We start from the raw sequence: 89,738 nt of genomic DNA, 5'->3' as shown, positions 1-89,738 counted from the left end.
TATCCACACGCTGCCGGCGGCGGCGAAAGGCCCGCAAATCCAGTCGAAGATTGTTAGGGGGCCGAATGTTTGCGATAATTGCGGGTTTCCCTGAAAACCTCATTGCGTCTTTCGGGGGCCAATCCGAAACACGCTCTCCGGCGCCCGCGGCTTTTTTGCCTGCGGAAACAGGGAATCAGGAACCATCATGAAACGCACATACCAAGCATCCAAAGTCCGCCGCGCCCGTACCCACGGCTTTCTGGTCCGCATGAAGACCCGCGGCGGCCGTGCCGTCATCAACGCACGCCGCGCCAAGGGCCGCAAGCGCCTGGCCGTCTGACGGCAGCCCGCCTGCCGTTGCCAGCAGCCGAACCGCCAGCGCCAGCTCCTGCAGCCAGCGCTTCTGGCCCGACCCGTAACGGCGGACACGGCTCGGCTTCCATGCAGCGGCTCAAGACCCGCGCGCAATTCCAGGCCGTCCTCGCAGGTGCCACCGTGGCGCGCACTGCTCATTTCGCATTGCACCGCTGTGCGCTCGATCTTTCGTCGAGCGCACAGCCGCTGTTCGCGTCCGACGATGTCTGGCTGGGTGCCATGGTGCCCAAGCGCTGGGCGCGCCGCGCGGTCACGCGCAATGCCATCAAGCGCCAGATCTACACCGTGAGCGCCGCGCCCGATACTGGCCTGCCGCGTGCTGCGCACGTGGTGCGGCTGCGCGCGGGTTTCGACCGCAAGGAATTCGTGAGCGCCTCCTCGGACAAGCTCAAGGGCGCCGTTCGGGCCGAACTCCAGCAGTTGCTGGCGCGCGCCGCACGCGCGCCGGTGCCTCCGGCTGCACCCTCCTCCTCCTCCTCCTCATGAAACGCCTGCTGATCGGCCTCGTGAAGGGCTACCGACTGCTGCTGAGCCCCTGGCTCGGCCAGTCGTGCCGCTTCACGCCGAGCTGCTCCGTGTATTCGATCGAGGCGCTGGAAGTGCATGGCGCGCTCAAGGGCAGCTATCTCACGCTGCACCGCATCGCGCGCTGCCAGCCCTGGTGCCAGGGCGGGCACGATCCGGTTCCACCGAAATCACAGCGTCGCACTGGCAGGCCAGGCTCGCTGTTTTCGTCTCTCCTCTCCTCCGACAAGAAGTCTTCGTCATGAACGATATCCGCCGCACGATCCTGTGGGTGATTTTTGGTTTCTCGCTGGTGCTGCTGTGGGACCAATGGCAGGTCTTCAACGGCAACAAGCCGACCTTCCTGCCGTCGAGCAAGCCGGCCGCCGTGGCCAGCGCTCCGGCAGGCAGCGCGCCAGCCGCCAGCAATGGCGTGCCAACCGCTTCCGCCGCCAGCGGCAGCGCGGGCGCCGTGCCCACGCAGACCGCGCCCGCCGCGCCGCGCGAGCAGGTCAACGTGACCACCGACCTGTTCAAGGCGGTGATCGACAGCGAAGGCGCCACGGTCAACTACCTCGAACTGCTCAAGTACGACGAAGCCGATCGCACCAAGCACGTCGTGCTGTTCGAGAACGGCTCGCCGGCCACGCGCTACGTGGCGCAGACCGGCCTGCTGAACCCGGTCGATTCCGGCGACCGCTTCCCCAACCACCTGACGCCGATGGCGCCGAAGGCCGGTCCGCGCGAAATGGCCGCAGGCCAGGACACGCTGGAAGTGGGCTTCGAAAGCGCGCCCGTCGGCGGCCTGAAGTACGTCAAGACCTACGTGTTCCATCGCGGCGACTACGCCATCGGCGTGCGCCACGAGGTCGTCAACGTGAGCGACCAGCCGCGCGATGCGCAGCTCTACATGCAGCTGCTGCGCCACGGCACGGTGGCCGCCGGCACGATGTTCGGCACCAACACCTTCACCGGCCCGGCCGCGTACACCAACGAGAAGAAGTTCCATAAGCTCGATTTCAAGGACATTGCCAAGGGCAAGATCGAGCCGCCGCCGCCCGCCAACGACGGCTGGGTTGCCATGGTGCAGCACTACTTCGTGTCGGCCTGGCTCCTCAAGGGCGACCCGGCCAGCGAACAGCTCAAGCGCGAATTCCGCGTGAAGGACCTGGGCGACAACCTCTTCACCGTCGCCATGGTGGCCACGCTGCCGAAGATCGCCCCCGGGCAGACGCAGGTGGTCAACAGCGCGCTGTTCGCCGGCCCCGAGGAAGAAAAGAAGCTCGAAGCCATCGCGCCGGGCCTCGACCTGGTCAAGGACTACGGCATCTTCGCGATCATCTCGAAGCCGCTGTACTGGCTGCTGAACCAGCTGCACGGCATCCTGGGCAACTGGGGCTGGGCCATCGTGGCGCTGGTGGTGCTGCTGAAGGCGGCCTTCTACTGGCTCAACGCCAAGGCCTACGCGAGCATGGCCAAGATGAAGGCCATCAATCCGAAGATCATGGAAATGCGCGAGCGGCTGAAGGACAAGCCGCAGGAAATGCAGCAGGAAATGATGCGAATCTACAAGACCGAGAAGGTCAATCCGATGGGCGGCTGCTTCCCGATCGTGATCCAGATCCCGGTGTTCATCGCGCTGTACTGGGTGCTGCTGTCGTCGGTCGAAATGCGCCACGCGCCGTGGATCGGCTGGATCACCGACCTGTCGGCACCGGACCCCTGGTACATCCTGCCGGTCGTGATGACGCTCACCTCGCTGTTCCAGACCTGGCTCAACCCGACGCCGCCCGATCCGATGCAGGCCAAGCTGATGTGGATCATGCCGCTCGCGTTCAGCGTGATGTTCATCTTCTTCCCGGCCGGCCTGGTGCTGTACTGGATCACCAACAACGTGCTGTCGATCGCGCAGCAGTGGTTCATCAACAAGCGGCTGGGCGTGCTGGGCAAATAAGCCGCAGCGGCCGCCGCCACTCCCGCAAAGGGCCGCATCTGCGGCCTTTTGTCTTTTTGCTGAAAGAATCGCGCTTCCATGACCTTTGCCCGCACCACCGATCCCGTCGTCGCCATCGCCACCGCTTCGGGGCGCGGGGCGGTGGGCATCGTGCGGGTCTCGGGCGCCCGGCTCGCGCCGCTGATCGACGCGCTCTGCGGCCGGCCGCTGAAGCCGCGGGAAGCCACCTACCTCCCCTTCCGTGATGCGGCCGGAGAGCCGGTCGACCACGGCCTGGCCATCCACTTTCCCTCGCCCCATTCGTTCACCGGCGAGGACGTGCTCGAACTGCAGGCCCACGGCGGAACGGTCGTGCTGCAACTGCTGCTGGCGCGCTGCCTCGAGGCCGCCGCCGAGCCCGATCCGGTCACCGGCCGGCCGCGATTGCCCGGCCTGCGCGTGGCCGAGCCGGGTGAGTTCAGCCAGCGCGCCTTTCTCAACGGCAAGATCGACCTCGCCCAGGCCGAGGCCATCGCCGACCTGATCGACGCCAGCACCGAGGCGGCTGCGCGCAGCGCCGGGCGCTCGCTTTCGGGCGCCTTTTCGCGCGAGATCCACGCGCTGCGCGATGCGCTGATCCATCTGCGCATGCTGGTGGAGGCGACGCTCGATTTCCCGGAGGAGGAAATCGACTTCCTCCAAAAGGCCGATGCGGCCGGGCAACTGGTGAAGTTGCAGGAGCAGCTGGCAGCGGTGCAGCAGCGAGCGAAGCAGGGCGCGCTGCTGCGCGAAGGCATCAAGGTGGTCATCGCGGGCCAGCCCAATGCGGGCAAGAGCTCGCTGCTCAACGCGCTGGCCGGCGCCGAGCTGGCCATCGTGAGCGCGGTGGCGGGCACGACGCGCGACGTGGTGTCGCAGACCATCCAGATCCACGGCGTGCCGCTGCACGTGGTGGACACGGCCGGCCTGCGCGAAAGCAGCGACGAAGTCGAACAGATCGGTGTGGCCCGCGCCTGGGGCCAGATCGAGGGCGCCGATGCCGTGCTGTTCCTGCACGACCTGACGCGCGCCGGCCTGCCCGACTACGCTGCCGCCGACGCCGAGATCCTGCGCGGGCTGCGGCAGAAGCTGCCCGCGAGCGTGCCGGTGCTCGATGTCTGGAACAAGCAGGATGCCGCGCCAATGCCGAATGCGGCGAATGCGGACGGCGCGGCCCGGGGCGTCGCCTTGTCCGCCAAGACCGGCCTCGGCATCGAGGCGCTGCGCGAACAGCTGCTGGCCATGGCCGGCTGGCAGGCCGTGCCCGAGGGCGTCTACCTGGCGCGGGCGCGCCATGTGCAGGCGCTGAGCCAGGTCGAGATCCATCTGGCACTGGCCGCGAGCCATCTGGCGGCGCAGGCGCAGCTGCTCGATCTGCTGGCCGAGGAGCTGCGCCTCGCGCAGAACGCGCTGAACGAAATTACCGGTGAATTCGGCGCCGACGACCTGCTGGGGGTGATCTTTTCGCGCTTCTGTATCGGCAAATAGAGACAGCCGACCTCAAAAACGTAAAGACTTGTAGCCGAAAACCGCGCCCTTCGCGGATACTCCGGCACAGAAGCGGGGGTTGAGAAAAGCATGTCCATCCAGAACCTGGGCCGCGCAATCGCGGACAACAGCAGCAACGACGCCTTTGCGTTGACGCTCAACGTACAACAGTGGGAAACGCTGGCGGGCTACCTGCAGCCCATCGACACCGGCGTTGGCGACGTTCTCATCGAGCAGGGCACGCACGACCGATCGGTGTACTTTCTCGAGAGCGGCGCGATCAGCGTGCACCGCGTGAGCAGCAAGGAACAGATGAAGCTGGCCGTGCTCATGCCCGGATCGGTGGTGGGCGAAGGCTCCTTCTTCTCGCGCCAGCCGCATTCCGCCAATGTGGTGGTCACCGGCGCGGGCCGCGTGTGGCGCCTCACGGCGATCCGCTTCGCGGAAATGTCGAACCGGCAGCCCAACCTGGCCCTTGAAATTGCCATGGGGCTGGGCGCGGTGATTGCCAAGCGCATGGCGCACCGGTCCAAGCGCGTCGCAGTGACCTGAGCACCGGCCGGTCGGCCCGCTCCGCAATTCGGCCCTCGACGGCTCTTCGCCGCCAGTTTTCCTGAAATCGTTTTTCCCTAGAAGTCCGTCGTCATGGCCTTGATCTGTCCGGTGTGCAGCGCGGAGAACCGCGAGGGCGCCAATTTCTGCAGGGGCTGCGGCGGCAAGCTGGCGCCTGCCGCACCCGCGCCAATGGCGCCGCCTCCGGCCCCCGGCAGCAGATCGGAGCGCGAGTGGGCCGCCACGGCGCCCGCGCAACTGCGTGCGCCCACGATCCCGGGCGGGCTTTTCGAAGCCGGCGTCTACGCGGCTTCTGCAGCATCTTCCGCGAGCGCCAGGTTGCCGGACGACGACAACAAGACCGTCATCGTCCTGCCGGAGCCTTCCGACCGACTTCCTTCCCGGCGACAGCGGGACGCCGGAGCGAAGAAGAAATCTTCTGCTTCCGGGACCTCCAGGCCGCGGCGGTCCGCCGGTGCCGAGGCACAGAAGAAGCCGTTGCGCTCGCGCGGCGTGTGGCTGTGGGGCGTGCTGTTGGCGGTGGGGCTGCTCATGATCGCCGCCGGCTGGTACGGCCACGGGACCGACAGGCCGGTGGAAGAGGTCGGTCGGGTCGAAGCGCCTGCCGCGCCGCCCGCTGCGCCCGTGCCGTTGCCCGAGCCGGCCGTGGCGGTGCCGGAATCCCCCGCCGCGGAAGCGCCGGTTGCGGAAACGGCAGTGCCGGTATCGGCGATGGATGCACCGGCGGCCGCAAGCCCCAAGCCGCCGCTCGCCACGGCCAAGCCGCGCAAGCCAGCGCCGGTGGCACCCTTGCAGCCTGGCGCGACAGCGTCCGCACCGGCCCCTGCCGTCGCGCCGCCTTCGTCCCCGGCCCCGGCCCCGGCGTCGCCCGCCGATCCGCTGGCCCTCTGCGGCGACCGGAACTTCATCGCGAAGGCCCAGTGCATGGCCGCGCAGTGCCTCAGGCCCGAATACAAGGCGCATGCGCAGTGCGAAGCCGTGCGCCGGCAGCAGCGGATCGAAGAGGAAAAGCGCAATCCGACGCTGATGAACTGAGCTCACGCGCGCCGGCGGAGAGGCTCAGCCCTTTTGCAGGCGCTCTATGGCCACGGCCAGGGCGGCGGGCTTGCCGCACAGGACGAGCGTGTCGCCGTCGGTCAGCACCGTGTCGTCGGTGAACACCTGGTTCTGGCCGTCGTGGCGGCGCAGGCTGGCGACGCGCACCCCCAGGCTTTCGAGCGCCATCCGCGCCAGGGTCTGGCCGACGGCGCGGGCGCCGGGGGTGAGCGTGAGGGTGTTGAGCCGCTCGTGGTCGAGCTCGTCGGCGTTGTCGTCGTCCGCGCCGTGGAAGTAGCCGCGCAGCAGGTTGTAGCGCGCGTCGCGCTGGTCCTGCACCACGCGGATCACGCGCCGCATCGGCACGCCGACCAGCGCCAGCGCATGGCTCGCGAGCATCAGCGAGCCCTCGATGGCCTCGGGCACCACCTCGGTCGCGCCGGCCGCCTGCAGCTTCTCGAGGTCGAGGTCGTCCTGCGTGCGCACGATCACCGGCACCTGCGGCGCGTGGGAGCGGATGTTGGCCAGCACCTTCATGGCGCCCGGCACGTCGAGATAGGTCACGACCACGGCACTGGCGCGGGCCAGGCCGGCCGCCATCAGCGCCTGCAGCCGGGCCGCGTCGCCGAACACCACCGAATCGCCCGCCGCGGCGGCCTGGCGCACGCGATCGGGGTCGAGGTCCAGCGCCATGTAGGGAATGCCTTCATGCTCCAGGATGCGCGCCAGGTTCTGGCCGCAGCGCCCGTAGCCGCAGATGATCACGTGCTTGGCGGTATTGATGGTCTTGCGCGCGATGCTGGTCATCTGCAGCGATTGCTGGAGCCAGTCGCTGGCCACCAGCTTGCGCACGATGGTGTTGGTGTACATCACGATGAACGGCGTGGCGAGCATCGACAGCACCATCGAGGCCAGCACCGGATGGGCCAGCCACGGCGGCAGCAGGCTGCGTTCCTGCGCCAGCGTCAGCAGAACGAAGCCGAATTCGCCGGCCTGCGCCAGGTACAGGCCGGTGCGCAGCGAGACGCCGGAGGTGGCGCCCAGCACCCGCGCCAGCACCGTCACCAGCGCCAGCTTGAACGCCAGCGGCAGCACCAGCAGCACGGCCACCAGCGCCCAGCGCTCCACCACGATGTGCCAGTCGAGCGACATGCCCACCGTGATGAAGAAAAGGCCCAGCAGCACGTCGTGGAACGGTCGGATGTCGGTTTCGACCTGGTGCTTGTATTCGGTTTCCGACACCAGCATGCCGGCGATGAAGGCGCCCAGCGCCAGGCTCAGGCCGGCCAGGTCGGTGAGCCAGGCCAGGCCGAGCGTGACCAGCAGCACATTCAGGATGAAGAGCTCCTCGCTGCGCCGCCGCGCAACGAGGGTGAGCCACCAGCGCATGACGCGCGGACCGCCGTAGAGCAGCACGCCGATCAGCAAGGTGGCTTTCACCAGTGCCAGGCCGATGGCCTTGGCCAGCGCCTCGGGCGGTGCGCCGAGGGCGGGAATCAGCACCAGCAGCGGCACCACCGCCAGGTCCTGGAACAGCAGCACGCCCATCACGCGCTTGCCGTGCTCGCTCTCGAGCTCGAGCCGCTCGGCCATCAGCTTGACCACGATCGCGGTGCTGCTCATCGTGAGGGCGCCGGACAGCGCCAGCGCCGTCTGCCATCCGAGCCGCCAGACCGGCGGGAGCTGGGAGGCGATGAGGAGCGCCCCGGCGGTGGCAATGGCCATGGTCAGCAGCACCTGCAGCAGGCCGAGCCCGAACACGTGCTTGCGCATGGCGCGCAGCTTGGGCAGGCTGAACTCCAGCCCGATCACGAACATCAGGAACACCACGCCGAACTCGCCCAGGTGGCGGATGGCTTCGGAGTTCTGCGCCAATGCCAGCGCATGAGGCCCGATCAGCACGCCGGCCGACAGATAGCCCAGCATCGGCGGCAGTTTCAGCGACCGGCAGACCACGACGCCGATCACTGCGGCCAGCAAATACATCAGCGTGAGATCGAACGAGGACATGGCTGGATGCTAGAGCAATGTCCATGCCCCGAGCGTGCTGCTTGTACCGGGCAACGGGACGTGCCGGCCGGCCCGTAAAATCCGCCGATGAGTTCAGCTCCCCTGCCCCCCGTGGTCGACGCCGACGCAATCCTGGTGCGGGCGCGCGCCACCTTCGACATCGAGTCCGATGCCGTGCTCGGGCTCAAGTCGCGCGTGGGCCCGAGCTTCGTCGACGCCGTGCGCAGGATCCTCGACGTGCGCGGCCGCGTGGTCGTCATGGGCATGGGAAAAAGCGGCCATGTCGGCCGCAAGATCGCAGCGACCCTGGCCTCCACCGGCACGCCCGCCATGTTCGTCCATCCGGCCGAGGCGAGCCACGGCGATCTCGGCATGATCAAGCCGGTCGACCTGGTGCTGGCCATCTCCAACAGCGGCGAGGTCGACGAGCTCACCGTGATCCTGCCGGTGGTCAAGCGCCAGGGCGTGCCCCTGATCGCCATGACCGGCCGCACCGATTCCACCCTCGCGCGCCACGCCGACATCGTGATCGACGCCGGCGTTGCCAAGGAGGCCTGCCCGCTCAACCTCGCCCCCACCGCAAGCACCACGGCCCAGATGGCCATGGGCGACGCGCTGGCGGTGGCGCTGCTCGACGCGCGCGGCTTCGGCTCCGAAGACTTCGCGCGCTCGCACCCCGGCGGCGCGCTGGGCCGCAAGCTGCTCACGCACGTGAGCGATGTGATGCGCTCGGGCGACGAAGTGCCGCGCGTGGCGCCCACCGCAACGCTCAGCGAACTGATGCGCGAGATGAGCTCCAAGGGCCTGGGCGCCACCGCCGTGGTCGACGCGCAAGGTCGCGCCATCGGCATCTTCACCGACGGCGATTTGCGCCGCCAGGTCGAGACCGGCGGCGACCTGCGCGGCCTGACGGCGGCCGACGTGATGCACCCCGGCCCGCGCACGCTGCGTGCCGAGGCGCTGGCGGTCGAGGCGGCCGAGCTGATGGAAGAACACCGCATCACCAGCGTGCTCATCGTCGACCCCGAGGGTCTCCTGATCGGCGCGCTCAGCATCAACGACCTGATGCGCGCGAAGGTCATCTGATGCCGCTCGACTTCCAGGCCGAAACCTTGCTCGCCGCGCAGGATGTGCGCATCGCGTTCTTCGACATCGATGGCGTGCTGACCGACGGCGGCGTGTATTTCACCGAGCACGGCGAAACGCTCAAGCGCTTCAGCATCCTCGACGGCTACGGCCTCAGGCTGCTGCGCCTGGCAGGCATCACGCCCGCGGTGATCACCGGGCGCGACTCCAAGCCGCTGCGCGTGCGGCTCGAAGCGCTCGGAATCCAGCACGTGCGCTACGGCACCGAAGACAAGCTGCCCGCGGCGCAAGCCATGCTCGAAGAACTCGGTTTCAGCTGGCTCCAGGCCGCGGCCATCGGCGACGACTGGCCCGACCTGCCCGTGCTGGCGCGTGTCGGTTTCGCGGCCGCGCCCGCCAATGCGCATGTCGAAGTGCGCGACGCGGTCAACTATGTCACCCGCGCACGCGGCGGAGAAGGCGCGGCGCGCGAGTTCTGCGATCTGCTGCTGACGGCCGGCGGCCACTACCAGCGCCTGCTTGACGCTGCCCGAGGTCCCAGGCAATGAAGCGCGCCTGGAGCCTGCTGCGCGACGTTCTCGACCGCGCCACGATCTACCTGCCCATCATTCTCACGGCAGCCGTCGCGCTCGGCACCTATTGGCTGGTGCGCAACGCGCCCAAGCTGCTCGAACCGACCGCCAAGGCCGCGCCCACGCACGAGCCGGACTATTTCATGCGCGGCTTCGTGATCAAGAACTTCCTGCCCAACGGCGACCTGCGCAGCGAACTCCACGGCAAGGAAGGCCGGCACTACCCTGACACCGATACCGTCGAGGTCGACGACGTGCGCATGCGCTCCGTTTCGCCGCAGGGCTACACGACCCACGCCACCGCCAATCGCGGCCTTTCGAATTCCGACGGCAGCGAGATCCAGCTCTTCGGCAACGCCATCGTCATCCGCGACCCGGCCGTGGGTGCCAACGGCAAGTCCACGCCGCGCCTCGAGTTCCGCGGCGATTTCCTGCACGCCTTTCTCGACACCGAACGCGTGACGTCGAACAAGCCGGTCACGCTGATCCGTGGCAGCGACCAGTTCACCGCCGACAACCTCGACTACGACAACCTGAGCGGCGTCGCCAACCTGACCGGCCGGGTGCGCGGCATCCTGATTCCATCGGCGGCCGGCAAGCCGCGCTGACGCAACCCCTTCCCCGGAAGACAACCTGCGCATGAGCACATCCCCGCTTGTCTTCATCACCGGCGCATCGAGCGGCATCGGCCAGGCCCTGGCTGCCAGCTTCTACGAGGCGGGCTACAGGCTGGCGCTGGCTGCCCGGCGCACCGCGGAAATCGAATCCTGGGCCGGCGAGCGGCAGCTGGACTCGGACCGCTACCAGGTCTATGGCGCGGACGTGGCGCAAACAGACAGCATCGTGGCCGCCGCCGCCGCCTGCATCGAGCGCCAGGGCCTGCCCGACGTGGTCATTGCCAATGCCGGCATCAGCGTGGGCATCGACACGGCAGAGCGCGAGGACATCGAGGTGATGGCCCGGACCTTCGCCACCAACAACGTCGGCCTGATGGCCACCTTCCATCCTTTCGTGGCGGCGATGAGGCAGCGCGGCAGCGGCCGGCTGGTTGGCATCGCGAGCGTCGCGGCCATTCGCGGGCTGCCAGGGCACGGTGCCTATTGCGCCAGCAAGGCGGGCGTGGTCGCGTACTGCGAGAGCTTGCGCGGCGAGCTGCGCAACAGCGGCGTCAAGGTCGTCACGCTCTGCCCCGGCTATATCGACACGCCGCTGACCCAGGGCAACCGGTACGGCATGCCCTTTCTCATGAAGGCCCAGGACTTTGCCGACCAGGCGCTGCGCGCCATCGAGGCCGGCACCAGCTACCGCGTGATTCCCTGGCAGATGGGCGTCGTCGCCAAGCTGATGCGCATGCTGCCGAACGCGCTGCTCGACCGCGCCGTGCAGGGCCGCGCCCGCAAGAAGCGCAGCGGCGAAAGCTGAATTTCCCCGAGGCGGGAGGCTCCAACGAAAAAGGCTCCCTGGGGAGCCTTTTACTTGTGTGCGCCTGGATGCAGCGCTCAGTAGCCGCTGTTGCCGCCGCCGCCGTAGCCACCACCACCGCCGGAGCGGCCACCGCCGCCACCGCCACGGGGGCCGGCGCCGTAGGGGCTGCGGAAGCCGCCATCGCCACCACCACCGCCGCCGCCACTGCGGCCACCACCGCCGCCGCCGTAGCCGCCGCCACCGCCGGAGCGGCCACCGCCGCCACCACCGTAGCCGCCACCACCGCCGCCGTAGCCACCGCCACCACCGCCGCCATAACCACCACCGCCGCCGCCGCCGTAGCCGCCGCCACCGCTGCGCGGGGGGCGTGCTTCCATGGGACGTGCTTCGTTGACGACAACGCTGCGGCCGCCGAGCGGCTGGCCGTTCATGCCATTGATGGCCGCTTGCGCTTCCGCGTCACTGCCCATCTCGACGAAGCCGAAGCCCTTCGAGCGGCCCGTGTCACGTTCCATCATGACCTTGGCGCTGGTCACTGCGCCGAATTGTCCAAAAGCCTGTTCGAGATCACTGTCGCGCACCGAGTAAGGCAGGTTGCCGACATACAGTTTGTTGCCCATCAAGGGACTCCTATAAACACATAGCAAGAAAAGCGATGGAGTCCCGAAAGCATCACTCAAACGAGAGCCGTCGAGTCGCGCGAAACTGACCGATCACCGAACTTCCTCCCCGGCAAAATGAAGAGGGAGGCTCGTGCATTATGGGTGAAATACGTGAAATGCAAGCAGTAATTTGCTGCATCGTGTAGGGCCTCCAAAAATTTAGGGAAAGCTAGCGCACGCTTACAAAACCGGCCGGTGGCTGCGGCGCAGCAGGTAGAATCCGCCCGTCATTGGGGAGTAGCCGCCTTCCATCGCGAGAAGGGCCCGCGTCAACAGACTTGTCCTGCCCCACACAGGACATGGCGCGTGCAGTGAACACACCTGGCGAGACCTTTGACCGTGCAACTTCGGGAATATGGCCGAAGGTGTTGCACGGTCAATTGCGTCCTTCGGCCCAAGGAACCTCTCTCTTTCATGGAAGCTTTTCTCGTTGCAACCGGCGTGGTTGCGCTCGCCGAAATGGGCGACAAGACCCAATTGCTGGCCCTCCTGCTCGCGGCGCGCTTCAGGAAACCCTGGCCGATCGTGCTCGGGATCTTCGCGGCCACCATCGTCAACCATGCGCTGGCCGGTGCGGTCGGCAACTGGATCACCCACTGGCTGGGGCCCGACGTGCTGCGCTGGATCCTGGGCGGTTCCTTCATCGCCATGGCGGCCTGGATGCTGATCCCCGACAAGCTCGACGCAGACGACGCGCCCGCCGCCACCCACTACGGGGTCTTCGGCACCACGCTGGTCGCGTTCTTCCTCGCCGAGATGGGCGACAAGACCCAGATCGCGACCGTCATGCTGGCCGCCCGCTTCACGCAGGACTACTTCTGGGTCGTCGCCGGCACCACGCTCGGGATGATGCTGGCCAACGCGCCGGTGGTGTGGCTCGGCGAGAAGATCGTGCGGCGCGTGCCCATCAAGCTGGTGCACGGCGTCTCGGCCGCGATCTTCCTCGTGCTCGGCATCGTGATGATCGTCGGCTGGTAATCCGAGGGAGCGATATACTGCCGCCTGCGCCGATTTGCTACAGCTTGCGGGCGCTTAATAAATTCAGCTAAAGACAGTCAGTTGGCGAACAACCCGGCTCGTTTTTGGCGAGGCCGGGTTTTTTCATTCATGTCGTCCCCGTTGGTCGTCACTTCTCAATCGATGCAGTTCGAGGGCCCGCTGGCCTTGCGCAGCGGCGCGTCGCTCGGCGGCTACACGCTCGCCTACGAAACCTATGGCAGCCTGAACGCCGAGCGCAGCAACGCGGTGCTGGTGTGCCATGCGCTCAATGCCTCGCACCACGTGGCCGGCACCTACGAAGGCCAGGCGCGGTCCGAGGGCTGGTGGGACAACATGGTGGGCCCGGGCAAGCCGGTCGACACCGACCGCTTCTTCGTGATCGGCGTGAACAACCTCGGTTCCTGCTTCGGCTCCACCGGCCCGATGCACGTCAACCCCGCCACCGGCCGCGTCTATGGCGCGGACTTCCCGGTGGTCACGGTCGAAGACTGGGTCGATGCCCAGGCTGCGCTGCTCGACGCGCTCGGCATCCGCACGCTCGCGGCCGTGATGGGCGGCAGCCTCGGCGGCATGCAGGCGCTGTCGTGGACGCTGCAGTACCCCGAGCGCGTGCGGCATGCCGTGGTGGTGGCCAGCGCGCCCAACCTCACGGCCGAGAACATCGCCTTCAACGAAGTGGCGCGCCGTGCCATCGTCACCGACCCCGACTTCCACGGCGGCCATTTCTACGAGCACGGCGTGATCCCCAAGCGCGGCCTGCGCATCGCGCGGATGATCGGCCACATCACCTACCTGAGCGACGACGTCATGAACGAGAAGTTCGGGCGCATCCTGCGCAGCGCGGTCGAAGGCGAGGCGGCGGGGCTGGACTACCGCTATTCCACGCAGGACGTCGAATTCCAGATCGAGAGCTACCTGCGCTACCAGGGCGACAAGTTCAGCGAGTATTTCGACGCCAACACCTACCTGCTGATCACGCGCGCGCTCGACTACTTCGACCCCGCGCGCTCCCATGGCGGCAACCTCAGCGTGGCTTTCGCCGGGGCCACGGCCAAGTTCCTGCTCGTGAGCTTCAAGACCGACTGGCGCTTTTCGCCCGCGCGCAGCCGCGAGCTGGTGAAGGCGCTGCTCGACAACCGCCGCAACGTGAGCTACGCCGAAATCGACGCACCGCACGGGCACGACGCCTTCCTGCTCGACGACGTGCGATACATGGGTGTGGTGCGGTCATATTTCGAGCGCGTGGCGCACGAGATCCAGGCCGAAGGGAGTGCGTCGTGAGCGATATCGAGACCCAGCGCCTCATCGCCAACCTCGTGCCCGAGGGCGCGCGCGTGCTCGACCTCGGCTGCGGCGACGGCGCCCTGCTCGACCTGCTGCAGCGCGAGCGCGGCTGCACCGGCTACGGCGTGGAAATTGCCGACGGCAACGTGCTGCAGTGCATCCGCCGCGGCGTCGACGTGATCCAGCTGAACCTCGACGAAGGCCTGGCGATGTTCGACGACGCCTCGTTCGACGTGGTGCTGCAGATCGACACGCTGCAGCATCTGAGAAACGCCGAGATCATGCTGCGCGAAACCGCGCGCGTGGGCCGCATCGGCATCGTGGCCTTTCCCAACTTCGCGCACTGGCCCAACCGCATCAGCATTGCGCGCGGCCGCATGCCGGTGACGCGCCGCCTGCCCTACCAGTGGTACGACACGCCCAACATCCGGGTCGGCACCTTCAAGGATTTCGAGGTGCTGGCGCAAAAGAACAGCCTGCGCGTGCTCGATGCCTTCGGCGTGCAGGAAGGCCGCAGCGTGCGCTGGCTGCCCAACGCGCGCGCGGGCACGGCCGTGTTCAAGTTCGAGCGGGAGCGCTGAGCGATTCCGCGCCCCGACTGAAAACGGCCGCTCCATGAGCTTCACGCTCTCGCAACCGGCGCACAGCGAACTGCTGGTCAAGAAGAGTCGCTTCATCGGCTGCGTGCAGCCGGTGGCCGACCGGGCCGCGGCCCTGGCCGTGGTGGCATCCCTGCGCAGCGAGCATCCCGCCGCCGCGCATGTGTGCTGGGCGCTCATGGCGGGCGGCCAGTCGGCCGCCAACGACGACGGCGAGCCGGGCGGCACGGCCGGGCGCCCCATGCTCGAGGTGTTGCGGCACCAGCAGCTCGAAGGCGTGCTTGCCACGGTGGTCCGGTATTTCGGCGGCATCAAGCTGGGCGCGGGCGGGCTCGTGCGCGCCTACACCGATGCGGTTGCGCAGGCCTGCCTCGGGGCGACGCTGGTACCGCTGGTGCGCCAGCGGCTGCTGCAATGTGCGGTGCCCTATGCGCTCGAAGGGCTGGTGCGGCGCGAGATCGCCGCCGTGGCCGGCGCCTCGCTGGTCGACGTGCGGCACGGCGACGCGGTGGACTTCACGTTCACGCTGCCCGAACCCGATGCCGGCGGCTTCATCGCCCGCCTCGACGATGCTGCGCAAGGGCGCGTCGTCTGGCCGCAGGCGTGAGGCGCCGCGTGGGTGCGGCCACGGCCGAGGGCGGCGTCATTGCGAATACGCCCCGCCCTCCTGTCGCCGCGGGTGCGGCCTCATCGTCGGGGCCGCGCCGCGCCATCTCGGCCGTGACGATGCCGGTCGGCACGGCCAGCACGCCCCAGCCCAGCAGCATCATCACCGAGGCAATGGCGCGGCCGAGATCCGTCTTGGGCACGAGGTCGCCGAAGCCCACCGTGGCCATGGTCGAGATGGCCCAGTAGATTGCCACCGGAATGCTCGTGAAGCCGTGCACCGGGCCTTCCACCACGTACATCAGCGTGCCCATCACCAGCACCACCAGCATCACGAAGCCCACGAACACCGTGATCTTCCGGCGGCTCGCGGCCACGGCCGAGACCAGCGCGCGGTATTCCACCGAGTAGCGCGACAGCTTGAAGATGCGGAACACGCGCAGCAGCCGCAGAACGCGCACGTCGATGAGGTAGGCGAGCTCGGGCGCGAGCGCCACCAGGAAGGTCGGCAGCAGCGCGAGCAGGTCGATCACGCCATAGAAGCTCAGCGCATAGCGCAGCGGCTTGTTCACGCAGGCGAGCCGTGCGATGTACTCGAGCGTGAACAGGATGGTGAACACCCATTCGAGCGTGTTGAACACGGGCCGCCATTGCTCGCGGATCGACTGCACGCTGTCGAGGATCACCACCAGCACGCTGGCCACGATCACGGCGATCAAGGCCAGGTCGAAGAGCAGGCCCGCGCGCGTGTCGGCCTCGAAGATCACCGTGAACAGCTGGCGCCGCCAGCCGCTCGCCGGCTTGTCGAAGCGCGAATCGATGGTCGAAGAAATGGCGAGGGTCCGGGCGGCAGGTGCGGTGTTCGATCGGGTCATCTTGCGGGGCCGGAGGCACTGGAGAGCGCCATTGTGGGGTGACGGGGGATTTATTCAGTTACGTTTCTTGCGCAATGAAGTGCCGCAGGCCGCGAGCGGGTTCTTACGATAGTCGTTTTGTTGAGGAGCTCCCCATTGGCCACACAGTCCCCCTTTTTCGGCAAGCGTGATCGTGACACCGACTCGTTGACCTCTCGACCCGCGCCGTTGGTGGGCTCGGGTACCAATCTCTCGGGTTCGCCCGTCAATCCTTCGTCGCTGACCGCGCAGCAAGGGGGCCTGTCCGCAGCGGCCGCACCCGCCGCCAAGGAAGGTGGCAGCAAGCTCACCGTCGGCCCCAACATCAAGCTCAAGGGCGTCGAGATCACCGATTGCGACACGCTCGTGGTCGAAGGCCTGGTCGAAGCGACCATGGACTCGCGCCTGATGCAGATCGCCGAACAGGGCGAATTCAAGGGCTCGGCCGAAATCGACATCGCCGAGATCCGCGGCGTGTTCGACGGCAACCTCACGGTGCGCGAAAAGCTCGTGATCCATTCGACCGGCAAGGTCACCGGCAAGATCCGCTACGGCAAGATCGTGATCGAAGAAGGCGGCCAGCTGTCCGGCGAAATCAGCTTCGGCGCCAAGCCGTCGCTGCAAGCCGCAGCCTGATCGATCAGGCTTCTTCGGCTCAGGCCGCCTCCTCGGGCGGCTTCCAACCCAGGCGCTCCAGCAAGGCACCGGCCGCGGCCGGTGCTTTTTCTTTGGCGCCGTTGATGAAGTAGACGAACACGTCGCGCTTCCTGGGCGATTCGGCCCATTGCTGCGCGCGCTCGGCCCAGCCGTCGAGCGCCTTCGGCGCATAACCGGTCTTGAGCTTGGCGTCGGCCATCATGAGGCGCGCGTAGGCGAAGTCGCCTTCCGGCTCCTCGAACGACGGGAACTTGTCCGCATCGGTGAACACGGTCGACACCTTGTGCTTCTTCGCGAGCGCCTGGTAGGCGGGCGTGATGAAGCTCTCGTGCCGCACGTCCATCACGTGGCGCAGCGTGCGGCTGCCTTCCTTCTTCGGCAGCAGCTGAAGAAATGCCTCGAAGTCTTCCGCATCGAACTGCTTCGTGGGCATGAACTGCCACACGATCGGGCCGAGCTTGTCGCCGAGTTCGCTCACGCCGCTGTCGATGAAGCGCTTGATCGAGTCTCCCGCGGTGGCAAGCACCTTGCGATTGGTGGTGAAGCGCGAGGCCTTCATCGAGAACATGAAATCTTCCGGCACCTCGTCGTGCCATTTGCGGAAGGTCTCGGGCTTGAAGGTGCTGTAGTAGGTGCCGTTGATTTCGATGGCGCTCACCTGGCGGCTCGCATAGCGCAGCTCCTTCGCATGCGCGAGCCCCTTGGGATAGAAGTTGTCGCGCCAGGGCTCGTAGGTCCAGCCGCCGATGCCTACCTTGATGTTCACCTGGGTCCGAGTCGATGCTGCCTTGCTCACATTGCGCTCCGGGTTGAGATCGCCGCACTCTACGCGGGGTCGCTCCAGGGCGCAAAATGCGATTTTTTCCTTACCCGCGGAGAACCCGATGAACGCCCCCCTGCACCGCGAAATGCCCGCCGGCCTGCTCGATGCCGAGCGTGCCCTGTCTGATGTCAGCGCCCAATGGGACGGCGACATCTTGAAGCAGCTCACCGACTACATCGCCATTCCCGCCAAGTCGCCCGGCTTCGACAAGGACTGGGCGGCCCACGGGTACCTCGAGACCGTGCTGCGCAACGCGGCGGCCTGGGTCGAGGCGCAGAAGGTCGAGGGCCTGAAGCTCGAGATCGTGCGCCTCGAAGGCCGCACGCCGGTGCTGTTCTTCGAAGTGGCCGCCACCGGCACCGACATGGGCGAGACCGTGCTGATGTACGGCCACCTCGACAAGCAACCCGAATTCACCGGCTGGCGCAACGACCTCGGCCCCTGGACGCCCAAGTACGAGAACGGCCTGCTCTACGGCCGCGGCGGCGCCGACGACGGCTATGCGGTCTACGCCAGCATCGCCGCGCTGCAGGCGCTCAAGAACCAGGGCGCGGCGCATCCGCGCATCGTCGGGCTGATCGAGACCTGCGAGGAAAGCGGCTCCTACGACCTGCTGCCCTACGTCGACGCACTGCGCCCGCGGCTGGGCAATGTCGAGCTGGTGATCTGCCTCGACTCCGGCGCCGGCAACTACGACCAGCTGTGGCTCACCACGTCGTTGCGCGGCATGGCCAGCGGCACGCTCAAGGTCGAAGTGCTGACCGAAGGCATTCACTCCGGCGACGCCTCGGGCCTGGTGCCCTCGAGCTTCCGCATCATGCGGCAGGTGCTCGACCGCCTCGAGGACAGTGCCACCGGCCGGCTGCTGCCCGCGAGCTTTCATTGCGAAGTGCCGGCCGACCGCCTGGCGCAGGCCAGGGCCACCGCGGCGATCCTGGGCGACGAGGTCTACAAGCGCTTTCCGTGGGCGCACTACGACTGTGGCGGCTCGACCATGTTCGCGCTGCCGACCACCACCGATCCGGTCGAAGCGCTGCTCAACCGCACCTGGAAGCCCACGCTGTCGGTGACGGGTGCAGAAGGCTTCCCGGCGTTGAAGGACGCGGGCAACGTGCTGCGCCCCTATACCGCCTTCAAGCTTTCGCTGCGCCTGCCGCCGTTGGTCGACGCGGCCGAGTCGGTGCAGCAGTTGAAGGCGCTGCTCGAGGACAACGCGCCGTATCAGGCACGCGTGACCTTCGAAAGCGGCGGCGGCGCCACCGGCTGGAATGCGCCGACGATCACGCCGTGGTTCGAGGATGCGCTCAACCAGGCCTCGCAGGCGCATTTCGGCGCGTCCTGCGGCTACATCGGCCAGGGCGGCACGATCCCGCTGATGAACATGCTGAGCGCCGGCTTCCCGAAGGCGCAGATGATGGTCTGCGGCGTGCTGGGCCCGAAGAGCAATGCCCATGGTCCCAACGAATTCCTGCACGTGCCCTACGCCAAGAAGCTGACGGCCGCGGTGGCCGAGGTGATTGCGGCCCTGCCGGCTGCGCACCGCGCCGCGGCCGCGGCGCCGGTGGCCGCTTGAGCGCAGCGGCGCCGCCGCTGCCTTTGCCGCAGCGGGTTGCGCTGCCCACGCCGGACGGCGAAACGCTGGTGCTGCGGCGTCTTCCGACGGCCGGCGCATCGCGTGCCGTGGTGGTTCTGGTGCATGGGCTCGGCGAGCATGCCGGGCGCTATCACGAACTCGCGGCACGCCTGCACGCGTGGCGCTTCGCGGTCTGGGCCCATGACCATCATGGCCACGGCGAATCGTCCGGAGCGCGCGGCGCATTGCCCGGCGAGCTGCGGCTGGTCGAAGACCTCGCGCTGGTCATCGACGATGCGCGGCGAGAGAACCCCGGCTTGCCGCTGGTGCTGCTGGGCCACAGCCTGGGAGGCCTGGTCGCAGCCAGCCTGGTGGCGCGCGGCGTGCGGCCGGTCGATGGGCTGGTGCTGTCTTCGCCGGGGCTCGATCCCGGCCTGAGCGGATTCCAGAAGGCGCTGCTCGCGGTGCTGCCGCGCATTGCGCCCAGGCTGCGCGTCGGCAACGGGCTCGACGACAATTTTCTTTCGCATGATCGCGCCGTGGTGCAGGCCTATCGCGACGATCCGCTCACGCACGACCGCATCGGCAGCCGGCTCGCGCGCTTCCTCGCCCGTGAAGGGGCCGTGGTGCAGCAGGCGGCGGCGCATTGGCCGGTGCCCACCTTGCTCATCTATGCGGGCGACGACCACCTGGTGGTGCCGGCCGCCAGCCGTGCCTTCGCGGCGGCGGCCGCGCCCAGCGGCATGGTCGAAGCGCAGTGCTTCGAGTCTCTCTACCACGAGATATTCAACGAGCTGGATGCCGGGCCCGTGTTCGCCGCGCTGCAGCGCTGGCTCGACAAGCGCTTTCCGCCGAACTGAAGAGGCGTTTCAGGCGCTCGCGGCGGCCGCGCGCCGGCGCGTCTGGGCAAGCCACAGCAGCGCCGCGCCCGTGAGCACCACCGGCACCAGCGAGCCGTAGTTCAGCAGCTGCCAGCCCTGCGTCGTGACCAGCACGCCCGAGGCGAACGAGGTCAGCGCGAGGGTGGCGAACACGCAGAAATTGAGCGCGCCCTGCGCCCGGTCGCGCTCTTCCGCGGTGTAGGCCGTGAGCGAGAGCGTGGTGCTGCCCGTGAACAGGAAATTCCACCCCACGCCCAGCAGGCACAGCGCCACGAGGAAGTGCTGCAGCTCCACACCCGACAGCGCGACGGCGATGCAGCCGAAGTTGAGCACCAGCCCCACGCCCATCACCGGCAGCGCACCGAAGCGGCGAATGAGGTGGCCGGTGAAGAAGCCCGGCGCGAACATGCCGATCACATGCCATTCGAGCACCAGCGCGGCGTCGGAAAAGGGCAGGCTGCAGATCTGCATCGCAATGGGCGTGGCGGCCATCAGCAGGTTCATCACGCCGTAGCCCAGTGCACCCGCGGCTGCCGCCACGATGAACACCGGCTGCCGCATGATCTCCGACAGCGGTCGTCCGCCCAGCGCCTGCTGGCGGGTGAGCGTGGCGGGAAACTCGATGAAGCGCATGATCGCCATCGACAGCAGCGCCACCGCCGCCAGCGCGATGTAGGCGCCCGCGAACGGCACGGCGAACACTTCGCGCGTGGCGGCAGCCAGATTGGGCCCCGCCACCGCGCCGATCAATCCGCCGGCCATCACCAGCGACACCGCCTTCTCGCGCCAGGCCGGTGCCGCGAGCTCGGCGGCGGCAAAGCGATAGAGGCCTGCGTTGGCGTTGTAGTAGCCGGCCACCACCGTGGCAAGGCACAAGAGCCAGAAGTTCTTCGAGACGGCCGCGAACGCGCACAGCAAGGCCGACCCCAGCGCCACCGCCAGCCCGATCTGGAACGACCCGCGCCGCCCGAAGCGCTGCTGCGTGCGCGCCACCAGCCCGGTGGTGAGCGCACCGCCCACCACATAGCCCATGACCGGCAGCGTGGCCATCCATCCGCGCGGCGCGATGCTCAGGCCCACCAGCCCGTTGATGGCGATGAAGGTGACGTTGTTGGTCAGGAACAGGCCCTGGCAGATGGCGAGCAGCCAGAGGTTGCGGTTCATGGAGAAGTGGCGAAAGCGCGTTGCGGCATGGAAGGCTGCGGTTCTACGTGATTCGCCGCGGATGTGCCAGCCGAAATGCGGCCGTCCCAAAAAAAAGCGCCCTCGCGGGCGCCGGGATCTTCGTCGAGCAAAGGGTCAAGGCTGCCTGTTCTGCAGCAGGCCGCCGAGCGTACCCAGCAGGTCGTTCGGGTTGTCCAGGCCCTGCTCCGGCACCTTGCCGTGCGGCGTGAGCTGGTCGATGAGGGCCGGCAGCATGGCGGCCAGCATGGGCAGCAGCGTTTGCGCATTGATGCCGAGCTTGGAGGCGATGCTGGCGATGGTGTCGCTGCCCAGCGCGTCTTGCAGCTGGTCGCCGGACACGGGCTGGTTTTCGCCCTTGCCGATCCACGAGCCGATCACGTCGCCCATGCCGGCCTGCTCGAATTTCGAGACCAGCCCTCCCAGGCCACCCGCGCCGCCGTTGTTGGCCAGCAGGCCGCCCAGCGCGCCGGCCAGGCCGCCGAGATCTCCCAGCCCGCCGATGCCGCCGCCCTGCGGCTGCTGTTGGGTGGCGCCCCCGAGAACCTGGCCGAGTACCGAATCGAGCATTCCCATGGACGTTTCCTTGGTGTGTGACAGAACCGCTGGCATTTTCCCAGCGCGAGGGGGCCGCGAGCGAACGAGCTTGTTTACTTTTCAGCCCGCAGCGTGACAAATTACCTGGGACGCGGCGCGCGTTTCGGCAGCAATGCGGGGCTTACCCCTTGCACGCCGACCAGCCCCAGGACTGTGACCAGCGAATTCTGCGCGCCTTTCCAGGCATCTGTCACGTCGATCGATTCGCTCAGGGCATGGAAGCCCGCCGACTTTCCGCCGCCGCCGATGATGATGGCCGGGATGCCGTACGACATCGGCACGTTGGCGTCGGTGCTGCCGCCGCGCAGCAGCGTCTTGTGGCCGAAGGCGGTGTTCGAGCGGACAGCCGCTTCCACGATCACCGAATCGGACGGCGTGCGCCCGCCCGGCCGGTCGCCGATCAGCTTGTTGCTGGCGGTCAGCGTCGCCACGTTCCAGCGCTTGTTCTCCTCGGCCACCGCTTCGTCGATGGCCGCGAGGATCTTCTTTTCCGTCTCCAGCAGCGACGCCATGTCGTCCGAGCGGATGTCGATGGCCATGCGGGCATCGGGCGCAATGGTGTTCACCGAGGTGCCGCCGCCCACGGTGCCGACGGTGAAGGTGGTCTTGGGAAAGCTGGGCGTGCGGACTTCGGCGATCTTGGCGATGGCGCGGCCCATGCCGTGGATGGCGCTGGGCACCTGGCCGAACGCGGCGAAGCTGTGGCCGCCCGGCCCCTTGAACGTGACTTCGTAGCGATGGCTCGCCGTGCCGAGGACCAGCACGTTGCCGTCGGGCGAGGGCTCCAGCCCCACCATGCCGTCGATGTCGAGGTGGTCGCGGAAGATGGCCTTCATGCCGCGCAGGTTGCCCAGCTCCTCCTCGCCGACATTGGCGACGAAGAGCAGGTCGCCCACGGTCTGGATCTTGTTGTCGTTGAGGACCTTGAGCCACGACAGCAGCACGGACAGGCCGCGCGTATCGTCCGCGATGCCGGGCGCATGGAGCCTGCCCTCGCGCTCCTTCACCTTCACGTCGGTACCGGCGGGGAACACGGTGTCGAGGTGGGCGGAGACCAGCAGCTTGGGGCCGTTCCCCGTGCCCTTGCGCAGCCCGATCACGTTGCCTTCGGCATCGATCCTCGCGTCGGCAAGCCCGAGCGCCTTCATGCGCGCAAGAAAGGCTTCGGCGCGCTTGTGTTCCTTGAACGGGGGCGCCTCGATCTCGGTCAGCATCTTCAGGTCTTCGATCGAATGCTCGTGGTCGGCCTTGACCGCGTCGAGCAGCTTCTGGATCGCGGGCGCCGCCATCAGCTGGGTGAAGGTCTTTTCCACCTCGGGAGCGACTTGCGCCGGCGTGGGGGCCACGGCGGTGTTCTGGGCCTGCGCGCCCTGCGCGGCGCAGAGCAGGGCCAGCACAAGGGGAGCGAGGGGGGCAAGCCGGAGGGCGCGTGGCGAACGAAGCATGGCGTGAAGATCCTTTTCTTGTGATGAGGGTGGGCGGATGAGGCAAGCCTTGCGCAAAGCACCGCTCAAGGGCCGGCGAGCAGCACCAGTGCGGCAAGCGCCGCCGTTTCGGCGCGCAGCACGCGCGGCCCGAGCGTGACCGGCGCAAAGCCGCATGCCAGCGCTTCCTGTTCTTCGGCGCCGCTCAAGCCGCCCTCGGGGCCGCTCAGCACCAGCACGCTGCGGTCGGCCGGCGCCGAGGCGGTGGCATCGGCAAGGCGCTGCGTGCCTTCGGCAAGGCTCAGGACGAGGCGCAGCGCGGCGTTGCCTGCATTTGCCTCGATCCACGCCGAGGGGCTGGAGAACGACCGCACCGGATGTATCCGCGGCACGCGGTTGCGGCCGCATTGTTCGCACGCGGCGATGGCAATCGCTTCCCAATGCGCCCTCTTCTTCTCGGCGCGCTCGCCCGAAAGGCGCAGCACGCCGTGGGCGGTGGCCAGTGGCTGAATGCTCGCGACGCCCAGTTCGGTGGCTTTCTCGACCAGCCAGTCCATGCGCTCGTTGGCCGGCATGCCGACGGCCAGATGCACCGCGCGCGCGGCCTCGCGCTCGGCAGGCGCATGGGCGCCGATCGTCACCGACACATCGCTGCGCCCCATGCGCTCCACGGTTGCCGCATATTCGCCGCCCGAACCGTCGAACAGCGTGAGCGCGTCGCCGGGCTGCATGCGCAGCACCTGAACGTGGCGCGCGGGGCCGGGTGGCAGTTCGAGCGTGGCACCCGCCGTCAAAGGCACCGGGCAGTGGAAGCGGGGCATCTAGACCCTGCCGTAGGCAAAGCCGGTCAGCGCCGAAGTGCCTTCGATCTCGTCGATCACGCGCAGCAGCGGGGTCAGCTCCATGTAGCGGCTTGCCGTGGAGCGGATGTAGGCGATGAAGCGGGGCGTGTCCGCCAGGTAGCGGGGCTTGCCGTCGCGCAGCGTCAGGCGGGCGAAGATGCCGGCGACCTTGAGGTGGCGCTGCAGCCCCATCCATTCGACCGAGCGATAAAAGGCGCCGAAGTCCACGTCGACCGGCAGCCTGGCCTTGCGGGCGGCTTCCCAGTAACGGATCGTGACGTCGAGCACGAACTCCTCGTCCCAGCTCAGGAAGGCATCGCGCATCAGGCTGGCGATGTCGTACGTGATGGGGCCGTAGACCGCGTCCTGGAAGTCGAGCACACCCAGATCGGCACCATCGCGGACCATCAGGTTGCGCGGCATGAAGTCGCGGTGCACGAACACGCTCGGCGAGGCCAGGTTGCTCTCGACGATGAGCCTGAAGCTGCGTTCCAGCCGCTCCTTGAGCTGGCCCTCGACGGCCACGCCGCGGTGGCGCCCGATGTACCACTCGGGGAAAAGCGACAGTTCGCGCTCGAGCAGGGCGCGGTCGTAGGGCGGCAGCACGCCCGGCCTGGAGGCCAGCTGCCAGCGGATCAGCGCATCGATCGCCTGGTCGTAGAGCGGACGGCTGGCGTCGGGCCGGGCCGGATCGATCACGTCGAGCATGGTTTCGCGGCCCAGGTCGTCGAGCAGCAGGAAACCGTGGGTCCGGTCCCATTCGAGCACCTGCGGCGCGGTCACGCCGGCTTCGGCCATCAAACGGGCGACCTGCACGAAGGGTTCGCTGTTCTCCTTGTCCGGCGGCGCATCCATCACGATGCGGGTGCCGGCGCTTCCCGCGGCGTCGACCCGGAAGTAGCGGCGAAAGCTCGCATCGGCGGACGCGAGGCGCACGGTGTCGGGCAGCAGGCCGTGCGCGGCGCCGATGCCGGCCAGCCAGTTCTGGAAGGTCGCGCCCCGCTGCGGATCAGCCCAGAGGATGGCCGTGGCGGAGGGTGTGGGCACGGAGGCCGGGAGCGGGGGTGCTGTCATGGATAATCGATTCTACAAATCCGCCTGGCGCGGCAACTCCTGCGGTCCTCCCTGGTCGAACGGAGTTGCCGCCGGCCCCTGCAACCTGCCGGCCTGCCGCGCCGTCCTCCCGACGATCCTTCGTTCCTGACCGATGCCTACGATCCAAAGCCCCCACGCTTGGCACCCTGTGCACTCGCAGCCCTCCCCGGGGAGACTGCGGGCCTTCTCCGGAACGATGCGGCGGGAGGCCTGATGAGCCGGCGCGTTGCCTTGCGGCGTTCCGGCCCGCCCCTGCCATTGGCCTTGCTGTCGCTGGCGCTGCTGCATGCGCACGGCGCATCCGCCCAGCCGGCGGGCGGCCTCGACGGACCGCTCACGCTCAAGCGCACGCCGCAACTGACCGAAACGCTGCCGCCCGCCGAACGCAGCCAGTTGCCGAGCCTCATCACCGGCGACCGCCTCTCGGGCCGCCAGGACCTCGAAACCGTGGTCGAGGGCCATGCCACGCTGCGTCGCGGCGAGGTCGCCATCACCGCCGACCGGCTCGAGTACTACCAGCCCGACGACCGTGCCAGGGCGCGCGGCAACGTGCGCGTCAACCAGGCCGGCAACGTGTACGAAGGCCCCGAGCTCGAACTCAAGCTCGAAACCTTCGAGGGTTTCTTCAACAACGTGCGCTACTCCTTCCTCGCCACTGGCGGGCACGGCGAGGCGCAGCGCATCGATTTCGTCGACAGCAACGTGTCGGTGGCCCGCAGCGCCACCTACACCACCTGCCGGCGCGAAGACTATCCGGGCTGGATGCCGGCCTGGCTGCTGACCGCGGCCACCATGACCACCGACACCGAGGAAAACGTCGGCGTGGCCACCGACGCGCGGCTGAGCTTCATGGGCATCAGCACGCCGCCGATCCCGAGCGTGAGCTTTCCGCTGTCGAACGAACGCAAGAGCGGCCTGCTGCCGCCGACGATCGGCATCGACAACACCAACGGCATCGAGATCTCGCAGCCGTACTACTGGAACATCGCGCCCAACCGCGACGCCACCTTCACGCCCACGCTGATGAGCAAGCGCGGCCTCAACCTGGGCTCGGAATTCCGCTACCTCGAGAAGGAATACAGCGGCAGCATCCGCATGGACCTGATGGGCAGCGACCGCCTGGTGGGCCAGCGCTACAACGAAACGCGCGCCGCACAGCTGCAGCAGCTCGCCAACGGGGAAATCCAGGCCTCGGACCTGAGCTTCGGCGCGCCGCCCAGCACCAAGCGCTGGGGCATCTGGGCCAATCACCACCAGGATTTCAATGCCAAGGCGCTCGGGCTCGATTCGCTCGCGGCCAACATCAACATCAACCGGGTCAGCGACAACGACTACTGGCGCGACTTCACGCGCACGCCCACGCTGGCACAGCGCCAGCTGTCGAACGACGCGTCGCTCAACTGGAGCAAGGGCGACTGGAACGGCGGGATCCGTGCGCTGCGCTACCAGACGCTGCAATACAGCCTGTCGCCGATCGTGCCGTCCTATGACCGTATGCCGCAGATCACGGCCAACTACAACAAGTACGACTGGCACGGCTTCGACGTTTCGCTGAACCTCGACTACACGCGCTTTCGCGTCAACACCATCCTGGCCGGCCAGCCGGGCTTCGACATCAACCAGCAGTCGCAGCCCGACGGCGACCGCGCCTTGGCGATTGCCTCGATCAGCCGGCCGTTCATCACGCCGAGTTCCTTCGTCATTCCCAAGCTGCAGCTGAACACGGCTTCGTACAACTACTACCTGCCCCAGTCGGACGTTCCGAAGCTCACGGTCAACGGGATCCAGTACGTCAACGGCGTGCCCTACAACCCGAACTCGCTGTATTTCTTCCCGACCTCGAGCAACCGGACGGTGCCGACCTTCAGCCTCGACAGCGGCCTGATCTTCGAGCGCGACGCGAGCTACTTCGGGCGTGCCTTCCGCCAGACGCTGGAGCCGCGCGCGTATTACGTCTACACGCCGTTCCGCAACCAGAGCATGCTGCCGAACTACGATTCGGCGGCCAACGACTTCAGCTTTGCCACCATCTATACCGAGAACGCCTTCTCGGGCAACGACCGCATTTCCGACACCAACACGCTCACGCTCGGCGTCACCTCCCGCCTGATCGACCCCGCAACCGGCGTCGAGGCGGCGCGCTTCGGCATTGCGCAGCGGCTGCGCTTCAGCGATCAGCGGGTCACGCTGCCGGGCGGCACGCCGGTGACCGACCGTGCGAGCGACCTGCTGCTGGGCGCCCAGATCAACTGGACGCCCAAGTGGAGCCTGGACACGGTGGTCCAGTACAACCCCGACACGCGCAAGTCGGAGCGCTCGGCCATCACTGCGCGCTACAACCCCGAGCCGTACCACAACCTGAGCGCGGCATTCCGCTACCAGGCGCCCACCACCCCCACCGCCACGGACGGCAACAAGTCCTTCGACCTGGGCTGGCAGTGGCCGCTCAACGACCTGTGGGGCGACAAGGGCAAGGACCTCGGCCCGGGCAAGGGCCAGGGCGGCGGGCGGTGGTATGCGGTGGGCCGGCTCAACTACAGCCTGCAGGACAAGAAACTCACCGACGGCGTGCTCGGCTTCGAGTACGACGGCTGCTGCTGGATCGGACGCGTGGTGCTGCAGCGCATCACGACCGGCACGGTGACGGCCAACACGCGCATCATGTTCCAGCTCGAATTCGTCGGGTTCTCCAGCATCGGGTCGAGCCCCATGCAGACCTTGCGGACAAACATCCAGCGCTACCAGCCTCTTCGCCAGCCCACCGAAGGGCCGAGCCGCTTCACCAATTACGACTGAGACGATTGAGCAACGCCATGAAACACATCCGTTCCATCCTGACCCTGGGCTGCCTCGCGGCGCTGGCCGCAACCTCGGGCGCGCAGGGTCTGCGTTCCGGCGGCGGCAGCGGCATCACCGACATCATGCGCGCCGGTCCCCGCCTTGCACCACCGGCTGCGCGTACCGCGCCCTCCACCGCCGCGCCGGTGCAGCGTGCGGCCGAATACATCGTCGCGCTGGTCAATTCCGAACCCATCACCAACACCGAGGTGCAGTCGCGCGTCACGCGCCTGATCCGGGAAAATGCCGAAGCCGAGCGCGTTCCGCGCGCCGAGCTCACGCGCCTCGTGCTCGAGCGCCTGATCTCGGAGCGTGCGCAGCTTCAGCTGGCCAAGGAAAACGGCATCAAGGTGGACGACGTCGCCATCGACCAGGCCGAGCAGACCGTGGCGCGCCAGAACCAGGTCAGCATCGAGGAGCTGCGCCGCCGCGTGGTGGCCGAGGGCATCTCGCAGCGCGAATTCCGCAACGACCTGCGCGACCAGCTGCTGCTGACGCGCCTGCGCGACCGCGAGGTCGAGTCGAAGGTCAAGATCAGCGACGCCGAAGCCGACGAATACCTGCGCGACCAGCGCAACGCCCCCACCAAGGATGCGGCGCTGCAGAACATCAACCTCGCGCACCTGCTGGTCGCCGTGCCCGAGAACGCCACCGACGCGCAGGTCGCCACCTTGCAGCAGCGGGCCCAGGGCCTCGCGCAGCGCGCCCGCTCCGGCGAAGACTTTGCCAAGCTGGTGCAGGAAAACTCCGATTCGCCGGACCGCGCCAATGGCGGTGCGGTCGGCATGCGCAGCGCCGACCGCTATCCGTCGCTGTTCGTCGAAGCCACGCAGTCGACGCCGGTCAACGGCATTGCCGGCCCGATCCGCTCGGGTGCGGGCTTCCACGTGCTCAAGGTGCTGGCGAAGGCCCAGCTCGGCGCCACCGACGCCACCGTCACCCAGACGCAGGTGCGCCACATCCTGCTGCTCAACGATCCGAAGCGCACCACCGCGCAGGCCGTTGCGCAGCTCGCGGAATTCAAGCGCCGCCTGCAGGCCGGCCAGGCCGACTTCGCCGGCCTGGCGCGCGACAACTCGCAGGACGCCAGCGCCAAGGAAGGCGGCGATCTGGGCTGGTCGCGCCCGGGCCAGTTCGTGCCCGAGTTCGAGGAAGCCATGGACCGCCTTGCGCCGGGCCAGATCAGCGACCCCGTGGTGTCGCGCTTCGGCGTTCACCTGATCCAGGTGGTCGGCCGGCGCGAATCCAAGCTCACCCAGGTCGAGCAGCGCGAGGCCGCACGGGCCGTGCTGCGCGAGCAGCGGGTCGAGGAAGCCCTCAGCACCTGGGTGCAGGAAGTGCGCGCGCGCGCCTACGTCGAATACCGCGAGGCCCCCCAGTCCTGATGGCACACATCGCCAGGAAGCGGTTCGGGCAGCACTTCCTGTCCGATGGGGGCATCATCGATGCCATCGTGCAGGAGATCGCGCCGCAGCCTGGCGATGCCATGGTCGAGATCGGTCCGGGCCTGGCGGCGCTCACGCAGCCGCTGGTCGAGCGGCTCGGGCGCCTGACGGTCATCGAGCTCGACCGCGACCTGGCCAAGCGGCTGCGCGAGCATCCGCAGCTCGACGTCATCGAGTCCGATGTGCTCAAGGTCGATTTCGCCGCGCTGGCTGCCAGGTTTGCGGCGCCGCTGCGCGTGGTCGGCAACCTGCCCTACAACATCTCGACGCCCATCCTGTTCCACCTGCTGGGCTTCGCGCACCTGATTGCCGACCAGCACTTCATGCTGCAGAAGGAAGTGATCGACCGCATGGTCGCCCGGCCTGCCACGTCCGACTACAGCCGCCTGAGCGTGATGCTGCAGTGGCGCTACAAGATGGAAAACGTGCTGTTCGTGCCGCCAGAGAGCTTCGATCCGCCGCCGCGCGTCGACAGCGCGGTGGTGCGGATGGTGCCGCTGGCCGAGCCGCCGGCTGTCGATGCCGCCCGCCTGGGCGAAATCGTGCAGGTCGCCTTCAGCCAGCGCCGCAAGATCATGCGGCACACCCTGGGCAAGTGGCTGGACGAACACGGCTTTGCAGGCGAATTCGACGCCCAGCGCCGCGCCGAAGAGGTGCCCGTGGCCGAGTACGTGGCGCTCGCGCAAGCCGTTCCCCCGCGCCCATGAAAAAGCCCGCCTCGGCAAAGGCGGGCTTTCGTTCGTGAACACCGCGGAACCGGCTTCGCCGGGCCGCAGGTGCTGCCCCCTCGAGGGGGAGGCGGCTACACGAAGTGAGCCGCTTCGGGGGTGGGCCTATTCAGGCTGCAGCGAGCCAGTAGCCCGCGTTGAAGGGGCTGCTCATGCGCAACGCGAGCGGCGAAACGTCGACCAGTTTATCGGTCGGCATCTTCTCGCCTTCGGGTTCCGTGCCGGCGGCCGCATTGGCGGTGCTGCCGTTGATTTCGATGCCATCGAGTGCTGCGCCGTTCGGCTGAGCCTCGTTCGCCCGTTCTGCTTGGCTGGTGTGTGCAGAACGGGCTACAGAAAAGAATAGAAGCAGCGGAACGGGACTTTCCGGTCGCCCCAGTAGTCGGAGGCGTCTCGGAAGATGTCGAGCAGCTGCTCGCGCGCTTCCTTGTCGAACTTGGCGTTGGCCGGGATCTGCTCGAGCACGATCACAAAGCCGGGCTGCGGGCCCGATTTATGCAACGGGTCGGTCATGCAGTCGTACAGCGCGTCGAAATTCTTGCCGAAATGCGCCGGAAAGGTGAACTGCTGGGCGATCAGGTCGAGAACGTCCTGCTTGGTCTGGGCGTTCCCCAGATTGGCGTACAGGAAGTGCTGGCCCGCGGCGTTCGCAGCTTCCTGCAGGTCGTTCACGCGGAACGCACGAATCGATTGCACGATGTTCGGGCGTACGGCACGAAGGGATAAAGTCATCTCCGCTGGTCTTTCCATAGTCATCATCATTTCTTCGGGGCGCTTCGGGGCGCCGCTCAAGTCGTTGTCATCGCTCATGGTGCAATCCGTCTGAAACTCGCGTAGTGGTCTGCCGTGTACCAGCAGGCCTCGGGTGTGGTGCGCCGTTCACCGCCGCAGACAATGCGCCGTGCACCGCGATCGCGCGAGCCGGGCGTTGCCACCGTGTACTCGCGGTAGTGACCGCGCCGCGCGGGCGGCAAGAGACGCTCGCGGTTGCCAAATACCGTGCCGTCCTTTTCGTATCGGAAGGGGCCGCCACTCAGGATGGCTTCGTAGGTTCGCTGGCCCTGAACCGGCAAGTCGGACAGTGCGATCGATTCCTGGGCGGGCTTTCCGGGGCCGAACCATTCGCGGGCCTCGGCCCCCGTCGCCAACGCCGCCAGCATCAAGCCGGTGAGCGCAAACTTAGTGACAGAGGACGTGATCGAGGCGTAAGCCGCCATGGGGCACCACAAGAAAAGAGCGGGGTTCCGAATCGGCAGCCAACCCTGGGGTTAACCCGCAAATTCAAGCCCGCGAGTGTGCACCACGCTGGCGAAAATAGCAAGCGACTGCCCAAAGTTTGAGCAGTGCGCAGGGGCGAGACGTGGCGCCTTAAGTGGGCAGCCACTCTCGCCGGACAGCTTATCGCTCTGCGTTTGCGTCAGCGACTGTCAAGGCTGTCATGTTCACGATGCGCCGAACGGTTGCGCTGGCCGTGAGAATATGCACAGGTTTGGCGGCGCCGAGCAGCACCGGGCCGATGGCGATATTTCCGCCGGCCGCAGTCTTGAGCAGGTTGTAGGAAATATTGGCCGCGTCGATGTTCGGGAAAACCAGCAGATTGGCGTCGCCCGCGAGCGCGCTGTGCGGCATGACGACCGCGCGCTGCTTGCTGTCGAGCGCCACGTCGCCGTGCATTTCGCCGTCCACTTCGAGCCAGGGCGCCTGCACGCGCAGCAGGTCGAGCGTCTTGCGCATCTTGATCGCGCTCGGCTCGTTGCTGGTGCCGAAGTTGGAATGCGACAGCAGCGCGGCCTTGGGCTTGAGGCCGAAACGCATCATTTCCTCGGCCGCCATGGTCGTGATCTCGGCCAGTTCCTCGGGCGAGGGGTCGTAGTTGACGTGCGTGTCGACCAGGAACACCTGGCGGTCGGGCAGGAGCAGGCCGTTCATGCAGGCGTACACCGGCACGTCCTGCGGGGTGCTTTCGCAGCCGCCCGGGCGCTTGCCGATCACCTGGTCGATGTAGTGCAGGTGGATCAGCGTGGTGCCCCAGGTGCCGCAGATCATGCCGTCGACCTCGTCCTTGTGCAGCAGCATGGCGCCGATCAGCGTCAGGCGGCGGCGCATCTCGATCTTGGCGGTCTGCACCGTCTGGCCCTTGCGCTCCGTCATGCGGTGGTAGGTCTGCCAGAAGTCGCGATAGCGGTGGTCCTGCTCGACGTTGACGATGTCGTAGTCGAGCTCTTCCTTCAGCCGCAGGCCGAATTTCTCGATGCGCTGCGCGATGATGGCCGGGCGGCCGATCAGCGTGGGGCGCGCAATGCCTTCGTCGACCACGATCTGGGCGGCGCGCAGCACGCGCTCTTCCTCGCCCTCGCAGTACGCCACGCGCTTCTTCTGCGCCCGCTTGGCGGCGTCGAAGATCGGCTTCATCGTGGTGCCCGAGGCGTAGACGAAGCTCTGCAGGCGGTCGCGGTAGGCGTCCATGTCCTTGATCGGGCGCGAAGCCACGCCGCTTTCCTCGGCGGCCTTGGCCACCGCCGGCGCGATCTTCATCATGAGACGCGGATCGAAGGGCTTCGGAATCAGGTATTCGGGGCCGAAAGACAGCTTTTCGCCGACGTAGGCGGCAGCGACGCGCTCGCTCTGCTCGGCCTGGGCGAGGTCGGCAATCGCGCGCACCGCGGCAATTTCCATCTCGTCGGTGATCGTGGTGGCGCCCGAATCGAGCGCGCCGCGGAAGATGTACGGGAAGCACAGGACGTTGTTGACCTGGTTCGGGTAATCGGTGCGGCCGGTGGCCATGATCACGTCGCCGCGCACCGCGTGGGCGTCTTCGGGCGCGATTTCCGGGTTCGGATTGGCCAGCGCGAAGATCACGGGCTTGGCCGCCATCCTCGCCACCATGGCGGGCTTGAGCACGCCGCCGGCCGACAGGCCCAGGAACACGTCGGCACCCTCGATCACCTCGGCCAGCGTGCGGGCCGTGGTTTTCTGCATGTACTGGCGCTTGTCGTCGTCCATGAGCTCTTCGCGGCCTTCGTAGACCACGCCGGCCAGGTCGGTCACGAACACGTTTTCGCGCTTCAGGCCCACCTTGAGCAGCAGGTTCAGGCAGGCCAGCGCCGCGGCGCCCGCGCCGGAGGTGACCAGCTTGACCTCGCTGATGTCCTTGCCCGCCACCTTGAGGCCGTTGAGCATGGCCGCCGCCACGGTGATGGCCGTGCCGTGCTGGTCGTCGTGGAAGACGGGGATCTTCATGCGCTTGCGCAGCTCGCGCTCGACGTAGAAGCAGTCGGGGGCCTTGATGTCCTCCAGGTTGATCGCGCCGAAGGTGGGCTCCAGCGCGGCGATCACCTCGACCAGCTTGGCCGGGTCCTTCTCGTCGATCTCGATGTCGAACACGTCGACGCCGGCGAACTTCTTGAACAGCACGCCCTTGCCTTCCATCACCGGCTTGGCGGCCAGCGGGCCGATGTCGCCCAGGCCCAGCACGGCGGTGCCGTTGGTGATCACCGCCACCAGGTTGCCGCGCGCCGTGTACTTGAAGGCGTTGGCCGGGTCCCTGACGATTTCCTCGCAGGGCGCGGCCACGCCGGGCGAATAGGCCAGCGAGAGGTCGCGCTGGTTGACCATCTGCTTGGTGGCGGCAATGGCAATCTTGCCCGGCACCGGAAGCTCGTGGTACTCGAGGGCGGCGCGCCGCAATTCGGCGCGCTTGTCTTCGGGCGTGGGGGTCGATGAGGTCGTCGAATCGGACATGGGCCGTTGCTCCTGGTGGCGCTTCTTCTGGGGGCGCCGATTGTAGACCTCGGCCCATGACGCCATAGGCCGCATGGCGGAGATCCGCCACGCCAAAAGCACGAAGACCCGTCAAGACGATGTGGCAATATGCGCAGTCCGGAAAAAAACTCGACGAGGAGCGGCCATGGCCCTGATGGATTTCATCAAGAAGCAGTTCATCGACATCATCCAGTGGACCGAGACTGGCGACGGCACGCTGGCCTGGCGCTTTCCGATGGCGGAGATGGAAATCCAGAACGGCGCCTCGCTCACCGTGCGCGAGTCGCAGGTGGCGGTGTTCGTCAACGAAGGCCAGGTGGCCGACGTGTTCGGCCCGGGCATGTACAAGCTCACGACGCAGACGCTGCCCGTGCTCACGTACCTGAAGAACTGGGACAAGCTGTTCGAGTCCCCGTTCAAGAGCGACGTCTACTTCTTCAGCACCCGCCAGCAGGTCGACCAGAAGTGGGGCACGCCGCAGCCCATCACCATCCGCGACAAGGACTTCGGCGCCGTGCGCCTGCGCGCCTTCGGCAACTACAGCTTCCGCATCGGCGATGCCAAGCTGTTCCACACCGAGATCTCGGGCACGCGCGACATCTACGGCGTGGCCGACCTCGACGGCCAGCTGCGCGGGCTGGTGCTGCAGAACATCAGCAACGCCATCGCTTCCAGCGGCGTGCCGTTTCTCGACCTTGCCGCCAACCAGATCCAGTTCGCCCAGGCGCTGGCCGCGCAGCTGGTGCCCGAGTTCGAGAAGATCGGCATCAAGCTCGAGAACATCACGGTCCAGAACGTCTCGCTGCCCGAAGAGCTGCAGAAGATCCTCGACCAGAAGATCGGCATGGGCATGGTCGGCAACGACATGGGCAAGTTCATGCAGTACCAGACCGCGCAGGCCATCCCCAAGTTCGCCGAAGGCGCGGGCGGCGGCAGCGGCATCGCGGGCGATGCCATGGGCCTGGGCGCCGGCGTGGCGCTGGGCCAGGTGCTGGCGCAGAACCTCGCGCAGGGGCTGAGCCCGAGCGCCGCGGCCCAGGCCGCGGCGACCCAGCAGCAGCCCGCCGTGGCCGTGGTGAGCCCGGCCGACGTGATGACCACGCTCGAGAAGCTCGGCGAGCTCAAGACCAAGGGCATCCTCACGCAGGAAGAGTTCGACGCCAAGAAGGCGGAGCTGCTCAAGAAGTTGGTCTAACCCCCAGGCTTCGCGCACTTCGTGTCGCTTCTCCCTCCCCCTTGCAGGGGGCAATGCCTGTGGCCCGGCGTAGCCGGTTCCACGGCATTCCCCGCAGCTGCATCCGCTGTCGTTTGCCATGGCTGAAGAAGGCGGCAACCAGCGCTCCTACCGTGCGCCCTGCCCCGGCTGCGGCGCGCCGGTCGAATTCAGGTCGGCGCAATCGGCCTTCGCCGTTTGCCCGTACTGCCAGAGCACCGTCGTGCGCCAGGGCGAGACGCTCGCGCGCATCGGCAAGATGGCGGAGCTGTTCGACGACTTCAGCCCGCTGCAGCTGTTTGCCGCGGGCCGCATCCAGAACCAGCCGTTCACCATCGTCGGCCGGCTGCAATACAGCCATCCGGGCGGGCGCTGGACCGAGTGGATCGCCGCGCTCGACGGCGACCGCACCGGCATCCTGAGCGAGGACAACGGCGCCTATGTCTTCGCGTTGCCATTTGAACTGAAGCGCGCCGCGCCACCGTCGGGCGACTTGCGCGTGGGTGCGACCAGCGCATTCAACGGCCAGAGCTACACCGTTTCGTCGAACGAACAGGTGGCGCTGCTGTCCGCGCAGGGCGAACTGCCGCACCTGCCCGAGCTGGGGCGCCCGTTCCCCATGGTCGAGCTGCGCAACGACAAGGGGCTGGTGCTCAGCATCGACTACGGCACCGAGCCGCCCGGCGCCTACCTGGGCCGCTCGGTGCAGCTCGAGGACCTGCAGCTCACGGGCCTGCGCGACGAATCCGCCAAGGACGAAAAAGGCCGCGCCTTCAACTGCCCGAACTGCGGCGCGCCCGTCACGGTCAACCTGGCCGACAGCAAGAGCATCACCTGCGGCTCGTGCAACAGCATCATCGACCTGTCGCAGGGCATCGGCGGCGAGCTGAAGCACGCGGCGCAGGACGAACCCGTTCGCCCGCTCATCGCCATCGGCAGCATGGGCCAGCTGCAGGGCGCGCAATGGCAGGTGGTGGGCTTCCAGCACCGCATGGGCGTGGAGCCCGGCGACGACGAGCACTTCGGCTGGAACGAATACCTGCTCTACAACAAGAAGCGCGGCTTCAGCTTCCTGGTGGATGCCGAGGACGGCTGGAGCATGGTCAAGCCGACCACCGGTGCGCCGGTGATGGCCGAGAACGGCAGCAGCGCCACCTACCTCGGCAAGCGCTACACGCAGCAATACGCCTACAACGCCGAAACCACCTACGTGGCGGGCGAGTTCTACTGGCAGGTGGAGCGCGGGCAGAAAACCTTCAACCGCGATTTCGCCAGCGGCAACGCGCTGCTCTCGATGGAGCGCTCGGCCAACGAGCTGACCTGGTCCTCGGGCAGCAAGCTGGACAGCGGCCTGGTCTCCGCCGCTTTCAAGCTCGACGACAAGAAGGACATGTTCGTGCGCGGCGATGCGCTGCCGGTCAGCGCCGCATCGGGCCTGGGCTGCGGCACCATCATCCTCATCGCGATCGTCATCATCGTGCTGCTGGTCATCCTGAGCACCTGCAGCGGATCGTCCGGCGGGTCGCGCAGCTACGGCGGCTCCTACGGCGGCTATTCGAGCGGCGGCGGCCACAAATGAAGAAGAGCAACATAGGTTCGCGCTGATGTCACTCACTACTGCAACTACGACTGGAGGTCCCCATGGGATTTGAATGGCTGAAACCGGGCGTGGTCCTCGGATCGCTCGTGTATGCGCTGCTTGGCGTGCTGATCTTCTGGCTCTGCTTCCTGATCATCGACAAGCTCACGCCCTATGACCTCTGGGGCGAGATCGTCGAAAAGCAGAACGTGGCGCTGGGCCTGGTCGTGGCCGCCATGAGCCTCGGCATCTGCGTCATCGTCGCCGCAGCCATCCATTGAGCGGGGAGGCGGCCGTGTCCGCGCATGCCGCCGATGCGCGCGGGCCGCAGCCCGTCGAGATCGCGCTGCTCGCCAGCGTGTTCGTGGTCGCGGCCTGCGGGCTGGTCTACGAGCTGACCGCGGCCGCGCTGAGCTCCTACCTGCTCGGCGATTCGGTGCTGCAGTTCAGCACCATCATCGGCACCTACCTGTTCGCGATGGGCGTGGGCTCCTGGCTCTCGCGGTTCTTCGAGCGCCAGCTGCCGGCGCACTTCCTGCGCATCGAACTGCTCGTGGCGCTGGTCGGCGGCGCACTGCCGGCCGTTCTTTTCCTCGCGAATGCCTATGTGCCCGGCGCGTTCCGCCTGCTGCTCTATGGGCTCGTGGTGGTGGTCGGCACGCTGGTGGGGCTCGAGATCCCGCTGGTGATGCGCATCCTCAAGCGCAACATCCAGCTCAAGAACCTGGTGTCGCAGGTGCTCACCTTCGACTACCTCGGCGCGCTGGCGGTGTCGGTGGCCTTTCCGCTCATCCTGGTGCCGCAGCTCGGCATGATCCGCACCGGCCTGCTGTTCGGCATCATGAATGCCGCCGTGGCCGTGTGGGCGCTGTGGCTGTTCCGCCATGAGCTGCGCCGCATCGGCGCGCATGCGCTGGCCTGCTTCCTGGCGCTGGCCGCGCTGGTCGGCGCCTTCGCCGGGGCCGGCCACATCACCACGCTGGCCGAGGACAAGTTCTACCAGGACCGCATCGTGTTCAGCGCCACCTCGCCCTACCAGCGCATCGTGGTCACGCGCGGGCAGCTCGGGCATCGGCTGTTCCTGAACGGCAACCTGCAGTTCGCCGAGCGCGACGAGTACCGCTACCACGAGGCGCTCGTTCATCCGGTGATGGCCGCGCAGGGCGCGCCGAAGAAAGTCGCGGTGCTCGGCGGCGGCGACGGCATGGCGGTGCGCGAGATCCTGAAATATCCCTCGGTCGAATCGGTCACGCTGGTGGAGCTCGACCCGAACATGACCCAGCTCTTCACCGGGCATGAAACGCTGGCGGCGCTCAACGGACATTCGCTCGCGTCGCCGAAGGTGAAGATCGTAAACACCGATGCGTTCCAGTGGCTGCAGCAGCCTGGCGACCTTTTCGATGTAATCGTGGTCGACTTTCCCGATCCGACCAACTTCGCGATCGGCAAGCTCTACACCAACAGCTTCTACGCGCTGCTCGAGAAGCGCCTTTCGGCGAGCGGCTACGCGGTGATCCAGACCACCTCGCCGCTGGTCGCGCGCAAAAGCTACTGGACCGTGGCGGCGACCATCGAGTCGGTCGGCCTGCAGGCGACGCCCTACCATGCGCATGTGCCGAGCTTCGGCGAATGGGGCTACATCATCGCGAGCCGGCGGCCGTATCGGATGCCCGATGCGCTGCCTTCGGGATTGCGCTTTCTCTCGCCTTCCACCTTGCCGCTGATGTTCGACTTTCCGCTCGACATGGCGCGTGTGCCGGCCGACGTGAACCGACTGTCGAACCAGACCCTTGTCACCACCTACGAGCAGGAGTGGGGCAAGGTGATCACGACGCACTAGATCCGGACATGCAGCGGCGTGATTTCCTCGGCGTGGCGGCGGGCGCCCTGGCGCTCGCGGGCTGCGAGGCCCCGCCGCCGCCCATCGAAGGCGGCTTCACCGGCATCGACGTCGCGCGTGGCCATGCGCTGCGCGACGGCGCGCTCAAGAGCCCGTCCCCGGCGGCCGTGAAGCGCACGCGGGTGGTGATCGCCGGTGGCGGCGTTGCCGGCCTGGCGGCTGCCCGCGCATTGCGGCTTGCCGGCATCGAGGACTTCGCCTTGCTCGAACTCGAGGACACGGCGGGCGGCAATGCGCGCGGCGGCATGGTCAACGGCATTGCCTGCCCGCTCGGCGCGCATTACCTGCCGACGCCCGGCGACGATGCACGCGAAGTGCAGGACCTCCTCGAGGAACTCGGCCTGCGCCGGCGCGTGGCGGGCCGCTGGGAATACGACGAGCGCCACCTCTGCCACAGCCCGCAGGAGCGGCTGTTCTTCCACGGCGAATGGCAGGAGGGCCTGCTGCCCGTGCTCGGCGTGGGCGCCGATACGCATGCGCAGTACCGCAAGTTCGCGCAGCGCATCGACGCATTGCAGCATGCGGCGCACTTCGCCATTCCCACGCAAAGGGCCGCGGTCACGCCCGAGCTGCTCGCGCTCGACGCCCTCCCCTTCGCGAACTGGCTCGACGGCGAAGGCTTCGGCGATGCGCAACTGCGCTGGTACCTCGACTACTGCTGCCGCGACGACTACGGCGCGGGCATCGAGCAGGTCTCGGCCTGGGCCGGCATCCACTACTTCGCGAGCCGCCACGGCTTTCATGCCCCCGGCGATGCGAAAGGCGGCGGCGCCGAATCGGCACCGGAGCGCGACGGCGTGCTCACCTGGCCCGAGGGCAACGGCTGGCTCACGAGGCAGCTGGCCGCACCGCTCGGCGACCGCTTGCGCACGGGCCAGGTGGTCATGCGCATCGCCGAACTTCGCGGCGGTGTCGAGGTCGACGCGTGGGATGTCGCGTCGAAATCGCTGGTGCGCTGGCAGGCCGAGCGCTGCATCGTCGCGCTGCCGGTGTTCGTTGCCGCACGGGTGGTCGAGAACGCGCCGGAGGTATTGAAGAACGCCGCTGCGCACCTGCGCTATGCCCCCTGGCTCGTTGCCAACGTGCACCTGCGCGGACCGCTCGCCGACCGGCCCGGCGCCGCACCGAGCTGGGACAACGTGATCCACGGCACGCGCGGCCTCGGCTATGTCGATGCGCGCCATCAGACGCTCGACCCCACGCCGCGCGGCACCGTGCTGAGCTGGTACCGCCCGCTCGGCCCGAGCCGCTACGACGGCGCCGATGGCCGGCGCCTGCTGCTCGACCGCCCCTGGACCGGATGGCGCGACGACCTGCTCGCCGAACTCTCGGTGCCGCACCCCGACCTGCCTTCGCTCGCGACGCGCGTCGAGGTCACGCGCTATGGCCATGCGATGGCCGTTCCCCGGCCCGGCCTGCTCGCGCAGATCGGCGCGCAGCGCGGCAGCGTCGTTGCGGGCCGGCTTTCGTTCGCGCATGCCGATTGGTCGGGCTACTCGATCTTCGAGGAAGCGTTCACGCGCGGGCACGTGGCCGGCGCGGCGCTGGCCTGAAGGCGCTGGCCGTACCGGGCGGCCATGTCATGGCCGCGTCACGCGTGGCCGGCATGGTCTCGCGTTTCGACACGGAACCTCTCTTTCCCATGACGCGCCCTGCTTCTTTCCTCAATTCTTCTTTCATCGCGCTGGCCGCCGCGCTCGCCTGCGGCCATGCCGCCGCACAGACTGCCTTCCCCGCCACGCTGGCCGGCCACGCCGTGCTGCCCGCGCAAAGCTTCGTCGCTGCGCCCAAGGATGCGCACGCCGACCTGCAGGCCAGCGGCAAGTTCACCTCGGGCAAGCGCGTGGAGGCATTGGGCACCGTGGAAGGTCTCTCGGCCGGGCGCGGCACCGGCGTCTCGCTGCCCTTCAAGGGCCAGCCGCTGCAGGGCCACTCGGGCATCAAGAAGATGGACGACGGTTCGTTCTGGATCCTCACCGACAACGGCGCCGGCTCCAAGGCCAACTCGCCCGACTTCATGCTCTACCTGAACCACTACAAGGTGGACTTCAAGAGCGGCAAGTTCAACCGCCTGAACACCATCTTCCTGCACGACCCGGACAAGAAGGTGCCCTTTCGCATCGTTCACGAAGGCAACAAGCAGCGCTACCTGACCGGCTCCGACTTCGACCCCGAGAGCTTCCAGTTTGCCGGCGGCGCACTGTGGATCGGCGAGGAGTTCGGCCCCTTCCTGATCAAGGCCGACCTGAAAGGCAAGGTGCTCGCGGTCTTCGACACGCAGGTCGACGGCAAGGCCGTGCGCTCGCCCGACCATCCGGCGGTCACCACGCCGGGCGCACCGGGCGGCGCGGTCGACTTCCAGATCAAGCGCTCCAAGGGCTTCGAAGGCATGGCTTCGTCGAAGGACGGCAGCAAGCTCTACGCGCTGCTCGAAGGCCCGGTGTGGAGCGCCGAGACGAAGGATTACGAGAAGCTAGACGGCAAGGAGGCGCTGCGCGTGCTGGAGTTCGACGTGGCGTCTGAAAAATGGACGGGCCGTCATTGGAAGTACCCGCTCGAAGCGAACGGCCACGCCATCGGCGACTTCAACATGATCGACGCCACCACGGGCCTCGTCATCGAGCGCGACAACGGCGAAGGCACCAGCGACAAGGCCTGCCCCGAAGGCCAGAAGCGCACCGACTGCTTCCACGACATCGCCAGGTTCAAGCGCGTCTACAAGATCGAGCTGAGCGACGCCAATGTGGGCGGCGCGGTGCGCAAGATCGGCTACATCGACCTGCTGAACATCGCCGACCCGGCCAAGCTCGCGCGCAAGCCGCTCAACGACGGCGTGCTCAAGTTCCCGTTCTTCACGATCGAGAACGTGGACGTGGTCGATGCCACGCACATCGTGGTCGGCAACGACAACAACCTGCCGTTCTCCAGCAGCCGCGAGCCGAACAAGGCGGACGACAACGAGCTGGTGCTGCTGGAGGCGGGGGCGCTGCTGCAGGCCAGGTAGCGCCAGCGTGAGCCGCCGGCGCAAGCGCGTCCTCATAATTCGCGCATGTCGCCCGAACTGCTCCCCGCGATCGCCGCCTTCGCACGCGTTGCGCACCACGCCAGCTTCACGCGGGCCGCGCAAGAGCTGGGCGTATCGCCCTCGGCCCTGTCGCAGACCGTGCGCACGCTCGAGGGGCGGCTCGGCGTGCGCCTGCTCGACCGCACCACGCGGCGCGTCGGCGTGACCGAGCTGGGCCAGCAATTGCTCAAAGGCGCGCAGCCGGCGCTGGCCGCACTCGCTCAGGCGGTCGAAGGCCTCGACGAGGCGCGCGACAAGCCGGCCGGGCTGCTGCGCCTCAACGTGGCGCGCGTGTCGGCCGAATTGCTGCTGAATCCGCACTTCGCGGACTTTGCCGAGGCTTATCCCGACATCACGCTGGAGCTGGTCTGCGACAACCGCATGATCGACCTGGTCGAAGGCGGCTTCGATGCCGGCATCCGGCTCGGCGAAAGCCTGGCGCAGGACGTGGTGGCCCTGCCGGTGGGTGGGCCGCAGCGCATGGTGACCCTCGCGTCGCCGCGCTACCTGGCGGGGCGCAGGCTGCCGGAGACGCCCGAGGACCTGCGCGAGCACCAGTGCCTGAACTACCGCCTGACCACGGGCAGCCTCTATCGCTGGGAGTACGCGCAGGACGGCCGCGTGCTCGATGTCGAAGTGGCCGGTCCGCTGATCAGCAACGACGGCGATGTGCTGCTGGCCGCCGCGCGCGACGGCGCGGGCATCATGGTGGCCTTCGAAGGCGCGGTGCGCGGCGATCTGGAAAGCGGCCGCCTGGTGCCGCTGCTCGCGCCCTGGTGGCCCACGTTTCCGGGCTTCTACCTGTACCACCCGAGCCGCGCGCAGATGCCGCGCAAGCTCAGGGTGTTCATCGACTTCCTGCAGGCGCGGCATGCGCCGCCGCCGGTGTCCCAGCGCGCGGTCAAGCTCGCATCAGTGCCTCGATCTCGTCCGCCTTCACCGGCACGCCGCGCGAAATGAGTTCGCAGCCCGTGGCCGTGACGATCGCGTCGTCCTCGATGCGGATGCCGATGTTGTGGAACTGCTCGGGCACGCCCTCGCCGGGCCGCACGTAGAGGCCGGGCTCCAGCGTCAGCACCATGCCGGGATGCAGGATGCGGCTCGGCCGGTTCTTGATGACTTCGTTCGACAGCGGGTCCTTGCGCTCGCTCACTTCGCCCACCTGCGTGGGCTCGACATAGCTGCCGCAGTCGTGCACGTCCATGCCGAGCCAGTGGCCGGTGCGGTGCATGTAGAACTGGAAGTAGGCACGCGAGTCGATCACGTCGTCGATGCTGCCGACCTTGTTGGCGTCGAGCAGGCCGAGGTCGAGCATGCCCTGTGCCAGCACCTTGACCGCCGCATCGTGCGGGTCCGTGAAGCGGTTGCCGGCCTTGGTCACCGCGGCGGCGGCGTCCTGGCTCGCGAGCACGAGGTCGTACAGCGCGCGCTGCGGGCCGCTGAACTTGCCGTCGGCCGGGAAGGTGCGCGTGATGTCGCTCGCATAGCTGTCGAGCTCGCAGCCCGCGTCGATCAGCACCAGCTCGCCCTTGCGCACCGGCGCCGCATCGGCGCGGTAGTGCAGCACGCAGGCATTGGCGCCGGCCGCGACGATGGAGCCGTAGGCCGGGTACTGCGAGCCGCCGAGGCGGAACTCGTGCAGCAGCTCGGCGTCCAGGTGGTACTCGCGCACGTCCTTGCCCTCGCGCAGCATGCGCGCCGAGAGCTGCATCGCGCGGATGTGTGCCCGGGCGCTGATCTGCGCCGCGCGCCGCATGATGTCTTGTTCGTGTGCGTCCTTGACCAAACGCATTTCGTCCAGCGGCCCGCACAGGTCGCGCTGCTCCTCGGGGCACAGCGCGCCGTAGCGCACGCGCGCACGCACCGATTGCAGCCAGCCGTCGATGCGGGTTTCGAGCCCCTTGTGGATCGCGAACGGAAACCACACGGTCGATTTGTTCTCGAGCAGCTTCGGCAGCCTGGCGTCGAGCTCGTTGATCGAGAAGGCCTCGTTCACGCCAAGCGCCGCGGGGGCCGCGTCGGGACCCAGGCGATAGCCGTCCCAGATCTCGCGCTCCAGATCCTTGGGCGCGCAGAACAGCGTCGCGCGGCCGTCGCTCGCGAGCACCAGCCAGGCGTTGGGCTCGGTGAAACCGGTCAGGTAATAGAAGTAGCTGTCGTGCCGGAACAGGAAATCGCTGTCGCGGTTGCGCTGGCGCTCCGGCGCGGTCGGGACGATGGCGATGCCGTCCTTGCCCAGTTGCGAGGCGAGGCGCGCACGGCGCTCGGCGTAGATCCGGTTGTCTTCTGAGGTCATCTTGGCGTGTTCAGTTGAAGAAGCCGTTCGGGCGTTCCCACATCGGTCCAGGGACCGGCGTAGAGCTCGGCGCTCACGAGTTCATTGTCCATCGCGGCGCGCAGGATCGGTGCCAGCGGGGCTTTGGCGCCCGCCGGGTTGCCGGCCGGAATGTCGCAGTAAGGCGGCGCGAAAAGTGCGGTCCTGTAGAGGCCGATGGTCGAGAAGGTGTACTTCTCGGCCGCCGAATTGAGCGCCAGGCCGCCCGCGGAGAGGCCGAAATCGCCCTTCGGGTTGTGCGCCGGGTTCGGCACCAGCCACAGGTGCGCCAGCCTGCCGCTGGCCGCGAAGCGGTCCACCGAGGCCTGCGTGAAGGCGAAATCCGGCGCGAACACGTCGCCGGCCGCGACCCAGAAAACCTCGCCCAGGCGGGGCAGCGCGCGCACGATGCCGCCGGCCGTCTCCAGCGCTTCGCCGAAGTCGCGGCCTTCGTCGGAGTATGAAATTGATAGCGTGTCGCGCCCATTCAGCAAGGGCTTGGGGCCGAAGTGGCTGGAGATCTTCTCGCCGAGCCATGCCGTGTTGACCACCATTTCGGTGAACCCGCCGGCGGCCAGCGCCTCCATTGGCCATTGCATCAGCGGCTTGCCCCGCACTTCGAGCAGAGGCTTGGGCACGCTGTCGGTCAGCGGCCGCATGCGCTCGCCGCGGCCGGCGGCCAGGATCATCGCCCGCACCGCAGAAAAAGAAGATGCCACCGGCTTCAAGCCGCCACCTGGCCGCGCAGCAATTCGTTGCGTTCGCTGTGGCGGGGCTGGAAAAGCGCGACCAGGCATTCCATCAGCGCATGCGCCTTGGCCGAATGGTCGCCGCCGAAGTTGCACACATACACGTCGAGCGTGGCGCCGCGCTGTTCGGGCCAGGTGTGGATGCACAGGTGCGATTCGGCCAGCAGCACGGTGGCCGTGACCCCGCCCGGCCCTTGGGGCGTGGCCGGAAAACCATGGACCAGCTTGCCCACCGGCTGCAGCCCGGCCGCCGTCGCCGCCTTGACGCATACGGCGCCGAGCGCCTCCTTGTCGGTGAGCCATTGCATCGCGCATTGGCAGTCGTGGAGATCGGCGGTGAGGTGCAGCCCGTGCATGGGTGGCAACTCTAGCAGTCCGGGTGTCGCCAAAGAACATCAGTCGGGTGTTCAGGCCGTATCGGAGGGGGTTGGAGCGAGCCCGGTAAAATCGCGGGTTCCCCCCAATCCACATTCCCCGAAAGTCCACCGCCCATGGCAAACCAAGCCCTGATGGCCAACGCGATTCGCGCGCTGGCCATGGATGCCGTCCAACAAGCAAACTCCGGACATCCGGGCGCACCGATGGGCATGGCCGACATGGCCGTCGCACTCTGGGGCGAACACCTGCGCTACAACCCCGCGAACCCGCACTGGTTCGACCGCGACCGCTTCGTGCTGTCGAACGGCCACGCCTCGATGCTGCTGTACTCGGTGCTGCACCTCACCGGCTACGACCTGCCCCTCGGCGAGCTCAAGAACTTCCGCCAGCTGCACAGCAAGACCGCGGGCCACCCCGAGGTCGACGTGACCCCCGGCGTGGAAACCACCACCGGCCCGCTGGGCCAGGGCATCACCAATGCGGTGGGCTTTGCATTGGCCGAGAAGCTGCTCGCGGCCGAGTTCAACCGCAAGCACCACGCCATCGTCGACCACCACACCTACGCCTTCCTGGGCGACGGCTGCATGATGGAAGGCATCAGCCATGAAGCCTGCGCGCTGGCCGGCGCCTGGCACCTGAACAAGCTGATCGCGCTGTACGACGACAACGGCATCAGCATCGACGGCCAGGTCAAGCCCTGGTTCATCGACAACACCGAAGAACGCTTCAAGGCCTACGGCTGGAACGTGATCGGCCCGATCGACGGCAACGACGCCAGGGACGTGTCCAAGGCCATCGCCAAGGCGAAGAAGGAAGACTCGAAGCCCACCCTCATCATCTGCAAGACGCAGATCGGCAAGGGCAGCCCGAACCGCGCCAACACCGCCAAGGCCCACGGCGAGCCGCTGGGCGCCGATGAAATCGCGCTCACCCGCGCTGCGCTGAACTGGCCGTATGCCGCCTTCGAAGTGCCAGAGGAAGCCTACGCCGACTGGGACCACAAGGCCGAAGGCGCCAAGGCCGAAGCCGCCTGGAACGACAAGTTCGCCGCCTACGCGAAGGCCTTCCCCGAACTCGCCGCCGAGTTCACCCGCCGCATGCGGGGCGAGTTGCCCAGGAACTTCCACCAGGTGGCGTTCGACACCGTGGTGGCCGCCCATACCAAGGGCGAAACCGTGGCCAGCCGCAAGGCCAGCCAGCTCGCGCTCGAGGCCTTCACGGCCGCGCTGCCCGAAATGCTCGGCGGCAGCGCCGACCTCACGGGTTCCAACCTCACCAACACCAAGAGCACGGCCGCCCTGCGCTTCGATGCGAAGACCGGCGCGGTGGTCATGGACGTGCCGGTCCAGCAGCCGAACCAGGGTGCCGAAGACGAAGCCGCACCCGAGAGCACCGCCGACAACGCCGAACCGCCCCACGGCGTGGTCGGCCGCCACATCAACTACGGCGTGCGCGAGTTCGGCATGGCGGCCATCATGAACGGCGTCGCGCTGCATGGCGGCTTCATTCCCTACGGCGGCACCTTCCTGACCTTCAGCGACTACAGCCGCAACGCCATCCGCATGGCCGCGCTCATGAAGCGCCGCGTGGTGCACGTGTTCACGCACGACTCCATCGGCCTGGGCGAAGACGGCCCGACGCACCAGTCGATCGAGCATGCCGCCTCGCTGCGCCTGATCCCGAACCTCGACGTCTGGCGTCCGGGCGACACCGCCGAAACCGCCGTGGCCTGGGCCGTGGCGCTGCAGAACCAGTCGCGCCCCACCGCGCTGCTGCTGAGCCGCCAGAACATCGCCTATGCGCCCAAGGGCGAGCTCGGCGACATCAGCCGCGGTGCGTACGTGCTGTCGGAGCCCGAAACCGTCGGCCTCAAGAGCAAGAAGACCGCCGCGGTCATCATCGCCACCGGTTCCGAAGTGCAGCTGGCGCTGGCCGCGCAGAAGCTGCTGGCCGAGAAGAAGATTGCCGTTCGCGTGGTGTCGATGCCCTCGACCACCACCTTCGACCGCCAGGACGTGGCCTACAAGAAGGCCGTGCTGCCGAAGAAGCTGCCGCGCATCGCCGTCGAAATGGGCTGCACCGGCGGCTGGTGGAAATACGGCTGCGCGGCTGTCGTGGGCATCGACAGCTACGGCGAGTCGGCACCGGCACCGCAGCTGTTCAAGCATTTCGGGTTCACGGCGGAGAACGTTGCCGCCACGGTCGAAGCCGCCCTGCGCGACTGAGTCCGGCCAAGCGCTTTTCTTTCTGTTCGATCAAAAGTTTTTCAACCTTAGGAGCAAATCAGATGGCTATCAAACTCGGTATCAACGGCTTCGGTCGCATCGGTCGCAACGTGCTGCGCGCAGCCGTGCAGAACTTCAAGAACGAGATCGAGATCGTCGCCATCAACGACTTGCTCGAGCCCGACTACCTGGCCTACATGCTCCAGTACGACTCGGTGCATGGCCGCTTCAAGGGCGAAGTCACGGTGGAAGGCAACACGCTGATCGTCAACGGCAAGAAGATCCGCCTCACGCAGGAGCGCGACCCGGCGCAACTGAAGTGGAACGAAGTCGGCGCCGACATCGTGCTCGAATCCACCGGCCTGTTCCTCACCAAGGAAACCTGCCAGAAGCATCTCGACGCGGGCGCCAAGAAGGTGATCATGTCGGCCCCCTCGAAGGACGACACCCCCATGTTCGTCTACGGCGTGAACGACAAGAAGTACGCCGGCGAAGCCATCGTCAGCAACGCCAGCTGCACCACCAACTGCCTGGCGCCGCTGGCCAAGGTGCTGAACGACAAGTGGGGCATCAAGCGCGGCCTGATGACCACCGTGCACGCCGCCACCGCCACGCAGAAGACCGTGGACGGCCCGAGCAACAAGGACTGGCGCGGCGGCCGCGGCATCCTGGAAAACATCATTCCCTCGAGCACCGGCGCCGCCAAGGCCGTGGGCGTGGTGATCCCCGAGCTCAACAAGAAGCTCACGGGCATGAGCTTCCGCGTGCCGACCTCCGACGTGTCGGTGGTCGACCTCACGGTGGAGCTGGTGAAGGAAGCCACCTACAAGGAAATCTGCGCCGAGATGAAGGCACAGAGCGAAGGCGCGCTCAAGGGCGTGCTGGGCTACACCGAAGACAAGGTGGTGGCCACCGACTTCCGCGGCGACCCACGCACCTCGATCTTCGACGCCGAAGCCGGCATTGCGCTCGACAGCACCTTCGTGAAGCTCGTGAGCTGGTACGACAACGAATGGGGCTACTCGAACAAGTGCCTGGAGATGGTGAAGGTCGTGGCGAAGTAAGGCTTCGCGGACTCGGCAACAAGAACGCGCCCTCGGGCGCGTTTTTTCATGGGCGTGCCGGCTGAGGCAATGCCTCAGCGCAGCTTCTCGTTCCTCCGGATCTCGCTGCTGAGCTGCGAAGTCAACCGGGTCGCGGCGCGCCGGGCGGCGAGCCCGTAGTCGCCGTTGAATTCGCCGAACTCCGCCGTGCCGTTGCCGACCGCGCGCACGCGCGTGACCTCGGCGCCGGCGGCATCGCTCACCACGCAGCTCACCTCGGCGGTGAACGACGTGGGCGGCCAGGTGATCCACGAGGACGAGCTCGAATCGGTCTTGATCTGCGGCGTGAACACCAGCGACACGCCCGCCGCCTCGTTGGCCTTGGCATCGCCGGCGGTGCGCAGCACGACGACGTCGCGGTAGACCGCGCGCAGCGCGTCGCGGATCGACTTTTCGAGGTCGCGGTACGGGTAGTAGCTCACGCGGTCGCCGCTGCCGCCGGCGGTGGTCACCTGCTGGTCGCGCTGGGCGTCGGTCATCACGTACGCCACCTTCTTCGGGAGCAGGCGGGCCTGCGACCGCGGCGGTGCGGTTTCCGTGATCATCGTGATCGGATGGGCGCAGGCTGCCAGCAAGGCCGTCAGGATCGCCGCGGCAAACAGGCGCGCGGTCGAAGAAAAAAGAAATGGCATGGTGCGGCTTTCTCCGGCGATGGCTGTGGCTAGGGCGCAATGGCCGCGATGAACTGCGGATCGGCGTACACCTGGCGCAGCAGCGCGCGCACCAGCCTCGGATAGGCGGCCTGTCCGGCGGGCACGGCCACGATGTTGGCGTAGCTCGAATCGAAGGCCAGCTCGCCGCGGTAGGTCTTGCGCAGCCTTTGCGCGGACGCGCGCGTCACGACCACCTCCACGTCCATGCGGCCGGTGCCGTTGATCACGCCAAGGTCGAGTTCATTGACGAGTATCCGCGCCGCGATGCGGGTCTGGGCCTTGGGGTCGTAGGCCGATATCTCTCCCAGGTCGCGCATCAGTGCGTCTTCCAGGTATTGCGCGAAGGTGCCGCTGGGCGAAAGCAGCTTCGCGCGGCGCAGGCTCAGGGTGTTGATGCTGTCGTTCGGATCGGTAGGCTGCACCTTCGCGAGCGCCACCATGCCGGGGCGCGCGGCTTCGAGCCGGTCGAGCGCCTCGTAGTCGGCCGCATAGGGCGGCGCGGCGAGCTGTGCGCAGCCGGACGCCAGCACCACCGCGGCCGATGCGCAGAGCGTTGCGGTGAAAGCGCGCAGGCGCACACCCTGCGGTCTGAAGAAGATCGCCATGCCTTGAGTCCCTCCTCGGGATGCCTGATCCCGGCGCGAGGGTAGCAGGCATTGCGCCGCGCGCGAAGGCCGATTTTCAGACCGGTTCGAGCACGTGGATCAGCTTGCTCTGGACCAGCTCCTTCGTCTTCGCGCCGTGGGCCGCCATGTGCGGTGCCGCCGCATGGGCTTGCAGGTGGGCCAGCGTTTCCCACTTTTCGATTACCACGAAGGTGTCGGGCCCGAAGCTGGCCTTCGATGCCGGCACGCCCGCGGCGTCGACCGTGGCGCCGTACTCGATGCAGCCCTCCTCGGCCAGCACGGCCGCGCGGTTGGCGGCAAAGGCTTCGAGCAGGCTGGCGCGCTGGCCCGGCTTGGCGGTGATGACGGCGACGACGTGGATCATGGAAAAAAGCTCCGTTGTTGCATGTGTGTGGAATGGGACCGCCGAATCTAAAAGACCGGCCGCTCGGCCAGCGGTCCCGCGCGCGACCCTATCATCGCCCGCATGTTCTTTCCCCTGCCCCGCACGGCCACCGCGCCGTTCTGCCCCTCCGAAGTCAAGGGCAGCGTGGCGGTCCCGCAGGACCTGCCCTTCGGCAAGAAGCTGCTGCGCTACGCGGGCCCCGGCCTCCTGGTGTCGGTGGGCTACATGGACCCGGGCAACTGGGCGACCGACATCGAGGCCGGCTCGCGCTTCGGCTACGGCCTGCTCTTCGTGGTGCTGCTCGCGAGCCTGGCGGCCATGCTGCTGCAGACGCTGTGCGTGCGGCTCGGCCTGGTGGCGCAGAAAGACCTGGCGCGCGCCTGCCGCGAGCACTATTCGCCGCGCGTGAGCCGCTTCTTGTGGCTGGGCGCGGAGCTGGCCATCGTGGCCTGCGACCTGGCCGAGGTGCTGGGCAGCGCGCTCGCATTGCACCTGCTGTTCGGCGTCTCGATCCCGGTCGGCATCGGCATCACGGCGTTCGACACGCTGCTCGTGCTGGGGCTCCAGGGCGCGGGCTTCCGGCGCGTCGAGGCGATCGTGCTCGGGCTGGTGGGCACCATCGCGGGCTGCTTCGTGGTGGAGCTCGCGATGTCGCAGCCCCACTGGTTCGGCGTGGCAATGGGCTTCGCACCCAGCTTCGAGCGGCTGCAGCAGCCCGGCGCGCTGTACCTTGCGATCGGCGTGGTGGGCGCCACGGTGATGCCGCACAACCTGTACCTGCATTCATCCATCGTGCAGACCCGGCTGGTGGCCGACAGCGACGCGGCGCGGCGCGAGGCGGTGCGCTTCTGCACCTTCGACGCGGTGTTCTCGCTCTCGCTCGCGCTGCTGGTCAACGCGGCCATCATGGTGCTGGCGGCCAGTGCCTTCCACAGCACCGGCCATGTGGAGGTGACCGAGATCGACGACGCCTACCGGCTCATCGAGCCCATCGTGGGCAGCGCGTTTGCCGCCACGCTGTTCGGCATTGCGCTGCTGGCCTCGGGCCAGAGCTCGACCTTCACCGGCACCATTGCGGGCCAGATCATCATGGAAGGGTTTCTCGACCTGAAGATCCCGTGCTGGCAGCGCCGGCTGATCACGCGGGCGCTGGCGCTCGGGCCGGCCTTTCTGGGGGTCTGGTGGTTCGGCGATGGCGGCGTGGGCAAGATGCTGGTGCTGAGCCAGGTGGTGCTGAGCTTCCAGCTGCCGTTCGCGATGTGGCCGCTGATCCGCTTCACGAGCAGCCGCGCGCTGATGGGCGGCTTTGCCAACGGCACGCTGGTCAGGCTGCTGGCCTGGGGCCTGTTCGGCGTGATCAGCGCGGCCAACGTGTGGCTGGTGGCGTCGACGGTGCTCGGCGGCCTTTGATTCGAAGAAGAAGCCGCACCGCGCGCCTCAGCGGTCGGCCGCGTCTTTCCAGAGGTGCACCAGCGCCTCGGGCGCCTCGTTCTCGGGCACCTCGAAGCTGACCGAAGAACCCGAATGGGAGGTGGCGCTTTCCACCACCACTTCCACGCGGTAGAAGCGCTGGTCGCCGCCCGGCGAACCGGGGCCGTCGCGCTGCTCCGCATGCGGCGCGGCGCTTTGCAGCGCCTCGCCGATCTGCTGGCGCAGTTCCTCGCTGCAGTTGCCCAGCTGGTAGCTGCGCGGGCGCGAAAGGCCCGGCACGTAGGCCACGCCGCCCTCGCGCGTCACGCGCACGATGGAGGCCTGGTCCAGGGGCGGAAGCTGAATCATGATGGTGTGACTCCCACGGTGTTCCACGCGGCGCCAACGGCCTTGTGCGCCGCGCTGTCGGCGCCGAAGCGCCTGGCCGCATTTTCCACGCTGAGCTGTGCAAAGGCCAGGAAATCGGCGTCTTTGTGCAGCCGCCGGTCGCACACCGTGTCGTACCAGACGCGGCCGGCCGTCTCCCATGCCGGGCCCTGGATGGCCGTGGCAGCGAGATGAAAGGCGCGGTTCGGAATGCCGGAATTGATGTGCACGCCGCCATTGTCCTGCCGCGTGGCGACAAAGTCTTTCATGTGGGCAGGCTGCGGGTCCTTGCCCAGCACCGGGTCGTCGTAGGCCGTTCCGGGCTCGGCCATCGAGCGCAGTGCGCGGGCCTTCACCTTGCCGGTGAAGAGCCCCGCGCCCACCAGCCAGTCGGCCTGCTGCGCCGTCTGCTTCAGCAGGTGCTGCTTGACCAGGGCGCCGAACACGTCGCAGATCGACTCGTTGAGCGCGCCCGGCTGCCCCTGGTAGACCAGGCCCGACTCGTGGTCGATCACGCCGTGCGTGAGCTCGTGGCCGATGATGTCCACCGCAATGGTGAAGCGGTTCATGACCTCGCCGTCGCCGTCGCCGAACACCATCTGCCTGCCGTTCCAGAAGGCGTTGTCGTAGTCGTTGCCGTAGTGCACGCTGCCGGTCAGCGGCAGGCCCGCGCCGTCGATGGAGTCGCGCTCGTAGATGTCGTGGTAGAGGCGGTAGGTGGCGCCCAGGTAGTCGTAGGCCTCGTCGGCGGCAACGTCGCCGGTGGCGGCCTGCCCTTCGGCGCGCACCAGCCTGCCGGGCAGGCTCATGGTGTGCTCCGCGTCGTGGATGGCGCGTGCGGGCGAAGCGCGCCGCACGTAGCTGGGCGCGGGGCCCGACGACACGCCCTGCGCGGCCACCGCCTCGCGAAGGCCGCGTTGCTGGCGGTCGATCATCAGCGTCTGCGCCGCCCTTGCCCTGGCATGTGCGCTGGCATGTTCCGCCAGCCGGTCCAGCAGGTACGGCGGTACGAAGCTGGGCGGCAAAAGGCCCGGCGAGCGAAGCGGCATGGGCGACTCTCCTTTGCAGTTGAGGGCAACAAAAAGACGGTAGCAGAAAGCCGTAAAACCTGGATCACTCCGTTACTTCTGGTCATGGAATGCCCGTGCTTCAGGCCATACGATCGGAGCCTCCCGATTCACTTGCCGCCGTTGCCATGTTCATCGTCACTCTCACCTACATCCGTCCGCTTGAAGAGCTCGATGCGTTGATGGATGGGCACATGGCGTGGCTGCGAAAGCACTACCAGAGCGGACTGTTCCTGGCCTCGGGCCGGCAGGTGCCGCGCAAGGGCGGCGTGATCTTCGCGCGCTCGGGCGACCGGGCTGCGCTCGATGCGGTGCTGGCACGCGACCCGTTCGTGCAGAGCGGTGTGGCCAGCACGCACGTGATCGAGTTCGTGCCCAGCATGACCGCACCCGCGACCGAGATCCTCAAGGCGCTTTGAGGCCTCCAGGCCGCGTGTTGTTTCAAGCCCGCGGCGTTTCCTCGCGCCCGCCGGGGTGCCGCGCAAAGCGCGCGGCATCGTGGCCATGCACCGGCGCCGGATCGCTCCAGGGCCAGCCGCCGAACTGCGTGCGGCGGTAGTCGGCCAGCGTCTGGCTGATCTCGGCCTGCGTATTCATCACGAACGGACCGTATTGCGCCACCGGCTCGGCAATGGGGCGTCCCTGCAGCAGCAGGAATTCGCCCGGCTCTTCGTCGCCATTGCGCAGTTCGACGGCCGTGTCGGCGCGCAGTTCGATGGCGGCCGGGCCTTCCACGCGCCGGCCTGCGATGGTCGCCACGGCGCCCTTGAAGAAGTACAGCATGCGCCGCGTGCCTTCGCCCGCGGCGGCAGGCAGCGTCCATTGCGCGCCGGGCGTCATCTTGAGGGTCCAGATCGCCACGTCGGCATCGGCCTGCGCGGCCCATGAATCGGGCGGCGGCGACAGCGGGTGGATCGGCGCCTGTCCGCCGTCCGCGGCAGTGCCGCCGAACCGGCCCGCGATCACCGCGACCTCGGTGCGGCCGCCCGCCGCGTCGTCGGACGCAAAGTGCGGAATGGCCTCCGACCAGAACATCGTGAAGTGCGGCTCGGCCATCTTGCTTTTGGCCGGCAGGTTGAGCCAGATCTGGAACAGTTCCAGCGGATTCGGCGCGTTTGCATCGAGCAGCGGAAACATCTCCGAATGCACGATGCCCTTGCCGGCCGTGAGCCACTGCACGTCGCCGCCGCCGAAACGCGCGGTGGCGCCCAGCGAATCGGAATGGTCGACCAGCCCCTTGCGCACGATGGTCACCGTCTCGAAGCCCCGGTGCGGATGCGAGGGAAAGCCCGGCACCGTGTCGCCGTGGTACATGCTCCAGCCGTCCTTGCGGCTGAAGTCCTGGCCGATCTGGCGGCCCGCCAGCGGGGCCTCGGGCCCCATCTGCGCGTTGGCCTTCGGATAGGCGTCGTCGTGATAGACGCAGAACAGGAACGGGTCGATCGTCTGCCACGGGAAGCCGAGCGGGCTCACCTGCAGGACGGGGCTGCGGCCTTCCTCGATGCTGCTGTTGTTGTCGATGCTGTTGCTGGACACCTCGGTATTCCTTTCGGTTGGGCGCGTCGCCGAATGCGCGGCGACGCTGCTTTCTCGAATATCGGGGCGTACGGGCTTTAAGGAAGGTGCCTTCCTCGCAACAGTGAGGAGCGCATATGGAACGATGGGCATCGTTCGTGTGCTTCAGCAGCGCGGCATCACGCGTTCTGATGCGGCACTTCGGCGTTCGGGTCCATGTACATCAGCTCCCACAGGTGGCCGTCGATGTCCTGGAAGCCGTGGCCGTACATGAAGCCATAGTCCTGCGGCTCGCGCGGCACCGTGCCGCCCGCGGCCACCGCCTTGGCCACCATTTCGTCGACCTCGGCGCGGCTTTCGCACGAGAGGCACAGCAGCACCTCGGTGCTCTTGCTGGTGTCGGTGAGGCTCTTGCTCGTGAAGGTCTTGAAGAAGTCTTCCACCAGCAGCATGGCGTGGATGCTGCCTTCCTGGATCACCATGCAGGCGGCGTTGGCGTCGGTGAACTTCTCGTTGAAGGTGTAGCCCAGCGCGGCAAAGAAAGCCTTGGACTTGTCGAGGTTCTTGACGGCGAGGTTCACGAAGATCTGCTTGTTGGCCATGGTTGTCTTCCTGTGTCGATGAAGAGTGGATCGGATGTTTGCCGGTGTGTTGTGTACACCGTCCACAAAAGATACCAGAGAAAATGGACGGCGTCCACATTATTTTTCAAGCGGCACTTCCCGCCAGCAGGCTGGCCAGGGCGAGGGTGCTGCGGTCCTCGAAATACGGGCCGACGATCTGCACGCCGAGCGGCAATCCGTCGGCCGTGAAGCCTGCGGGAGCGACCGTGGCGGGCAGTCCGCCCAGGCTCGCGAGCCCGGCCCAGGCACCCAGCGCGCCATAGGGTGTCGGCCTTTCATCGACAGTGAGCGTGCGCTTCTCGAAATCGGGCTCGGCCACATGCTCGAAGGCCGCGCAGCCCACCGCCGGGCACAGCACCGCTTCGAATTGCGTGAACAGCGTGCGCAGCTGCGCCCGAATACGCGTGCGCGCGGCCAGCAGGTCGAACCAGGTGCGCAGCGGCATCGGCGACCGGCCACCGGGCTCGGCATGCGCGAGCACGGTCTGCACGATCTGGCCGTAGGTGTCGCCGACTTCGGCCAGGTCGGGCAGCAGGTCCGAGGCTCGGGCCACCGAGACGCCCGCCTTCGCCAGCCGCTGCCCGGCGCCCTCGATGGCGGCGCGCACATCGGCCGCCACCACGGCCTGCGGATGCGCGGTGACCACGAGCACGCGCCAGTCCTTCGCAGCCGCATGGCGCGGCGCAGGCAGCACGAAGCGTCCCTCCGCCACATGGGCCGCGTCAGGTCCGGCCAGCACATCGAGCGCCAGCGAGAGGTCGTCCGCACAATGGCCGATCGGTCCGATCACGGAGGGCAGCCCGGCCGGCACCTCCTCGGTGCCCGGAAACGCGAAGCCGCGCGTCGGCAGCAGGCCGTGGCTCGGCTTGTGCGCGTACACGCCGCAAAAGCTCGCGGGAACACGCAGCGAGCCCATCAGGTCGCTGCCGAGCTCCAGCGCCACCATGCCGGTGGCCACCGCCACGGCGGCGCCGCCCGACGAACCGCCCGGCGTGCGCTTCGCATCGAGCGGGTGCACGGTGCGGCCGTACACCGGATTGGCGCATTGCCAGTCGGCCAGCGCGGGCGGCACGTTGGTCTTGCCGAGAATCACCGCGCCCGCCGCCTTGAGGCGCTGCACGGCCACGGCGTCCTGCTGCGGCACGAAATCGCGAAACGGCGGCAGGCCCCAGCAGGTCGGCAGGCCGGCAACGTTGAAAGCCTCCTTCACCGTCATCGGCACGCCCAGCAGCGGCCGGCGCTCGCCGCGCGCGAGCGCCGCGTCGGCTTCGGCGGCCTGGCAGCGCGCGCGGTCGAAGTCGCGCACCACCACCGCGTTGAGCGTGCCATCGAGCGCCTCGATGCGGGCGATGGCGGCTTCGCACAATTCCACCGCGCTCACCTGTTTGGCGGCCAGTGCCTTGGCCGACTGTGCGGCTCCGGCGGCCAGGAGAGCGGTGGGGTCGAGGGTGGTCATGGTGCATGCCTTCCTGCTGCTTATCCATTGCAGCGACAGTGCTCGCATGGCGCGCAATGAGAAAGACAGAGCATCATGGCCGCCATGGAAATCGAGTTCAAGTTTCACATTCCCGCGGGGCGCCTGAAAGCCGTCGAGGCCGCCATGCGGCGCGGCACCGTGGTGCGCACCCGCCTGCAGGCGCGCTACTTCGACACCGCCGACCAGGCGCTGGCCGCCCAGGGCATCGTGCTGCGCCTGCGCAAGGAGGGGCGGCGCTGGGTGCAGACCGCCAAGGCCACCGGCGACAACGCGCTGCACCGGCTCGAACACAACGTCGACCTTGGCGCCGCGGCGGCGGGCGGTGCAGCGCCGGCCGTCGACCCGCAGCGCCACCAGGGCACGCCCGTGGGCGAGCGGCTTGCCAAGGTGCTGGCCGCGAGCGGCGCCCCGCTGGTCGAGCGGCAGTCCACCGACATCGTGCGGCTCACGCGCGACGTGCGCACCACCGGAGCCGGTGCCGCCGTGGTGGAACTGGCGCTCGATGTCGGCAAGGTCGTCGCCCATGCGGGCACGCCCGGGCAGCGCGAATCGCCCGTGTGCGAGCTGGAGCTCGAACTCAAGCGCGGCGACGTGCGGGGCCTGGTCGCGCTCGCGCGCCGCTGGTCGCAGCAGCACGGCCTGTGGTTCAGCACCGTGTCCAAGGCCGAGCGCGGCGCGCGCCTGCTGGCGAAGCTCGATGTGGTTCCGGCCGTGAAGGCCGAGACGCCACGCTTTGCCGAAGAGAAAGAAAAGCTCGACGGCCGCGCCATCCAGCAGGCCGTGGTCGCGTCCTGCCTGGCGCAGATGCTGCCGAACGCGAGCGAGATCGCCGCGGGCAGCACGGATGAAGAACAGATCCACCAGCTGCGCATCGGCATCCGGCGCCTGCGCACCGCGCTGCGCGAACTGGCAGGGCTCGACCAGCGCACGGATCTTTTCAACGGCGCCGAATGGGAGCCGCCGCTGGTCGAGGCCTTCCGCGCGCTCGGCGCCCTGCGCGACCGCGAGCAGGTCGTGAAGCTGGCGCAGCCGCAACTGCGCGATGCGGGTGCGCCGGAGTTCGATCCGCTGGCTGGCGACGATGCGGCGGCCGGGGCGCCGTCGCCCGGCGAGGTCGTGCGCTCGCCGGCGTTCCAGTCGGTGCTGGTTTCGCTGATCGGCTTCACCGCGGCCACCGCTGCGCAAGCGCCGCCACAAGGCGATGCCGGAGGCGCCGGGCAGCCCCCGTCAGCGCCGGCGCCGCTGAATGCCGGCGAGGCGCGCCGCCATCTGCGCAAGCGCCTGCAGCGCCTGCATGAACAGGCAGTGCGCGACGGCCACCGCTTCGAATCGCTGGCCACCGAAGACCAGCACCGCACGCGCAAGCGGCTCAAGCGCCTGCGCTACCTGGCCGAATTCGTGGCGCCGTTGTTCGCCGATGGGAATGACGAAGATGAAAAGTCATCGCCCGCCGGGCGCTACCTGAAGCGGCTGCGCCCCGCGCAGGACGCGCTGGGCGAATTCAACGACGAAGCCGTCGCGCTCGCGCTCTACCGCGAAGCCACCGGGCGCGATGCCCGCGCATGGTTTGCCGTCGGCTGGTTCAGCGGGCGCCATGCGGCGGGCGCGAAGGCGTGCTGCAAGGCGCTGGGCAGGATCGAGAAGGCGCCGCGGTTCTGGAAAAAGAAGAAGTAGAACCAGGCCGCTGAACCCGATTGGTCAGTGATGGTGCCCGTGCGCACCATGCACGTGCCGATGCTCGATTTCCACCGGCAGCGCCGCGCGCACGTCCGTCACCTGGAGGCTGAAGCGCAGCGCCTTGCCCGCCCACGGATGGTTGCCGTCGAGCAGCACGACCGGGCCCTTGATCTTCATCACGGTGAAGAGGTGCTCGCTCCCGTCGTCGAGCCGCCCCTCGAGTTGCCCGCCCACCTTCACGCCCGGCGGAAAGTCGGTCTTGGGGATGCTGCGCACCAGCGACTCGTCGCGCAGGCCGAAGGCGTCTTCGGGCGCCAGGTTCAGCGTGGTCTGGAAGCCCTTTTCCTTGCCATCGAGCGCTTCCTCGATCTTGGGCAGCGTGTTCTCGTAGCCGCCATGTAGGTAGGCCATCGGCTCGGGGCTGGCTTCGATGAGCTTGCCCTGGGCGTCGGCAACCTTGTACTTGAGGGTGACGACCGTGTCTTTTTCGATTTTCATGGGGGGCGATTCTCCCGCAGGGGCGAACCGGCCGTGCCGCGGCTGACGAGCGCCCCCGCGAGACGCGTGGCATGGACCTTGCATGGATAGTAGAACTCCCGATTGTCGATTGTCCGACAATCAATACCATCGCATGCCATGACAGCCGCCACGCCCGTTCTCCGCATCCAGGCCCTGCACAAGCGCTTCGGCAGCCACCACGTGCTGCGCGGCATCGACCTCGACGTGCTGCCCGGCGACCGCATCGCCATCATCGGTTCGAGCGGCTCGGGCAAGAGCACGCTGCTGCGCTGCCTCAACTTCATGGAAATGCCCTCTGCCGGGCAGGTGGTCCTCAAGGGGCGCGCCGTGGGCCGGCCCGTGGCGGGTTCCGACACCCTGCGCTATGGCGAGAGCGAACTCAGCGAGGTGCGCAAGCAGGTCGGCATGGTGTTCCAGCAGTTCAACCTGTTCCCGCACATGACGGTGCTGCAGAACGTCATGGAGGGGCTGGTGACCGTCAAGCGCCTGCCCGCGGCGCAGGCCCGCGAGCGCGCCATGGCCGAAATCGCCAAGGTCGGCCTGGCGGAAAAGACATCCGCCTACCCGGGCCACCTGTCCGGCGGCCAGCAGCAGCGCGTCGCCATCGCCCGTGCGCTGGCCATGGAGCCCGAGGTGCTGCTGTTCGACGAGCCGACCTCCTCGCTCGACCCCGAGCTGGTCGGCGAGGTGCTCGGCACCATCCGCGCGCTGGCCGACGAGGGCCGGACCATGCTGCTCGTGACGCACGAGCTCGGCTTTGCCTACCACTTCGCCAACAAGGTGGTGTTCCTCGCCGACGGGCTGCTGCACGAGAGCGGCACGCCCGACGAGGTGCTCAAGCACCCGAAGCAGGAGCGCACGCAGCGCTTCATCGAGCGCTTCACCGCCTTCCACTTCTGACCCCCACGCGAACCACCGCAGGACCCTCATTCATGCACGCCGACAGCGCCCCCTCGACGACCAGTTCCCAGGCCTACGCCCCCGATGCACGCAACGACGCGGTGCTCGTCTACGTGAACGGGCAGTTCGTGCCGCGCCACCAGGCGGTGGTGTCGGTGTTCGACGCCGGCTACGTGTGCGGCGACGGCGTGTGGGAAGGCGTGCGCCTGGTCGACGGCCGCATCGTGTCCTTCGACGCCCACATCGACCGCATGTACGAGGGCGCGAAGTCGATCGCGCTGGACATCGGCATGACCCGGGCGCAGACGAAGCAGGTGGTCGTCGACACCTTCCTGCGCAACGGCATGCGCGACGGCGCGCACGCACGGCTCATGGTCACGCGCGGCGTCAAGAAGACGCCCAACCAGGACCCGCGCTTCATCATCGGCGGCGCCACCGTGGTGTGCGTGGCCGAGCACAAGGTGGTCACGCCGGAGGCCAAGCGCAACGGCCTGAAGCTCTTCACCTCGACCTTGCGCTGCAGCGGGCCGGACGTGTTCGATCTGCGGCTCAACTCGCACAGCCGCCTCAACCTGATCCAGGCCCTGATCCAGGCCATCCAGGCCGGCGCGGACGAGGCGCTGATGCTCGATCCGAACGGCTTCGTCTCGAGCTGCAACTCCACCAACTTCTTCGCGGTGCGCAACGGCGCGCTGTGGACCTCGTCGGGGCGCTACTGCTTCAACGGCATCACGCGCGCCACCGTGGTGCGGCTCGCACGCGAGGCGGGCATCCCGGTGCACGAAGGCGACTTCACGCTGGCCGAGGTCTACGCGGCCGACGAGGCCTTCGTCACCGGCACGCTGGCCGGCCTCACGCCGGTGTCGTCGGTCGACGGCCGCGCGCTGGTGCCGCTCGGCCCGCTCACGCAGCGGCTCGACGCGCTCTACCGCGCCTACATCGCCAGCGCGAACGAGGCCCACGGCGCGCTGCCCGCGGCCGCCTGAACACCGCATCGCCTGCCCCCTTCAACCTCAGTCCACGGAAAGCCCATCCCATGAACGCCACCACTCCCTTGCGGCGCCTGCGCCGTGCCGTCGCCCTTGCGCTCGCCGCCTCCCTCTCGCTCGGCAGCCTCGCCGCCGGCGCGCAGACCGCCACGCTGCAGAAGATCAAGCAGAGCGGCGAGCTGCGCATCGGCGTCGCGCCCGGCGACCCGTGGTACTTCCGCGATCCGGCCTCCGGCACCTGGACCGGGCTCGGCGTGATGCTCGGCGAACAGGTCGCCAAGGAGATGGGCGTGAAGATGACGCCGGTCGAGACCACCTGGGGCAACAGCGTGGCGGCGCTGCAGGCCGGACAGATCGATGCCATGTTCGTGCTCGACGCCACCGAAGAGCGCAAGAAGGCGATCGACTTCCCGGCCAGCCCGCTGCTCTGGTACGCGCAGGGCGTGCTCGCGAAGGAAGGCCTCGTCGCCAAGAACTGGGCCGACCTCGACAAGCCCGAAGTGCGCATCGGCGTGGCGCTCGGCACGGCCACCGACCGCGACCTGACCACGCGGCTGCCGAAAGCGAAGATCGAGCGCTTCACCAACACCGACGAGACCGTGGCCGCCTTCATGTCGGGCCGCGTCGACGCGATCGGCTTCTACCACCCGGCGCTGGTCATCGCGTATTCGAAGATCCGCAAGGGCAAGGTGCAGGTGCCGCAGCCGGTCGTCGCGCTGCCGACCAGCGTGGGCATCCGCCGCGAGGCCGACGCGGGCTTTCGCAACCAGCTCGACGGAATCATCGCCAAGCTCTATGCATCGGGCCAGACGCAGGTACTGTACGGCCAGTACCTCAAGACCAAGGGCATCGACCCGGCCACCGTGCCCGGCGTGATGAAGGAAACACTCGGCCAATAGGCCGAGCGGATCGAACTGGCCGGGCGAGCGCCAAATGAACTACGACTGGGACTTCAGCGGCGTCTGGTCGCACCGCGACATGCTGCTCGCGGGCTTTGTCGGCACGATGAAGATCGCCGCCGTCGCCATCGCGCTGGGCGTGGTGTTCGGCGTCGTGCTCGCGGCCCTTCGGCTGTCGGGCAGGGCGTGGCTCGCCAGGCCCGCGCTGTGGATCATCGAGTTCTATCGCAACACGCCGCCGCTGGTGCACTTCTTCTGGGCCTTCTACGCATTGCCGGTGCTCATCGGCGTGAGCCTGGACCCGTACGCGGCGGCGGTCATCGCGCTGTCGACGCAGTCCGGCGCGTTCTTCGCCGAGGTGTTCCGCGGCGGCCTGGTGTCGATCGAACGCGGGCAGTGGGAAGCGGCGCGCGCCATCGGCATGCGCTCGCACCAGGCCTTGCGCCGGGTGGTGCTGCCGCAGGCGCTCGCGCGCATGCTGCCGCCGTTCATCGAGCGTTCGTTCGAACTCATCAAGACCACCGCGCTGGCCTCCACGCTGGCCTACTCCGACCTGCTCTACCAGGCCATGCAGCTCAACTCGATCACCTTCCGGCCGCTGGAGGTGTACACGGTGGTCGCGGCCATCTTCTTCCTGGCGCTGTTCTCGCTGAGCCTGCTCGCGCGCATGGCCGAGCATCGCCTGGCCGTTTCCACCCGCGCTGCAGGACACTGACGATGGACTTCACCTGGGACTTCTCGGCCGTGCTGCAGCACTGGCCCGTGCTGCTCAAGGGCGTGGGCGTCACGGCCGGCCTGTGGGCCGTCGCCTTTCCTTCGGCCATGGCGATCGGCCTCCTGGTCGCGCTCGGCGCGCGGTCGAAAAGCCGCCTCGTGGGCACCGCGACGCGCGGCTACATGGAGCTGTTCCGCAACATCCCGATCCTGATCCAGCTGGTGTGGTTCTTCTACGCGTTTCCGATCCTCACGGGCTGGCAGCTCACGCCCTACGTGGCGGCGCTGCTGGCGCTCTCGCTCAACGCATCGGCCTACTGCTCGGAGATCTTCCGCGGCGGCATCGCCTCGCTGCCGGCGGGCCAGTGGGAGGGTGCGCGCGCCCTGGGCATGCGGCGCGTGCAGGTGCTGCGCCGCGTGGTGCTGCCGCAGGTGCTCAAGCGCATGCTGCCGGCTTTCACCAACCGCGGCATCGAGCTGGCGAAGAACACATCCATCGCTTCCGTCATCGCGGTGCACGAACTCATGTACCAGGGGCGCGCGCTGAGCGCCGCCTACTATCGGCCGCTGGAAATCCTGACGGCCGTGGCCGTGGTGTACTTCGTGCTCATCTACCCTGGCGCCTACGCGGCAAGCCGCCTCGAAAAACGCCTCGCCTTGCGCAGCCACTGACGTCCACCGCCCACGCCCCCGACATCCGACCCGCCGCGATGAAGACCCTCCCCGATTTCGCCCCCGCTCCCTCGGCCACGCGGCGCGACTACGTGGCGCAGACCCTGCGCGACGCCATCCTCACCGGGAAGATCGCGCCCGGCACGCAGCTGGTCGAGAGCCACTTCGCGATGCAGTTCGGCGTCAGCCGCGGCTTGCTGCGCGAAGCGATCCGCGAGCTCATCGAAACCGGCCTGCTCGTGAACAAGCCCTACGCCGGCACCTACGTGACGGACATCAGCGAGGAAACCATGAGCGACGTGTACGAAGTGCGCCGCATCATGGAAAGGCAGGCGTTCATCCGCCTGTGGCCGCAGCGCGACGAAGCCTTTCGCGCCGAGATGACCGCGCGCTACGAGGCATTGGCCGAAGCGGCCTCCAGCAGCGAACTGCATCGCGAGAGCGCGGCGGAGGCCCACTTCCACGGCCTGGTCTACGAGCGCTGCGGCAATCAGCTGCTGCTCGACGTCTGGCGCCAGATGACGCAGAAGATCCAGCTCGGCTTTGCGGTGTGCCGCCTGACCCACGCGCCCAAGCCCGACTTCGCGGAGAACCACCACCTGTTCCTCGAGCTGGCGATCGGCAACGACCTCAACGCGATGCTCGAGGAGCTCGATGCGCATTTGCTGCGGGGCTTGTCGACCATTCGACACGCGCTGCGCAACACGGCCCCGCGCGGCTGAGCATGGGTCACGAAATCCGGTCGGCCCGCAACATCTCCGGCAGTGCCTCCACCGCGCTGAGCTTCTCCATCACCATCCCGATGAACGCCGACACCGCCAGCGGCAGGTGCTTGCGGCTCGGGTAGAGCACGCTCAGCCCCTGCCCGGTGCGCTGGTACTGCGGCAGCACCGGCACCAGCCGGCCGGCCTCCAGGTCGAGCCTGGCCATGGTGGGCGGCAGCAGCGCGATGCCCAGGCCGGCGAGCGCGGCCTTGCGCAGCGCCTGCGCGGTGTTGCCGCTGAAGCGGCCCGCGACCTGCACTTCTTCTTCCGCGCCGCCGGGGCCGGCCAGGCGCCAGAGGGTGCGGCCGCTCGGGTGGGGCGAGGTGACGCAGTCGTGGTCCGCCAGGTCCTGCAGCGTGGCGGGCGCGCCGCGCGCGGCGATGTAGGCGGGGCTCGCGACCATGCCGTCGGTCCGGGCGCCCAGGAGCTTGCGGCCGACGTAGCCGGAGTCGGGCAGCGCGCCGCCGCGGAACGCGATGTCGATCTGCTCGGCGATCAGGTCGGCCCTGGCGTCGCTCAGAACGAAGTCGACGCGCACCCGCGGGTGCGCGGCCAGGAAATCGGCCACCCACTCCATCGGGAAGAAATCGAAGAAATCGGCCGTCGCCGCCACGCGCACCAGGCCGCTGGGCTGCTGGCTGCCGGTGATCAGCTCCTGCCCGGCCTCGACCAGCCCGTCGACCGCGCCCGCGCAGCGCTCGTGAAAGGCCTGGCCCGCGCTGGTCAGCGTGAGCCTGCGGGTGGAGCGCTGCATGAGCCGCGTGCCCAGCTGCGCCTCGAGCTGCTGGATGCGCCGGCTCACGGTGTTGGGCGGCAGGCCCAGCCGGCGCGCCGCCCCGGCAAAACTGCCGTGGCGCACCACCTGCACGAACATGGCGATGTCGTTGAGGTCGAGCATGGCGGAGATTCCTTCTATTGATGGACGAGTGCAATCCGATTCTGCCGTCTAGTCGATCAATGGGTGCCACCCTAACCTTGTACCCATGACTTCCTCATCCTCCACTTCCCCGATCCAGCGCCGCATCGTCTGGGGCGTTCGCATTCTTCTGGCGCTGGCCTTCGGTGCCGCCGGCCTCGCCAAGCTGGCCGGCGTGCCGCAGATGGTCCAGGTGTTCGAGGCGGTCGGCTTCGGCCAGTGGTTCCGCGACCTGACGGGCGTGGTCGAGGTCGGCGGCGCAGTGCTGCTGCTGGTGCCGGCGACCGGCTTCATCGGCGGCCTGCTGCTGACCGCGACCATGGCCTGCGCCGTGGCCACGCACCTCGTGCTGATCGGCGGCAGTCCCGCGCCGGCCGTGGTGCTCCTGCTGCTGTCGGCCTTCGTGGCCTGGCGCCTGCGCCCCGTGCCGGCGGCCCGCGCCGCCTGATCTTTCTTCTTCCATCGGTTAAGGAGCCTCCCATGACCACCGCCGTTGCCACCACCATCACCACCGAAGCCCGCGCCATCGTCTACCGCACGCGCGGCTCGCAGCACGGGCCGATCACGCGGCTCATGAGCCCGGGCGACCTGGGCGAATTCCTCAAGCCTTTCGTGTTCCTCGACCTCTTCGGCTTCGACACCTCGGGCGGCCGCAAGGGCTTCGGCATGCATCCGCACTCGGGCATTGCCACGCTGACCTGGCTGATCGACGGCGACACGCGGTACGAAGACACGACCGGCGAGCAGGGCGTGCTGCCGGCCGGCGGCGTCGAGTGGATGCGCGCCGGCAACGGCGTGTGGCACGACGGCGCGCCCGCGCCGGGCACCAAGCGCGTGCAGGGCTTCCAGCTCTGGGTGGCCCTGCCGGCCTCGGAAGAAAACGCGCCGGCGCAAAGCATCTACCTGGCACCCTCGCAGGTGCCGCGGGAAGGCCCGGCGCGCGTGCTGCTCGGGCGCCACGGCGCGGCGCAAAGCCCCATTCCGGCCCCGGCGCCGATCAACTACCTGGCCGTGCAGCTGAAGGATGGCGAGCACTGGCGCTACACGCCGCCCGCCGGCCACACGGTGGGCTGGATCGCGGTCGACGCGGGCCGGCTCGATGCGGGCGACGGCGAACCGATCGCTGCCGGCGAGCTGGCGGTGTTCGAGGAATCGGGCGCGGCCATCGGCTTCGTGGCCCACGGCGACACGTCCTTCGTGCTGGGCTCGGCCATGAAGCATCCGCATGAACTGGTGATGGGGCACTACTCGGTGCACACCAGCAAGGCGGCGCTCGAGCAGGGCGAGGCCGAGATCCGCCGCATCGGCGCGCGGCTGCGCGAGGAAGGCCGCCTGCGCTGAGGCGCGTTTCAGCGCTGCACCCTGGTGCAGCCGGCGCCTTCATGGCGCAGCCATGCCGCCCCAAAGGCACCGTCCGGCCCCACGCGCCGCGCGCACTTTTCTCCAGTGCGCGCGGCGTTTTTCCTGGCGCCCGCCCTTTGCCGGCGCGCCTTTGCGCACTTCGACCCGCCTCACCAAGGGCTTACCCCATCACGCGGGCCTGCATATTGCTTAAGACTGTCGTCGGTTGACTGTCGACAGTTTGCGCAGTCGACCCGATGAACCCCGAACATGGCGCCGGCGGCTCCCGCCGGGCCTGGAAAAAGGAACGCGATATGCAATTGCAGGCAGTGGGCCGCAAGGCCCCACCCGTGTCCGATGCCGAGCGCCAGGTGCGTGAAGACCTGGCCGCGGCCTACCGCCTGGTGGCGCACTACGGCATGGACGACAGCATCTACACGCACATCTCCGCGCGTGTGCCGGGCACCGAGGACCAGTTCCTGATCAACCCCTTCGGCACGCTGTTCAAGGACATCACGGCCTCGTCGCTGGTCAAGATCGACCTGGACGGCCGCATCCTCGACGACTCGCCCTGGGACGTGAACCCGGCCGGCTTCACCATCCACAGCGCGGTGCATTCGGCGCGCCACGACGCGGCCTGCGTGCTGCACACGCACACGGTGGCCGGCGTGGCGGTGTCGTCGCTGGCGGGCGGGCTGCAGCCCTGCAACCAGTGGGCGCTGCAGTTCTACAACCGCGTGGTCTATCACGACTTCGAGGGCATCGCGCTCGACGCCGGCGAGCGCGAGCGGCTGGTGGCCGACCTGGGCCCGACCGCGCGCGCGCTGATCCTGCGCAACCACGGCCTGGTCACGCTCGGGCGCACGGTGTCGGAGGCCTTCATCCTGATGCTCAACCTGGAGCGCGCCTGCCGCGTGCAGGTGGCGATCCAGTCGAGCGGCCTGCCGGTGTATCCGGTGCCGGCCGAGGTCTGCGAGAAGACCGCCCAGCAGTACGAAAGCGGCGACAGCGTGCGCCAGCCGGGCCAGCCCGATCCCAACGCGCGCGAATGGCGCGCACTGCTGCAGCGCATCGATCCGCTTCCCGCCACGTCGTACCGCGACTGAACGCGGCGCCGCCATTTGCGGCGCCCCGCGTTCTTGCGTTCCCCGTTTCTTCGTCCCCACCCGCTCGCACAGAGCCACAAGGAGTTTCCGCACATGAAACGTCGCAACCTCATCCAGATGGGCGCCGCCTCGGCCGCCGGATTGACGCTGGCGGGTGTCCCGCTGCACCTGCTGGCGCAAGGCAAGAAGGGCGGCGTGATCAACGCCGTGGTCCAGCCCGAGCCGCCGGGGCTCATGCTGGGCATCACGCAGAACGGCCCCACGCAGATGATCTCGGGCAACATCTACGAGGGCCTGCTGCGCTACGACGAGAAGATCAACCCGCTGCCCTCGCTGGCCACCTCGTGGACCGTCAACAAGGAAGGCACGCTCTACACCTTCAAGCTCAAGCCCGGCGTCGCCTGGCACGACGGCAAGCCCTTCACCTCGGCCGACGTGGTGTTCTCGGCCGACGTGTTCCTGCGCAAGACGCATGCGCGCCTGCGCGCCAACCTGGCCGCGGTGGAGAGCATCAAGGCCATCGATCCGCTCACGGTCGAGTTCAAGCTCAAGTACCCCTTCGGCCCCTTCATCGGCATCTTCGAGGTCGGCAGCATGCCGATGATCCCCAAGCACATCTACGAAGGCACCGACTTCGCGACCAACCCGGCCAACGCCACGCCCATCGGCACCGGGCCGTTCAAGTTCAAGGAATGGGTCAAGGGCTCGTACATCCAGCTCGTGGCCAACGACAAGTACCACGTCAAGGACGTGCCGCTGGTCGAGAGCGTGTACTTCCACGTGATTCCCGATGCGGCCTCGCGCGCGGCGGCCTTCGAATCGGGCAAGGTCGACCTGGTACCGGGCGGCGCGGTCGAATACTTCGACGTGCTGCGGCTCTCGAAGCTGCCGGGCGTGGCGGTCACCACCAAGGGCTGGGAGTTCTTCGCGCCGCATTCGTGGCTGTGGCTCAACAACCGCAAGGCGCCGATGGACAAGGTCAAGTTCCGCCAGGCGGTGATGTACGCGATCGACCGCGAGGCGATGGCCAAGATCGCCTGGCAGGGCTTCGCCAAGCCCGCGACCGGGCCGTTCAACAGCAACATCAAGTTCTACAGCACCGACGTCGCCAAGTACCCGCGCAACGTGGCCACCGCCAAGAAGCTGCTGGAAGAAGCCGGCTACAAGGGCGAGACGCTGCGCCTGCTGCCGCTGCCCTACGGCGAGACCTGGGCCCGTTCGGCCGAGATCCTGCGCCAGAACCTGGCGCAGGCCGGCATCAAGGTCGAGCTCGTGGCCACCGACGTGGCCGGCTGGAACCAGAAGCTCAACGAGTGGGACTACGACCTTGCCTTCACCTACGTCTACCAGTACGGCGACCCGGCGCTGGGCGTGGCGCGCAACTACACCACCGGCAACATCGCCAAGGGCTCGCCCTTCAACAACGTCGAGGGCTACTCGAACCCGAAGGTGGACGAGCTGTTCGATGCCGGCGCCAAAGAGAGCGACCCCGAGAAGCGCAAGGCCATCTACCTGCAGGTGCAGAAGATCCTGCTCGACGAAGTGCCCGTGGCCTGGCTGCACGAGCTCAACTTCCCGACGCTGTACCGCACCAAGCTGAACAACATCATCAGCTCGGGCATCGGCCTGAACGACAGCCTCGGCACCGCAACGCTCGCATGACGGCCAGCCCGCAGCACAGGCAATTCCGCAGGAGCCGCCGATGAAACGTACGCAATTCATGCTGGGCCGCGTGATGCAGGGCCTGCTGGCGATCCTGCTGATCGCCACGGTCAACTTCATGCTGGTGCGCGCGGCGCCGGGCGATCCGGTGTCGGTGCTGGCGGGCGAGGCGGGCGCGTCCGATCCGCAGTTCGTGGCGCAGCTGCGCGCGCAGTTCGGGCTCGACCAGCCGATCACGACGCAGCTCGCCACCTACGTCGGCAAGGTGGTGCGGCTCGACCTGGGCTTCTCGTACCGGCAGCAGCAGCCGGTGCTCAAGCTCATCATGGACCGGCTGCCGGCCACGCTGCTGCTCACGGGCACGGCGTTTGCGCTGTCGCTGCTGTTCGGCATCACGCTCGGGGCGCTGGCTGCGCGGCGGGCCGGCACCTGGGTCGACAGCTCGATCACCGTGGTGGCGCTCATCTTCTATGCCACGCCGCTCTACTGGCTCGCGCTGATGGCGGTGCTGGTGTTCACGGTGCAGCTCGACTGGCTGCCGGGCTTCGGCTTCAGCACCGTGGGCTCCGGCGCCACCGGCCTGGCGCTGGCCTGGGACATCGCGGGCCACCTGGTGCTGCCGGCGCTGACGCTCGCGCTCTTCTACATGGCGGTGTATGCGCGCATGACGCGCGCCGCCATGCTCGAGGTGGCGCAGATGGACTTCGTGAAGACCGCGCGCGCCAAGGGCGTGAAGCCCGGCCGCATCCTGCGCGCGCACGTGCTGCGCAACGCGCTGCTGCCGGTGGTCACGCTCGCGGGCATCCAGGCCGGCGGAATGATCGGCGGCGCGGTGCTGACCGAGACCGTGTTCGCCTGGCCCGGCATCGGCCGCCTGATGTTCGACGCACTGCTGCAGCGCGACTACAACCTGCTGCTCGGCGCCTTCCTCGTGACCGCGGCCATGGCCGTGCTGTTCAACCTCATCACCGACCTCGTCTACACGCTGGTCGATCCCCGGATCGAGCTATGACCCTGCTGCAAAGTCCATTCTGGCGGCGCTTCTGCCGCAACAAGGGCGCCGTGCTCGGCATGGCCGTGCTGGTGCTGGTGGCCGTGGTGGCCCTCATCGGCCCGTGGGTCGCGACCAACGATCCGTGGAACATGGTCGAGCAGCCGTTCCTGCGGCCATGGACCGAGCCCGGCTTTGCGCTCGGCACCGACACGCTGGGCCGCGACATCCTCTCGGGCGTGATCTACGGCGCGCGCATCTCGCTCCTGATCGGGCTGGTGTCGACCGTGGTCGCGCTGCTGATCGGCGTGACGCTCGGCGCCATTGCCGGCTACTTCGGCGGCTGGATCGACGCGGCGCTGATGCGCTTCACCGAACTGTTCCAGGCCGTGCCGAGCTTCGCACTCGCCATCGTGCTGGTGGCGATCTTCCAGCCCTCGGTCAATTCGATCGTGGTGGCCATTGCCATCGTCTCCTGGCCGCCGGTGGCGCGGCTGGTGCGCAGCGAGTTCCTCACGCTGCGCCAGCGCGATTTCGTGCAGGCTGCGCTGCTCGCAGGCCAGTCGACGCCGCGCATCATCCTCACGCAGATATTGCCCAACGCCATGTCGCCCATCATCGTGATGGCCTCGCTCATGACGGCCACGGCCATCCTGCTGGAGTCGAGCCTGAGCTTCCTCGGCCTGGGCGACCCGAACCAGATGAGCTGGGGCTACATGGTGGGCGCGGCGCGCACCGTGCTGCGCCAGGCCTGGTGGATGGCGCTGTTCCCCGGCCTGGCCATCGTGCTGACCGTGCTCGCGCTCAACCTGGTGGGCGAAGGCCTGAGCGACGGGCTCAACACGCGGCTCGACGGGAGGGGCAAATGAGCGCCACCGTCACACCGATGAAGCCGGTGCAGCCGGTGCTCGACGTCGTCAACCTCGGCATCCGCCTGCCCAGGGGCGCGGACCGCGCGCTGGCCGTCGACGGCGCCACGCTGTCGGTGCTGCCGGGCCAGACGCTGTGCGTGGTCGGCGAATCGGGCTCGGGCAAGTCGATGATCGCCAATGCCGTGATGGGCCTGCTGCCGCGCCCGCACGTGGCGCCCGTGGCCGGGCAGATCCTGTTCGAGGGTCGCGACCTGCTGCAGCTCACCGAGCCGCAGATGCGCGAGCTGCGCGGCCGCCGCATCGGCATGGTGTTCCAGGAGCCGATGACGGCGCTCAACCCCGTGATGCGCATCGGCGAGCAGATCGGCGAAGTCTTCGACGCGCACGGCAGCGTGCCCGCGGCCGAGAAGCGGCGGCGCATCCTGGCCGCGCTGGCCGATGTGGGCCTGCCGGATCCGGAGCTGCTGATCGACGCCTATCCGTTCCGCCTCTCGGGCGGCCAGCGCCAGCGCGTGATGATCGCCTGCGCGCTGGTGCTCGAGCCCGTGCTGCTGATTGCCGACGAGCCGACCACCGCGCTCGACGTGACGACGCAGGCACAGATCCTCGCGCTGATCCGCGAGCTGCAGCAGCGCCGCGGCACGGCGGTGCTGTTCATCACGCACGACTTCGGCGTGGTGTCCGAAATCGCCGACCACGTGGTGGTGATGCAGACCGGCCAGGTGGTCGAGGCCGGGCCGGTGCGCCAGGTGCTCGATGCGCCGCAGCACCCCTACACGCGCAAGCTGATCGCCGCCATCCCCACCGGCAACGCGGAGCGCGACACCCCGACCGGCGAGATCGTGCGCGTGCTGCAGGTGCAGGACCTGTGCAAGACCTACACCTCGGGCAACGGCCTCTTCAAGCGCGGCCGCTCGGTGCAGGCCGCGAAGAACGTCAGCTTCGAGCTGCGCCGCGGCGAGACGCTGGGGCTGGTCGGTGAATCGGGCTCGGGCAAGTCGAGCGTGGGCCGCTGCCTGGTGGGGCTTTCGCCGTTCGACAGCGGCCGCATCCTCTTCAAGGGCCGCAGCCTGTCGCAGGGCCCGGCCTTCCGGCGCGAGGCCGCGGGCAGGATCCAGATGGTGTTCCAGGACCCGTACGCATCGCTCAACCCACGCCACCGCGTGGGCGCGGCCATCGCGGGCGGACCGATCGCGCAGGGCGTGGGCAATGCCGAGGCCATGGCGCGCGCGATGGAGCTGCTGAAGCTCGTGGGCCTGGGCGCCGACGCGGCCGAGCGCTACCCGCACGAGTTCTCGGGCGGGCAGCGCCAGCGCATCGGCATCGCCCGTGCGCTGGCCATGCAGCCCGAACTGCTGGTGGCCGACGAGCCGGTGTCGGCGCTCGACGTGTCGGTGCAGGCGCAGGTGCTCGAACTTTTCGCGCAGGTGCGCGAGCAGTTCCAGCTCGCCATGGTCTTCATCACGCACGACCTGCGCGTGGCCGGCCAGATGTGCGACCACATCGCGGTGATGCAGCGCGGCGAGGTCGTCGAATACGGCGAGACGCACAAGGTGCTCGGCGATCCGAAGCACGCCTACACGCGCAAGCTGATCGAGGCGGTGCCGCGGCTGGTGTCCGCCGCGTCGCCGGTCGAGGCGCTGGTCGCGTGATGGCGACGCCAGACGACAACGGCGAGGGCGGCACGCCCTGCGTGGCGATCCTGAGCGCGGTGCTGGACATGGAATACCTCGCCGCGGCCTTCCGCGAGGCCCGTCCCGGCATCGACCTGCGCCTGGGCGAAGAGCTCGGCGCGCTCGACCAGATCGATGCGGCCGTCTGCTGGGTTCCGCCGCACGGCCTGCTCGCCCGGATGCCGAAGCTGCGGCTCGTGCAGTCGCTGGCCGCGGGCATCGAGCACATCACGGCCGACGCGGAACTGCCGCGCCACCTGCCGCTGTGCCGCATCGTCGACACCGGCATGGCGGCCGGCATGAAGGCCTATGTCTGCTGGGCCGTGGTGCAGCAGCACCGCGGCATGCGGGCCTACGTCGCGAGTTCCGCGGCCCGCCGGTGGGAGGAGCAGCCGATCGTGTCGCCGCGCCACCACCGCGTGGGCATTGCGGGCCTGGGCACGCTGGGCATGGCCTGCGCCGAGGCGCTGGCCGCCATCGGCTACCCGGTGCGCGGCTGGAGCCGCAGCGCGAAAGAGGCCTTGCCGGCCGGTGTCGAGGGGTTCCACGGCGCCGCGCAGCTCGACGAATTTCTTTCGGGCTGCGACACGCTGGTGTGCCTGCTTCCGCTCACCGCCGAGACGCACGGCTTTCTCGATGCCGCGCTGTTCGCCAAGCTGCCGCGCGGCGCGCACCTGATCAACGTCGGCCGCGGCGACCACCTGGTCGAGGCCGACCTGCAACCGGCGCTCGATGCGGGCCAGCTCTCGGCGGCCACGCTCGATGCGTTCTCGCAGGAGCCGCTGCCGCCGGAGCATCCGTTCTGGGGCGACCCGCGCATCCTCGTCACGCCGCATATCGCCACGCGCACCGACAGCCTCGTGATCGCGCGCCAGACGCTCGACAACCTCGCGTCGGTGCGGCAAGGCCGGCGCCCCGCGAACCAGGTCGACCTGGCGCGCGGCTATTGATTGAACTCCCTACACAACGGAACCGCCTTCATGAACGCCAGCACGCACGCAGAGCACGCCGCCCACGACATCGCCGCGCATCTGCATCCCTTCACCAACCTCGCGACCCATCCGCAGGTCGGCCCGCTGGTGATCCAGCGCGGCGACGGCATCTTCGTGGAGGACGACCAGGGCCGCCGCTATCTCGAGGCGATGTCGGGCCTGTGGTGCGCCTCGCTGGGCTTCAGCAATGCACGCCTGGCCAAGGCCGGCAGCGAAGCGCTGCACGGGCTGCCGTACTACCACACGTTCAACGGCCGCTCCAACCCGGCCGCCATCGCGCTGGCCGAAAAGCTGCTCGCGCTGGCACCGGTGCCGATGTCCAAGGTGTTCTTCGCCAACTCCGGTTCGGAGGCCAACGACTCCGCCGTCAAGCTGGTCTGGTACTACCACAACGCCATCGGCAAGCCCGAGAAGAAGAAGATCATCGCGCGCCGCAACGCCTACCACGGCGTCACCGTCGCGGCCGCGAGCCTGAGCGGCCTCGCGCCGAACCACCGCGACTTCGACCTGCCGATCGACCGCATCCTGCACGTCGACTGCCCGCACCATTTCCGCTACGCCGAGGCCGGCGAGAGCGAGGAAGACTTCGCGACGCGGCTGGCCGCTGCGCTCGAGCAGCGCATCCTCGACGAAGACCCCGAGACGGTCGGCGCCTTCATCGCCGAACCCGTGATGGGCGCGGGCGGCGTGCTGGTGCCGCCGGCCACCTACTTCGACAAGGTGCAGAAGGTGCTGGCGAAATACGAGGTGCTGCTCATTGCCGACGAGGTGATCTGCGGCTTCGGCCGCACGGGGCAGATGTTCGGCTCGGCCACCTTCGGCCTCAGGCCCGACATCCTGACCGCAGCCAAGGCGCTCTCGTCGGGCTACGTGCCGATCTCGGCCGTGATGGTCAGCGAGAAAGTGCATGCGGCCGTGGCGGCCAACAGCGGAAAGATCGGCACCTTCGGCCACGGCTTCACCTACTCGGGCCATCCGGTGGCCTGCGCCATCGCGCTCGAGACGCTCAAGGTCTACGAGGACGAGAACCTCCTCGCGCACGTCCAGTCGCTGGTGCCGCAATTCCAGCAAGGGCTGCAGGGCCACGCCGCGCGCAGGTACGTCGGCGAGGTGCGCGGCGTGGGGCTCATCGGCGCGATCGAGCTGTATGCCGACCCCGCCAGGCGCACGCCCTTCGATCCCGCGCTGAAGGCCGGCGCGCGCCTTGCCGAGCTTGCGCTGGCGCAAGGGCTCATCGTGCGCGCGATGGGCGACTCCATCGCCTTCTGCCCGCCGCTCATCATCACGGCCGAGCAGATCGACGACATGTTCGCGCGCTTCGGCCGTGCCATGGCGATCTTCGAAGAAACCTTTGCATGAAGGCCTTCTTCACCGACGAGCAGCTGCTGCACGACCCGCAGCAGTTCATGCGGCTGGGCCGCATCTGCAAGCCGACCGACCTGCCGAGCCGCGCGCATGCGCTGCGCGACGCGCTCGCCCTGCGCGGCATTGCGCTGGCCGAGCCGCGGGACTGTGGCCGCGCGCCGCTCGAAGCCGTGCACAGCGCCGACTACCTCGACTACCTGGAAACCGCCTACGCACTGTGGCGCGAGCTCGAGGTGCCCGGCGTGGAGCCCGGCATCGATGTGCTGCCGAATCTTTCGCCCTACGACAACGGCACGCCGGGCGTGGCACGCGCGCCGTGTCCGTCGCCTTCGCTGGTGGCGCGCACGGGCTACTACATCAGCGACCTCTCGTGCCCGCTCGGCCCCCACACCTGGCGCTCGATATTGCGCTCGGCCCACACCGCGGTGGCTGCCGCGGATGCGGTGCTGGAAAGCGGCGACGCGGCCTACGCGCTGTGCCGCCCCTCGGGCCATCACGCGCACCGCGACCGCGCGGGCGGCTTCTGCTACATCAACAACAGCGCCATCGCGGCGCAGCGCCTGTGCGAGCGGCACGGCCGCGTGGCGGTGTTCGACGTCGATGCGCACCACGGCGACGGCACGCAGAACATCTTCTATGCGCGCGGCGACGTGCTGACCGTGTCGACGCATGCCGATCCCTCGGGCTACTACCCGTTCTACACCGGCTATGCGCACGAGCGCGGCGTGGGCGCGGGCGAAGGCTTCAACCTGAACCTGCCGCTCGCGCACGGCGCGGACAACGCGGTGTTCCTGCAGGCGGTGGACGAAGGCGCGGCCGCATTGCGTGAATTCGCACCCAAGGCACTGGTGCTCGCGCTCGGCTTCGACAGCTACAAGGACGACCCCATCAGCGTGCTGAAGCTCGACCTCGACGCCTATCGCCACATCGGCGAGCGCGTCGGCGCGCTGAAGCTGCCCACGGTGGTCGTGCAGGAAGGCGGCTACATGGTGGAGGCCATCGGCCCCGCGCTCGACAACTTCCTGCGGGGCTTCCAGTCCGCGCGATGAGCACCGCCGCCACGGCTCTCGCGCTGCGTCCGGCGGGCTCCAGGCGCGCCGGCGTGGCGCTGTTCTTCTGCGCGCTGGTGGCCTTTGCCTCCTACGACGCGTTCTGCAAGCACATGCTGCAGTTCTACCCGGCGCCCTTCGTCAACGTGATGCGCTACGTCGCGGTGAGCGGCATTGCCTTCGCGATGCTGCTGCGCCATGGCGACCTGCGCATGTGGCGCACGCCGCAGAAGCCCTTGCTGCTGCTGCGCGGGCTGATGCTCGCGACGGTGGCCACCTGCTTCATGACGGCGCTCATCTGGATGCCGCTGGCCGAGGCCACGGCCATCTACTTCACCGCGCCGCTCCTGATGGTGGCACTGTCGCCTTGGCTCCTGGGCGAGCAGGTGCGGCGCAGCCGCTGGGTGGCGGTGACGGTCGGCTTCGGCGGCATGCTGCTGATCGTGCGGCCGGGTGCCGACCTGCCGCTGCTCGGCACGGTGCTGATGGCGGTGGCCGCCGTCTGCTACGCGATCTTCCAGCTGCTCACGCGGCGGCTCGCGGGCCTGGTCGCGGGGCCGGTGCAGTACGCCTGGACCGCGCTGGCCTGCTTCGTCGTCACGCTGCTGCCCGCGCCCTTCTTCCTGCCCGCCCAGCAGCCGCCCTGGGGCGACGTGGCGCTGCTGCTCGCGGGCGGCGCCTGCAGCGCGGCGGCGCAGTGGCTGCTGCTGGCCGCCTTCGAGCGCGTCGAGGCCTCGACGCTGGCGCCGCTCAACTACTTCCAGCTGCTGCTGGCCGTGGCCTTCAGCACCTTCTGGTTCCGCCGGCCGCCCGACGCGATCGCGATGGCCGGCATCGCGCTGATCATGGCGGCGGGCATCTACCTGGCGCGCGCGGGGCGGGGCCTGAAGACCGTATCGGCCGCGCCAGACGCCATCCGGTGAAGAATCGCCCCTGGCGCATCCCAATGACGAGACAAGCAACATGGCAACTTCCATCACAACTCCTCCTTCTCCCGGCACGGCCCTCTTCGAGTCGGTCGAATCGACCGATCTCGTCGGGCTGGTCGAGGCCCAGCTGACGCGCGCCATCGTCGAAGGGCGCCTGGCGCCCGGCAGCCGCATCGTCGAGGCCGACATCGCGCGCCGCATGGGTGTGAGCCGCGCGCCGGTGCGCGAGGCGGCGCGGCGGCTCGAACGGCAGGGCGTGCTGGTGGCCAAGCCGCGCCACGGCTTCGCGGTGCGGACCATCAGCGTGCAGGAGATCGACGATCTGTTCGAAGTGCGCCTGAGCCTCGAACTCACCTCCATCGAGCTGGCCTGCCGCAAGGCCGACGACGCGGGCATCGCGCGCGTGCAGGCGCTGGTCGAAGCCATGGTGCGCGAGGCGAACACGCAGCCGCAGCACCACCGCATCGCCACCGACCTGGCGCTGCACACGCTGATCTGCGAGCTGTCGGGCAATGCGCACCTGCACCGCATCTTCATGAACACGCAGACCGAGATGCAGATGATCATCGCGCTGATCGATGCGGTCTACCACGACCCCACCGCGATGGCCGCGACCCACCGCCCGATCGTCGATGCCCTGGTGCGCCGCGACCCCGAGGCCGCCAAGGCCGCGATGCGCGTGCACCTGGAAGACGCCTGGCAGCACGTGCGCGCGCTGTTCGTGAAGCAGCACGGCGCCGCGCCCCTTCCCGCCAATGCCTGACACCGGAGAGACACACCGATGAAAGTCGTCTACAGCGACACGCACAAGGACCACGACCCGCAGCTCTTCATGGTGCGCGGCAAGCTCAAGCGCAGCAACGAGCAGCCCGAGCGCGCGTTCCGCCTGCTCGAGGCGGTGCAGCAGGAGGGCCATGAGATCGTCGCCACGCGCGACTTCGGCGCCGGTCCGCGCGCCGCCATCCACACGCCCGAGTACCTGCGATTCCTCGAGACGGCCTACGCGCGCTGGCAGCTGCTGGACGATCCGTCGGAAGAGGTGATGCCCAACATCCATCCCTTTCCGGGCCAGCCCTGCACCTATCCCGACAGCGTGGTCGGCCAGGCCGGCTTCCACATGGGCGACAACGCCTGCTCGATCGGCGCCCGCACCTGGGAGGCCGCCATCGCCTCGGCGAACATGGCCACGCATGCGGCGCAGCTCGTGCTCGACGGCGAGCGCGCCGCCTATGCGCTGTGCCGCCCGCCCGGCCACCACGCCTATGCCGACCGGGCCAACGGCTTCTGCTACCTCAACAACGTGGCCATCGCCGCGCAGCATCTGCGCGGCGTGCACGACCGCGTGGCCATCCTCGACATCGACGTGCACCACGGCAATGGCACGCAGGGCATCTTCTACCGCCGCGCCGACGTGCTGACCATCTCGCTGCACGGCGATCCGCGCAACTTCACGCCCTTCTTCATCGGCCACGCGCACGAGCGCGGCGAAGGCGAAGGCCTGGGCTACAACATCAACAAGCCGCTCGCGCTGGGCACCGACATCGACGGCTACCTGCCCGCGCTGCGCGATGCCTGCGACAGCATCCGCGCCCATGCGCCCGGCGCGCTGGTGGTGGCGCTGGGGCTCGACGCGCACGAGCGCGATCCCTACAAGGGCATGAAGATCCAGACCGCCGGCTTCGCCGTGCTGCTGGCCGAGATCGCGCGCCTGGGCCTGCCCACGGTGCTGGTGCAGGAGGGTGGCTACCTGTCCGACGACCTCGGCCCGAACATCGCGAGTGCGCTGCGCGGTTTCGAGAGCGCGGCATGACGACCGCGGAATTCGCCGACGCGCAGGTACTCAGCGAAGGCTCGCCCGCACTCGACGACGCCTGGGTGCGCCAGCTGGCACAGGAGCACTACGGCATCGACGGCGAGATGAAGCCGCTGACCGGCGAGCGCGACCGCAACTACCGGTTCGAGCGCGCCACCGACGGTGCCCGCTTCATGCTGAAGATCTCGCACCCGGCCGAGACCGCGCTGGTCGCCGACTTCCAGACCCAGGCCCTGCTGCATCTCGCGGCCACCGATCCCGGCCTGCCGGTGCAGCGCATCGTGCCGACGCAGGGTGGCGCCGCCTCTTTCGTGTGCGACCCGGGCGACGGCCTGCCGCGCGTGGTGCGCCTCTTCACCTACCTGCCCGGCCTGCCGCTGCCCGAGGCGCCGCGCACGCCGCTGCAGCAGCAGAACCTTGCGCGCATGCTGGCCCGGCTCGACCTCGCGCTCGCCGGCTTCGAGCACCCGGCCGGCGAACTGCCGCTGCCCTGGGACCTGCAGCGCGCCGACAGCGTGCGCGGCCTGCTCGCACACATCGCGGAGCCGGAGCGCCGCGCCCTGGCCGCCGCCGCGCTCGACCGCTTCGAGCGCGACGCCAAGCCGGTGCTGCGCACGCTGCCCGCGCAACCGATCCACAACGACTTCAACATCTACAACGTGCTGGTCGACCCGGCCGACACCGACCGCATCGCCGCCATCCTCGACTTCGGCGACATGGTGCGCGCGCCGTGCATCAACGACCTGGCCGTGGCCGCCGCCTACCAGGCCGGCACTGACGGCGACCCGCTCGCGGCCATCGTGCCGCTGGTCGCCGCGTACCACGCGGTGCGGCCGCTGTCGCCGGCCGAGGTCGGCGTGCTGTTCGACCTGATCACGGCGCGGCTCGTGATGGTGGTGGCCATCAGCGGCTGGCGCGCCGCGCGCTATCCCGAGAACGCGCCCTACCTGCTGCGCAACAACCCGCTGTCGTGGGCGCGGCTGCAGGCCTGCGAGCGCGTCGGCACCGCCGCCGCGACGGCCGCGCTCCGCCGCGCGGTGAACCTCTGAGAGATCGCCCATGACCACCCCCGCTCCCGAAACCCTGGCCCTCGTCGAGCGCCGCGCGCGCGTGCTCGGCCCGGCCTACCGCCTGTTCTACGACACGCCGCTGCATCCGGTGCGCGGCGAAGGCGTGTGGCTGTACGACGCCGACGGCCAACGCCACCTCGATGCCTACAACAACGTCGCCTCGGTCGGCCACTGCCATGCGCACGTGGTCGAGGCCATCGCGCGCCAGGCCGGCGTGCTCAACACCCACACGCGCTACCTGCACGAAGGCGTGCTCGACTATGCCGAGCGGCTGCTCGCCACCATGCCGGCCGAACTCGCGCATGCGATGTTCACCTGCACCGGCAGCGAGGCCAACGACCTCGCGATGCGCATCGCGCGCGCGCACACCAAGGCCGAGGGGCTGATCGTCACGCGCTTTGCGTACCACGGCGTCACCGCGTCGATCGCCGAGGCCTCGCCGTCGCTGGGCAAGTTCGTGCAGCTCGGCGATGCGGTGCGCACCGTGCCCGCGCCCGACAGCTACCGCATCGCGCCCGGCGACCTGGGCCGCACGTTCGCGCAGGGTGTGCGCGAGGCCGTCGCCGACCTGAAGGCGCAGGGCCTCCGCCCGGCCGCATTGATGGTGGACACCGTGTTCTCGAGCGATGGCATCTTCACCGACCCGCCCGGCTTCATGGCCGAAGCGGTGGACGCGGTGCGCGAGGCCGGCGGCCTCTTCATCGCCGACGAAGTGCAGCCCGGCCTCGGCCGCACCGGCGACGCCTTCTGGGGTTTCCAGCGGCACGGCGTGGTGCCCGACATCGTCACCATGGGCAAGCCGCTGGGCGCCGGCCACCCGCTGGCCGGCCTCGCGGTGCGCCCCGGGGTGCTGGCCGCCTTCGGCCGCGAGTGCCGCTACTTCAACACCTTCGGCGGCAATCCGGTCTCGATGGCCGCGGGCATGGCGGTGCTCGACGTGATCGAGCGCGAAGGCCTGATGGCCAATGCGCAGCGCGTCGGCCGTTATCTGCGTGCCGGAATCGCGAAGCTCGCCGAGCGCCATGCTCTGATCGGCGACGTGCGCGGCGCGGGCCTGTTCGTGGGCGTGGAGCTCGTCACGGACCGCCGCAGCCGCACGCCCGCCACGGCGGAAACCGCGCGCGTCGTCAACGGGCTGCGCGAGCGGCAGGTGCTGCTGAGCGCCACCGGCGAACATGCCAACACGCTGAAGATCCGCCCGCCGCTGGTGTTTTCCGAGGCCCATGCCGACCTGCTGGTCGAGACGCTCGACCAGGTGCTGGCCGGCCTCTGAGCGATCGCCTTTTTGCCCGTTTGCCGCCGCGCATGGCGCCGCTCGCCGCCTTGCGCCAGAATCGTTCGCCCCCACGACCCTTGCCACCATGAACATCGTCGATTCCTTTGCCAACAGCGTCTCCCGCTTCGTCGATATCCGACGCGACATCCACGCCCATCCCGAACTCGGCTTCGAGGAGCACCGCACCTCCGAAAAGGTGGCGGGCCTGCTCGCCGAATGGGGCATCGAGGTGCACCGCGGCATTGCCGGCACCGGCCTGGTCGGCGTGCTGCGCAAGGGCACCGGCGCACGCACCATCGGCCTGCGCGCCGACATGGACGCGCTGCCGCTCCACGAGGCCAACGAGTTCGCCCACAAGTCCACCCACGCGGGCCGCATGCACGCCTGCGGCCACGACGGCCACACCACCATGCTGCTGGCCGCCGCCTGGCACCTGTCGCAGCAGGGGCCTCATGACTTCGACGGCACCGTGCATTTCATCTTCCAGCCCGCCGAGGAGATGGGCAAGGCCGGCGCCAAGAAGATGATCCAGGACGGCCTGTTCGACCGCTTCCCGTGCGACGCGGTCTTTGCGCTGCACAACTTCCCCGTCGGCGACGTGGGCCGCTTCGCGCTCAACGAAGGCGCGCTGATGGCCTCGAGCAACACCTACAGGATCACCATGCACGGGCGCGGCACGCATGCCTCGATGCCGCACACCGGCATCGACCCGGTGGCCGCGGTGGTCACGCTCGCGCAGCAGCTGCAGACCATCGTGCCGCGCACCATCCCGAGCACCGAACGCGCCCTGCTCGCGGTCACGCAGCTGCAGGGCTCGGATGCGCCCAACGTGATTCCCGACGTGGCCACGGTCGGCGGCACCATCCGCACCTTCTCCATCGAAGCCATCGACAAGATCGAGGCGCGCCTGCGCGAAGTGGCCGCGGGCGTGGCCGCGGCGCATGGCTGCACGGCCGAGGTTTTCTTCAACCGCTCCTCGCCGCCGGTGGTCAACCACCCGGCCGAAGCGCGCTTTGCCGCGGGCGTGATGCGCGAGGTGGTGGGCGACGACATGGTCACCGACAATTTTCCCGCCGTGATGGGCGCCGAAGACTTCGCCCACATGCTGCTCGCCCGGCCCGGCTGCTATGCCTTCCTGGGCAATGGCGACGGCGACCACCGGCTCGACGGTCACGGGCCCGGCCCTTGCATCATCCACAACACCTCGTTCGACTTCAACGACGAGATCATTCCGATCGGCGCCAGCTACTTCGTGAAGCTGGTGCAGCGCTGGCTGCCCTCGGGCGGCTGAATTTTTTTCTGTTGACGATGATGAAAGCGGCCACCTCGATGACCTCCTCCCTGTTCACCCGGCGTTCGCTGGCTGCCCTTGCCGCCGCCACGGCACTCGGCGCCTTCACGCCCGTGCACGCGCAGCAGCGCGTGATCCACATCGTCGTGCCCTTCGGCACCGGCGCGGTGCAGGACACCGTGGCGCGCGCCTTCAACAGCGAACTGGGCGCGGCGCTCAACGCCAGCGCCATCGTCGAGAACCGCGCGGGCGCGGGCGGCACCGTGGGCGCGGCCGTCGTGGCCAAGGCGCCGCCGGACGGCAACACGCTGGTGCTCGCGGCCGCGAGCCACAACATCGCGGGTTTCCTGTACAGCAAGCTGTCTTACGACCCGCTGAAGGACTTCGTGGGCGTGGCCAACATCGGCAACGCGGGCTATGTGCTGGCGGTGGCGAGCGGGCTCAACGTGTCGAACACGGCCGACTTCATCAAGGAGGTCAAGGCCAACCCGGGCAAGTACAACTACGCCTCGGCCGGCAACGGCAGCGCCACGCACCTGGCGATGGCGTCGTTCCTTGCCAAGGCCGGGCTGCAGATGACGCACATTCCGACCAAGTCCACCGGCGAGGCGGTCAACGAGGTGCTTGCGGGCCGCGTGCAGGCCGTCATCTCCTCGAGCATCGGCGTGATGGGCTTCCAGGCCGATCCGCGCATGAAGCTGCTCGCCTCCACCGGCCAGGCGCGCAGCCCGTTCCTGCCGAACCTGCCGACCGTGGCCGAGAGCGGCCTGCCGGGCTACGCCTTCGATTCATGGATCGGCCTGCTCGCCCCGGCCGGCACGCCCAAGGCCGAGGTCGAGCGCCTCAATGCGGCCACCAGCAAGGTGCTGGCCGATCCGGCGATCCAGGAGCGCTTCAAGCGCCTGGGTGTGGAGCCGCGCATGCAGAGCGCCGAAGAATTCCAGAAGCTGCTGCGCGCGGACTGGGATGCGATGGGGGCGGTGGTGAAGGCTTCGGGGGCGAAGATCGACTGATCTTGTGCTGTTGTTCTTGGCGCTGTCGTTCGGGGGGGCGCATGCACAGGCCACCGGGTACTCCCCTGGGCGAGTGTCCCCCGCCTTCGGCTCCTCCTTGATTTCGCTGCGGGGAGCACCCGATGCCCTGTGCACGAGGGCACGCTGCCGGTGAACCGCTGATCAACGACCGCTGCGCATAACGATCACGTCGATGGGGTGCCTTGCGCAGCGAAATCAAGGAGGAGGCCGCGGGCCGGGGGACATTCGCTTCGCCGCGTAACCCGTCGGCGTGATCGCGCCCCGAACGGCAGACACCTGACCCGCGCAGATATCACATAAGAGCCCGACCCCGGAAGAGCGAGCACCCGATGCATATCTTGACGATATATCGTTAATATATTTAAAGTAGGACCCTTCCCCACCGCACATCCAGGAGCGCTCACGTGACCCAACCCCGCTGGCAAGGCATCTTCCCCGCCATCACCACCAAGTTCCACGCCGACGAAAGCATCGATGCCGAAGGCACCGCGCGGCACATCGACTTCCAGATCCGCAACGGCATCCACGGCCTCGTCACCTGCGGCTCGCTGGGCGAGGCCAGCACGCTCACGCTCGAGGAGAAGCTCCAGGTGGCCAAGATCGCCCTGGAAGCGGCCGACGGCCGCATCCCCGTGCTGGCCAATGTGTCGGAAACCAGCACGCGCGAGGCGCTGCGGTACGTGGACGGGGCCAACAAGCTCGGCGTCGCCGGCTTCATGGTGATGCCCTCGGTGATCTACGTGGCCGATGCGCGCGAAGCCATGCTCAATGTGCGCACCATCGCCCATGCGGCGCAAAAGCCCATCATGGTCTACAACAACCCGGTGGCCTACCGGGTGGACCTCAAGCCCCAGCACATGCTGGAGCTGGCGGACTGCGAATGGATCGCGGCCATCAAGGAGAGCTCGGACGACATCCGCCGCATCACGGACCTGCGCAACACGGTGGGCGATCGCTACCAGCTGTTCCTGGGGGTGGACGACCTGGCCTATGAAGGGCTGGCGCTGGGCTGCGACGGCCTGCTGGCCGGGGTGGGCTGCGCATTCCCGCGCGAGACGGTGGCGCTGTACGACCTGATGAAGGCGGGCCGGTTCGCCGAGGCGCTGAAGCTGTACCAGTGGATGACGCCGATGCTGCACCTGGACGTGTCGACCAAGCTGGTGCAGAACCTGAAGCTGATCGACGTGCTGGTGGGCGTGGGCAGCGAGCACATGCGCCGCCCGCGGCTGCCGCTCATCGGCCAGGAGCGCGCGGCCATCGAGGCCATCGTGAAGCAGGCGCTGGCCACGCGGCCGGCGCAGTACCAGTCGGTCATGCAATAACGCTCTCTCTTTTTCTTTCATCGTCCTTACCTGGGAACAAGCATGAAGTCCAAAGCACACATGATTCCGTTTCTCGGCCTCGTGGTGGCCATCGCCATTGCAGGCCATGCGCATGCGCAGCAGGAGCAGGTCGTCAAGATCGGCCACAGCGGGCCGCTCTCGGGCCCCAATGCCTTCGCGGGCAAGGACAACGAGAACGGCGTGCGCTTGGCCATCGAGGAACTCAACGCGAAGAAGATCGCGGTTGGCGGCAAGACGCTGAAGTTCGAGCTGGTGTCCGAAGACGACCAGTGCGACGCCAAGTCCGGTGTCAGCGTGGCGCAGAAGTTCGTGGACGACGGCATCAAGTACGTCATGGGCCCGTACTGCTCGGGCGTGGCCATTCCGGCGTCGCGCATCTATGCCGATGGCGGCACCATGGTCTCCACCGTGGGCACGAACCCGAAGGTGACGCAAGGCGGCTACAAGAACCTCTACCGCATCATCGCGAGCGACAACCAGATCGGCTCCAGCATGGCGGTGTATGCGGCCAAGGTGCTCAAGGTCACCAAGGTGGGCGTGATCGACGATCGCACCGCCTTCGGCCAGGGCCTGGCGGAAGAGTTCACCAAGGAAGCGAAGAAGCAGGGCCTCACCATCGTCGGCCAGGAGTTCACCACCGACAAGGCCGTGGACTTCACCGCCATCCTCACCAACATGAAGGCCAAGGCGCCCGAAGCCATCTTCTTCGGCGGCTATGCGCCGCAGGCCGCACCCATGGCGCGCCAGATGAAGCAGCTCGCCGTGCCCGGCAAGCTGCTGGGCGGCGACACCGTCTGCAGCCCGGCCACCGGCAAGCTCGGCGGCGATGCGGTCAACGACCTGGTGTTCTGCGCGCAGGGCGGCTCCATCCTCGAGAAGGCGCAGAGCGGCCCGGCCTTCAAGGCCAAGTTCAAGAAGCGCTTCAACGCCGACGCGGATGCCTATGCCGCCTCGTACTACGACCAGGTGCTGTTCATCGGCGAGTCGATGCAGAAGGCCAACTCCATCGATCCCGACAAGGTGGGCGCCGAGCTCTACAAGACCACCTACAAGGGCGTGGCCGCAACCTACAGCTACGACGACAAGGGCAACATGAAGCAGGCGCCCATCACTGTCTTCACGTTCAAGAACGCCGCCCCCGTTCCGCTGGCCAGCTACTAAGAAACTCATGCCATCGACCGCTGAATTTGACTGTGACCCCAGTTTCATGCCCCGGGGTCGGGCCTGCCCGATGGCGAACTACTGAGACCGAAGACATGCAACGCATCCAGATCATCGACTCGCACACGGGCGGCGAGCCCACGCGCCTGGTCGTCGATGGGTTTCCCGATCTGGGCGGCGGCCCCATGGCCGAGCGCCGCGCGCTGCTGGCCGAGCGGCATGACAAATGGCGCGCGGCGACAGTGCTCGAGCCACGCGGCAGCGACGTGGTGGTCGGCGCGCTGCTGTGCGAGCCGGTGTCGCCCGATGCCGCGGCCGGCGTGGTCTTCTTCAACAACGCCGGCTACATCGGCATGTGCGGCCACGGCACCATCGGCCTGGTCGCGAGCCTCGCGCACATGGGGCGCATCGGCGCCGGCGAGCACCGCATCGAAACGCCCGTGGGCACGGTCACGGCCACGCTGCATGCCGATGGCGCGGTCAGCGTGCGCAACGTGCCGGCCTACCGGCATCTGCACCAGGTGGCGGTAGAGCTGCCCGGCCATGGCACCGTGCACGGCGACGTGGCCTGGGGCGGCAACTGGTTCTTCCTCGTGAGCGACCACGGCCAGCGCGTGGCGAGCGACAACCTCGCCGCGCTGACCGGCTACACCGCGGCATTGCGAAAGGCGCTGGCGGCGCAAGGCATCACGGGCGCCGACGGTGCGGAGATCGACCACATCGAACTCTTTGCCGATGACAGCGAAGGCGCCGACAGCCGCAACTTCGTGCTGTGTCCCGGCAATGCCTACGACCGCTCGCCGTGCGGCACCGGCACCAGCGCGAAGATCGCCTGCCTCGCGGCCGACGGCAAGCTCGCGCCGGGCGAAGTGTGGACGCAGGCCAGCGTGATCGGCAGCCGCTTCGAGGCCAGCTACACGCTGGAAGACGGCAAGGTCATTCCGACGCTGCGCGGCCGCGCGCACATCAGTGCCGAAGCCACGCTCCTGATCGACGACAACGATCCTTTCGGGTGGGGAATCCGGATATGAAGCTCGCCCCCAGTCTTCGCGCACTTCGTGTCGCTCCGCCCACCCCCTGCCGGGGGCAACACCAGCGGCCCGGCAAAGCCGGTTCCGCGGTGTTCCGCGAAGTGCAATAGGCCGTGCACGCCGAAGTCATCGTCATAGGTGCCGGCATCGTCGGTGCCGCCTGCGCGCATGCGCTGGCGCAGGCCGGCCGCCGCGTGCTGGTGCTCGATGCGCACATCGGCGGCGCCACCGGCGCGGGCATGGGCCACCTGGTGGTGATGGACGACAACCCGGCCGAACTTGCGTTGAGCCGGCATTCGATCGCGCAATGGCGCGCCCTGGCGCCGCGCATGGGCGAGGACTGCGCGTACAGCGCCTGCGGCACGCTCTGGATCGCCGCGAACGAAGACGAAATGGCCGAGGCCGAGCGCAAGCAGCAGCGGCTGCATGCACACGGCGTCGACAGCCGCCTGCTCGATGCGCCCGCGCTTGCGCGCGCCGAGCCCGCCTTGCGCAAGGGCCTCGCAGGCGCGCTCGAAGTGCCCGGCGACGGCATCCTCTATGCGCCGAATGCGGCGCGCTGGCTGCTCGCGCAGGGCGGCGCCTCGATCTGCGTCGAGCACGCGAAGGTCGATGCCATCGAAGACGACGGCACGCTGCAGCTCGCCGACGGCAGCCGCCGCAGCGCGCCGCAGGTCGTGCTGGCCAACGGCATCGAGGCGACGACGCTGTGCCCCGAACTCCCGATTCGCCCCAAGAAGGGCCATCTGCTGATCACCGACCGCTACCCGGGCACGGTGCATCACCAGCTGGTCGAACTCGGCTACGTGACGAGCGCACACCACAGCGACGGCGATTCGGTCGCCTTCAACGTGCAGCCGCGGCCCACGGGCCAACTGCTGATCGGCTCCTCGCGCCAGTTCGGCACCACCGATCCGGCCGTCGAAGCGCCGATGCTCGCGCGCATGCTGCAGCGCGCGATCGGCTACCTGCCGGGGCTCGCGGAGCTCAACGCGGTCCGCTCCTGGACCGGCCTGCGCGCCGCGACGCCCGACGGGTTGCCGCTGCTGGGCAAGCATCCGTGGCGCGAGAAGCTCTGGCTCGCCGTCGGCCACGAAGGCCTGGGCGTGACCACCGCGCCGGGCAGCGCGCACCTGCTCGCGGCGCTGATGACCGGCGCCGCCCCTGGGTTCGACGCGGCGCCCTATGCGCCGCGCGGCTTGCCGGAGACGGCATGAGCGCAGCGCCAAGGGGGCTCCCATGAGCGTTCCGACCCTGTTGCTGCAGATCGACGGGCAACCCGTCCGCGTGAAGGCGGGCAGCTCGGTCGCCGCCGCATTGCGCCTGGCCGGCGGCATGGGCGTGGCGCGAACCTCCGTCACGGGCCAGCCGCGCGCGCCTTTTTGCGGCATGGGCGTGTGCCAGGAATGCCGCGTGCTGATCGACGGCCGGCGCAGGCTCGCCTGCCAGGCGGTCTGCACCGAAGGCTTGCGCGTGGAGACCTCGGAATGACGGCCATGGCGCTGGAGCATTGCGACCTGCTGATCGTCGGCGCAGGCCCTGCCGGCATGGCCGCGGCCGTGGCGGCAGGGCCGAGCGGCGCATCGATCGCCGTGATCGACGACAACCCCGTGCCCGGCGGGCAGATCTGGCGCGACGGCCCCGGCGCATCGCTGCCCGCGGCCGCGCGCACCTGGCGCGATGCGCTCGAGCGCCACGCCAACGTCCGCGTGTGCAGCGGCACGCGCGTCGTCGCGGCGCCTGCACGCAACGAACTGCTGCTCGAAGATGCCGAACGCGGCTGGCGCATGCGGTGGAACAAACTGATCCTCTGTACCGGCGCGCGCGAGCTGCTGCTGCCCTTCCCGGGCTGGACGCTGCCCGGCGTCACGGGCGCGGGTGGATTGCAGGCGCTCATCAAGGCGGGGCTGCCGGTGGAGGGCGAGCGCATCGTGATCGCGGGCAGCGGGCCTTTGCTGCTCGCCGCCGCGGCCACCGCACGTGCGGCGGGCGCAAAGGTCGTGCGCGTCGCCGAGCAGGCTTCGTTCGCGGCGGTCGCGGGCTTCGCCGCCAGTCTGCTGCGCTGGCCGGGCAAGGCCGCGCAGGCGGTGACGCTGGCCGATCCGCAGTACCGCACCTCGTCGCGCATCGTCTCGGCGCAGGGCGGCGCACAGGTCGACTCGGTTCGGCTTCTCCAGGGCGGCCGCGAGGAGGAGATCGCCTGCGAGCGCATCGCCTGCGGCTTCGGCCTCATGCCCAACACGCAGCTTGGCCGGATGCTGGGCTGCGCCCTCACGCCCACGGAGGCCGGCGCACAGGCGCTGGCCGTCGATGCACGCCAGGCCACCAGCCTGCCCGACATCCACGCCGCCGGCGAATGCACAGGCTTCGGCGGCAGCGAGCGCGCCCTCGCGCAGGGCACCATCGCCGGCTACGCAGCCATCGGCAACAAGCACGCCGCGAAGCAGCACGAAGCCGGCCGCGCGCGCTGGGACGCCTTTGCCGCGCAACTGCACCGCAGCTTCGCGCTGTCCCCCGATATCCGCCGGATGCCACGGCCCGACACCCTCGTGTGCCGCTGCGAAGACGTGCCCTTCTCCGCGTTGGTGGATTGCAGCGGCTGGACCGACGCCAAGCTCCATCGCCGCTGCGGCATGGGTGCCTGCCAGGGCCGCGTCTGCGGCGATGCGGCGCAGTTCCTGTTCGGATGGATGCCGCCCGCGCCGCGTCCGCCGCTCTCGCCGGCGCGCATTGCCACGCTGGCCGGCCTCGCGGGCCATGACGATGTGGACCGACAATGACGTCGAAGCAGCTGCAGCAGAAGAAAACAATGCCCCCCCCGAAGACCGTGCCCCGCCCCCAGCCCAAGCGACGGGCCGCCGACCTCGCCTACGACGCGATCGAGACGCTGCTGTCCACGCTGCAGCTGGAGCCCGGCAGCCAGATCGTCGAAGCCGACCTGGCCGAGCGCACCGGCCTCGGCCGCACCCCGGTGCGCGAGGCGCTGATGCGGATGGTGTCCATCGGCCTCATCGTGCAGCAGCCGCGCCGCGGCCTGCTGGTGTCGACCATCGACCTGGCCGACCACCTCGACGTGATCCAGACCCGGCGCGTGCTCGAACGGCTGATT

The 89,738-nt window shown here is 68.3% G+C and carries 88 protein-coding genes and 1 riboswitch (1 of these 89 running past the window's edge); of the genes, 63 read left to right on the top strand and 25 right to left on the bottom strand.

Annotation, left to right across the window (positions count from 1 at the left end; all coding sequences use genetic code 11):
• Positions 1-187 precede the first annotated feature (187 nt).
• From rpmH to VAPA_RS27045, 7 genes are all read left to right on the top strand, one after another.
• Positions 188-322 (top strand): 50S ribosomal protein L34, encoded by a 135-nt coding sequence (rpmH, locus tag VAPA_RS27075; protein ID WP_007834827.1) that lies wholly within the window; start codon positions 188-190, stop codon positions 320-322.
• A gap of 101 nt (positions 323-423) precedes the next feature.
• A complete protein-coding gene (locus VAPA_RS27070; protein WP_021013183.1) occupies positions 424-843 on the top strand; it encodes a ribonuclease P protein component in 420 nt (139 codons plus the stop codon).
• A complete protein-coding gene (yidD, locus tag VAPA_RS27065; RefSeq protein WP_021013182.1) occupies positions 840-1,127 on the top strand; it encodes a membrane protein insertion efficiency factor YidD in 288 nt (95 codons plus the stop codon). Before VAPA_RS27070 ends, yidD begins: the two co-directional genes overlap by 4 nt.
• The gene (gene yidC, locus VAPA_RS27060; RefSeq protein ID WP_021013181.1) at positions 1,124-2,815 is read left to right on the top strand and encodes a membrane protein insertase YidC; all 1,692 of its coding nucleotides are present in this window, start codon (positions 1,124-1,126) and stop codon (positions 2,813-2,815) included. The genes yidD and yidC overlap by 4 nt, the downstream gene beginning before the upstream one ends.
• Before the next feature lie 78 nt (positions 2,816-2,893).
• Positions 2,894-4,321, top strand: coding sequence for a tRNA uridine-5-carboxymethylaminomethyl(34) synthesis GTPase MnmE (gene mnmE, locus VAPA_RS27055; protein ID WP_021013180.1), 1,428 nt, complete (start codon positions 2,894-2,896; stop codon positions 4,319-4,321).
• Positions 4,322-4,411: 90 nt separating this feature from the next.
• Positions 4,412-4,873 carry a Crp/Fnr family transcriptional regulator gene (locus tag VAPA_RS27050; RefSeq protein ID WP_021013179.1) on the top strand — a complete coding sequence of 154 codons (462 nt, stop codon included), beginning with the start codon at positions 4,412-4,414 and terminating at the stop codon, positions 4,871-4,873.
• Between the two features lie 93 nt (positions 4,874-4,966).
• Entirely contained in the window at positions 4,967-5,929 is a 963-nt protein-coding gene (locus VAPA_RS27045) for a zinc ribbon domain-containing protein (RefSeq protein WP_021013178.1), read from the top strand.
• A 24-nt stretch (positions 5,930-5,953) separates the two neighbouring features.
• On the opposite strand, the gene VAPA_RS27040 is transcribed toward VAPA_RS27045, so the two are convergent.
• Positions 5,954-7,939 carry a monovalent cation:proton antiporter family protein gene (locus VAPA_RS27040; RefSeq protein ID WP_021013177.1) on the bottom strand — a complete coding sequence of 662 codons (1,986 nt, stop codon included), beginning with the start codon at positions 7,937-7,939 and terminating at the stop codon, positions 5,954-5,956.
• A gap of 87 nt (positions 7,940-8,026) precedes the next feature.
• On the opposite strand from VAPA_RS27040, the gene VAPA_RS27035 reads away from it, so the two are divergent.
• Genes VAPA_RS27035 through VAPA_RS27020 form a run of 4 tightly spaced genes read left to right on the top strand, consistent with a single transcriptional unit; the run spans position 8,027 to position 11,019 of the window.
• On the top strand, positions 8,027-9,025 hold the full coding sequence (locus VAPA_RS27035) for a KpsF/GutQ family sugar-phosphate isomerase (RefSeq protein ID WP_021013176.1): 999 nt from the start codon (positions 8,027-8,029) through the stop codon (positions 9,023-9,025).
• On the top strand, positions 9,025-9,573 hold the full coding sequence (locus VAPA_RS27030; protein ID WP_021013175.1) for a KdsC family phosphatase: 549 nt from the start codon (positions 9,025-9,027) through the stop codon (positions 9,571-9,573). The genes VAPA_RS27035 and VAPA_RS27030 overlap by 1 nt, the downstream gene beginning before the upstream one ends.
• Positions 9,570-10,205 carry an LPS export ABC transporter periplasmic protein LptC gene (gene lptC, locus VAPA_RS27025; protein ID WP_021013174.1) on the top strand — a complete coding sequence of 212 codons (636 nt, stop codon included), beginning with the start codon at positions 9,570-9,572 and terminating at the stop codon, positions 10,203-10,205. The genes VAPA_RS27030 and lptC overlap by 4 nt, the downstream gene beginning before the upstream one ends.
• 31 nt (positions 10,206-10,236) lie before the next feature.
• Positions 10,237-11,019: an SDR family oxidoreductase gene (locus VAPA_RS27020; protein WP_021013173.1), complete on the top strand. Its 783-nt coding sequence runs from the start codon at positions 10,237-10,239 to the stop codon at positions 11,017-11,019.
• A gap of 77 nt (positions 11,020-11,096) precedes the next feature.
• On the opposite strand, the gene VAPA_RS27015 is transcribed toward VAPA_RS27020, so the two are convergent.
• The gene (locus VAPA_RS27015; RefSeq protein ID WP_021013172.1) at positions 11,097-11,642 is read right to left on the bottom strand and encodes an RNA recognition motif domain-containing protein; all 546 of its coding nucleotides are present in this window, start codon (positions 11,640-11,642) and stop codon (positions 11,097-11,099) included.
• Positions 11,643-11,904: 262 nt separating this feature from the next.
• A riboswitch (yybP-ykoY riboswitch) is annotated at positions 11,905-12,083 on the top strand.
• A 15-nt stretch (positions 12,084-12,098) separates the two neighbouring features.
• Here VAPA_RS27015 and VAPA_RS27010 point away from each other — a divergent pair.
• The 4 genes from VAPA_RS27010 to VAPA_RS26995 all read left to right on the top strand — a co-directional run bounded on the left by VAPA_RS27010 (position 12,099) and on the right by VAPA_RS26995 (position 15,173).
• Positions 12,099-12,662: a TMEM165/GDT1 family protein gene (locus VAPA_RS27010; protein WP_021013171.1), complete on the top strand. Its 564-nt coding sequence runs from the start codon at positions 12,099-12,101 to the stop codon at positions 12,660-12,662.
• Positions 12,663-12,791: 129 nt separating this feature from the next.
• On the top strand, positions 12,792-13,964 hold the full coding sequence (metX, locus tag VAPA_RS27005) for a homoserine O-succinyltransferase MetX (RefSeq protein ID WP_021013170.1): 1,173 nt from the start codon (positions 12,792-12,794) through the stop codon (positions 13,962-13,964).
• Positions 13,961-14,548 carry a methionine biosynthesis protein MetW gene (gene metW / locus VAPA_RS27000; RefSeq protein ID WP_021013169.1) on the top strand — a complete coding sequence of 196 codons (588 nt, stop codon included), beginning with the start codon at positions 13,961-13,963 and terminating at the stop codon, positions 14,546-14,548. The genes metX and metW overlap by 4 nt, the downstream gene beginning before the upstream one ends.
• 34 nt (positions 14,549-14,582) lie before the next feature.
• Positions 14,583-15,173, top strand: coding sequence for an IMPACT family protein (locus VAPA_RS26995; RefSeq protein ID WP_021013168.1), 591 nt, complete (start codon positions 14,583-14,585; stop codon positions 15,171-15,173).
• Here VAPA_RS26995 and VAPA_RS26990 read toward each other — a convergent pair.
• The gene (locus VAPA_RS26990; RefSeq protein WP_021013167.1) at positions 15,118-16,047 is read right to left on the bottom strand and encodes an ion transporter; all 930 of its coding nucleotides are present in this window, start codon (positions 16,045-16,047) and stop codon (positions 15,118-15,120) included. The genes VAPA_RS26995 and VAPA_RS26990 overlap by 56 nt on opposite strands.
• Positions 16,048-16,182: 135 nt before the next feature.
• Here VAPA_RS26990 and VAPA_RS26985 point away from each other — a divergent pair, with 135 nt between their 5' ends.
• A complete protein-coding gene (locus VAPA_RS26985; RefSeq protein WP_021013166.1) occupies positions 16,183-16,701 on the top strand; it encodes a bactofilin family protein in 519 nt (172 codons plus the stop codon).
• A 19-nt stretch (positions 16,702-16,720) separates the two neighbouring features.
• On the opposite strand, the gene VAPA_RS26980 is transcribed toward VAPA_RS26985, so the two are convergent.
• The gene (locus tag VAPA_RS26980) at positions 16,721-17,518 is read right to left on the bottom strand and encodes a DUF72 domain-containing protein (protein ID WP_021013165.1); all 798 of its coding nucleotides are present in this window, start codon (positions 17,516-17,518) and stop codon (positions 16,721-16,723) included.
• Positions 17,519-17,606: 88 nt separating this feature from the next.
• Between VAPA_RS26980 and VAPA_RS26975 the strand changes: the two genes are divergently transcribed.
• Both VAPA_RS26975 and VAPA_RS26970 read left to right on the top strand, forming a co-directional pair.
• Positions 17,607-19,118 (top strand): M20 family metallopeptidase, encoded by a 1,512-nt coding sequence (locus VAPA_RS26975; protein ID WP_021013164.1) that lies wholly within the window; start codon positions 17,607-17,609, stop codon positions 19,116-19,118.
• Complete coding sequence (locus VAPA_RS26970; protein ID WP_051255360.1) at positions 19,115-19,978, top strand: alpha/beta hydrolase; 864 nt, start codon at positions 19,115-19,117, stop codon at positions 19,976-19,978. The genes VAPA_RS26975 and VAPA_RS26970 overlap by 4 nt, the downstream gene beginning before the upstream one ends.
• Positions 19,979-19,987: 9 nt before the next feature.
• Here VAPA_RS26970 and VAPA_RS26965 read toward each other — a convergent pair whose 3' ends face one another.
• The 5 genes from VAPA_RS26965 to VAPA_RS26945 form a co-directional block, all read right to left on the bottom strand.
• Positions 19,988-21,163 (bottom strand): MFS transporter, encoded by a 1,176-nt coding sequence (locus tag VAPA_RS26965; RefSeq protein WP_021013162.1) that lies wholly within the window; start codon positions 21,161-21,163, stop codon positions 19,988-19,990.
• A gap of 135 nt (positions 21,164-21,298) precedes the next feature.
• Positions 21,299-21,757, bottom strand: a complete 459-nt coding sequence (locus VAPA_RS26960; RefSeq protein ID WP_021013161.1) for a YidB family protein — start codon at positions 21,755-21,757, stop codon at positions 21,299-21,301.
• Positions 21,758-21,858: 101 nt separating this feature from the next.
• Positions 21,859-23,223, bottom strand: a complete 1,365-nt coding sequence (locus tag VAPA_RS26955; protein ID WP_021013160.1) for a M20/M25/M40 family metallo-hydrolase — start codon at positions 23,221-23,223, stop codon at positions 21,859-21,861.
• A gap of 65 nt (positions 23,224-23,288) precedes the next feature.
• Positions 23,289-24,023, bottom strand: coding sequence for a 16S rRNA (uracil(1498)-N(3))-methyltransferase (locus VAPA_RS26950; protein WP_021013159.1), 735 nt, complete (start codon positions 24,021-24,023; stop codon positions 23,289-23,291).
• Positions 24,024-25,118, bottom strand: a complete 1,095-nt coding sequence (locus VAPA_RS26945; RefSeq protein ID WP_021013158.1) for an aminoglycoside phosphotransferase family protein — start codon at positions 25,116-25,118, stop codon at positions 24,024-24,026.
• Positions 25,119-25,352: 234 nt separating this feature from the next.
• Between VAPA_RS26945 and VAPA_RS26940 the strand changes: the two genes are divergently transcribed.
• From VAPA_RS26940 to rsmA, 3 genes are read left to right on the top strand one after another with little or no spacing between them, the layout of a single operon-like run.
• Positions 25,353-27,935 (top strand): LPS-assembly protein LptD, encoded by a 2,583-nt coding sequence (locus VAPA_RS26940; RefSeq protein ID WP_041946272.1) that lies wholly within the window; start codon positions 25,353-25,355, stop codon positions 27,933-27,935.
• A gap of 17 nt (positions 27,936-27,952) precedes the next feature.
• A complete protein-coding gene (locus VAPA_RS26935; RefSeq protein ID WP_041946271.1) occupies positions 27,953-29,362 on the top strand; it encodes a peptidylprolyl isomerase in 1,410 nt (469 codons plus the stop codon).
• Positions 29,362-30,129, top strand: a complete 768-nt coding sequence (gene rsmA / locus VAPA_RS26930) for a 16S rRNA (adenine(1518)-N(6)/adenine(1519)-N(6))-dimethyltransferase RsmA (RefSeq protein ID WP_021013155.1) — start codon at positions 29,362-29,364, stop codon at positions 30,127-30,129. Before VAPA_RS26935 ends, rsmA begins: the two co-directional genes overlap by 1 nt.
• A gap of 351 nt (positions 30,130-30,480) precedes the next feature.
• On the opposite strand, the gene VAPA_RS26925 is transcribed toward rsmA, so the two are convergent.
• The 3 genes from VAPA_RS26925 to VAPA_RS26915 form a co-directional block, all read right to left on the bottom strand.
• On the bottom strand, positions 30,481-30,906 hold the full coding sequence (locus VAPA_RS26925) for a barstar family protein (protein ID WP_086012221.1): 426 nt from the start codon (positions 30,904-30,906) through the stop codon (positions 30,481-30,483).
• Between the two features lie 50 nt (positions 30,907-30,956).
• The gene (locus tag VAPA_RS26920) at positions 30,957-31,367 is read right to left on the bottom strand and encodes a guanyl-specific ribonuclease (protein WP_021013154.1); all 411 of its coding nucleotides are present in this window, start codon (positions 31,365-31,367) and stop codon (positions 30,957-30,959) included.
• A 181-nt stretch (positions 31,368-31,548) separates the two neighbouring features.
• Complete coding sequence (locus tag VAPA_RS26915; RefSeq protein WP_021013153.1) at positions 31,549-33,891, bottom strand: NADP-dependent malic enzyme; 2,343 nt, start codon at positions 33,889-33,891, stop codon at positions 31,549-31,551.
• Positions 33,892-34,057: 166 nt separating this feature from the next.
• Here VAPA_RS26915 and VAPA_RS26910 point away from each other — a divergent pair, with 166 nt between their 5' ends.
• The 7 genes from VAPA_RS26910 (at position 34,058) to VAPA_RS26880 (ending at position 42,628) form a co-directional block, all read left to right on the top strand.
• Positions 34,058-35,107, top strand: coding sequence for an SPFH domain-containing protein (locus VAPA_RS26910; protein ID WP_021013152.1), 1,050 nt, complete (start codon positions 34,058-34,060; stop codon positions 35,105-35,107).
• A gap of 118 nt (positions 35,108-35,225) precedes the next feature.
• Positions 35,226-36,704, top strand: coding sequence for a DUF4178 domain-containing protein (locus tag VAPA_RS26905; RefSeq protein WP_021013151.1), 1,479 nt, complete (start codon positions 35,226-35,228; stop codon positions 36,702-36,704).
• Between the two features lie 62 nt (positions 36,705-36,766).
• The gene (locus VAPA_RS26900) at positions 36,767-36,985 is read left to right on the top strand and encodes a DUF350 domain-containing protein (protein WP_015868006.1); all 219 of its coding nucleotides are present in this window, start codon (positions 36,767-36,769) and stop codon (positions 36,983-36,985) included.
• Positions 36,986-36,999: 14 nt separating this feature from the next.
• The gene (locus VAPA_RS26895) at positions 37,000-38,544 is read left to right on the top strand and encodes a polyamine aminopropyltransferase (protein WP_021013150.1); all 1,545 of its coding nucleotides are present in this window, start codon (positions 37,000-37,002) and stop codon (positions 38,542-38,544) included.
• Positions 38,545-38,552: 8 nt separating this feature from the next.
• Positions 38,553-40,157, top strand: a complete 1,605-nt coding sequence (locus tag VAPA_RS26890; RefSeq protein WP_021013149.1) for an FAD-dependent oxidoreductase — start codon at positions 38,553-38,555, stop codon at positions 40,155-40,157.
• An 89-nt stretch (positions 40,158-40,246) separates the two neighbouring features.
• Positions 40,247-41,608 carry an esterase-like activity of phytase family protein gene (locus VAPA_RS26885; RefSeq protein WP_021013148.1) on the top strand — a complete coding sequence of 454 codons (1,362 nt, stop codon included), beginning with the start codon at positions 40,247-40,249 and terminating at the stop codon, positions 41,606-41,608.
• A 45-nt stretch (positions 41,609-41,653) separates the two neighbouring features.
• Positions 41,654-42,628, top strand: coding sequence for a LysR family transcriptional regulator (locus VAPA_RS26880; protein ID WP_021013147.1), 975 nt, complete (start codon positions 41,654-41,656; stop codon positions 42,626-42,628).
• On the opposite strand, the gene VAPA_RS26875 is transcribed toward VAPA_RS26880, so the two are convergent.
• The 3 genes from VAPA_RS26875 to speD are packed head-to-tail and all read right to left on the bottom strand — an operon-like array spanning position 42,570 to position 45,087.
• Positions 42,570-43,964, bottom strand: a complete 1,395-nt coding sequence (locus VAPA_RS26875) for an aminopeptidase P N-terminal domain-containing protein (RefSeq protein WP_021013146.1) — start codon at positions 43,962-43,964, stop codon at positions 42,570-42,572. The two genes, VAPA_RS26880 and VAPA_RS26875, sit on opposite strands and share 59 nt — an antisense overlap.
• Positions 43,961-44,671, bottom strand: a complete 711-nt coding sequence (locus tag VAPA_RS26870) for a nucleotidyltransferase family protein (RefSeq protein ID WP_041946270.1) — start codon at positions 44,669-44,671, stop codon at positions 43,961-43,963. The genes VAPA_RS26875 and VAPA_RS26870 overlap by 4 nt, the downstream gene beginning before the upstream one ends.
• A 35-nt stretch (positions 44,672-44,706) precedes the next feature.
• A complete protein-coding gene (gene speD, locus VAPA_RS26865) occupies positions 44,707-45,087 on the bottom strand; it encodes an adenosylmethionine decarboxylase (RefSeq protein WP_021013144.1) in 381 nt (126 codons plus the stop codon).
• A 135-nt stretch (positions 45,088-45,222) separates the two neighbouring features.
• On the opposite strand from speD, the gene VAPA_RS26860 reads away from it, so the two are divergent.
• A complete protein-coding gene (locus VAPA_RS26860; protein ID WP_021013143.1) occupies positions 45,223-47,334 on the top strand; it encodes a transketolase family protein in 2,112 nt (703 codons plus the stop codon).
• Between the two features lie 62 nt (positions 47,335-47,396).
• Positions 47,397-48,398: a type I glyceraldehyde-3-phosphate dehydrogenase gene (gap, locus tag VAPA_RS26855; RefSeq protein ID WP_021013142.1), complete on the top strand. Its 1,002-nt coding sequence runs from the start codon at positions 47,397-47,399 to the stop codon at positions 48,396-48,398.
• Between the two features lie 74 nt (positions 48,399-48,472).
• Here gap and VAPA_RS26850 read toward each other — a convergent pair whose 3' ends face one another.
• The 3 genes from VAPA_RS26850 to VAPA_RS26840 all read right to left on the bottom strand — a co-directional run bounded on the left by VAPA_RS26850 (position 48,473) and on the right by VAPA_RS26840 (position 50,080).
• Positions 48,473-49,069, bottom strand: a complete 597-nt coding sequence (locus VAPA_RS26850) for a hypothetical protein (protein WP_021013141.1) — start codon at positions 49,067-49,069, stop codon at positions 48,473-48,475.
• 29 nt (positions 49,070-49,098) lie between these two features.
• A complete protein-coding gene (locus VAPA_RS26845; RefSeq protein ID WP_021013140.1) occupies positions 49,099-49,695 on the bottom strand; it encodes a hypothetical protein in 597 nt (198 codons plus the stop codon).
• Between the two features lie 76 nt (positions 49,696-49,771).
• Positions 49,772-50,080, bottom strand: coding sequence for a putative quinol monooxygenase (locus tag VAPA_RS26840; RefSeq protein ID WP_021013139.1), 309 nt, complete (start codon positions 50,078-50,080; stop codon positions 49,772-49,774).
• 102 nt (positions 50,081-50,182) lie between these two features.
• Here VAPA_RS26840 and VAPA_RS26835 point away from each other — a divergent pair, with 102 nt between their 5' ends.
• Complete coding sequence (locus VAPA_RS26835; RefSeq protein WP_021013138.1) at positions 50,183-51,511, top strand: Nramp family divalent metal transporter; 1,329 nt, start codon at positions 50,183-50,185, stop codon at positions 51,509-51,511.
• Positions 51,512-51,538: 27 nt separating this feature from the next.
• Here the strand turns inward: VAPA_RS26835 and VAPA_RS26830 are convergent, their stop codons facing one another.
• Together VAPA_RS26830 and VAPA_RS26825 are read right to left on the bottom strand one after the other, a co-directional pair.
• The gene (locus tag VAPA_RS26830; protein WP_021013137.1) at positions 51,539-51,880 is read right to left on the bottom strand and encodes a protealysin inhibitor emfourin; all 342 of its coding nucleotides are present in this window, start codon (positions 51,878-51,880) and stop codon (positions 51,539-51,541) included.
• Positions 51,877-52,947 (bottom strand): M4 family metallopeptidase, encoded by a 1,071-nt coding sequence (locus VAPA_RS26825; RefSeq protein ID WP_021013136.1) that lies wholly within the window; start codon positions 52,945-52,947, stop codon positions 51,877-51,879. Before VAPA_RS26825 ends, VAPA_RS26830 begins: the two co-directional genes overlap by 4 nt.
• A 146-nt stretch (positions 52,948-53,093) precedes the next feature.
• On the opposite strand from VAPA_RS26825, the gene VAPA_RS26820 reads away from it, so the two are divergent.
• On the top strand, positions 53,094-53,384 hold the full coding sequence (locus VAPA_RS26820; protein ID WP_021013135.1) for a YciI family protein: 291 nt from the start codon (positions 53,094-53,096) through the stop codon (positions 53,382-53,384).
• 22 nt (positions 53,385-53,406) lie between these two features.
• Here VAPA_RS26820 and VAPA_RS26815 read toward each other — a convergent pair whose 3' ends face one another.
• From VAPA_RS26815 to VAPA_RS26805, 3 genes are all read right to left on the bottom strand, one after another.
• Entirely contained in the window at positions 53,407-54,633 is a 1,227-nt protein-coding gene (locus VAPA_RS26815) for a pirin family protein (RefSeq protein WP_080666842.1), read from the bottom strand.
• Positions 54,634-54,659: 26 nt separating this feature from the next.
• A complete protein-coding gene (locus VAPA_RS26810) occupies positions 54,660-55,082 on the bottom strand; it encodes a VOC family protein (protein ID WP_021013133.1) in 423 nt (140 codons plus the stop codon).
• Positions 55,083-55,188: 106 nt separating this feature from the next.
• Positions 55,189-56,559, bottom strand: a complete 1,371-nt coding sequence (locus tag VAPA_RS26805) for an amidase family protein (RefSeq protein WP_021013132.1) — start codon at positions 56,557-56,559, stop codon at positions 55,189-55,191.
• Positions 56,560-56,634: 75 nt separating this feature from the next.
• Here VAPA_RS26805 and VAPA_RS26800 point away from each other — a divergent pair, with 75 nt between their 5' ends.
• Complete coding sequence (locus VAPA_RS26800; protein ID WP_021013131.1) at positions 56,635-58,254, top strand: CYTH and CHAD domain-containing protein; 1,620 nt, start codon at positions 56,635-56,637, stop codon at positions 58,252-58,254.
• A gap of 24 nt (positions 58,255-58,278) precedes the next feature.
• On the opposite strand, the gene VAPA_RS26795 is transcribed toward VAPA_RS26800, so the two are convergent.
• The gene (locus tag VAPA_RS26795; RefSeq protein ID WP_021013130.1) at positions 58,279-58,755 is read right to left on the bottom strand and encodes an FKBP-type peptidyl-prolyl cis-trans isomerase; all 477 of its coding nucleotides are present in this window, start codon (positions 58,753-58,755) and stop codon (positions 58,279-58,281) included.
• A 138-nt stretch (positions 58,756-58,893) separates the two neighbouring features.
• Here VAPA_RS26795 and VAPA_RS26790 point away from each other — a divergent pair, with 138 nt between their 5' ends.
• The 6 genes from VAPA_RS26790 to VAPA_RS26765 are packed head-to-tail and all read left to right on the top strand — an operon-like array spanning position 58,894 to position 63,672.
• On the top strand, positions 58,894-59,676 hold the full coding sequence (locus tag VAPA_RS26790; RefSeq protein ID WP_021013129.1) for an amino acid ABC transporter ATP-binding protein: 783 nt from the start codon (positions 58,894-58,896) through the stop codon (positions 59,674-59,676).
• Between the two features lie 32 nt (positions 59,677-59,708).
• Positions 59,709-60,662 (top strand): aminotransferase class IV, encoded by a 954-nt coding sequence (locus tag VAPA_RS26785; RefSeq protein ID WP_021013128.1) that lies wholly within the window; start codon positions 59,709-59,711, stop codon positions 60,660-60,662.
• A 50-nt stretch (positions 60,663-60,712) separates the two neighbouring features.
• Positions 60,713-61,564 (top strand): transporter substrate-binding domain-containing protein, encoded by an 852-nt coding sequence (locus VAPA_RS26780; RefSeq protein ID WP_021013127.1) that lies wholly within the window; start codon positions 60,713-60,715, stop codon positions 61,562-61,564.
• 34 nt (positions 61,565-61,598) lie between these two features.
• Positions 61,599-62,279, top strand: coding sequence for an amino acid ABC transporter permease (locus tag VAPA_RS26775; RefSeq protein ID WP_021013126.1), 681 nt, complete (start codon positions 61,599-61,601; stop codon positions 62,277-62,279).
• Between the two features lie 2 nt (positions 62,280-62,281).
• Entirely contained in the window at positions 62,282-62,950 is a 669-nt protein-coding gene (locus tag VAPA_RS26770; RefSeq protein ID WP_021013125.1) for an amino acid ABC transporter permease, read from the top strand.
• 38 nt (positions 62,951-62,988) lie between these two features.
• Positions 62,989-63,672 carry a GntR family transcriptional regulator gene (locus VAPA_RS26765; protein WP_021013124.1) on the top strand — a complete coding sequence of 228 codons (684 nt, stop codon included), beginning with the start codon at positions 62,989-62,991 and terminating at the stop codon, positions 63,670-63,672.
• Positions 63,673-63,679: 7 nt separating this feature from the next.
• Here VAPA_RS26765 and VAPA_RS26760 read toward each other — a convergent pair whose 3' ends face one another.
• Positions 63,680-64,612, bottom strand: a complete 933-nt coding sequence (locus VAPA_RS26760) for a LysR family transcriptional regulator (protein ID WP_021013123.1) — start codon at positions 64,610-64,612, stop codon at positions 63,680-63,682.
• A gap of 85 nt (positions 64,613-64,697) precedes the next feature.
• Here VAPA_RS26760 and VAPA_RS26755 point away from each other — a divergent pair, with 85 nt between their 5' ends.
• The 24 genes from VAPA_RS26755 to VAPA_RS26640 all read left to right on the top strand — a co-directional run.
• Positions 64,698-65,078 (top strand): DoxX family protein, encoded by a 381-nt coding sequence (locus VAPA_RS26755; RefSeq protein WP_021013122.1) that lies wholly within the window; start codon positions 64,698-64,700, stop codon positions 65,076-65,078.
• Between the two features lie 32 nt (positions 65,079-65,110).
• Positions 65,111-65,971: a pirin family protein gene (locus VAPA_RS26750; protein ID WP_021013121.1), complete on the top strand. Its 861-nt coding sequence runs from the start codon at positions 65,111-65,113 to the stop codon at positions 65,969-65,971.
• A gap of 314 nt (positions 65,972-66,285) precedes the next feature.
• Positions 66,286-67,077: a class II aldolase/adducin family protein gene (locus VAPA_RS26745; protein ID WP_021013120.1), complete on the top strand. Its 792-nt coding sequence runs from the start codon at positions 66,286-66,288 to the stop codon at positions 67,075-67,077.
• 93 nt (positions 67,078-67,170) lie between these two features.
• Positions 67,171-68,739 carry an ABC transporter substrate-binding protein gene (locus tag VAPA_RS26740; protein WP_021013119.1) on the top strand — a complete coding sequence of 523 codons (1,569 nt, stop codon included), beginning with the start codon at positions 67,171-67,173 and terminating at the stop codon, positions 68,737-68,739.
• Between the two features lie 40 nt (positions 68,740-68,779).
• Positions 68,780-69,751 carry an ABC transporter permease gene (locus tag VAPA_RS26735; RefSeq protein WP_021013118.1) on the top strand — a complete coding sequence of 324 codons (972 nt, stop codon included), beginning with the start codon at positions 68,780-68,782 and terminating at the stop codon, positions 69,749-69,751.
• Positions 69,748-70,599: an ABC transporter permease gene (locus VAPA_RS26730; protein WP_015867972.1), complete on the top strand. Its 852-nt coding sequence runs from the start codon at positions 69,748-69,750 to the stop codon at positions 70,597-70,599. Before VAPA_RS26735 ends, VAPA_RS26730 begins: the two co-directional genes overlap by 4 nt.
• Positions 70,596-72,254, top strand: a complete 1,659-nt coding sequence (locus VAPA_RS26725) for an ABC transporter ATP-binding protein (protein WP_021013116.1) — start codon at positions 70,596-70,598, stop codon at positions 72,252-72,254. Before VAPA_RS26730 ends, VAPA_RS26725 begins: the two co-directional genes overlap by 4 nt.
• Positions 72,254-73,225 carry a 2-hydroxyacid dehydrogenase gene (locus VAPA_RS26720; protein WP_021013115.1) on the top strand — a complete coding sequence of 324 codons (972 nt, stop codon included), beginning with the start codon at positions 72,254-72,256 and terminating at the stop codon, positions 73,223-73,225. Before VAPA_RS26725 ends, VAPA_RS26720 begins: the two co-directional genes overlap by 1 nt.
• A 30-nt stretch (positions 73,226-73,255) precedes the next feature.
• A complete protein-coding gene (locus tag VAPA_RS26715; protein WP_021013114.1) occupies positions 73,256-74,626 on the top strand; it encodes an aminotransferase in 1,371 nt (456 codons plus the stop codon).
• On the top strand, positions 74,623-75,681 hold the full coding sequence (locus tag VAPA_RS26710; protein WP_021013113.1) for a histone deacetylase family protein: 1,059 nt from the start codon (positions 74,623-74,625) through the stop codon (positions 75,679-75,681). The genes VAPA_RS26715 and VAPA_RS26710 overlap by 4 nt, the downstream gene beginning before the upstream one ends.
• Complete coding sequence (locus VAPA_RS26705; RefSeq protein ID WP_021013112.1) at positions 75,678-76,604, top strand: DMT family transporter; 927 nt, start codon at positions 75,678-75,680, stop codon at positions 76,602-76,604. The genes VAPA_RS26710 and VAPA_RS26705 overlap by 4 nt, the downstream gene beginning before the upstream one ends.
• A gap of 40 nt (positions 76,605-76,644) precedes the next feature.
• Positions 76,645-77,373 carry a GntR family transcriptional regulator gene (locus VAPA_RS26700; protein ID WP_021013111.1) on the top strand — a complete coding sequence of 243 codons (729 nt, stop codon included), beginning with the start codon at positions 76,645-76,647 and terminating at the stop codon, positions 77,371-77,373.
• Between the two features lie 18 nt (positions 77,374-77,391).
• Positions 77,392-78,420, top strand: a complete 1,029-nt coding sequence (locus tag VAPA_RS26695) for a histone deacetylase family protein (RefSeq protein WP_021013110.1) — start codon at positions 77,392-77,394, stop codon at positions 78,418-78,420.
• Positions 78,417-79,472: a phosphotransferase gene (locus VAPA_RS26690; protein WP_021013109.1), complete on the top strand. Its 1,056-nt coding sequence runs from the start codon at positions 78,417-78,419 to the stop codon at positions 79,470-79,472. The genes VAPA_RS26695 and VAPA_RS26690 overlap by 4 nt, the downstream gene beginning before the upstream one ends.
• A gap of 10 nt (positions 79,473-79,482) precedes the next feature.
• Positions 79,483-80,766, top strand: a complete 1,284-nt coding sequence (locus tag VAPA_RS26685; protein WP_021013108.1) for an aspartate aminotransferase family protein — start codon at positions 79,483-79,485, stop codon at positions 80,764-80,766.
• Between the two features lie 88 nt (positions 80,767-80,854).
• Positions 80,855-82,060, top strand: a complete 1,206-nt coding sequence (locus VAPA_RS26680) for a M20 aminoacylase family protein (protein WP_021013107.1) — start codon at positions 80,855-80,857, stop codon at positions 82,058-82,060.
• A gap of 38 nt (positions 82,061-82,098) precedes the next feature.
• Positions 82,099-83,073, top strand: a complete 975-nt coding sequence (locus VAPA_RS26675; RefSeq protein WP_021013106.1) for a tripartite tricarboxylate transporter substrate-binding protein — start codon at positions 82,099-82,101, stop codon at positions 83,071-83,073.
• 425 nt (positions 83,074-83,498) lie between these two features.
• On the top strand, positions 83,499-84,416 hold the full coding sequence (locus VAPA_RS26670) for a dihydrodipicolinate synthase family protein (RefSeq protein ID WP_021013105.1): 918 nt from the start codon (positions 83,499-83,501) through the stop codon (positions 84,414-84,416).
• Between the two features lie 42 nt (positions 84,417-84,458).
• Positions 84,459-85,598 carry a branched-chain amino acid ABC transporter substrate-binding protein gene (locus VAPA_RS26665; protein WP_021013104.1) on the top strand — a complete coding sequence of 380 codons (1,140 nt, stop codon included), beginning with the start codon at positions 84,459-84,461 and terminating at the stop codon, positions 85,596-85,598.
• Positions 85,599-85,693: 95 nt separating this feature from the next.
• The gene (locus tag VAPA_RS26660; protein WP_021013103.1) at positions 85,694-86,629 is read left to right on the top strand and encodes a 4-hydroxyproline epimerase; all 936 of its coding nucleotides are present in this window, start codon (positions 85,694-85,696) and stop codon (positions 86,627-86,629) included.
• 113 nt (positions 86,630-86,742) lie between these two features.
• Positions 86,743-87,846, top strand: a complete 1,104-nt coding sequence (locus tag VAPA_RS26655) for an NAD(P)/FAD-dependent oxidoreductase (RefSeq protein WP_021013102.1) — start codon at positions 86,743-86,745, stop codon at positions 87,844-87,846.
• Positions 87,847-87,868: 22 nt separating this feature from the next.
• Positions 87,869-88,120 carry a (2Fe-2S)-binding protein gene (locus VAPA_RS26650; RefSeq protein ID WP_021013101.1) on the top strand — a complete coding sequence of 84 codons (252 nt, stop codon included), beginning with the start codon at positions 87,869-87,871 and terminating at the stop codon, positions 88,118-88,120.
• Entirely contained in the window at positions 88,117-89,409 is a 1,293-nt protein-coding gene (locus tag VAPA_RS26645; protein ID WP_041946266.1) for an NAD(P)/FAD-dependent oxidoreductase, read from the top strand. The genes VAPA_RS26650 and VAPA_RS26645 overlap by 4 nt, the downstream gene beginning before the upstream one ends.
• 29 nt (positions 89,410-89,438) lie before the next feature.
• On the top strand, positions 89,439-89,738 hold the beginning of the coding sequence (locus tag VAPA_RS26640; protein ID WP_021013099.1) for a GntR family transcriptional regulator. It continues 369 nt past the right edge of the window; the window shows 300 of its 669 coding nt (coding positions 1-300); its start codon is at positions 89,439-89,441; its stop codon lies off the right edge, out of view.

Source organism: Variovorax paradoxus B4 (assembly GCF_000463015.1).
Classification (GTDB): domain Bacteria; phylum Pseudomonadota; class Gammaproteobacteria; order Burkholderiales; family Burkholderiaceae_C; genus Variovorax; species Variovorax paradoxus_E.
The sequence above is the reverse complement of the archived record's forward strand: the minus strand, read 5'-3'. Positions and strand labels throughout refer to the sequence as shown.

Coding starts and splice junctions, on each gene's coding strand:
- rpmH (WP_007834827.1), top strand. CDS start 188: ATGAAACGCACATACCAAGCATCCAAAGTCCGCCGCGCCCGTACCCAC.
- VAPA_RS27070 (WP_021013183.1), top strand. CDS start 424: ATGCAGCGGCTCAAGACCCGCGCGCAATTCCAGGCCGTCCTCGCAGGT.
- yidD (WP_021013182.1), top strand. CDS start 840: ATGAAACGCCTGCTGATCGGCCTCGTGAAGGGCTACCGACTGCTGCTG.
- yidC (WP_021013181.1), top strand. CDS start 1,124: ATGAACGATATCCGCCGCACGATCCTGTGGGTGATTTTTGGTTTCTCG.
- mnmE (WP_021013180.1), top strand. CDS start 2,894: ATGACCTTTGCCCGCACCACCGATCCCGTCGTCGCCATCGCCACCGCT.
- VAPA_RS27050 (WP_021013179.1), top strand. CDS start 4,412: ATGTCCATCCAGAACCTGGGCCGCGCAATCGCGGACAACAGCAGCAAC.
- VAPA_RS27045 (WP_021013178.1), top strand. CDS start 4,967: ATGGCCTTGATCTGTCCGGTGTGCAGCGCGGAGAACCGCGAGGGCGCC.
- VAPA_RS27040 (WP_021013177.1), bottom strand. CDS start 7,939: ATGTCCTCGTTCGATCTCACGCTGATGTATTTGCTGGCCGCAGTGATC.
- VAPA_RS27035 (WP_021013176.1), top strand. CDS start 8,027: ATGAGTTCAGCTCCCCTGCCCCCCGTGGTCGACGCCGACGCAATCCTG.
- VAPA_RS27030 (WP_021013175.1), top strand. CDS start 9,025: ATGCCGCTCGACTTCCAGGCCGAAACCTTGCTCGCCGCGCAGGATGTG.
- lptC (WP_021013174.1), top strand. CDS start 9,570: ATGAAGCGCGCCTGGAGCCTGCTGCGCGACGTTCTCGACCGCGCCACG.
- VAPA_RS27020 (WP_021013173.1), top strand. CDS start 10,237: ATGAGCACATCCCCGCTTGTCTTCATCACCGGCGCATCGAGCGGCATC.
- VAPA_RS27015 (WP_021013172.1), bottom strand. CDS start 11,642: ATGGGCAACAAACTGTATGTCGGCAACCTGCCTTACTCGGTGCGCGAC.
- VAPA_RS27010 (WP_021013171.1), top strand. CDS start 12,099: ATGGAAGCTTTTCTCGTTGCAACCGGCGTGGTTGCGCTCGCCGAAATG.
- metX (WP_021013170.1), top strand. CDS start 12,792: ATGTCGTCCCCGTTGGTCGTCACTTCTCAATCGATGCAGTTCGAGGGC.
- VAPA_RS26995 (WP_021013168.1), top strand. CDS start 14,583: ATGAGCTTCACGCTCTCGCAACCGGCGCACAGCGAACTGCTGGTCAAG.
- VAPA_RS26990 (WP_021013167.1), bottom strand. CDS start 16,047: ATGACCCGATCGAACACCGCACCTGCCGCCCGGACCCTCGCCATTTCT.
- VAPA_RS26975 (WP_021013164.1), top strand. CDS start 17,607: ATGAACGCCCCCCTGCACCGCGAAATGCCCGCCGGCCTGCTCGATGCC.
- VAPA_RS26965 (WP_021013162.1), bottom strand. CDS start 21,163: ATGAACCGCAACCTCTGGCTGCTCGCCATCTGCCAGGGCCTGTTCCTG.
- VAPA_RS26960 (WP_021013161.1), bottom strand. CDS start 21,757: ATGGGAATGCTCGATTCGGTACTCGGCCAGGTTCTCGGGGGCGCCACC.
- VAPA_RS26955 (WP_021013160.1), bottom strand. CDS start 23,223: ATGCTTCGTTCGCCACGCGCCCTCCGGCTTGCCCCCCTCGCTCCCCTT.
- VAPA_RS26950 (WP_021013159.1), bottom strand. CDS start 24,023: ATGCCCCGCTTCCACTGCCCGGTGCCTTTGACGGCGGGTGCCACGCTC.
- VAPA_RS26945 (WP_021013158.1), bottom strand. CDS start 25,118: ATGACAGCACCCCCGCTCCCGGCCTCCGTGCCCACACCCTCCGCCACG.
- VAPA_RS26940 (WP_041946272.1), top strand. CDS start 25,353: ATGAGCCGGCGCGTTGCCTTGCGGCGTTCCGGCCCGCCCCTGCCATTG.
- VAPA_RS26935 (WP_041946271.1), top strand. CDS start 27,953: ATGAAACACATCCGTTCCATCCTGACCCTGGGCTGCCTCGCGGCGCTG.
- rsmA (WP_021013155.1), top strand. CDS start 29,362: ATGGCACACATCGCCAGGAAGCGGTTCGGGCAGCACTTCCTGTCCGAT.
- VAPA_RS26925 (WP_086012221.1), bottom strand. CDS start 30,906: ATGACTATGGAAAGACCAGCGGAGATGACTTTATCCCTTCGTGCCGTA.
- VAPA_RS26920 (WP_021013154.1), bottom strand. CDS start 31,367: ATGGCGGCTTACGCCTCGATCACGTCCTCTGTCACTAAGTTTGCGCTC.
- VAPA_RS26915 (WP_021013153.1), bottom strand. CDS start 33,891: ATGTCCGATTCGACGACCTCATCGACCCCCACGCCCGAAGACAAGCGC.
- VAPA_RS26910 (WP_021013152.1), top strand. CDS start 34,058: ATGGCCCTGATGGATTTCATCAAGAAGCAGTTCATCGACATCATCCAG.
- VAPA_RS26905 (WP_021013151.1), top strand. CDS start 35,226: ATGGCTGAAGAAGGCGGCAACCAGCGCTCCTACCGTGCGCCCTGCCCC.
- VAPA_RS26900 (WP_015868006.1), top strand. CDS start 36,767: ATGGGATTTGAATGGCTGAAACCGGGCGTGGTCCTCGGATCGCTCGTG.
- VAPA_RS26890 (WP_021013149.1), top strand. CDS start 38,553: ATGCAGCGGCGTGATTTCCTCGGCGTGGCGGCGGGCGCCCTGGCGCTC.
- VAPA_RS26885 (WP_021013148.1), top strand. CDS start 40,247: ATGACGCGCCCTGCTTCTTTCCTCAATTCTTCTTTCATCGCGCTGGCC.
- VAPA_RS26880 (WP_021013147.1), top strand. CDS start 41,654: ATGTCGCCCGAACTGCTCCCCGCGATCGCCGCCTTCGCACGCGTTGCG.
- VAPA_RS26875 (WP_021013146.1), bottom strand. CDS start 43,964: ATGACCTCAGAAGACAACCGGATCTACGCCGAGCGCCGTGCGCGCCTC.
- VAPA_RS26870 (WP_041946270.1), bottom strand. CDS start 44,671: ATGATCCTGGCCGCCGGCCGCGGCGAGCGCATGCGGCCGCTGACCGAC.
- speD (WP_021013144.1), bottom strand. CDS start 45,087: ATGCACGGGCTGCACCTCACCGCCGATCTCCACGACTGCCAATGCGCG.
- VAPA_RS26860 (WP_021013143.1), top strand. CDS start 45,223: ATGGCAAACCAAGCCCTGATGGCCAACGCGATTCGCGCGCTGGCCATG.
- gap (WP_021013142.1), top strand. CDS start 47,397: ATGGCTATCAAACTCGGTATCAACGGCTTCGGTCGCATCGGTCGCAAC.
- VAPA_RS26850 (WP_021013141.1), bottom strand. CDS start 49,069: ATGCCATTTCTTTTTTCTTCGACCGCGCGCCTGTTTGCCGCGGCGATC.
- VAPA_RS26845 (WP_021013140.1), bottom strand. CDS start 49,695: ATGGCGATCTTCTTCAGACCGCAGGGTGTGCGCCTGCGCGCTTTCACC.
- VAPA_RS26840 (WP_021013139.1), bottom strand. CDS start 50,080: ATGATCCACGTCGTCGCCGTCATCACCGCCAAGCCGGGCCAGCGCGCC.
- VAPA_RS26835 (WP_021013138.1), top strand. CDS start 50,183: ATGTTCTTTCCCCTGCCCCGCACGGCCACCGCGCCGTTCTGCCCCTCC.
- VAPA_RS26830 (WP_021013137.1), bottom strand. CDS start 51,880: ATGATTCAGCTTCCGCCCCTGGACCAGGCCTCCATCGTGCGCGTGACG.
- VAPA_RS26825 (WP_021013136.1), bottom strand. CDS start 52,947: ATGCCGCTTCGCTCGCCGGGCCTTTTGCCGCCCAGCTTCGTACCGCCG.
- VAPA_RS26820 (WP_021013135.1), top strand. CDS start 53,094: ATGTTCATCGTCACTCTCACCTACATCCGTCCGCTTGAAGAGCTCGAT.
- VAPA_RS26815 (WP_080666842.1), bottom strand. CDS start 54,633: ATGCCCATCGTTCCATATGCGCTCCTCACTGTTGCGAGGAAGGCACCT.
- VAPA_RS26810 (WP_021013133.1), bottom strand. CDS start 55,082: ATGGCCAACAAGCAGATCTTCGTGAACCTCGCCGTCAAGAACCTCGAC.
- VAPA_RS26805 (WP_021013132.1), bottom strand. CDS start 56,559: ATGACCACCCTCGACCCCACCGCTCTCCTGGCCGCCGGAGCCGCACAG.
- VAPA_RS26800 (WP_021013131.1), top strand. CDS start 56,635: ATGGCCGCCATGGAAATCGAGTTCAAGTTTCACATTCCCGCGGGGCGC.
- VAPA_RS26795 (WP_021013130.1), bottom strand. CDS start 58,755: ATGAAAATCGAAAAAGACACGGTCGTCACCCTCAAGTACAAGGTTGCC.
- VAPA_RS26790 (WP_021013129.1), top strand. CDS start 58,894: ATGACAGCCGCCACGCCCGTTCTCCGCATCCAGGCCCTGCACAAGCGC.
- VAPA_RS26785 (WP_021013128.1), top strand. CDS start 59,709: ATGCACGCCGACAGCGCCCCCTCGACGACCAGTTCCCAGGCCTACGCC.
- VAPA_RS26780 (WP_021013127.1), top strand. CDS start 60,713: ATGAACGCCACCACTCCCTTGCGGCGCCTGCGCCGTGCCGTCGCCCTT.
- VAPA_RS26775 (WP_021013126.1), top strand. CDS start 61,599: ATGAACTACGACTGGGACTTCAGCGGCGTCTGGTCGCACCGCGACATG.
- VAPA_RS26770 (WP_021013125.1), top strand. CDS start 62,282: ATGGACTTCACCTGGGACTTCTCGGCCGTGCTGCAGCACTGGCCCGTG.
- VAPA_RS26765 (WP_021013124.1), top strand. CDS start 62,989: ATGAAGACCCTCCCCGATTTCGCCCCCGCTCCCTCGGCCACGCGGCGC.
- VAPA_RS26760 (WP_021013123.1), bottom strand. CDS start 64,612: ATGCTCGACCTCAACGACATCGCCATGTTCGTGCAGGTGGTGCGCCAC.
- VAPA_RS26755 (WP_021013122.1), top strand. CDS start 64,698: ATGACTTCCTCATCCTCCACTTCCCCGATCCAGCGCCGCATCGTCTGG.
- VAPA_RS26750 (WP_021013121.1), top strand. CDS start 65,111: ATGACCACCGCCGTTGCCACCACCATCACCACCGAAGCCCGCGCCATC.
- VAPA_RS26745 (WP_021013120.1), top strand. CDS start 66,286: ATGCAATTGCAGGCAGTGGGCCGCAAGGCCCCACCCGTGTCCGATGCC.
- VAPA_RS26740 (WP_021013119.1), top strand. CDS start 67,171: ATGAAACGTCGCAACCTCATCCAGATGGGCGCCGCCTCGGCCGCCGGA.
- VAPA_RS26735 (WP_021013118.1), top strand. CDS start 68,780: ATGAAACGTACGCAATTCATGCTGGGCCGCGTGATGCAGGGCCTGCTG.
- VAPA_RS26730 (WP_015867972.1), top strand. CDS start 69,748: ATGACCCTGCTGCAAAGTCCATTCTGGCGGCGCTTCTGCCGCAACAAG.
- VAPA_RS26725 (WP_021013116.1), top strand. CDS start 70,596: ATGAGCGCCACCGTCACACCGATGAAGCCGGTGCAGCCGGTGCTCGAC.
- VAPA_RS26720 (WP_021013115.1), top strand. CDS start 72,254: ATGGCGACGCCAGACGACAACGGCGAGGGCGGCACGCCCTGCGTGGCG.
- VAPA_RS26715 (WP_021013114.1), top strand. CDS start 73,256: ATGAACGCCAGCACGCACGCAGAGCACGCCGCCCACGACATCGCCGCG.
- VAPA_RS26710 (WP_021013113.1), top strand. CDS start 74,623: ATGAAGGCCTTCTTCACCGACGAGCAGCTGCTGCACGACCCGCAGCAG.
- VAPA_RS26705 (WP_021013112.1), top strand. CDS start 75,678: ATGAGCACCGCCGCCACGGCTCTCGCGCTGCGTCCGGCGGGCTCCAGG.
- VAPA_RS26700 (WP_021013111.1), top strand. CDS start 76,645: ATGGCAACTTCCATCACAACTCCTCCTTCTCCCGGCACGGCCCTCTTC.
- VAPA_RS26695 (WP_021013110.1), top strand. CDS start 77,392: ATGAAAGTCGTCTACAGCGACACGCACAAGGACCACGACCCGCAGCTC.
- VAPA_RS26690 (WP_021013109.1), top strand. CDS start 78,417: ATGACGACCGCGGAATTCGCCGACGCGCAGGTACTCAGCGAAGGCTCG.
- VAPA_RS26685 (WP_021013108.1), top strand. CDS start 79,483: ATGACCACCCCCGCTCCCGAAACCCTGGCCCTCGTCGAGCGCCGCGCG.
- VAPA_RS26680 (WP_021013107.1), top strand. CDS start 80,855: ATGAACATCGTCGATTCCTTTGCCAACAGCGTCTCCCGCTTCGTCGAT.
- VAPA_RS26675 (WP_021013106.1), top strand. CDS start 82,099: ATGACCTCCTCCCTGTTCACCCGGCGTTCGCTGGCTGCCCTTGCCGCC.
- VAPA_RS26665 (WP_021013104.1), top strand. CDS start 84,459: ATGAAGTCCAAAGCACACATGATTCCGTTTCTCGGCCTCGTGGTGGCC.
- VAPA_RS26660 (WP_021013103.1), top strand. CDS start 85,694: ATGCAACGCATCCAGATCATCGACTCGCACACGGGCGGCGAGCCCACG.
- VAPA_RS26650 (WP_021013101.1), top strand. CDS start 87,869: ATGAGCGTTCCGACCCTGTTGCTGCAGATCGACGGGCAACCCGTCCGC.
- VAPA_RS26645 (WP_041946266.1), top strand. CDS start 88,117: ATGACGGCCATGGCGCTGGAGCATTGCGACCTGCTGATCGTCGGCGCA.